The sequence below is a fragment of the Phreatobacter sp. genome, from assembly GCF_027532945.1.
Taxonomy (GTDB): Bacteria; Pseudomonadota; Alphaproteobacteria; order Rhizobiales; family Phreatobacteraceae; genus Phreatobacter.
Genome location: NZ_JAPZTZ010000014.1, coordinates 111,049 through 224,502 on the forward strand (window position 1 = coordinate 111,049; position 113,454 = coordinate 224,502).

The following is a 113,454-nucleotide window of genomic DNA, read 5'->3' on the forward strand; positions in this document are numbered from 1 at the left end:
CATGACCGCGCCCAGATGATCGACAGCGAGGCGAGCAGCGGCGCGCCGGCGGCGAAGAGGTCGCCTGCCTCGCAGAGCAGCCGGTGGACCATGTCACCGCCGCCGCCGACGCCGACGACATAGACGCGGCGCCGGTCGAGCCGGCCGCGCGTCTCCAGTTCGGAGAGCAGGGTGCGGATGAAGGCGACGTCGTCCACCCGCGCCAGCGGGTTGAAGCGGCGGCCGTCCTTGGGTCGCCCGTCGTTCCAGGCACCGCGCACGCCCTGCGGATAGACGACGATGAGCTTCTCGCGCCCACCAACCTCATCCCAGGTGAAGTAGCGGCGGATCTGCTCCGGGCTGCCGTTCTCGTCATGCAGGACGAGGACGACAGGTGCCCGCCGTCCCTGGGCGTGGTCGACCATCAGCGCAGTCCGATTGCCGCCGGGCAGCTGGAAGCTGAGGGTCGTCGTCGCTTGGCCGAGGGCGGGAAGCACGCCGGCGAGCATGACGAGAGCCGCTGCCAGACTGGCAAGCGCCATCCTCCCCGAACGAACGAGTTCACCGCGAATCATCGGGGAATTGGGCGCTCATCCCGGCTGAATGACAATCCGGCTAAGCTGGTCGGGACGACGTCAGACGATGCCGTTCTTCAGCGGCTCGCCGCGGGAAAGGCGGCCGAGGTTCTCCACGAGGAGGTCGACCACCCGCCGCTCATAGGAGGCTGTCTCGCCGCCCGTATGCGGGGTGATGAGCACGTTTTCCATGGTCCAGAGGGGCGAGGCCTCCGGAAGAGGCTCCTCGCGGGTCACGTCGAGGCCGGCCGCGGCGATGGTGTTGGCCTTCAACGCCGCGATCAGCGCGTCCTCGTCGACGACCTTGCCGCGGGCACAGTTGATGAGATGCGCCGTCGGCTTCATCGCCTTGAGCCGCTGCGCGTTGATGAGGCCTTCCGTCTCGGGGGTGAGCGGGCAGGTCAGCACGACGATGTCGGCCTCGCCCAGCGCCCGCTCGAGGTCGGCCGGGCCGACGAGGGCATCGACATTGTCGACCTTCACCGAGGTGTCGCGCTTCAGGCCGACGACGCGCATGTCGAAGGCCTTGGCAAAGCGCGCGAGCCGCCCGCCAATGCCGCCGAGGCCGATGATGAGCATGGTTTTGCCGGCGAGTTCGTCCTCGCGCGCGCGAGGGTCGGAGATCATCCCGCGCCAGTGCTTGCGCGCCTGGTTGTCGCGCGCGGTGTGGATCATGCGCGACAGCGCGAGGGTCAGGCCCATGGCGTGCTCGGCCACCGCGATGGCATTGGCCCCTTGAGCGCTCGCGAGGCGAATGCCGCGCGCCTTCAACGCGTCGAGACCGAAGACGTCGATGCCGGCGCTGACCGACTGGATGAACTTAAGCTTGCCGGCCTTCTCGATCGGCGCATTGCGCCAGAAGGCCGAGACGCAGACCACGTCGAAGGCATCGATCCGCGCGTGGAAATCGGCGGCGGAGCGGAACTCCTCGAAGCGGATGCCGGTGTTGCGCCGCGCGAATTCCGCGCCCAGCTGGTAGGCCGAATGGCCGAAGCCGATGGTGATGTCGGAGAGCGGGGGCAGCGCGGTCATGGCGGGTCCTGGGGCGACGAAGGCGCCGATCTTCCCCATCGCGGCCGCCAAGGCAATGGGGCGCGGCGCGCCCGCCCCATGCGACGCGAGAGCGATACCCATGGCGGCATAGGCCTTGCTAGCCTCATGCGCCCCGCGGGACATGCCCGCCCCATGAGCAACGCCCACCATGTCCGACACGTCCGCACCGCCCGTCCTGCCGAGCCACGGCCGCTATGCCTACAGCGCCATCACCAAGCGCCCCGTCTATGACTGGCCGGGGGGCAAGCGCCTCGCCGTCTATCTCGGGGTGAACCTCGAGCATTTCGCCTTCGGCACCGGCCTCGGCGCCGAACTCGCCCCCGGCGGCCCGCAGCCTGACGTGCTGAACTACGCGTGGCGCGACTATGGCAATCGCGTCGGCGTCTGGCGGATGATCGAGCTCTTCGACCAGCTCTGCCTGCCGAGCTCGGTTCTGGTGAATTCTTCGATCTACGCCTATTGCCCGGAGGTGATGGAGGCCTTGCGCGCGCGAGGGGACGAAATCCTCGGCCACGGCCGCACCAATTCCGAGCGCCAGGGCATTCTCGACGAGGCCGGCGAGAAAACCCTGATCGAGGAGACGGCGGCGGTGATCACCGCCGCCGAGGGCAAGGCGCCGAAGGGCTGGCTCGGTCCCTGGATCTCACAGAGCCACGTGACGCCCGACCTCCTAGCGGAAGCCGGCTACACCTACCTCCTCGACTGGTGCCAGGACGATCAGCCCATCTGGTTCGCAACCCGCAACAACGGGCGCATCCTCTCCCTGCCCTATCCGCAGGAATTGAACGACATCCCGGCCATCGTCGCGCGCAAGGATTCGGCGAGCCAGTTTGCCGACATGATCATCGACCAGTTCGACGAGATGCTGGAGCAGTCGAAGGCCATGCCGCTGGTCATGGGCATCGCGCTGCATCCTTACATCGTCGGCCAGCCCTATCGCCTGCGCCAGCTGCGCCGGGCTCTGGCCCATATCGTGGCGCGGCGCGACGAGGTCTGGGTCACCACGGCCGGGGCCATCGCGACCCACGTCGCGACGCTGCCCGAGGGCATCATCCCGGGATCGCGGGGGGCCTGAGCCCCCCGCTGTCGCATTCAGGTCATCCGGTAGCTCATCTCGCGCTCGGCGCGCGCCGGCAGGAACGAGCGGTTGAACACCTCGGCCGGCGAGGGCGCGCGCGGCAGCTCGTAGCCGGTGACCACCATGCCGATGGCGCGGGCGAGGCGGTCGTCCTTCACGTCGCCGGCGCCGATCTCCTTGAGCTCCGGGGAGACGATGAGCTTGTCGAAGGCGTATTGCAGCCGACGCTTCTCGACGGGAATGTTGACGAGGCCGTCATAGTTGCGGACCGCCGCCATGCCCATTTCCTGGTCGCCCGCAACCTCAAGATTGGCGCGGTTCACGGCGCGCACGAGGCCGGCCACGGCCTGCGGATTCTCGCGGATCAGCTTCTGCGAGACCATCATGCCGTTGGAATAGAGGTCGAGTCCGTAATCGCCAAAGGCGAACCAGACGAAATCCTTGTCGGGATCCTGCCGGTTCAGCACCAGGTTGAAGTAGCTGGTGATGTTGAAGACCAGAGCCGCATCGATCTGGCCCTGGATGAGCATGGGCTCCTGCAGGTTCGGCGCCATGCTGGTGACGGTCAGCTTCGACAGGTCGAGATTGTTGGCGCGGGCGAAGACCGGCAGCAGGCGCGTCGTCGGGGTGCCCGGGGCGCCGCCGAGCTTCTTGCCCTCGAGGTCCTTGATCGTGGCGATGCCGGAGGACTTCTTCGCCACGAAGGCGAAGGGCGGCTGGTTCCACATCTGGTAGACCATGACCGGGGCGTCGGCCGGCCGCGTCGATGCATTCTGAATGATCGCATTGATGTCGCCGAAGCCTGCATCATAGGCACCGCCCATGATGCGGGTGACGGTCGCGCCCGAGCCCTCGCCCTGGTCGATGGTCACATCGAGGCCGGCGGCGCGGAAATAGCCCTTGTCGCGGGCGACGAAATAGGGGGCGTCGGACCCCTGGGTCTTCCAGCCCAGGGTGAACTTGATCGGCGTCAGCGTCTGCGCGCGCACCGCCGGGGCGAAGAGAGCGAGGCCGAGGCCTGCCGTGGCGCCGCGCCGCGTGAGCATGGGGCGGGAGGTCTTGCCGATGGTCATGGGTCTTGGCTCCGCTCGTGGGGCCGCGATGCGGCCGGGATGTCACGGAGCCTTTCACGCAAGAACTTTGCCATATGGGGCAGACAGCTTGTCGCGGTCCTCAGCCCGCTGGTGGAAAGGTGACGAGCCGCCGATAGAGGTGCCAGGTCGCGTGTCCCCAGAGCGGCAGGACGATGAGCAGCCCGGCGAAGAGCGGCGCCATGGCGAGGAACATCGTCACGGCGGTGATGGCGCCCCATCCCAACATGACCTGCGGGCTCGCCTGCACTGCCCGCACCGAGGTGATGATCGCCGTCACCACGTCGTTCTCGCGGTCAAGGAGCAGCGGGAAGGAGACGACGGTGATGGTGAAGGTGAACAACGCCATGCAGGCCCCCACCCAGGTGCCAATGGCGAGGAAGGTCCAGCCGTCGGAGGTGAGGAACAGCGCCTTGGCGAAGAGAACCGGATCGAGGCTCGCGAAGCCGAAGAACAGCGCGTAGAGCATCCGCACCTGGTACATCCAGATGATGAAGACGAAGATGGTGAGGAAGGCGAGCCAGGAAAGCTCCCGCCCGCCCTGCCGCCACACCGTGGCGAGCACCGCGCCCCAGGTCGGCGTGATGCCCTGCTCCCGCAACCGCGACACCTCATAGAGGCCCACGGCGACGAAGGGCCCGATCAGCGCGAAACCGGCGGCGAGCGGAAAGACCGCCCAGGCATAGCCGAAGCGGGCGGGCAAGATGATGAGCGCGAGGCCCCCGAGGCAATAGATCCCGCCGAAGAACAGGCCGAAGAGCGGTGCGGCCTTCAGGTCGGCCCAGCCGGCTTCCAGCGCCGCCTTGATGTCGTCGATGGTCGCGGCACGCACCATCGGCTCAGGCGGGCGCGGCAGCGCGGCGGCGTCGTTCACATCGGTCATGGCAGGGCTCCCCGAAAGCATGGTTCTCCCGCCGGCATCGAGGCCGGCGGCGGTCGGGGGATGGTGCAGGGTTGGCGCGGCGGGCCGCGCCGTCAAGTCTCTCAGCTGGCGAGGCGCTGCGAGGCCTTGAGCGGCCAGGAGGTGAGGCCCTGAAGGCTGCGATACGCGTCCGCATATTCGCGCTTCAGCCGGGCGATGAATTCGCCAGCGCTCTCCACCGCCTTGATCGCGCCGATGCCCTGGCCAGAGCCCCAGATGTCGCGCCAGGCCTTGCTCTTCTCCGACCCGCCCGAGCCAAAGCTCATCTTGGAGGGATCGCTCTCCGGCAGGTTGTCCGGATCCATGCCCGCATTGACGATCGAGGCGCGCAGATAGTTGCCGTGCACGCCGGTGAAGAGGTTGGAATAGACAATGTCGCCCGCCGTGCTCTCGACGATGGCGTTCTTGTAGGCCTCCGAGGCATTGGCCTCCTTCGTGGCGATGAAGGCCGAGCCCATATAGCCGACATCAGCGCCCATGGCCTGGGCGGCGAGGATCGACCGGCCGGTGGCAATGGCGCCGGACAGCGCCAGGGGCCCATCGAAGAACTCGCGGATCTCCTGGATCAGCGCCAGCGGCGACAGCGTGCCGGCATGGCCGCCGGCGCCGGCCGCCACCGCGATGAGGCCGTCGGCGCCCTTCTCAAGCGCCTTCTTGGCGTGATTGATGTTGATGATGTCGTGGAAGGTGATGCCGCCATAGGAATGCACCGCCTCGTTGATCTCCGGCCGGGCGCCGAGCGAGGTGATGACCACCGGCACCTTGTATTTCACGCACATTTCCATGTCGTGCATGAGCCGGTCGTTGGACTTGTGAACGATCTGGTTGACCGCGAAGGGCGCGGAGGGCGCATTCGGATGCGCCTCGTCATAGGCGCCGAGCTCCTCGGTGATGCGCTTCAGCCAGTCCTCCAGCACCGGGCCGGGCCGGGCGTTCAGGGCCGGGAAGGAGCCGACGATGCCGGCCTTGCACTGGGCGATGACGAGGTCCGGGTTCGACACGATGAACAGCGGCGAGCCGATCAGCGGCAGCTGGAGCCGGCTGGCAAGCGAAGCGGGAAGAGCCATGGGGAGCGTTCCGGACCAATTGTTTCGTGACGTGTATCGACACGACGCATGAAAGCCGATCGACCGACGTGAGGGAAGCCCCGCCGGACGGCGGAGGCCGTCCGGGCCTAGAGGTCCAGGGCCATCTGTCCAGCCTTCGCCACCGGCTTGGCCGGCTCCGGCGACAGTCCGTCGAGGAAGGCTTCGGCCTCCGTCAGGATCTGCGCCTTGCGGCCTGCCTCCATCTTCTCCCAGGTCTTGTAGGGCATGGCCATGCGCGGGTTGCCCTTGAGCTTGCCCGCATTGGCATCGATGAAGTGCCAGTAGAGCAGGTTGAAGGGGCAGGCCCCCTCCCCGACCTTGACCTTGGGATCGTAGGCGCAGCCGGAGCAATAATCGGACATGCGATCGATATAGGCGCCCGAGGCCGCATAGGGCTTGGAGGCGAGAAGCCCGCCATCAGCGAACATCACCATCCCGTGGACGTTCGGCAATTCCACCCAGTCAAAGGCGTCGACATAGACGGCGAGATACCAAGCCTCGATCTCCGCCGGGCGGATGCCGGCCAGAAGCGCGAAATTGCCGGTCACCATCAGCCGCTGGATATGGTGGGCATAGGCGTTCCGGCGGGTGTCGCCGACCACCTCGGCGATGCAGGCAAGGTCCGTCTCGCCCGACCAATAGAACCAGGGCAGCGGCCGCTCTGCGCCCAGCGCATTGGTCTCGGCATAGGCCGGCATCTGGTGCCAGTAGATGCCGCGGACATATTCGCGCCAGCCGAGGATCTGGCGGATGAAGCCCTCGACGGCGTTCAGCGGCGCGGCGCCCTTGCGATAGGCCATCTCCGCCGCGATGCAGACCTCGCGGGCGGTCAGCAGGCCGGCATTGAGATAGGGCGAGACGAGGCCGTGATAGAGGAAGGGCTCGCCACGTTTCATCGCGTCCTGGACATCGCCGAAGGAGGGCAGCGCCTCCGCGATGAAATGGTCGAGGGCCTTGAGGGCATCGGCGCGGGTCACCGCCCAGCCGAAGGGTTCGAGATCGCCGAAATGATCGGCGAAGCGTGCCGCGACGAGGGCCATCACCTCCTGAGTGATGGCATCGGGGGGAAAGCGCAGCCGGGAGGGCGGCCGGGCGCCCTTGGGCAGCGGCTTGCGGTTGTCGGAATCGAAGTTCCACTGCCCACCGACCGGCTCGCCCTCCTCCATGAGGAGGCCCGTCTCCCGCCGCATCTCCCGATAGAAGAACTCCATGCGGAAGCCCTTGCGGCCCTCGGCCCAGCGGGCGAAGCGGCCGCGCGAGGCGATGAAGCGGTCGTCCTCGCGGATCTCGACGGGCAGGCCGGTCACGGCGCCCCACTGCTCCATCATGGCGCGCACGCGCCACTCGCCCGGCTCGGTCGCGACGATGCGGTCGACCCTGTGGCGGGCCAGCGCCCGCTTGAGCTCGCCGGTGAAGCTGCCGGTGTTCTGTGGGTCATCGAGGCGGACGTAATCGACCGTGATCCCCTCGGCCTTCAGGTCCTCGGCGAAGTGGCGCATGGCCGAGAGGATGAAGACGATCTTCTGCTTGTGGTGCGGCACGTAGCGGGTCTCGTCCGCCACCTCGATCATCAGCACCAAGTCCGAGGCCGGATCGAGCCCATCAAGGGCCGCGACCTCCCGCGTCAGCTGGTCGCCGAGGACGACGCGCAGAACCGCCACGCCTCAGCCCTTGGTGCGCAGCATGGAACGGCCGCCATCGACGCCGATGATCTGGCCGGTGATCCAGCCGGCCTCGCGGTCGAGCAGCAGTGCGCCGAGGGCGGCGACATCGTCGGCCTCGCCGAGGCGCGGGATGGCGTGAAGCGCGGCAATCGCCTTGGCCATCGTGTCATTGGAGGTCAGACCCTGCGCCAGCGGCGTGCGGGTGAGCGATGGGGCGACGCAATTGACGCGGATCTTCGGCGCAAGCTCGGCGGCGAGCGCGACGGTCAGGCCCTCGACGGCACCCTTGGCCATGGAGACGGAGGCATGGGCGGAGAAGCCCTGCGCCACCGCCACCGTCGAGACGAGCAGGATGGAAGCGCTCTCGCCCTCATAGGCCTTCAGCGCGGGAAGAGCCGCCTGGACCGCACGGACCGCGCCCAGCGCATTGATCTCGAAATCCCTGGTGAAATCGGCATCCGTCAGCCGCGCCACGGGCTTCAGGTTGATGGAGCCGACGCAATAGGCAAGGCCCGCGAGGCTCGGACCGGCGGCAGCCGTTGCCGCGGCGATGGCGTCGCGGTCGGCGATGTCGGCAACCGACCAGGTGGCGCCGATCTCACCGGCGAGCGCCGCGAGGCGGTTGGCGTCACGGGACACGAGATGCACACCGTATCCCTTGGCGCGCAGGCGCCGCGCCAGCGCCGATCCGATGCCGCCCGCGCCGCCGTAGATGAGATAGGTGTCCGCCATGATGCCCTGCCTGCCGCCCGCCGAGCCCGATGCTCGGGCCCGCGGTTGAGGGTGATACGCCTCAGGGCGGGGGGCGGTTCAGGCGAGGGAGGGCCAGCGTGGCGAAGATGATCCGCAAGGCGGACCTGCCGACCAAGACCTGCGCCACCTGCGGCCGGCCTTTCGCCTGGCGCAAGAAGTGGGAGCGCGTCTGGGACGAGGTTCGCTATTGCTCGGACCGCTGCCGCGGCGCCCGCCCGGCGAAGGGCGGGCAAAAGGCTCAGCCGTAGCGGGCCTCATAGCGCGCCTCGCCCTGCGGCGGCGGCGGAATGGCATGGCCCTCGTCGGCATACTGGTTCAGCTTGTTGCGCAGCGTCCGGATGGAGATGCCGAGGATGTTCGCGGCATGGGTCCGGTTCCCCAGCGTGTGGCCGAGCGTGTCGAGGATAAGGTCGCGCTCCACATCCGCCACCGTCCGGCCCACGAGGCCGCGCGTCACGGCCTCTGCCGCAATCGCCGCCTGCGCCGCCACGGCATCCGGTCCGCGGCGTTCGTCGAGGCGGGCGCCGTCCGGCGTGCGGATGGCGTCGACATCGATCTCGGGACCGGTCGACAGCAGCACCGCACGGTGCAGCGTGTTTTCCAGCTCGCGGACATTGCCCGGCCAGCGGGCGACGGTGAGCTGGCGGCGGGCTTCCGCCGACAGAACCTTCGGTGGCATGCCATTGGCCTCGGCATATTTCTTGGCGAAATGGCCGGCAAGTTCGAGGATGTCGGCAGGCCGCTCGCGCAGCGGCGGCAGCTTCAGGTTCACGACGTTGAGGCGGTAGAGCAGGTCCTCGCGGAACGTGCCCTTGCGCACCTCCTCCGACAGGTTGCGGTTGGAGGTCGCGAGGATGCGGATGTCCACCGGAACAGGGCGGGTGCCGCCGACGCGGTCGATGACCCGCTCCTGGATGGCGCGGAGCAGCTTCGACTGCAGGCGGATGTCCATCTCCGAGATTTCGTCGAGCAGCAGCGTGCCGCCATTGGCCTCCTCGAACTTGCCGACGCGGCGGGCGACAGCGCCGGTGAAGGCGCCCTTCTCGTGGCCGAAGAGCTCGCTCTCCAGGAGGTTGTCGGGGATCGCCGCGCAATTCACCGCGACGAAGGGCGCCTTGGCGCGGTTCGACTTGGCGTGGACATAGCGGGCGAGCACCTCCTTGCCCGTGCCGCTCTCACCGGTGATGAGGATAGAGGCCTCCGAGGCCGCCACCTGGTTGGCAAGCTGGACGACGCGGCCCATGGCCTCGTCGCGGTAGATGAGCTGCTTGGCATCATCCGCCACCGCCGCCAGTACGGCGGCGATCAGCTCCGGATCAGGCGGCAGGGGGATGTATTCCTTGGCCCCCGCATGGATGGCGGCAACTGCGGCGCGCGCATCGTTCGACGTGCCGCAGGCCACCACCGGCACCGCGATCATCTCGTCGGCGAAGGCCTGGACGAGCTGGCGCACATCGACGGCCACATCGACCATGACGAGGTCGGCGCCCTTGGCGCGCATGACGCGGAGGGCGGTCTCCACGTCCTCCGCATTGGTGACGGCCGCACCCTTCTCCACCGCCATCTTGGTGGCGATGGAGAGCTGGCCCTTGAGAGTTCCGACGATCAGGAGTCGCATCGTTTCGGTCCCTTCAACGCTCGGCCTTGATGATTTCGGTCATGGTCACGCCGAGGCGGTCCTCGACGAGCACCACCTCGCCGCGGGCGACGAGACGGTCGTTCACGTAGATGTCGATGGCCTCGCCGACCTTGCGGTCGAGCTCCAGCACCGTCCCCGGGCCGAGCTTGAGAAGCTCGCCCACATCCATGCGGGAGCGCCCCAGCACGGCCGAGACATTGACGGGCACGTCGAAGATCGCCTCCAGATCGGCGGCCTCCTTCGATCCATCGTCGCCGTCGTCGTCGACGGGGAAGCCAGCATTCGCGCCGGGCACAACGTCCATGCCCTCATTTTCGAGATCAGGGAGGGGCATGCCGGGTTCGTTCGGATTGCTCATGAGAAGTCTCCGGTCGCGGCGGCATGGCTGGAGGCGATGTAGCGGCCGACCGCCTCGGCGATGCGGGCGGCGATCTCGTCGCGGTCGAGCATGATGCCGCCCGTCGACCATTCGATGCGGCAGTCACCGACCGCGATGGACGGTTCGGCGAGGATGACCAGGCGGCCCTCGAACCCGCGCTCGGAAGCGAGACGCGTCAGTTCGGTGCTGGCGTCGTCGAGCAGGGCGTCGTTCACGCGCACGACGAGATGGGGGACGCCGCGCAGATTGGCGAAGCAATCGGCGACGAGGCGGCGGATCTCGTCCATCGGCTCGCGCGCCACCAGCGTGCCGGCGAGCTTGTTCGCGACGGCGACGGCGATGTCGATGGCCTCGGCCTCGAGCCGGCCCTCGATCCGCTCCAGCGCTGCGACGGAACCGTCGAGCCGCTCGCCGAGCATACCGAGCGCAAGCGCCCGCTGCCGCTCGATGGACCCCATGGCCTGCGCCTCGCCGGCGACGAAGCCGGCGGCATGGCCCTCCTGGCGCGCGAGCGCGAGGAGCTGGTGATGATCCGTGAGCGCGATCTTCGGCTCGGCGGCGCGTTTCGCCTCCTGCGCGAATTCCGTGTCGAAGAGGAATTTGACCGGTGCCGCCACGTTCCGTTCCTCAGAAGACCAGTTCGTCGTCGGCGCGATTCTTGGTGATCATGATCTCGCCCTTGGCGGCGAGATCCTTGGCGAGGTTGACCAGGATGCCCTGGGCCTCGTCGACGTCCTTGAGGCGCATCGGACCCAGCGCCTGCATGTCGTCCTGCATCATCTTCGCCGCGCGCGTGGACATCTGCGCCAGGAAGAAGTCGCGCATGGTCTGGCTGGCGCCTTTGAGGGCGACCGCGAGCTTGTCCTTGTCGACCTGGCGCACCAGCGTCTGGGCCGAGCCCGCATCGAGCTTGGCGAGATCGTCGAAGGTGAACATCAGGTTCTTGATGCGCTCGGCGGAGTCGCGGTTCTGCTCCTCCAGCGCGGTGAGGAAGCGCGTCTCGGTCTGGCGATCGAAAGAGTTGAAGATCTCGGCCATGGCCTCGTGGCTGTCGCGCCGCGAGGTCTGCGAAAGGTTCGACATGAACTCGGTGCGCAGCGTCTGCTCGATGCGCTCCAGCACGTCCTTCTGGATCGCCTCCATCTTCAGCATGCGGCCGACCACGTCGAGAGCGAACTCCTCGGGGAGGATGGCGAGGACGCGGCCTGCATGCTCCGGCCTGATCTTGGAGAGCACGACCGCGACCGTCTGCGGATATTCGTTCTTCAGGTAGTTGGCGAGCACCTGCTCCTGCACGTTGGAGAGCTTCTCCCACATGTTGCGGCCCGCCGGGCCACGGATCTCCTCCATAAACATGGCAACGCGCTCGGGCGGCATGAACTGGCCGAGCAGACGTTCGGTCGCATCGAAATTGCCCATCAATCCGCCGGCTGCCGACAGGCGTCCGACGAATTCGAGCATGAGGCTTTCGACCACCTCCGGCTCGACGGTACCGAGCTGCGACATGGCGATCGAGAGCACGCGGATCTCGTCGTCGTCGAGCAGCTTCCAGATGCGCGCCGAGACCTTGTCACCGAGGGTCAGCATGAGGATCGCCGCACGCTGCTGGCCAGTGAGGCCCTTGGCTGCGAGGGTGTTCACGCGCCCGTCGTTGGCGAGAGCAGCAAGGGCCTGGGTGAACTCGGCGTCGCGTTGGATCTGGGCCACGGTCACTGCTTCGGCTCCCCGTCATTCAGCCACTGACGAATGATGGCCACGGTCTCGTGGGGGTTCTTGTCGACGAGCTCGCTCACCTTGGTGAGGGAGGCCTGGTGCACCTCGCCCTTGATCTGCGCCATCTCGATCATCTTCATCGTGGCGTTCTCTATGCCGGGGACGAGCGGCGGCGCGGCGAGTTTGCCGGCGGTCGCGCCTTCGCCGGTCTCCTGCCCGGGCTCGGCGCCGGCATTGCCGCCGCTCGAACCGCCGCCGCTGCTGCGCGAGCCTGCGGCCGCCACGGCGATGGCGCGCTCCTCCTCCGGCGCCATGATGCGGCGCATGAGCGGACGGACGACGAAGAGCAACACGAGCAGGGAGACGAGCAGCAGCACCCCCAGCTCGATGGCATAGCGGATGTCGTCCTTGGTGAAGTCATAGACCATCCACCAGGGCTTCGGGGCCTCAGGGGCGGCGAGCTGCGGCGCCTCGGCGAAGCGCAGGTTGACGATCTCGATCTGGTCGCCGCGGCGCTGGTCAAAGCCGATGGCCGAACGCACCAGCGCGCCGATCCGGTCGAGTTCCTCGGCCGAGCGCGGCTGGTAGTTGACGTTGCCCTGCGCGTCGCGGGCATAGATGCCGTCGACCAGCACAGCGACCGACACGCGCTTCACCCGGCCCGCCTCGATCACCTCGGTGCGCTGGGTGCGGGCGATCTCGTAATTGACCGTCTCTTCGGTCTTGCGGCTCGCCTCGCGGGAATTGTTGCCACCCGCTCCGCCCTGGTTGGCGCCGGGCAGTTCGTTGCCGACGGTGACCTGGCCGTCGCGGCCCTCGTTCGAGCTCGACTGCTCCTCGCGGGTCTGGGTGGAGCGCACGACGCGGCGCTCCGGATCGAAGTCATCGAGCGTCTGGGTGATGCGGTTGAAGTCCATGTCGGCGGTGACCTGGACGCGGGCGCGGCCCGGCCCCACCACCGAGGCGATGATGCTCTCGACCTGCTCGCGGAGGCGACGCTCCTGGCCGGCCTTACGCTCGTCCACCGTCGAGCCCATCATGCCCGAGGCGTCGCCCGCCCCGTCGGCAAGAAGGCGGCCGCCCTCGTCGACGATGGAGATGCGCTGCGGCGACAGGCCCCGCACGGCGGATGCGACGAGGTGGCGGATGGCGCGGATCTGCGCCGGCTCGAGGCCGCCACGCACCCGGAGCACGATGGACGCCGAGGGCTCGGAGCGCTCGCGGGAGAACAGCGCCCGCTCCGGCAGGACGAGATGGACACGGGCGCTCTGCACCCGCTCGATGCCGCGGATGGTGCGGGCGAGTTCACCTTCCAGGGCGCGCAGCTGATTCATGCCCTGGACGAAGGAGGTCGAGGAGAGCGCGTCGCCCTTGTCGAAGATTTCGTAGCCGACGCCGCCACCGCGCGGCATGCCGCCCTCGGCGAGCTGCAGGCGAACGCGCGCCACCTGCTCCTGCGGCACGAAGACCTGCGCGCCTTCATTGCGCAGCTGGAAGCGCACCTGGCGGCGCTCCAGCTCCTTCACGATCGCCGAGGAATCCTCAAGCGTCAGGTCGGAGAAGAGCAGCGCCATCTGCGGCTGGCTCATCCTCAGGATGATGTAGACGAAGAAGCCGATGAGGCCGAGCGAGACCGCGCCCATGGCCGCCAGCCGCGGGGCTCCCAGTTTCTTCGTGAACTCCAATATGCCGTTCAAGACGCCACCAGCCGCCCGATGAAGCTTCGTCCGGCGCTGCGCCGAACCGCTGGGCAAGATTTGCCGGGTGGGTGGTTACCGGATGGTTAACGACGTTAAGCGTTTTGGGTCGATCGGGCGAATTTACCGCAGCGACCGCAACACAAGACCGATCCCGCCGGCCGTCAGCCCGAGCATCATCAGCGTGTTGAACAGGCTCGTCGGCACGAAATAGATGGTCAGGTTCATCAGGATTCCGGCGGCGATGATGACCAGCCCGACGAAAACCAGCAGGAAGCCGAGGCGCGAGGAGCCGTCGAAAAACAGCACGCCGATGCCAAAAAGCAACGGGATTAGCGACAATCCGAAGGCGGAATAGCCGCCGATCGTCCAGGAGCCGCCATGGACGGAGACCTGGGTCGTGAGCATGTAGGCGCCGGCGACAGCCATACCGAGGCCAACGAAAAAAGGTATCAGGCCGCCCGGCGTGCCACCGGCTCCCGACAGACGAAATCCGCTCATGCCCTGCCCTTCTCCTTCGGTGGTCGATCATAGCATGGACGCGTGGACTGGCGTCCCCGCTTCCCGTTCTGCGGCAATCCCGCGCGGGCGCGCCTCCTTAACCCGCCGTTAACCACGCGCTGGGCAAATCTTGCCGGGCCCGTTCACCTTTGCGGGCCGGGGATCACGCATGACCGATGTGACGTCAGGACCGCGGCCATCGAACGCCATCGGCATGAATGCCGGTGACGTGGCTGCCTGGCTGCGCCGTCCCGACCTGTGGATGGCCATGGGTGTCATCGGCATCCTGATCATCCTGATCTTCCCGCTGCCGGCGATCATCCTCGACGTGATGCTGGCGGTGTCGATCATCTCCTCGGTCATGATCCTCATGACCGCGCTCTTCATCCACAAGCCGCTGGAATTCTCGTCCTTCCCGACGGTTCTGCTCATCGCCACCATGCTGCGGCTGGCGCTGAACCTCGCCTCGACGCGCCTCATCCTGTCGCATGGCCACGAGGGCACGGCGGCGGCCGGCCACGTCATCGAAGCCTTCGGCAATTTCGTGATGGGTGGCTCCTTCGTCATCGGAATCATCGTCTTCGCCATCCTGGTGATCGTGAACTTCATCGTCATCACCAAGGGCTCGGGCCGCATCGCCGAGGTCGCGGCGCGCTTCTCCCTCGACGCCATGCCGGGCAAGCAGATGGCCATCGACGCCGACCTGTCGGCCGGCCTCATCGACGAGAAGACCGCCAAGACCCGCCGCAAGGAGCTGGAGGACGAGAGCGCCTTCTACGGTGCCATGGACGGCGCCTCGAAATTCGTGAAGGGCGACGCCATTGCCGGCCTGCTCATCACCTTCATCAACATCATCGCCGGCCTCATCATCGGCGTCGCTCAGCAGGGCATGCCGTTCATGGAGGCGGCCCGCACCTACACGATCCTGACAGTGGGCGACGGCCTCGTCAGCCAGATCCCCGCGCTGATCATCTCGACCGCCGCGGGCCTGCTCGTCTCCAAGGCCGGCGTCACCGGATCGGCCGACCAGGCCATGATGAAGCAGCTCACGGGCTACCCCAAGGCGCTCGGCCTCTCCGCCGCCGTCATGGGTGCCATGGCGCTGCTGCCCGGCATTCCCTTCATTCCCTTCGCCGGCCTCGCCGCGCTGGCCGGCTATGCCGCCTACACGCTCGGCGAGGAGGCCAAGCGGTTGTCGCGGGAGAGCGAGGCGACGGTCGCGAACGAGGCGGCGGCCGCCGCGGCCCCGCCATCCGAGGAGCCCATCGCCTCCATCCTCAAGATCGACGATCTGAAGATCGAGCTCGGCTATGGCCTGCTGCCGCTCGTCCAGTCCGAGGGCGGCTCTGACCGCCTCACCGACCAGATCAAGGCGCTGCGCCGCCAGCTCGCCGCCGATATGGGCTTCGTCATGCCCTCGGTGCGCATCCTCGACAACGTCCAGCTGCCGCCGAACCAGTACATCATCCGCGTCAAGGAGGTGGATGCAGGCCAGGGCCAGATCTGGCCGATGCAGTACATGGTCATGGACCCGGCCGGCGGCCGGGTCGATCTCCCTGGCGTCCACACCACCGAGCCGACCTTCGGCCTGCCGGCGACCTGGGTCGATGCGGCGCTGAAGGAAGAGGCGAGCGTGCGAGGCTACACCGTCGTCGATGCGGCGACCGTGCTCTCGACCCATCTCACCGAGATCCTCAAGGCCAATGTCGCCGACCTCCTCAGCTATTCCGAGGTGCAGAAGCTGCTCAAGGAGCTGCCGAAGGAGCAGGGCGACCTCGTCAAGGACATCGTCCCCGGCCAGATCACCATTTCCGGCATCCAGAGGGTGCTGCAGGCCCTGCTCACCGAGCGCGTCTCGATCCGCGACCTGCCGACCATCCTCGAGGGCATTGCCGAGGCGGTGGCCTTCACCCGCTCGCCGAGCCAGATCGCCGAGCATGTGCGCACCCGTCTCGCCCGCCAGCTCTGCGCCCAGTTCGCCGGCATGGACGGCGGGCTCGCCCTCATCGCGCTGTCGCCGCAATGGGAACAGGCCTTCGCCGACTCCATCGTCGGCCAGGGCGACGACCGCCAGCTGGCCATGCAGCCCTCCCGGCTGTCCGAATTCATCATGCTGGTCCGCGACGCCTTCGAGGACGCCGCGCGGATGGGCGAAGCGCCGATCCTCCTCACTAGCCCGGGCATCCGGCCCTTCGTACGCTCCATCGTCGAGCGCTTCCGCGCCCAGACACCGGTGCTGAGCCAGGCTGAGATCCACCCGCGCGTGCGGCTCAAGACCGTCGGCAGTGTCTGAGGCACTTATTCCAAATCATCACAACTGAGACGTGATGTCGGATGATTGTTTCCCGCTGGGAACGGATCGATCGTGATCCCGCGCCGATGACCGGCGCCGTTCCCGGAGGATCCCATGCCCATCATCCAGATGAAGGTCTCCACGCCCGCCGCCGCCGCGCCCGCCCCGCGGGCCATCGCCGACACCGTCGTCCGCCTCACTGCCGAGATCCTGCGCAAGCGCCCGGACCTGACCGCCGTCACCATCGACATGGTGCCGGCGACGCACTGGTTCGTTGCCGGCCCCTCCCTCGCCGAACAGGGCAAGGCCTCCTTCTTCCTCGATATCAAGATCGTCGACGGCACCAACACCAAGGACGAGAAGGCGGCCTATGTCGCGGCGATCTTCGCCGCCATGGCCGACCTCCTCGGCGACCTCCATCCGGAGAGCTACGTCTATGTCCATGATGTCCGGGCGGAGGCCTATGGCTTCGGCGGCCGGACGCAGGAGCATCGCTACATCGCCGGCCGGCTGTCGCAGGCAGCCTGACCCCGCCCCGCGACGGCACGGGCGATTAACCCTTCCTTCAGGCTTTCCTCGACGGCAGGCGCGGCTCCGCTACAACGGGCGGCCATGGGGCTCCTGCCCCGGCAACCTCTCTGCGATGGAGCACCGCATGTCTCCGACCCAGGCCGTGGCGGCCACGATCACCGCCAACTTCGTCGTCTGGACCCTGATCATCGTCGCAGGCGTCCACTACCTCACCTGACGCAGCGGCGAGCGCCGATGCACCGCGAGCCCCGGCCCTGGCCGGGGCTTCGTCATTTCAGGCATCCGGCGTGCTGGAAATCTCGCCGCGGCGAACCTTGTCGGCATGGGCGGTGGTGCCACCGCTGGCGAGGAGCTTCGCCTGGCCGATCCAGTCCTCCCGCTCGATGCGGCCCGGGAAAGCGAGATAGCCGCCGACCCACAGCGCCTCCTGGGGCGTCCAGGCGGCAATCTGGTCGAAATGGAAGATGCCGAGCTCATGGAGCTTGCGCTCGTTCTGCGGGCCGATGCCAAGGATGAGCTCGAGCTCGTCAGGTTTGCCGGCGCGCGGGGCTGTCGCGCCCGCAGGCTTGGTGCCCTGAGCCATGGCCTCCGCGGCGGACGGAGGGGGCGCCGGCGTGGCGGCCACCGCCGCCGCGTTGCGCCGCTCGGCGGCATCGCCGCCGAGGCGCGCGACGGACCCCGTCGCCTCGGCCACCGCCTTGACGGCCCCGGCAGTGGAGGTCGCGGCACCGACCATGTCGCCCAGCGGCGAGCCGACGCTGTCCTCGACCTTGTCGGTGAAGACGCGCAGGAAGGCGCCGACGACGCAGCCGATAAGGTAGGCGCCGATGAAGAGTACGGCCGTGTCGAGCCACAGACCCGGCCGGCCCGGCACCCATTTCAGCGCCGCCGCCACCACCATCAGCGCGAAGGCGATCATGGCCGCCGCTGCAAGCGCGCTTGGGCCCTCGTCCTCCTTGTCGGAAGTCACCCAGCCGACGGCAAGCCCGCCGACGAGGGCCACGAGGAGCAGAAGGGCGAAGGTCTGGATCAGATAGAGCATCGCCCCCTCCTCAGTTGCGCGGCCGCACGTGGAACTCGACCCGCCGGTTCAGCGCCCTGCCGGCCTCGCTGTCGTTCGGGGCCACCGGCCGCGTCGCGGCATAGCCGATGACGACGAGGCTCTCGGCGGCAACGCCCCGCCGCAGGAGCTCATCCCGCATGATGCCAGCGCGGTCCTCGGAGAGCTTCTGGTTGCCGCCGGTCCAGTTGTGGATGTCGGCATGACCGGCGATCTCGATCCGCTCATCCGGCGCGCAGCGCTTGATGGCGGCGGCCAGCCGATCGAGCACGGCGCCATGCTCGGCCTTCTGCTCGGCCCGCCAGTAGTCGAAGAGGATGCGATCGCCCTCGAGCGCCGTCTGGATGATGACCGAGCAGTTCGGCCGGGGTGCGGGCGGCGCCGGGGGTGGCGGCGGAGCGGCCGGGGTCGCGAGCGCGACGCCACCGGAAACGGAGGCCGGAGCCGGCGCCGGAGGCGGGGGCGGCGGCGGCGGAGGAGGAGGGATCAGGTCGGCCGCGAGTGGCGGCACCTCCGGCGGAGGCGGCATGGCCGCGTCGACCTCCACCGGCGGTGGCGCTGGGGCCGGCGGAGGCGGCGGCGGCGTCAGGTCGATCGCCAGCGGCGGCGGGGGCGGCGGCGGTGGAATGTCGGCGACCGGCACGGCGATATCCGTGACGCCGACGACGGGCGCCCCGAGGCGGGCGATGGCCTCGCGCACCTGTTCGGCCAGCACCGCATTGCCCGCGCGCCCGGCAAGGGTCAGGCGGTTCCCCGTCAGCTGGACTGAGCCCTCTTCCAGCCGGAACAGCTGGGTGAGCGCCGTCTCGGTGAGGGCGGCGAAATCGACGCCGCTGGGAAAGCCGGAGGCGATCCGCGTCTCGTCCGAGACGGTTGTGCCACCCGCGAGGCGGCGCGCCAGCGCCATGACCCGCTCCCTCGCCTCGGCGGAGGGCGCGAAGCCCATCAGCGCCACGCCGTCGGGGCCGCGTCGCGCACTCCAGGTGAAGGGACTGACCACGGGCGGCGCCACGATCAGATCGCCGATGGTGTAGCCGTCGTTCCGGCCGCGCACAGCGGCGGCGAGTGTCTCGAAGGCCTCAGGGTTCGCGGCGACCCCGGTGAAGGAATAGACCGTGCCGGCGATGCGCGCCGTGCCGTTCGCCAGGCCCTTGAGCTGTTCGATGGCAGCAAGGGCCTTGGCTTCCAGCGCCGCAGGCAGGGTCGGAACCACGGCCATGGCGTCGGTCACAGGGCCCGTCGTTGCGGCGCGGGCGGCGGCGAGAATGCGCTGGCGCGCCTCTTCGGAGGGGACGGATCCCTCGAGCCGGATCGCGCCGTCCTCCGCCTTGATCGCCGACCAGTCGGCAACAGGCGGCAGGATGGCCGCCGGGGCCGGCGGCGGCTCGGCCGCCGCGGGGGCCGGGACCGTGACATTGATGCCGCCGGCAGTGACGCCCTGCGGCAGCGTGGCGAGCGCCCGCTCGATATCCGCCTTGGCGGCTGCGTCGGCGGCCGTGCCGGTGAAGCGGAAGGCGGCGCCGGCGATGCTGGCCGAGCCCGGCGTGACCTTGCCGAGCTGGGCGATGCCCATCTCCGCGGCGCGGGTGGCGGCGGCGGGAATGTCGCGGGCGAGGGTCATGAGGTCGCTGACCTCGGCACCGGGGAACGCCTTGCGGGCTGCCTCGACCAGCCGGGCACGGGCGCCATCGGGCGACACCTGGCCGGACAGCACGATGATCTGCCCCACGCGCCGGGCCGACCAACCGAAGGGATTGGCAGGGGCGAGGAAATCGTTGGCGGCATCGGCGCGGCGGATGCCGAACTGCGCCTCGGACAGGTCCTCGGCGCGCGAGGACGCGTCCAGCTCCGGAGCCGTGCCGGTGATGACGGCGTCGCGGCCGCGCATGCTGACCTGCGCCCACGGCCTGCCGTCGATGGTGGAGACCGCGCCGATCGCCTCGGTCGCGCGGCGGCCGAGATCGGCCTCAATGGCCTCCTGTTTCCATGACAGCGCCCAGCCGGCGAGCAGCGCCAGCGGCAGGAGACCGGGAAGCCAGCGACGCGGCTGATGCAACATGAACTCACCCTCATTCCATCGCCACCGACACGCGCCGGCTGTCCGGAACGGCGAAATCTCCTTACGGAAGATGCGCGGAGTCAAGATCGGCCTTTGCGAATCGGTCATTATTCAGGGCGCAGGCTGCGCTTCCGCCTCCAGTCCGGGAGGATCGCGTGAACGTCGAGGCCATCAGGTCAAGTCCGGCCGTCACGGCCCTCACCGCCGGCACCCCCGCTGCCGCGCTGGAAGCGCTCGGCCTCAAGGCCGGTGACACCGTCGCGGTGAAGGTCGCGGCCATGACCGCCGAGGGCCTCGCCCGGCTCATGGTCGGCGGCGGGACGCTCGACGTGAAAACCGACCGGCCGCTGACGCCCGGCACGACGCTGAACCTGACGGTCCAGCAGGACGGCGGCGCGGTGAAGCTCATGCTGGCCATGCCGGCCACGACCACCGGCCCGGCCGCATCTGGTCCAACGCCTCCATCGACCACGCCCCAGCCCGGACTGCCGGCTACACCCGCGGCCCCCGCTCCGGAGCCGGCCGCCTCGCCCTCGCCGGCTGGCGCTCCCCTTCCCCTGCCCGCTCAGGCGACCGTCGCCGCCGCGGTCGTCGACCTGCTCGCCCGTGGTCTCGTCCCCGCTACGACAGCGCAACTCGGCGATGGCGCGCGCGTGGCGCTCGCGGCCCGGGCAGCGCCGCCAACGACCCTCGCGGCGCTCGATGGCGAGACCGAAACCTCGCCCGCCGCCCTCAAGGTCGCGGTGACCGAAGGCGTGCGTGCCGCCGCGGGGCGGCAGGAGAGCCTTGCCACGCTCTTTGCCGATCTCGGCGCAGCGAGCCGCGGCGCCAACGCGCGCCTCCTGCCGCAGCCTGTCGCCAACGCCCTTGCGGAGGTCCTCGGCTTCCGCGTCTCCCCGGAGAGCCTCGCGACGCCGAAAGGGCTTCAGGCGGCTCTCGCCAATGCCGGAACGCTGATGGAGGCGCGGCTCGCCGCCCTGCCCGAGGGCGTTCCTCTTCCGCCCGACCTCAAGACGGCGCTGCTGCGGCTGCGCTCGGCGCTGACCGACTGGACAGCCACCCTCCCCGACACGTCCGGCGAAACGCCGAAGCCCGCCGCGCACGAGAAGCCGCCGCTGCGCGGCGCGCTCCCCCATGGCCAGCCGCCGCAGCCGGCGACGCTGGCCGATGGCGTCCCGGCCGGTGAGCTTGCGCGCACCCTCACCGAGCGCACGGAGGCGGCGCTGGCGCGTCTCACGCTGCTGCAGGCGGCCTCGCTGCCTGACAGCCAGACGCCGCGCCCGGAGGCGCCGGCCCAGACCCTGCAGATGGAGGTGCCGATCCGGCTCGGCGCCGAAACCGCCATCGCCCAGTTCCAGATCCATCGCGACCCGCCGGAACCCGACGACCGCCGCCCCGGTTCACCGGCGCAGCGTGGCTGGACCATGCGCCTGTCCCTCGACGCTGAACCGCTCGGGCCGCTCCACGCCGCCATCCGCTGGCGCGACGGCCATGTCGGCGTCGACATATGGGCCGAGCGCGCCGGCACGGCCGCGGCGCTTGACGCCGAACGCGCCAATCTCTCCGAGGCGCTTGAGGCCTCCGCCTTCGCCATCGACCGGCTGGTCATCGCAGAGGGACGCCCGCCCGATCCCAAGCCAACGGCTGCGATGCCCCACCGGCTGGACCGGTCGTCATGAGCGAGGCGCCGACCACCGGAAAGCCTGCCATCGCAGTGGCGCTGGAATACGAGATCGGCAAGGACGCGGCACCGCGCGTCATCGCCTCAGGGCGGGGCCTCGTCGCCGAAAAGATCATCGAAACCGCCCGCCAGCATGGTGTGGCCATCGAGGGCAATCCGATCCTCGCGGAAGCGCTGGCCGGTGTCGCTGTCGACGACCACATCCCCGAGGAGCTCTACCGGGCGGTGGCGGAGGTCATTGGCTTCGTGCTGCGCGCGGCTGGAAAACTGCGCTGACCTCACTCTTTCGGGCGGCATTTGGTCCGCTGGCGGGCCGAACGCGCTTGGACTATAGGCTAAAGTCCAAGAACATCCCCGGGAGGATTGCATGACCACCGTCGAAGCCGCCCCTGGTCGGCCCTGGACGAAATTCTACTCCGTCGGCATGCGGCACAATATCGACGAGGCACCGCATCCCAACCTCGCGGCCATGGTCCGCTCCGTGGCGCGCACCTACGGCGAGAGGACGGCCTTCTCGCTCTGCCTGCCGAACGGCATGGGTGGCTCCCTCTCCTATGCCGAGATCGACCGCTGGTCGGACGCCTTCGCGCTCTACCTGCGCGATGTGCTGAAGCTTCAGCCGGGCGCCCGCGTCGCCCTGCAGACGCCGAATGCCCTCGCTTTTCCGATCGTCGCCTTCGGCACGTTCAAGGCCGGCTGCGTCCTGATCAACATCAACCCGCTCTACACGGCGGAAGAGATGGGCAAGGTCTTCGCCGACGGCGATCCGGACGTGCTCGTCATCATCGACATGTTCGCCGACAAGCTGCCGGCGGCCTTCGGCATCCACAAGGTGCCGAATGTGGTGGTCTCCTCGATCACCGATTTCATGCCCTGGCTGCAGGGCACGCTGGTCGGCCTTGTGCAGAAGTACAAGGACAAGTCGGTGAAGCCGGTGCCGGTGGCCCACACCACGTTCCGCGCGGCGCTCTCCGCAGGCGAAGCGCGCAAGGCCAGCACCGCGATCGCCGCCTATGCCGAGAATGTCGGGCTCGATACGCTCGCCGTGCTCCAGTACACCGGCGGCACGACCGGCGTCTCCAAGGGCGCCATGCTCACCCACGGCAATCTCGTGATGAACATGGCCCAGTCGCTGGAAATGGTCGCCTCCAACATGGTGAAGGGCGAGGAGACCATCCTGACGGTGCTTCCGCTCTATCACATCTTCGCCTTCACGGTGAACATGCTGGGCTTCTGGTACCTCGGCGCGCACAACGTGATGGTGCCCAACCCGCGGCCGCTGACCAACCTTCAGAAGGCCTTCGAGAAATATCCCATCTCGATGCTGACCGGCGTCAACACGCTGTTCAATGGTCTGAACAACGAACCCTGGTTCCGCGACAACCCGCCCAAGACGCTGAAGAGCTCCTGCGCCGGCGGCATGGCGCTGCAGGACGCCGTGGCGCGTCGCTGGCAGGAGGTCACCGGCACGCCCGTCTTCGAGGGCTACGGCCTGACGGAATCCTCGCCGGTCATCACATTCAACCCGATGGATGCGGTGAAGGAAGGCACGATCGGCGTCCCGGTCCCCTCCACCGACGTGAAATGCGTCGATGACGAGGGCCGCGAGGTGCCGCATGGCCAGCCCGGCGAGCTGATCGCCAAGGGCCCCCAGATCATGGCCGGCTACTGGCGCAAGCCCGAGGACACCGCCCGCACCGTCCGCGACGGCTGGCTCTATACCGGTGACATCGCCATCCAGGACGACGACGGCTATTTCCGCATCGTCGACCGCAAGAAGGACATGGTGCTGGTCTCCGGCTTCAACGTCTTCCCCAACGAGGTCGAGGACACGCTGGCCAAGCACCCGGCGGTGCTCGAAGTCGCCGTGGTGGGCGTGCCGGACGGCGCGGCGGGCGAGGCGGTGAAGGCCTTCATCGTCGTCAAGCCCGGCGCGGAGCTGACATCCGAGGAGGTTCGCGCCTTCTGCAAGGAGCACCTGACCAACTACAAGGTGCCGAAGCTGGTCGAGTTCCGAGCGGAACTGCCGAAGACCAATGTCGGCAAGATCCTGCGCAAGGACCTGCGCGCCGAGGAACTCGCCAAGGCCAAGGCCTGATCGCTCCTGCGCGGCGGTCATCCCGCCGCGCCGGTTGCATCGTCTCCGGGTGCCGCTAACCTGCGGGCCCCGGAGCGCGCCATGCACGACGACCACGACCACGACCACGACCACCACGAGCATCATCACGATCATGGTCACGGCCATCACCACGGGCATGACCACGATCACGACCACAGCGAACTGTCGCCCATGGATGCGCGCGTCCGGGCGCTGGAGACGATCCTGGTCGAGAAGGGCTATGTCGACCCGGCAGCGCTCGACGTCCTGATCGAGACCTACGAGACGAAGGTCGGCCCGCATAACGGTGCCCGCGTCGTCGCAAAGAGCTGGGTGGACCCGGCCTATCGGGCCCGGCTGTTGAAGGATGCGACGGCCGCCGTCGCCGAACTCGGCTATATGGGCCGGCAGGGCGAGCATCTCGTGGCGGTCGCGAACACGCCCGACACCCACAACATGGTCGTCTGCACCCTGTGCTCCTGCTATCCGTGGCCGGTCCTGGGCCTGCCGCCCGTCTGGTACAAGTCGGCGCCCTACCGCGCCAAGGCCGTGCGCGACCCGCGCGGCGTGCTGGCCGATTTCGGCGTGACCCTGCCGGCGGCCAAGGCGATCAAGGTCTGGGATTCCACGGCGGAAGTCCGCTACCTCGTCATCCCCGAGCGGCCGGCCGGCACGGAGGGCATGTCCGAGGACGCGCTCGCTGCCCTCGTCACCCGCGACGCCATGATCGGCACCGGCATCGCCCGTGCCACGGAGACGGCGGCATGACCTATGTCACCCATGCCGACCTCGGCGGTCGCAAGGACCTCGGTGCCGTCGTCCCCGAGCGTGACGAGCCGCTGTTCCACGCCCCCTGGGAGGCTCGCGCCCTCGCCCTCACCCTCGCCATGGGCGCCACCGGCTCCTGGACCATCGACCAGTCGCGCGCCGCACGGGAGCAGCAGTCGGGCTATCTCGGCATGAGCTATTACGAGATCTGGATCGGCGGGCTGGAACGGCTGATGGCCGACCGCGGCCTCGTCACCTCAGCGGATCTGGCAGCCGGCAAGGCCGTCGATCCGCCGCAGCCCGTGGCGCGTGTGCTCACGGCGCAGAATGTGCCGGCGGTGCTCGCCCGCGGCGGCCCGACGGAACGGGAAGCGAGCGGCCCCGCCCGCTTCGCCGTCGGCGACCGCGTGAAGACATCGACCACCGCAATCCCGCGGGGCCATACGCGCCTGCCGCGCTATGCCCAAGGCAAGACCGGCACGATCACCCATTGCCACGGCGTCCATGTCTTCGCCGACGCCAATGCCACCCTCGCCGGCGAGGCGCCCGAATGGCTCTACACCGTGCGCTTCGCCGGCACCGAGCTCTTCGGCGCGGAGGCCGATCCCGCGACCAGCGTCTCCGTCGACGCCTGGGAGAGCTACCTGAGCCCCGCATGACTGTGACCGCTGCACAACCCGACCTTGCCGCCCTGCCGCACATTCCCTGCGACGCCGAGGGGCCGGTCTTCCGCGAGCCCTGGGAGGCGCACGCCTTTGCCCTGGCCGTGACCCTCCACCAGAAGGGCCTCTTCACCTGGCCGGAATGGGCCGAGGCCCTGTCGGCCGAGATCGCCCGTGCACAGGCCGATGGCGACCCGGACACCGGCGAGACCTATTACCGCCACTGGCTGAAGGCGCTGGAGGGGCTGATGATCCGCCGCGGCGTCGCCACGCCCGCGGCGATCGCGGCCACGACCGAGGCCTGGCATGCCGCAGCAGCGGCCACGCCCCATGGCCAGCCCATCGTCCTGCCGGGCCAGTGAGCCCGCTCACCGCCGCTTTGGGCTAGGCCAATTGGTCTAGGCCACCGCCACAGACGACCGATGGCTTGACCTTCGGGAATGGCTGCTCTCAACGTCCGGCCCAGGTGCCGTCACTCCTGTTGCCGCCGCCACGGACCGGATACCGGGCACCCCCGGCGCCGTGCGGCCCCTTCGAGACACCCATGCGCGCTCTGCTGCTCGCGGCCTTCGCCGCCCTCTTCCTTTCCGTGGCCGGCGAAGCCAATGCCCAGGCCCGGCAGGACTTCGCCATCGTGAACCAGACCGGCTACACGATCGATGAGGTCTATGTGAGCCCCACCTCCGCCAACAACTGGGGCGACGACCTCATGGGCGACAACAGCCTCGAGAACGGCATGACGCTGAATGTCAGCTTCCCCGTCGACACGACGGCCTGCCGCTATGACATCAAGGTCGTGTACGACGACGAAACTCCGGTGGAATTCCGCAACGTCAACCTGTGCCGCATCGCCCGGGTGACGCTGTTCTACAACCGCGGCAGCGGCGAGACCCGCGCCGTCGTCGAGTAATCGGACGGGGCCGGCCGGGCGACGCCTGGCCGGCCCCACGCCGCCTTCACTTGACGGCCGAGAAGGCCGTCGGCGCGAGGAACGAGCTCGCGACATTGGACAGGATCGGCCCGTCGGCCTCGCTGGCGTTGCGCGCTGCGATCCAGTCCGGATCCTGCTGAAACGCGGTCCATTTGCGCTCCCGTTCAGCCATCGATTCCCAGGCGACGAGATAGGTCAGGTCGTTGTTCGACGGACCGATCACCGTGGTGAAGAAGCCGGCCTGGCGGATGCCGTGCTTATCCCAGAGTTTCAGCGTGTGGTCCTGGAAGCGCGCCAGGAGCTTGGGAAGCCTGCCCGGCAGGCAGGTGTAGACGCGCAGTTCGTAAATCATCATTGGTCCTCCCTTTGGGGAGCGACAGAGTGCCCGAGCCCGAGGCCACCGGCCAAGCGTTGTGGCCGCAGGGCACCCCCGCCGCGCCGTAACGGCGCCGCGCGACGGCCGGGCGATCGCGGCGGTCCCGCTCCCGCACGAGCGCCCCTTTGAGAACGCACGGCTCCGGGAACAAAGCGCCGCTATATCCACTTGCGACAGCATGCCCCTCCCCATCGGGGGCCTGATTGCTTAATGACATTTTTATGACAGAGTCGCTGTCTCGAATTTGTCCAGATGATTCGACTTTATGCGTGAGGCCCAGCGGGGCGAGTCGACGGAGCGCCACGATGACGGGACCTGACGGAGAAACCGAAGACATCGCTGAAGGCGGCATGGCGCCTGCGGCTACAGCGTCGGCCGACACCGAGCCCCGCAACCGCCTGCAATATGCCGCCCTGCCCTTTCGTGTCGGCGACGACGGCGCTGTCGAGGTCCTGCTCATCACATCGCGCACAACCCGGCGCTGGATCATTCCCAAGGGCTGGCCCATGGGCAAGCTCGCACCCCGCAAGGTCGCGGCGACGGAGGCCTCCGAGGAAGCCGGTGTCGAGGGCAGCACGAGTCGCCGTCCCATCGGCCGCTATGGCTATGACAAGGTGCTCTCCAACGGCACGACCGTGCGCTGCGCCGTCGACGTCTATGCGCTCGAAGTGCAGAAGCAGCGCTCCTCCTGGCCGGAGCGCAAACGTCGCGAGCGGCGCTGGGTGCCGGTCGAAGAGGCCGCCGACATGGTCAGCGATACCGAACTCGCCGCGATTGTGCGGGCCTTCGCCACGCAGAGCGCGGCGGAGCAGGCCGCCATCGGCTCGGGCGCGATCACGCTCGCCTGACGTTGGACTCGCAGGCCTCGCGACGAGGCGTTAAAGGACGAGGCCCGGCGGCCCGCCGCCTCTTCTCGTCCGATCGCACCCCATGTCCGACAAGCGCGTCCTCATCGCCGGCGGTGGCATCGGTGGCCTCGCCACCGCCCTCACCCTGCACCAGATCGGCGTCCCCTTCACGGTCTTCGAGGGCGTGCGCGAGATGCGCCCGCTCGGCGTCGGCATCAACATCCAGCCCAACGCCGTGCGCGAATTGGGCGACCTCGGCATCGGCGAGGACATGCTGGACCAGGTCGGCGTGCCCGCGCGCGAATGGGCCCTCGTCGGCCTCAACGGCAACGACATCTATGCCGAGCCGCGCGGCCGCCTCGCCGGCTATAACTGGCCGCAATATGCCGTCCATCGCGGCCGTTTCCACGTCATGCTCTACGAGACCCTCGTCGACCGCGCCGGAGCGGACGCCGTGCGCCTCGGCTGCCGCATCACTGGCTACCGCAAGGAGGCCGACGGCGTCGTCGCCCTGGTCGAGACCGCTGACGGCGCGCGCTTCGAGGAGCGTGGCGCCCTGCTGATCGGCGCCGATGGCATCCATTCGGCTGTTCGCGCGCAGATGCATCCCGGCCAGCCGCCGATCCACTGGGGCGGCGCCCTCATGTGGCGCGGCACGAGCCTCGCCAGGCCCATTCGCACCGGAGCGTCCTTCATCGGCCTCGGCACCCACCGGCATCGCATGGTGATCTATCCGATCTCCCATCCCGATCCCGAAACCGGCCTCGCCATGATCAACTGGATTGCCGAGGTGGTGGTCGATGCCGGCGAGGGCTGGAAGCAGCGCGGCTGGTTCCGCGAAGTCGGCATCGACGACTTCATCCACCATTTCGAGGACTGGCGCTGGCCCTGGCTCGACGTACCGGCCCTCATCCGCGGCTCGGACGGCGCTTACGAGAACCCGATGATCGACCGCGACCCGGTGCCGACCTGGCAGGATGGGCCGGTGGGGCTTCTCGGCGACGCGGCCCACGCCATGTATCCGACCGGTTCCAACGGGGCGAGCCAGGCGATCATGGACGCGCGCATCCTCGGTGCCTCGCTCCTCGCTGAAGGGCTCACACCGGCGGCCCTCGCCGCCTACGATGCGCGGCTCTGCGGGCCGGTCTCCCAGCTCGTGCTGCGCAACCGCGGCGCCGGGCCCTTCGGCCTGCTGAACCTCGTGGACGAGCGCTGCGGCGGCACCTTCGACGACATCGACGCGGTCATCCCCGCGGAGGAGCGCACTGCCTTCATGGCCGGCTACAAGGCGGCCGCCGGCTTTGCCATCAACCAGCTGAACGAAGCGCCGCCGACGATCGCTCCCGGCGCCCGGATCGGCTGACGGCCGGCCGCACCCCCCGTCACAACAAAAGGGCGCCGGAGCGGTGAGCTCCGACGCCCTCATGCATTGCGGCGCAGCCGCGATCCCCCGCCTTATGGCGCGGGACGCACGGCCCCGAGTTCCGGATAGTGCTCCAGCATCGGCGCGCCGTTCATCGGCTTCGGCTGCTGCTGGTGGCAGGTGGTGCAGAACACCTTGGCGTTGTCGCCCTCCGGCCCGAGCCGCTCCGGCGGCTGGATCGGCAGCAACGGCGCGATGTGATTGATGTTGATGTCCCGCACCATACGGATGCCGTGATAGGCGGTGGCGCGCTGCGGCGGACTGCTCGACCACGATCCGAAATTGTTCGAGTTGTGGCAGAAGGTGCAGTTGACGCCGAGGCCCTCCGACATGTGGATCATCAGGCCATAGGTGCGCTCCGTGTCCTGGATGGTCCGCGTATTGCCCGCGGGCAGGACGGTGGTGCTGACCGCGCGGATCTGACCGGTATAGGCGAGCAGTTCCGTGAATGGATCGGTCGGCAGCGAGGTGAGGCCAACCAGCCGTCCGGCGACGTTCTGGCCCTGCCGGCTTGCCGTCGTGCCACCAGCCCCCATCGGCCCGCTATCCTGCTTGAACGTGTATTGCGGCTGCGGCTGACCGCGATGGCACGTGTAGCAGGTGACGCCGGTCTGGCCGACATGCGACGACCAGGTCGTGTTCAGCGAGCGCGTCATGATGAGCATCTGGCGCGCCACGCGGTACTGGTACTTCGACTCGTCCGCCATGTTCTCGAGATTGTGGCAATAGCCGCAGCTCGCTTCCTGCGGGGCCACCCACTCGGTCATGGAGGCCATGACCCGCAGGAACTCGGTCTCGCTGAGGTCACCGAGGACCTTGACGTTCTGGTAGATCGTCGAGACCCGCGGGCCCGTCGGATCGCCGGGAGGCTGGACCTCCGGCGGCTGGTTCGCCGCCTCGCGCGCTTCCAGCGTGCGGGGATTGGCGACATTACCCATGGACTGGCCACGATAGCCCCGCTGGTCGGTAGCGGGAGGCGGAGCCTCGCAGCCGGCGATGAATAGCGTCGCGCCGAGGAGAAGGGCCGTCAGGCAGGTGCGTGCGGAGTTCATCGCGTCGCTCCCGGCAGGGTCGAGGGATCAATGGCAGGGGTATAGGGCAGCGACGGATAGCCCGGGGCGAAGTCGTGCTTGACCGCCCAGAGGTACCAGTTGTCCACCACCGTGCCGGTGAGGAGGATGCCGATGCCGCCGGTCAGCGGCGTCAGCACGGCGAACCACCAGGCCCAGCGATGGATGGATTCCATGGTGGCGTTGAAGCCCATGGTCCAGCGCCAGAACAGGGCGGCGCGCTCGGAGGCCGTGCCGCGATCGACGATCTGCTCGATCTCGCGCTCGCCGCCGTAGCGGGAGACGGCGAGGATCGTCGCGCCGTGCATGGCGAAGAGCAGCGCCGACCCGTAGAGGAAGGTGATCGAGAGCGCGTGGAACGGGTTGTAGAAGAGGTTCCCGTAGCGGATCGAAAAGGCCGCGGTCCAGTCGAGGTGCGGGAAGATACCGAAGGGCACGCCCTCGCTCCAGGACCCCATGAGCAGCGGCCGGATGAAGCCGAGCACGAGGAACAGCCAGATCGCCGCGGCGAAGGCCCAGGCGACATGGGTGCCCATCCCGAGCGCCCGCGCCCGCCGGTAGGTGCGGATCCACCACAGGATCATCGACAGGGTGAGGAAGAAGCCGGTGAGCAGCCACCAGCCGCCCTCCGCCAGGGGCGGGATGGACAGGCCGTATTTCGGCGCCGGCGGTTCCAGGGCCAGCCAGAAGAGCTGGCGCACGAACTGCACCGGATCCCAGTTCACCGAGGCCCACATGTTGAGCCCGATGATCTCGAAGGCGATGATGCCGAACAGCAGCGAGGCGCTGCCGTACCAGCCGAGATAGATCGGGCCGATCTGCGCGTCGCCGATCTTGCCCAGCCAGTAATTGTGGAAGATCGACGTGCCGCGCTTGTAGATCTGGCTCTCGATCGGCGGCCCGGTATCGTCGGGACCGCGGACCTGGATGCGGGTGAAGATGTTCTGATAGTCGATGGCGAAGCTCACGACATCCTCCTCAACGCCAGATCGGCAGTTCGAGCCACCAGTTCCACCACTCGGGCCAGCCGAGGGTCCAGAAGGGCCCGGAGATCACGATGCAGACCGCGCTCCAGAACACCGCGGCGAGCGCCAGGAACAGCCCGAGCCGATGGATGCCGATGGTGCCGACCGAGTAGCCGATCGTGTCGCGGAAGAAGGCGTTCTCGTGCTCCGGCGTCTTCACCGGCTCGCCCTTGGGCGGGTTGGTGGCCGACAGCACGAGCGCCCCGTGGAGGGACAGCGCCAGCGTCGTCGTGAAGAAGAAGGTCACGGCGATCATGTGCGCGGGATTGTAGTGGAAGTGCAGGTACTGGTAGCCGACGTTCGACACCCAATCGAGGTGGCTGAAGATCCCGTAGGGGAAGGCGTGCCCCCAGGCGCCCATCAGGACGGGGCGGATCACCTGCAGCGTCACATAGGCGAAGATCGCCATCGAGAAGGCCACCGGCACGTGCAGGCCCATGCCGAGTTTGCGCGAGATCTCGACCTCGCGCATCGCCCAGGACCCGAAGGCTCCGATGGCGCAGATGGTGATGATCTGCCACAGGCCGCCTTCCGCCAGCGGTGCGAGGCCGAGGCCGTATTTCAGGTCCGGCGGGGCGATGTTGATGCGCCAGACGTTCCAGGTGTCGCCGAGGGCCGCGCCCCACAGGATCAGGCCGACGCCGAGCAGCGAGAAGAAAAAGGTGGTGACCCCGAAAAAGCCGACCCAGAAGGGTCCGACCCAGAAGTCGAAGAGATCGCCCCCGACCAGCGTGCCGCCGCGCACGCGATATTTGGCTTCGAAGCTCAGCATGGCCATGGTCGGCTCCTCTAGGCAGTGCATGCGCATGCGATGGAGTTGACCGGGGCCACCGGAAGCGTCGCGCGGATGCGCTCCGCTGCTGGTGTCCCCGGGTCTTTCGCGTCAGGCGCCCGTGATGGTGATCGTCGTGCCGGCGACCGTGACGGTCGGGACCGAGATCACGTCGGCACGGGGCGCAGGGCGGGCGCGAGGGCCTTCGATCCAGTTGAAGCGATCGGTGCTGAGCAGGATGAAATGGATCAGCAGAGCGAGCGCGAACAGGAACGTGGCCATAGCGACGAGGACCCGCCTGGGGTCGAAGATGAGCCAGAGTTTCCACATGAGATCTTCTCCCGTCAGCCAATGAGCGTCTGAGCCACGACCGTGGCGCCGTCGATCATCGACTGCGCGTAGCCGCGGGGTCCGGGGAACCAGGGCCGCCACTGCCACGCCAGGAAATGGGCGATGACCGCGACGACCGTGAATCCGACGAAACCCTGGATGAAGTACTTGTGGAACTCCTGAGCTTCCTCCTCGGTGAGGCCCGAAAGGGACTCTTTGTCAGCCATGATGGACTACTCCTCGTTTCGGCCCGAAGGCCGTCGCCGAGCCTTTCGGCACGGCAGGGTCGCCAGGGGGCTGACGCCCCCCGGCCATTCGCCCGGTCACCCGGACGAGACGGACCGTTCAGCCCATGAAGGCGAACGGAATGGCGGATGCCGCGGCCGCACGGGCCTCGGCGAAGAGGGACAGGCTCTCGGGGGAAGCGGTCTGGCCGCGCAGCCGGGCGAGGGCGGCAAGGCCCAGGAAGAACGGGAACGAGGCCAGCATCAGCAGCCGGAATTCGATCCGGTCCATGCGGCGCGACCGCGAGTGGGCGGGCATGCGGGCGGCGTGATCCATGGCTTGTCTCCCTGCCGGTCGCGTGATGCGACCTTGTCGATGGGGATGCACTGCAAGCGAAAGGCGCCCGGGGGCACCGGACGAGATCAGTTGGGCGGGCGGCCGAGCTGGCCGACAGCACGCGTGACGGAATCGGGGCGGACGACGCCGGAGCCGGCGGCGCGGGCCTCGCGCTCGGCGGTGTCACGCAGGCGCTTGGCGGCGGAGATGCGCACGAGCACCGGATGGGTCTCGACGACCGCATCGAGCATGGCGCGGGCCTCTTCGCTCCAGGGCAGGTCGTCATCGAGCCGCGAGGGCGTCGCCTCGATGCGATCCATGTCGCTGCCGAGCGGCAGGATGTGGAAGAGCGCATCGAACAGCGCGTTGCAGACCTCCTGGAGGAGGTAGGTCGCGCCCGCATAGCCCATGAAGGGCGTGCCGGTGTGGCGGCGGATGATGGCCCCCGGAAAGGAGGCGGGAATGAACACCGCCCGCGCCCCGCAATCGGCGAGATACATGCGCTCGTTGAAGCTGCCGAAGAGGATGAGCGGCGTGCGATCGCGGATCGCCTGGCGCACCGCCTCGTTGTCCGGCTTCACGCCGGCGCGGCGGGAGACGGCGAAGTGGCAGGGCAGGCCGAGTTCCTCGGAGAGGAAATGCTTGAGGCCCCGCGCATAGGTGTCGGTGGCGACGACGCCGTAGCTCGCGGTGCCCAGGAAGTCCTGCGTCACCGAGCGCCAGAGATCCCAGAGCGGCTTGATCGTCGTGTGCTTCTCGCGCGCGATGAAGGGCTGCGGGTCGACACCGGCGAGCTCGCCGAGCTTCTCGAGGAAGGCGGTGGTTGAGTGCAGGCCGATCGGCGCCTGGAGATAGGGCCGCTCCAGCCGCTCGCAGAGCAGGCGCCCGAACTCGCGGTAGAGGCAGATATTGACGTCCGCATCGGCGAGCTTGGCCACGTCCTGGAGGTGGCTGCCGAGCGGGAACTCCATGTTCACCTCGCAGCCGATCCCCTCGACGAGGCGGCGGATCTCGGCGAGGTCCGAGGGCATGTTGAACGTGCCGTAGGCCGGCCCGATGATGTTGACGCGCGGCTTGGCGCCCGCCTCGCGGCGACGCTCCGGCACTTTGCGCGGGCCGAACTCGGTCCACAGCCAGGACAGCGCGCGGTCGGCGCTCTGCCACTGGTCCTCGTCGATGGTGCGCGGCAGGAAACGCTTGATGGCCGTGCCTTCCGGCGTCACGCCGCCGCCGATCATCTCGGCGATGGAGCCGGTGACGACCACCGACGGCAGGTCGGGATCGAGGGCGCGGTGGGCACGGCGCATGGCCTGCTCCGTCCCCTTCTGGCCGAGTTCTTCCTCGGCAAGGCCGGTGACGACGATCGGCAGCTCGTGGGGCGGCAGCGCATCGGTGTAGTGGAGGACGGAGGTGACGGGGAGGTTCTCGCAGCCCACCGGGCCGTCGATCACCACCTGCAGGCCCTTGATCGCGGTGAAGACATAGACCGCGCCCCAGTAGCCCCCTGCCCTGTCATGATCGAGGACCAGCATCAGAGCATCTCCTCGGCTTTGCGCTTCTTGGCGAGCGCATCGAGCTGGCGGCGATACTTGGCGCGGAAATCCGGCCGCGGATCGGGCGTTTTGGACCAGACACCCGCCGTATCGCCGGAGCCGACGCCCTCGAAGAAGTCCTTCATCCGGTCGAAGCGCGGCTTGTTGCCGAGCGCCGCGTTAACGACGGTGGCGAGCGAACCGGCTCCGGCAAGGCCGAAGAGCGGCCGCGCCGAGATCAGGTTGGTGAAGTAGAGGGCGGGAATGGCCCGCTCCTTGGCCTTCTGCACCACCGGCGTCGTGCCGATGGCGAGGTCCGGCTGGTGCTCGTCGAGCGCCTCGAGATCCTGCTCCAGCGAGGCGCGGTAGCGCACCGTGACGCCGCGAGCCTCCAGCCAGGCGCGATCCGGCTCGGACCAGGGCGTCTGCGGGCAGGCCGTGCCGACATAGCGCAGGTCCGCGCCGCTCTCGACGAGCAGCCGGCCGACGAGCAGCTCCGAGCCCTCATAGCCCGACAGGGTGATGCGGCCGGAGATGCGGGCCCGCTCCAGCGCCGCGCCGATCAGCGGCAGGGCGCGGTTCTGCGCCTCGGCGATGCGCTCCGGCGCAACACCCGCGGCCTTGCCGATGGCGGCGAGCCAGTCGGCCGTGCCGTCGCGGCCCACTGGTGCGGAGGCGACGACGGGACGGCCGGCCGCCTCGAACTCGCGGATGCTCGCGGTATAGAAGGGATGGATGGCGGCGACCGCCACGCAATCCAGCGCCGCATAGAGCTCGCGCCATTCGCGGGTCGGAACGCTGGGACCGGCGGCAAGCCCCATCGGCTCCAGCAGCGCGCCGATGCCCATGGGATCGGCGGGGAACATCTCCCCGAGCAGGGTGACGGTCGGCCGCTGGTTGGCGCGGGTGATCCGCGGCGCCTGGACGGGGCCCTTCTCGGCCTCGCCGCGGGCATAGCGCAGCATGGCGCCGGCGAGCACGTCCTTGGCTTCCGCGTGGGTCGGCACGCCGAAGCCCGGCACGTCGATGCCGATGACGCGCACCCCGTTGATCTGCTTCGGCAGGAGCTTCAGCGGCACGCCGGAGGCGGTGGGGACGCACAGATTGATGATGACGATGGCGTCATAGAGCGCCGGATCGGCAAGATCGTGGACGGAGTCGCGGATGTCCTCGAACAGCTTGCCGGTGACCAGCGATTCCGAGTTGAACGGCACATAGCCGACGGTCCGCCGCGCGCCGTAGAAGTGCGAGGTGAAGGTGAGGCCATAGACGCAGCAGGCCGAGCCAGAGAGCACGGTGGCAGTGCGCCGCATCCTCAAGCCCACGCGCAGCGAGCCGAAGGCAGGGCACATGCTCTGCGGCTGGTCATGCGGCCCCTTGGGATAGTCGGCCGCATACTGGTCCAGCACCTCGCTCTTGCCGGCGGCGCGCGCCGCCTCCTCCATTTGCGCCTTGCCGCCATGGCAGCCGGCCTCCGACGCCTCGGGAGGCATCGGCTTGGCGGCGGCCGAGAGGGGCTTGGCGAGGGTGTCGAGGAGGCGCGCCATCGTCACACCGTGTCGTAGATGATTTCGAGGGAGGGCTGCTGCGCCAGCACGCCGCCGCGCAGATCCACCTGGCTCGCCGGCTGCAGCACCACGCCGCGGCCGACCGCATCGCCCTTGAACAGGCCAAGGAGGGCGTCCTGGTTCAGCGGTTTCGGCCGCACCGGCGGCGCACCCGCGACGTTCTGCGCGAGCTCGGCGAAGAGCGCGGCCCACTGGCTATCGGGATGGCCGACGATCTCGTAATTGGCGCTCTTGCGCCTCAGGTCGTCGTCCTGCGGGATGGCCGCGAGGATGGGGATGCCGGCTTCCGCCGCGAAGGCCGAGGCCTCGCCGGTGCCGTCATCCTTGTTGATGACCATGCCGGCGACGCCGACATTGCCGCCGAGCTTGCGGAAATATTCGACCGCCGAGCAGACATTGTTGGCGACATAGAGCGACTGGAGGTCGTTCGAGCCGACGACGATGACCTTCTGGCACATGTCGCGGGCGATCGGCAGGCCGAAGCCGCCGCACACCACGTCGCCGAGGAAGTCGAGCAGGACATAGTCGAAGTCCCACTCGTGGAAGCCGAGCTTCTCGAGAAGCTCGAAGCCGTGGATGATGCCGCGTCCGCCGCAGCCGCGGCCGACCTCGGGCCCGCCGAGCTCCATGGCGAAGACGCCATCGCGCTTGAAGCAGACATCCTCGATGCGCACCTCCTCGCCGGCGAGCTTCTTCTTCGACGAGGTCTCGATGATGGTGGGGCAGGCCCGGCCGCCGAAGAGCAGCGAGGTCGTGTCGCTCTTGGGATCGCAGCCGATGAGCAGGACGCGCTGGCCCTGCTGCGCCATCATGTAGGAGAGGTTGGCGAGCGTGAAGCTCTTGCCGATGCCGCCCTTGCCGTAGATGGCGATGACCTGGGTCTGGCGGGTGCCGGGAGCGGCGGCCGTGTCCTCGGCCTCGCGGATCATGGCATCCAGCGCGGGGCCGGTCGTGGCAGCGTTCGGCTCGAGAGCCGTGAGCGGCGCGTTCATGCGGAAGCCCTCCAGGTGATCAATGCCTTGACGCAGTCGGGGTCTTCGAAGGCCGTGCGATAGGCCTCCGCTGCGGCAGGCGGGGGAAAACGGTGAGTGACGAGGCCGTCGAGGCTGAGCCGCCCGGAGCGCACCAGGGTGAGGGCGCGATCCACGTCCTCGGGCCGGAACTCCGCGGCGATGCGGATCATCGCCTCGCGCATGAAGGCGGGCGGGAAGGTGAAGGCCAGCGGCTGCTCGTAGAAGCCGGCAAGGACGATGGCGCCGCCCCGCCTCAGCCGGGCGATCAGCGTATCGAGGAGCCCCGCATCGCCGCTGGCATCCATGATGATGCCGCGGTCGCCCGAGGCGTCCTCGGACGGATCGACGACGGCATAGCCGGTGGCGCCGGTGCGGCGCTCGGCACGCGTTTCCCAGACGGTCGGCGCAGGCGCGCCCTCGGCCAGGGTGACGCGGGCGATGAGCCGGCCAAGCACGCCGTGTCCGACAATGAGCTCGGGCAGGCCGCCGATGCGGATGGCATGGCAGGCGGTGGCTGCGAGCGCGAGCAGGATGGCCTGCTCGCCCAATTCCGGATCGACGGGTGTGACGCGGTCAGCCGCCGCGACGAGCCGTTGGGCTGCGCCGCCGAACAGGCCGCGCACGCTCTTGAAGCCGCGCGAGCCCGGAACGAAGACGCGCTCGCCGATGCGATGGCGGGCGCTGGCGCCGGCATCGACGATCTCGCCGACGGTCTCGTAGCCGGGCACGAGGGGATAGCCGAGGCCGGGGAACGGCGGCATGCGGCCGGACCACAGGAGCCGCTCGGTGCCGCTGCTGATGCCAGACCAGAGCACATCGACGACAACGTCGTTGTCCGAAAGGCCCAAGAGTTCGACGCGGTCGAGATCCAGGCGGTGCGGTTCACGCAGGATGACTGCCAGCGTCTTCACGTTCGACCTCCAGGGCCGTGCCCGCCTAAAGACTGGGCATAAGTCATCTTAGGGTGACAACGAAGAGTGTCAATTATTTTTTACACTGCCGTGCGTCGCGTCGCCGTGACGATGCCGGCGAAGAGTGGCCGGCGGGTTGCAATCCGGCGCGGCGCCTCGAAACCGGCTGCAGTCAGCATGGCCATGAGCGTGTCGGGGCTGCGGGCGCGGCCCTGACCCATGGCAAGCAGGTAGAAGCCGAAATAGGCGTCAGCCATCGGTGCAACCGCGGCTGATTCCGCCATGGGCTCGGCGATGACGACGCTGCCCCCGGGTGCGAGGGCCTCATGGACGCGGGCGAGGAGCCCGCGCACCACCGCATCGTCATGGTCGTGGACGACGCGCACCAGCGTGACGAGATCCATGCCGGTGGGCAGCGGATCGTCGGGGAATCGCCCGCCATGGATCACCGTCGATTCGGGCAGGGCCGGGTTCCGCGCCGCATGGGCGGTGACCGCCGGCAGGTCGAAAAGGTGGAGCTCGGCGGAAGGCGCGCGCCGATGCAGGGCGGCGAGGAAGGTGCCGTTGCCGCCACCAACATCGAGCACCACGCGGTGGCGGCTGACGGGATAGGCGTCGAGAATGTCGTCGGCCACCAGCGCCTGCGAGCGCGCCATGAGGGCGGTGTAATCGGCTGCGGCGCCCGACGCCTCGGCCGAACCGCCTTCGCCATAGGCCCAGAAACGCCGGAGATGCGATGGCGGCGCCTCGCCGCGCAGCAGCGCGATCGGGTCGGCGAGGTCGGCGTAGAGCATGGCATGGTGCTCGACCATGGCCAGCGCCCCGGGATTGCCGGTGAGAGCTGCGCCCTTGAGGCCGAGGCCGACCTCGTCGCCGCGCCATTCCAATAGGCCGAGCGCGATGGCGGCGCGCACCAGCCGGTCCGCCGCATCGATGCTCAGGCGGGTGCGCGCGGCAATGTCGGAGAGCGGCATCGGCCCGCGCGCCAGCATCGCGAAGAGATCGAGCCTGACGCAGGCGAAGAGCACCTGCGAATAGACGAAGCCGGCGCAGAGATCGAAGAGGTCGCTGGCATGGCGATGCGCCGTGCCGCGGGTCAGCGGGAACGAGGCCGAGAAGCGCTGGAACGCCGGATCGGCGACGAGCCGGTCACGGCGCAGCTTCAGCCAGGCGGCGAGCCGCTCGAAAGGGCCCGCGCGCCGGTCCGGCATGGTGGCGGTCATGCCGCGGTGCGGACGAGCCCCGCCGGCAGGAAGCGCTTGGTCTCAAGCAGGATGGCGGCGCGCAACTGCGCCTGGCCGGGGCAGACCGGCACGGCGGCGATCGCCTCGACCACGGTACGGTCGAGCAAAGCCAGCGCCTCGTCGAGCCCCATCTGGTGCGCGACGTTCGGCCGGCCGAGCAAGCTGTCGCGATTGCTGGTCTTGCCGGTCTGGTCGGAGGTCGCGGCGATATCGCTGATGTCGTCGGCAACCTGATAGGCCTCGCCGAGACGCTCGCCGAGATCACGCCAGGCGAGCGGATCGGCGCCCGCGGCCAGCGCACCGGCAGCGGTGGCCCCGGCGAAGAGCGAGGCGGTCTTGGCGCGGTGATAGGCGGACACCGACACGGTCGGCTCGCTCTCCCAGGCCTGGCCGGCACAGATGCCGGCGGGCGCGCCGACGGCCTGGCCGACGAGGCGGACGAGGCCGCCGAGCTTGCGCGCGTCACCGGGGACGCCGCGGGCGATGGTCTCGAAAGCGAGGACGATCAGCGCGTCGCCGGCCAGGACGGCGACCGGCTGGCCGAAGGCACGATGCACCGAGGGCTTGCCGCGCCGCTCGTCGGCATCGTCGAAGCATGGCAGGTCGTCATGGACCAGCGAGGCGCAGTGCAGGAACTCGATGGCCGCCGCCGCGGCATCTGCCGCTTCCGGGTCGGACCCGCCGCAGGCCTCCGACACGGCCATCACCAGCCGTGGCCTGATCCTGTGGCCCGCGGGAAATACCGCGTAGCGCAGCGCCGCCGCCAGCCCGGGGGGACAATCAGCGCCCTCCGCTTTCGTAAGAGCGACGTCCAGGGCCTTTTCGATCCGGATGCCGAGATCCATGGCCTTCCCCCCTTAATGTCAATTTCATTTGACACTTGGAACCGTCATGTAAACTGTATCTGACACTTTCCACTGTCAATGGGAAAATGGTGAGCTCGTGCAGGACCGCGTGGTCATCGTTGGAGCAGGCATTGCGGGGCTCACCGCGGCGATGCTGCTGGCCCATCAGGGCTACGCGGTCACGCTGGTCGAGGCCGCGGACCATGCCGGCGGCAAGATCCGCGGCGTCGAGACCGCTGCGGGCACGCTCGATTCCGGCCCCACCGTCTTCACCATGCGTCCCGTCTTCGAGGCGCTCTTCGCCAGCGTCGGCGAACGCCTCGCCGATCACCTCGCCCTCACCCCCCTCGACATACTCGCCCGCCACCACTGGCTGGACGGCTCGACGCTCGACCTCTTCGCCGATCCCGCGCGCTCGGCCGAGGCCATCGCCGCCTTCGCCGGGCCCGCCGAGGCCGAGGGCTTCCGCCGCTTCTGCACCGACGCGGCGCGCGTCTACCATTTGCTCGACGCGCCCTTCATGCAGGCCGAGCGCCCCTCCATGCTCGGGCTCACCGCCTCTCTCGGCCTTGGCGGCCTCGCCATCCGCCCCTTCGAGACGCTGTGGAGCGTGCTCGGCGGCTATTTCCGCGACGAGCGCCTGCGCCAGCTCTTCGGCCGCTACGCCACCTATTGCGGCTCGTCGCCGTTCGCCGCGCCGGCGACACTCATGCTCATCGCCCATGCCGAGCAGGAGGGTGTCTGGAGCCTTCCCGGCGGGATGCAGGACCTTGCCGGCGCGGTCACGGCGCTGGCGCTTGCCCGCGGCGCGACGCTGCGCCTCGGCTGCGCCGTCGCCGAGGTGCTGGTCGGCAACGGCCGCGCAGCGGGCGTACGCCTCGCCAGCGGCGAGGAGATCGCGGCGGAGGCGGTGATCCATGCCGGCGACGCATCGGCGCTTGCGAAAGGCCTCCTCGGCGGCGATACGCGCCGCGCCGTTCCCCCGCCTGATCCGGCGCTGCGCTCGCTCTCTGCCGTCACCTGGTGCCTCGCCGCCAGGGCCGAGGGGTTTCCCCTCGCCCATCACAGCGTCTTCTTCTCGGCCGACTATGCCGCCGAATTCGCCGCGCTCGGCGCCGGCCGCCTGCCGGACGATCCGACCATTTACGTCTGCGCGCCAGACCGCACCGGCGGCTCCGCCCGCGCCGATGGCGACGAACGCCTTTTCTGCCTCGTCAACGCCCCGGCCCGCGGTGACGACGGCCGGCCTGATCCCGGGGAGATCGCCCGATGCGAGACACGTCTCATGCAGCGGCTGGCGGCAGCCGGCCTCAGCCTCACGATCAGCGACAGGACGGTGACCACGCCGGGGGATTTCGCCCGGCGTTTCCCCGGAACCTCGGGAGCGCTTTATGGCTCGGCGACACACGGGGCCATGGCCTCGTTCCGCCGCCCGGGCTCGCGGTCGGCGATCCCGGGGCTCTATCTGGCGGGGGGCAGCGTCCATCCGGGAGCGGGCGTGCCGATGGCGGCGACCTCGGGCCGGCTCGCGGCATCGGCCGTGATGGCGGACCTGACTTCGCGCTCGACGTCCCGCCGGACGGCTATGCCTGGTGGTATGTCGACGCGCTGAGCGACGATGGCCGCCATGGCCTGGTGGTCATCGTGTTCATCGGCTCCGTCTTCTCGCCCTATTATGCCTGGCGTCGCCGGAGCGGCCCGGCCGACCCCACCGCCTTCTGCGCCGTCAACGTCGCGCTCTACGGGACCGGCGGGCGATGGGCCATGACCGAACGCGGGGCGGGCCCGCGCGCCCGCGCGAGCGACCATCTCGCCATCGGCCCGAGCCAGGTCTCCTGGGACCGGGGGCGGCTCACCATCGCCATAGACGAGATCACCGTGCCGATCCCCCGGCGGCTGCGCGGCACCGTCACGGTGACGCCGACTTCGGCGCCGAGCCGGCCCTTCCACCTCGATGCCGACGGCCATCATCGCTGGCGGCCCATCGCGCCGGCAGCACGGGTGGAGGCGCGGTTCTCGGCGCCTGACCTCTCCTGGTCCGGCCACGGCTATTGCGACACCAATGACGGCGACCGGCCGCTGGAGCGCGACTTCCTCACCTGGAACTGGTCGCGCGAGGTGCGGGCCGCGGGCGGCCGCATCCACTACGATGCGCGCCGCACCGATGGCGGCCGCACCACCCTCGCCCTCGGCCTCCAGCCGGACGGCAGGCTGGCGCCCGTCGAGGCGCCGGCGCCCGCGCGCCTGCCGCATACCGGCTGGCGGGTCGCCCGCGAGACACCGGCGGCGGAGGGGGTGAGACCCAGGGTCATCATGGGGATGGAGGACGCGCCCTTCTATGCGCGCGCCGTCGTCGGGACCGACTGGGGCGACGGCCCTGCCGTCTTCGTCCACGAGGCCCTGTCGCTGCCACGCTTCGCCAATCCCGTGGTCCAGGCCATGCTGCCCTTTCGCATGCCGCGGCGGGCGGGGACCTAAGGCTTGGGCGCATCGCCGCGCGCGGCAGCCTCGCGCGCCTTGCGCTCGCGCTCCTCCTTCAGCTTCTTCAGCGACCGGAGCTGATGCGCCGCGAAGCCGAGCACGAGGACAGCGGTCAGCACGAACTCCGCGGCAAAGAGCCAGTCGCTGCTCATGGCGCGCCCCTCAGGCGGTGGCGGTCAGACGCGAGGCGCGCGTCCGCCCACGCCGGGGCCGCACGACACGGCCGGTGCGCGACGAGCCGGGTTCGCGCGCGAGGCGCTCGAAGATGCCGACGAGCCGGTCGAGCCCCTGGTCGGCCATCACCGCGTCGCCGCCCTCCGGCCGCACCGCGTCGATGAGAAACTGAACCTCGGCCAGCGCCCGCTGACGGGTTGGCCCGCTGGCGAAACCGGCATCGAGCAGCGCCCGTCCGACCAGCGCCAGCTTGCGCCGCTGCGGCACGACGGTGCGGCGGGTGATGCTGTCCTGGCCGCGCGCGGCGAGCAGCACACCGATTTCCTGATAGATGAGCCGCGCCGCATGGATGGCCGGGCGGCAACCCGCCGGCAGCGCGCCGATGCCGCTCTGCGAGCGGCCATAAAGCCGGTCCGCCTCGGCGATGAGCCGCCTGATGACGCTGGCGAGGCGGGAGTCGAAGACGGGCGCGGCGAGGAAGGATTGCGGCGAGAGGCCTGCCTCTTCCATCCATTCGAGCGGCAGGTACAGCCGCCCGGCACGGGCGTCCTCGCCGACGTCGCGGGCGATGTTGGTGAGCTGCATGGCGACGCCGAGATCACAGGCGCGCGCCAGGACACGGGGATCACGGCGCCCCATCAGCAGCGTCATCAGCGTGCCGACCGTTCCGGCGACACGGGCGCAATAGGAGATGAGGTCGGAGAGGGTCTCGTAGGTGCGACCGCCCACGTCCCAGGCGAGGCCTTCGATGAGCGCGTCGAAGACGCTGCGCGGCAAGTCGTGCGCGCGCACCACGACGGCGAGGGCCCGGTCCACCGGATCATCCGCCGGCACGCCGGCGAAGATCCCGTCCAGCCGGGCGTGAAGGCGGGTGATGGCGGTGGCGGCATCGGGCGACAGGTCGACCGCATCATCGGCCACCCGGCAGAAGGCATAGAGGACGGTGGCAGGCTCCCGCACCGAGGAGGGGAGCAGCAGCGAGGCCGCGAAGAACGAGCGCGAACCGGCCTGCAGCAGGCTGCGGCAGGCCGCGACATCGGCGGGATCAGGTCGTGACGGTGCTGCCATGGGGAACCACCTGATCGAGGATACGCGCCGAGGAGAGCACGCCAGGCAGGCCGGCGCCCGGATGGGTGCCCGCCCCCACGAGATAGAGGTTGGCAATATCCTCGGAGCGGTTGTGCGGCCGGAACCAGGCGCTCTGCAGCAGCACAGGCTCGAGGCTGAAGGCGGCACCGAAGGGGGCGAGGAGCTCGTCGCGGAAATGGCCGGGATGCATGACGCGCGAGGTGACGATCTGGTCGCGGAAGCCGGGCATGACCGTGCGGTCGAGTTCGGCGGCGATCCGCTCGCGATAGGTCTCGGCAAGACGATCCCAATCCTGCCCGCCGGCAAGGTTCGGCACCGGCGACAGCACGTAGAAGGCGTCATGGCCCGGCGGCGCGAGGCTCGGATCCGTCGCGGTCGGACGGTGCAGGTACAGGCTGAAATCCGCGGCGAGCGTCTTGCGGCGGAAGATGTCGTCGAGCAGGCCCTGGTAGCGGGGGCCGAGCAGGATCGTGTGATGCGGCACGTCGGCCCGCCGGCCCTTGGTGCCGAAATACCAGACGAAGAGGCTCATCGATTGCGAGGCGCGCTTGAGCTTCGCCGGACGCCAGCGCTTCGTCGCCCCCTCCGGCACGAGCTTGCCATAGGTGTGGGTCACGTCGGCATTGGAGACGACGAGCTCGGCGCGGATGGTCTCGCCGTCCGCGAGCACGACGCCCCGCGCCGCGCCCTCCTCGACGATGATGCGGGCGACATCGGCCCCGAGCCGCACCGTGCCCGCCTGGCCGCGAATGAGATCGACCATGCCGGAGACCAGAGCGCCCGTGCCGCCGCGGGCGAAATGCACGCCCCAGCGCCGCTCCAGCGCGGCGATGAGCCCGTAGATGGCGCTGGCCGAGAAGGGATTGCCACCGACGAAGAGCGGATGGAACGACAGGGCGATGCGCAGCCGCTCGTCCTTCACATATTTGCTGACGAGGTGGTGCACCGAGCGATGGCCGGACAGCCTCAGGAGATCGGGCGCGACGCGCACCATGTCCATGAAGGAGCCGAAGGGGACGTGCCCCAGCTCCTCGAAGCCGATGCGGCAGATCTCCTCGCTCTGCGCCATGAAGCGGTCGTAGCCCGCGACATCGGAGGGCGAGAGCCGGCCGACCGCGGCGCGCATCCGCTCCGGATCGCCGGTGCAGTCGAGCGTCGAGCCGTCATGGAAGCGCAGGCGGTAGAAGGGATCGAGGGCAACGAGGTCGATATGGTCGGCGAGGCGTTTGCCGCAGAGCGTCCAGAGGTCCTCGAAGAGAAAGGGGGCCGTGACGATGGTCGGACCGGCATCGAAGGTGAAGCCATCCTGGCGGAAGACCCGCGCGCGACCGCCGGGCTGGTCATGCCGCTCCAGCACGGTGACGCGGTAGCCGCGTGCGCCGAGACGGATGGCGGCGGCGAGCCCACCGAAGCCCGAGCCGATGACCACGGCATGGGGGCGCCGGTCATCGACGGGCACGGGATGGCGCAGCGGCGCAGTCATGGGCCCCTCCCCCTCATGGTGCACCGGCTGCCAGCGGCACGGTCGCCTGCGGGCCGACCTCGGTGATGCGGTCGAACCAGTCGAGAATCGCGGCAACGACGCGCTCGGGGGCCTCCTCATGGGCGAGGTGGCCAAGGCTGCGCAGCCGCGCCACCTCCGCATGGGGCAGCCGATGCGCGACGACATCGGCCTGCCGGGCGGGCACCATGCCGTCCTGCGTGCCGGCGACCAGCAGGACCGGTGTCGTCACCTTCGGAAAGCTCCGCTCCAGGGCCGACAGGTCCCAGTTCGCCATCATGCCGAGCGCCGCGCCGACATGGGGCGGCGAGGCGGCAAGGCGGGCATAGATCGCCCGGTCCTCCGGCGGAATGCGCGATCCCGTCTGCTTCAGGAGGTCGTCGAGGACGGCCGGGTCGCGGGCGCGCCAGGCGAAGACCTGCGGCACGATCGGCAGCAGTGCCAGCATCCGCGCGATCGGCGGGAAGAAGCGGCTGGCAAAGCCCTCCAGCGGCCGTAGCGCGCCGTTGAGGCTGACGATGCCCCGCGGGGCGGCGAGGCCCTTCAGCGCCATCTGCAGGGCGATGGCGGCCCCCGCGGAATGGCCGATGATGAGGTCGGGCATGCGCCCGAGCTTGGCCATGAGCGCCGCGATGCTCTCTGCCATCGCGTCGAGCGACAGGCTGGAGGCGAAGGGGGCGCGGGTGAAGCCATGGCCCGGCAGGTCCGGCGCGACCACGGTGAAGCGGCCGGCGAGCAGCGGCGCAAACCGCCGCCATGAATGGGTGGAGGCGCCGGTGCCGTGCAGCAGCAGGGCGACGGGGCCCTCGCCGGAAACCTGGACGTGGAAGGTGTGGCCGGCCGCCTCGACGAAGCGGCTGTGCTCGTGGCCCGGCCAGGTCGGTCCCTCGCGCTTCCAGTCGAGCCGCTGGGTCATGGCTTCGCCCCCGCGGCGAGCGCCGCAGACCCCGCCTGCACCGCGCGGTGAAGCGAGGCGGAATCGGCATGGGGCAGCGCGAGATAGAGCGCGCCCATCGTATCCGCCAGAGCGCGCGCCCGCGGCTCCGGCCGGGTCGAGCTGTCGATCACCAGCGCCCGCAGATGATGGGCGGCGACCTCGCGGGCCGCGGCCGTGGCGTCCTCCGCCGCGCGCTCCCGGCCGGCAATGCCGCCGAAGCCGATATTCGGCCGCCCGTCGGTGATGAGGACGAGGGTCGGCGTGCGGCCGCGACGGGCCGTATCGACGCCGAGCCGGCAGGCCGCGGCGATGCCCTCGGCGAGCGGCGTGCCGCCGCCGCCCGGCAGCGCCGAGAGGCAGGCGCGCGCCCGCTGCAGCGAGCGCGTCGGTGGCACGACGAGCGTCGCCTCCTGCCCCCGGAAGGCGACAAGCGCCACCTCGTCGCGACGCACATAGCAATCGGCGAGGATCTGCTCGACCGCGCCCTTGGCTTCGGCGAGGCGTTCGAGGGCGGTCGAGCCGGAGGCATCGACGCAGAAAATGGTGGTGGCGCCCTTGCGGTTCTTCAGCCGCTTCAGCCGCAGATCGGCCGGGCGCAGGCTGAGGCGCGCCCCCGACGGCGGCGCGCCGCGCAGCCGCTGCCACGGCACCGCCGATCGGACCGATGCCAGGAGGTCGAGATGGCCGCGCCGCGGGTCGCCGGCGCGGCTGCCGATCTGGCGACCGCGGGCCGAGGCGGCGCCGGTATCGCGCGAGCGGCCGGCGGGCGAGCGCCCGCGCGACGGCGGCTTACCGGCGGACAGCGCGGCGAGGAGGTCGGGCGGCAAGGCCGCGACGGTCGCATCAAGCACGCGGTCCTCGGCGGCGGCGGGATCGCCGGCCGGTTGCTCGGCATCGTCCTGCGGGGTCGCTTCGGAGGGCGGGGGCGGCTGCTGCGCCTCGGCCTCGGCCGGATCGGCCGCCGCCTGCGGCAGGCGCGTGGCGCGCGGGGCGAGGACGAGGATGGCAGCGGTCTCGGCATCGGCGTCGGAGACCGTGGCGCGGTGGCCCAGGGCGGCAATGATCCGCGCCGCACGGACGGCGTGGAGCAGGGCGCGGTCGGAGCGCACGCCGAGCGCGGAGGCTGCCGCGGCAAGGTTGACGACCGCCGCATCGGCGATGGTGACGCTGGCGAAACGGTCGCGGGCGGCAGCCACAACCGCCGGATCGGTGGCGGGGACGGCGTCAGCGCCAAGGCCGGTGAGGTCGAGATGCAGGGCAAGGCGTTCGGCGAGGCAGCGCGCCGGCCCGTCCTCGTCGGAAAGGCTTTCGTCGCAGGCGATGATGCCGAAGCCCTCGCCCGGCTCGTCGAGGGCCAGGGCGACGAGCGCGGCGGCCGAGGGCTCAAGCCGCTCAGCCGAGCGCAGCACCAGGAGGCCGCGGGCGGCGCGGACGAAGAGGCCGGGATCGTGGATCAGCCGACCCGCGGCGAGGGTCGCGGTGGTGTCGATTTCGCCGATCAACCGACCCGGGCCGACATGGCAAGGCACGGGCAGGACGGGACTGCCGGCCGGCAGGGCGGCGGATAGCGCGGCGATTAAACGGTCGCGCGCAGGTCCCGCCGGGCCCTTCAGCAGCACGCCGCCAAGCGCTTTCGGATCCACGGCAAGGATCGCCGGGGCGACGGCGAGAGCCGCGGCCCGGAGGTCGTCGCCGGGATGGGCGGCGGTCATGCGGCCCAGGCCTCGGCCAGGGCCCGCTCGACGCGGATGCGCGAGCCGGCCTCGTCCATCGGATTGCGGCGCAGGCGATGGCGCAGCGCGAGCGGCGCAGCCTGGCGAAGATGGTTGGCGGCAACCGCATTGTCGCCTTCGAGGGCGGCGAGCGCCCGCGCCGCGCGGATGAGGGTCAGCTCACCGCGCAGGCCATCCGTGCCGAGCTTGATGCACAGCCCGGCAATGGCGCGCCGTATCATGTCGGTGACCTCGATGGCGTCGAGCCGCTTGCGCGCGGCGGCGATGCGGCGAGCGAGCCGCTGCTGCTCCCGCGTCCAGGCCGCATGGAAGGCGGCCGCGTCGCGGTCGAAGGCCTCGCGGCGCTTCACCGCCTCGACGCGCAGGTCGATGTCATCCGGCGAGGTGACCTCCACCGACAGGCCGAAGCGGTCGAGGAGCTGCGGGCGCAATTCGCCCTCTTCCGGATTGCCGCTGCCGATGAGCACGAAGCGGGCGGGATGGCGCACCGACAGGCCCTCGCGCTCGACGATGTTCTCGCCCGAGGCGGCGACGTCGAGCAGAAGATCGACCAGATGATCCTCAAGTAGGTTGACCTCGTCGACATAAAGGAAGCCGCGATTGGCGCGGGCGAGCAGGCCCGGTTCGAAGCGCTTGCGGCCGTGGACCAGCGCCTCCTCGATGTCGAGCGCGCCGACCACCCGGTCCTCGGTGGCGCCGAGCGGCAGGTCGACCACCGGCACCGGTGCCTGGGCAAGGGTGCGCGTCGTCGCACTGCTGCAATGGGGGCAGCACTCCGGGCTATCGCCGGGGCCACAGCGATACGGACAATCGGCGACGACGCGCAGGGACGGCAGGACGGCGGCCAGACCACGCACGGCGGTCGACTTGCCGGTGCCACGGTCGCCGGTGATCAGAACACCGCCGATGCGGGGATCGACGGCGGCGACCATCAGCGCCTGCTTCATTTCGGACTGGCCAACGATGGCCGTGAAGGGAAAGGGCTCAGCCATGTCACAGGCTCCCTGTCTGGAGGGCCGCGGCGGGGGCGGGCTCGCGCTCGCGCGCCGCCGCCGTCAGGGCCGTTGGAAGGCGGAACTCGACGGTCTCGTGGACGTCGCCGACGCTCTCCACCGTCACGGTGCGCAGCGTCGAGAGACGGTCGATGAGGCCGCGGACAAGATCCTCCGGCGCCGAGGCCCCGGCGGTGACGCCGACGCGGCGGATGCCGTCGAGCCAGCGCGGATCGACCTCGGAGGCGTCGTCGACGAGATGGGCGGGAATGCCCGCCTTGACGCCGATCTCGCGCAGGCGGTTGGAGTTGGAGCTGTTGGCCGAGCCCAGCACGATGAGCAGGTCAACATCCTCGACCATCATTGTCACCGCCGTCTGGCGGTTCTGCGTGGCGTAGCAGATGTCGTCGAGCTCCGGGCCGACGGCGGCCGGGAAGCGCGCCTTCACCGCATCGACCACCTCGCGGGTGTCGTCGACCGAAAGCGTCGTCTGGGTGACATAGGCGACGCGCGAGGGATCGGCGATGGCGAGAGAGGCGACCTCGTCGGCGCTGCCGACCACCGTCACGCCGCCCGGCACCTGGCCGCGCGTGCCCTCGACCTCGGCATGGCCCTCATGGCCGATGAGGACGACGGAAAAGCCCTTCTCGGCATAGCGCCGGCCCTGGCGATGCACCTTGGTGACGAGCGGGCAGGTCGCGTCGATGACGGAGAGGCCGCGCTCGCGCGCCTCCTCTTCCACCGCCTGCGACACGCCATGGGCGCTGAAGACGGTGACGGCGCCGGCCGGCACCTCTTCGAGGCTCTCGACGAAGATTGCGCCCTGGCGCCGCAGGCGCGCGACGACGTGGCGATTGTGGACGATCTCGTGGCGCACATAGACGGGCGCGCCGTGCAGGGCGATCGCCCGTTCGACGATCTCGATGGCCCGGACCACCCCCGCGCAGAAGCCGCGGGGATTGGCGAGGACGACGGTCAGCTCTTCTCGAAGCGGCATCGGGGCCTCCCGGCGCGCGATCAACCTGCGACCCCCGCAAAGGGGCCGTTGAGGCGGACGATCTTGAGGTTGAGGGCGGCGGCGATGCCGACCCAGACGAGATAGGGCAGGAGCATGAGGCTCGCCGCCCGGTTGACGGGATAGACGGCGATCACCAGGGCGAGGATGGACAGCCACAGGAACACCACCTCGACGAGGGCGAGGTCGGGCCGGCGGATGAAGAAGAAGAGGTAGTTCCAGAGGATGTTGAGCAGCCCGTTCAGCACGAACAGGCCGGCGATGATGGTCCGCTCCCGCGAGGATGCAGCGCCCTCCCAGGAAAGGGCGGCGGACAGCGCCACCAGCGTCAGGATGGTCGTCCAGATCGGCCCGAAGGCCCAGTCCGGCGGCTTCCAGGCCGGGAAGCGCAGCGTCCGGTACCAGCCCGTCGTATCCGTCATGACCCCGCCGGCAACCGCCACGGCCACCGTGCCAACGGCGGCGATGGCGAAGACCTGCCAGGCGGGGAAACTCAAGCCCATCATGGCCGCACCAGCCCAAGCAGGTGGCCCATATCCTTGATGAAGATGCGGAAATGCGCTCCGGGGCTCTGCCGCACAAGCTCCTTGTGCATGTAGGCCTGCCAGGTGAGGCGCTGCACGTCCTTGTCGGCGCACATGGCGACAAAGCGCTCGCGCACCCAGTCGTTGCGGTACCAGAACCACTGCATGATGCCGAGCACGAGGAAGACGCGGCCATGGCTCTTCATGAAGCGCTTGCGGGCGCCGGCGAGCGCCGTGGCGCGGCCCGTCGCCAGCATCTCCTCGGCCGCCGTGGCGACTTCGGTGGCCGAGGCCATGGCGTAGTAGATGCCCTCGCCCGAGGCGGGGGCGACGACACCTGCGGCATCACCGGCGACGATGACGTCACGACCATTGTCCCAGCGCTTCAGCGGCTTCAGCGGGATCGGCGCGCCCTCGCGGCGGATCGTCTCCCAGCCGGCGAAGCCGTGGCGCTCGCGGAAGGCGGCGATCGAGTCGCGCAGGCCGAAGCCCTTGTGATGGGTGCCCGTGCCGATGCTGGCGGTCCGCCCATGCGGGAAGACCCAGCTGTAGAAATCCGGGGAATAGCGGCCGTCATAATGGACGTCGCAGCGCCGGCCGTCGAAGCCCTGGCCGGGATCCTCCGGCACGCGGACGATCTCGTGATAGGCGAAGACATGCGGCACGCGATCGGCGCCTGCGATCTCCTGGCGCGCGAGGAGTGAATTCGCCCCGTCGGCGGCAATGACGAGGCGCGCCTGCGCCGTCTCGTTGCGCAGGTCGCCGCCGGCATCGCTGCCCGCGCGCCAATGGACCGTGGCGACACCGTCCTCGCGGGTGAGCTTGAGATAGCGCCCGGTGCGGCGCTCGGCGCCGCGGGCGACGGCCCGCTCGCGAAGGAACTCGTCGAAGACCTCGCGGTCGACCATCGCCACATAGCCGCCGTCGATATGCATGTCGACGTGGCGGGCCGAGGGAGCAACGATCCGCGCCGAGGCGATTCGGGCGCAGATGATGTCCTCGGGAATGGCGTAATCCTTCACCAGGCGCGGCGGGATGGCGCCGCCGCAGGGCTTGATGCGCCCTCCCCGGTCGAGCAGCAGGACGCTGCGGCCGCGCGCGGCGAGTTCCGCCGCCGCCGTGGCGCCGGCCGGGCCGCCGCCCACCACGATGACATCATAGATCTGGGTCTCGTCCATGGGTCAGCCTCCACCGGCACCGAGGGCGAATGATTCCGGCCGCGTCGGCGCCGGCAGCGGATCCTCGCCGGAGAGCCGCGCAATCCTCAGCGCCAGCACTGCGGCGACACCGAACAGCAGGGCCTCCACGACGAAGACGCTGCCATAGGCGATAAGGCTCGAGCCCGTGGCCCAGCGCAGCACGTCCACGGCAACCGTGCCGAGGAAACCGCCAATGCCGAAGGCGATGGCCTGCGAGGCGCCCCAGACGCCCATGCGCGTGCCCTCACGCCGTTCGGCGCCCGTACCGGCGAGGGCCATCATCGAACCGATGGCCGCGCCGGCATAGGCACCGTTGGCATAGCCGAGCAGGAAGATGTTGAGGCGGATGGGCCAGGCCGGCGCCAGCACGCCCGATACGGCGATGCCGGCCAGCGCGAAGGCCGAGGCGATGCAGCCGAGAATGGTCCAGAGCTTCGGCGAGCCGGCCCCGTCCTCGCGCAGCAGCGTGCCGAGCACAGCGACCGTCACCATCCCGGCGAGGACGCCGCCGTTCTGGATGCCGGAGAGCCGCGTCGTCTCGCCCGGCGAGAGGTCGTACATCAGTCCCGCGAAGGGCTCGAGGATCAGGTCCTGGCCGGAGAAGGCCAGCATCGACACGAAGATGAAGATGGTGAAGAGCCGCGCCTTGGGCTCCGCCCAGACCTCGGCCAGCGCGGCGAGGAAGGACCCACGGCCATCGGCCGGCGCCGCCTGCGCAGCGGGAACCGCCTCCCGCGCCGCGGCTGGCCCCTCGATCCCGATCACCGCGACGACGGCGACCACAAGGGCGACGAGGCTGATGCCGGTGGCGACCAGCACCAGCCGCTCCAGCGAGAAGGGGTCGAGAAGGGCACCGGCGGTGATTCCCGTCACGGCGAAACCCGCGATCATCATGATCCAGACGATGGTGGCCGCCGCCGGCCGCCGCTGCGGCGCGACGCGCTTCGCCAGCAGCGCGAGAAGCGAGGTGCCGGCCGCGCCCACCCCCGCGCCGATCAGCGTGAAGGCGGCGATGGCGACGGCGATGCCGAGGGGCAGCGAGGCGGCCATCAACGCCGTGGACAGCGCCGCAAGACTGCCGCCGATGGCGAGCACCGCCATGCCGCCGATGATCCACGGCGTGATCCGCCAGCCCTGGTCGGCGCCGAAGCCCCAGCGCGGACGCAGCATCTGCAGCGCATAGTGCCAGCCGACGAGGGCCCCGGGCAGCATGGCCGGCAGGGCGAGCTCGATCACCATGATGCGGTTCACCGTCGAGGTGGTGAGCACGACGATGGCGCCGAGGGCCGTCTGCACAAGCCCGAGGCGGACGATCTGCGACCAGGTGAGCGGCGCTTGGGCCAGAGGTGCTTGGGCCAGAGCTGCTTGGACCATGGGAGCCTCAACTCGACCGGAGGGCGAAGGCGGCGACGAGCATGCCCAGCACGTAGAGCGTCGTGCCGGTGGCGTTGTAGCGGGCGGCCTGACCGCGCGGATCGGCGACGAGCTTGCCCATCAGGACCACCTGGACGGCGAGCAGCGCGGTGACCGCAAGGGCGTGCCAGGGCTGGCCGAACAGGGTCAGGAGCGCGATGACCGCGACCTGCGGCAGCGCCATCATCACGCAGGCGAGCCGGGCGGCAGCATCGGCGCCCAGCTGCACCGGCAGCGAGCGGATGCCCATGCGGGTATCGCCCTCGATGGCCTTGAAATCATTGAGGGTCATGATCCCGTGCGCGCCGATGGAATAGAGCGCCGCGACGAGGAGGATGCGCCAGTCCGGCAGGACGGTGGCCATGATGGCGGCGCCGGTGAACCAGGGCAGTCCCTCGTAGCAGAAGGCGACGGCGGCATTGCCGAACCAGCCGTTCTGCTTCAGCCGCAGCGGCGGCGCGCTATAGGCCCAGGCGAGAATCAGGCCGACCATGGTGGCGGCCAGCACCCAGGAGCCGAGCGTCCAGGCGACGGCGAGCGACACGCCCGACCAGATCACCGCGATATAGAAGCCCCAGCGTCCGGGAATGCGGCCGGAGGGGATTGGACGGTGCGGCTCATTGATTCCGTCGACATGGCGGTCGAACCAGTCGTTCACCGCCTGGCTTGTGGCACAGACGAGAGGCCCGGCGAGCAGGACGCCGGCCGCCACCACCGTCCATGAGGCGCCGGAGTCGCCCCCCACGGAGACCACGCCGCAGAGGAAGGCCCACATCGGCGCGAACCAGGTGATGGGCTTGAACAGTTCGAGGACGGCGGGCGCACTCGGGTAGGTCATGGGGCCATGCTAGGTGCCCCGAACCGGAGTGTCAATTTTTGTTTACATGCAAAAGCGTCAATCTGCTTCCGGCATCTCGTCCATGAAGCCGAAGCGCCGCATCTTCAGATAGAGGCTCTGGCGGCTGAGGCCGAGCAGCTCCGCGGCGGTGGCGCGATTGTCCTTCGTCATCTCCAGCGCAGCCTCGATGCAGAGGCGCTCGATGATGTCGGTGGTCTCGCGGACGAGCTCTTTCAGCGACACGCGGCCCACCAGTTCGATGAACTGGTCGACCGAGCGCGGGATGGCCGCGGCGGCATGGCCGTTCGGAGCGGCGGCACGGGGGCCGGCCCGCAGCACGAAACCGTAGCAGGGCAACTCGCCGTCCTCGACGAGCACCGCGGAGACTTCCACCGTCTCGGTGATGCCGAAGGCACCCCGCAGGATCGTCGGGAAGTTCCGGACGGAGCCGTATTCCCGCAACGAGGCGGTGAGGCTCGGGAAGTCGATGCCCATACGCCCCAGCCAGTCACCGAGGGGTTTTCCGCGAACCTGCTCGGCCGAGGCGGCCTGGGCGAGGTCGAGAAAGGCGGCATTGGCTTCGAGGATGAGGCCGGAGAGATCGGTGACGACGAAGCCGTCGGGGAGCTTCTCGATCAGCCCCATGACACGCGAGGTGTCATCGGCATCCACCGTCCGACCCTCGGTCGGGGCAAGGCGGACGAGGACCAATGTGCTGCCACCGCTACGGATGAGCGAGGCGGTGGCGTCGAAGGACTGGCCGGACGTGACGGCGACGACGCGCGCTTCAACGGCGCCATTGCCGACGGCGGCCCGCGACATCAGTCCGTCGAGATCGGCGGCGCCCGCCGGCTCGAAGAGCGAGGCGAGCAAACGGCCGGCGAGGCGCCCGGAGCTGGTGGCGAGGGCGCGCACGGCGGCGGGATTGGCCTCAGTCACCTTCCGCGAGGCGAGTTCGGCGATGAGGATCGGTTCACCGGTCAGCTGGAACAGGGCCCGGTAGCGCGTCTCGGACGCGCGCTGGCGGGCATAGTCGCGCTCCATGGCCTGGTGGGCCTGGACAAGTTGCTGCTGGACCTCGGCGAGGGCGCTGAGGTCGCGGCCGGCGATGACGATGTCGCCCTCCTTGGCCCCGCGCACGGCACAATAGCGGATCGGAATCGTTGCCAGCGGGTCGCCGGAGGAATGGTTGATCTCGCGCGGCGCTGCGGTGCGGCCGTTGCCGGCATCGCTGAGCAGCGATGCCGCCTTGTTGCGGCTGTCGGGTGCTACCGTCTCGATCCAGCGCTTGCCGCGCCAGGCTTCGGCGTCGCGGGCGATCGCGACGCCGGGGCTTGCCTTCAGATCACGGACAATGCCCTGACCGTCGACCACCACGACGATGTCGGCGATGGCGGCGGCGATCTCGACGGCAGCCGAGCCGTCCGTTTTGGCGGAAGATGTGGGACCAGGCGTCGGCATCAGGATCTTCGCTTTGGAGGCCGCCGGAGGAACGGCGAACCTCGGCCATGGTTCAATTGCCTCTGGGCGACCTCATCCCTACCCCGACCAGATGCTCGGCAATTTTGACGGCTTCCCTGGCGTTCGGCGCGGAGGCGTCGGCCCCGACCTCGCCGGATCGCTCCGGGTTATCGAGAAAGGCCGGCCCCCCGACCAGAACGGCAAGTGCCTGATTCCGTGACCAGCGGCGCCAAGTGCTTATCGCCGAAGTCAAATCGTTGAGCAAGTCGTCGTTCCCCAGCGACACGCCGAGCACGTCGAACCAGGAGTCGCGGATCACTTCCGTCGCCTCCTCGACCGATGTCGGTGCGACCAGCGTCACCTGCCAGCCGGAGGACAGGAACATCTCCTGGACCAGCGTCAGGCCGAAGCGATGCTGTTCGCGCGGGAAGTGGAACAGCAGCGCCTGGCGAGCCCGCCCGTCACCCGGTTCCACCCGCCGGCCGGGGCCGGTGATGTCCCGCATGATGTGCTGCAGGCGCACCAGGCCGAGCGAGACATCGGCGAAGCTGCAGCGGTCGCGCAGCCAGAGATCGCCGAGCAGGCGCGCCGCCGGCGCGAGCAAGTCGAGGAGCACATCCGAGACCGGCAGGCCGCGGTCGCGCAAAACCTCGACGAAGGCGCCGGCCGCGCGGCGGTCATGCGCCATGACCAGTTGCGTGAACTCCTCGATGTCGGCTGCCGTCACCGTGACGGCGACGACCCCACCGCCGCGCTCCTCGGCACGGCCGCGGGTCGCCACGAGCAGGCGGGGCACAACCTCGCGCTCGATGGCGCGGGCGACCGTTGCGAGCACGTCCTTCGGCTCCGCCTTGCGTTCTGCGACACATGGTTCGGTGTCGGACCGGGAGCCGGGCCGTTGGCCGGCTCCAGACGATCGGCCTGAGGACCGATCGTCAAACCTGATATCCGTCATGGGCCTCTCCCCCATTTTGAACCAGTTCGGCCAGGAGGGCCGTCCAGTCCCTTTTTTTGGGCAGGCTATGCGGGATCAACACACGCTGGAGTTGCGCCAGCTTGGGGTGGTCCACCTCAACCATGAGCCGATTTCCGATGTCGCGCAAGCGTCACCGCCCCGACGGCTCGCAGTCACACTAACTGTGAAATCGGCTTGACGTAAACTTTTTTTTACACTCAGATGGACGCCAGTCGCGACCGGTTCCAAAAAAAAACCGGCACGGCCCCCGACCCTGGGGAGGTCCCATGCCCGGCCGTGCAGTCCATGAGGAAACCGTCGGGCGGCTCTACACCGCCGAGCAGCGCCGCAGGCGTGACGAGACGCGGTGGACGATGGTCCAGGGCCTTCTCGCACCGGTGCAGTTCCTGATCTTCATAGTCAGTCTCGTCCTCGTGCTGCGCTACCTGCGCACAGGAGAGGGCTACGAGGCCGCCACCGTCTCGGTCCTCGCCAAGACCCTCGCTCTCTACGTCATCATGGTCACGGGCTCGCTCTGGGAGCACGCGGTCTTCGGCCGTTACCTCTTCGCCCCCGCCTTCTTCTGGGAGGACGTGGTGAGCATGGTGGTGATCGCGCTGCACACCGCCTATCTCGTCACCCTCGTCTGGCCGGGGGTGGCGCCTGGGACCCAGATGGCCGTGGCCCTCGCCGCCTACGCCCTCTACGTCGTCAACGCCGCCCAGTACATCGTCAAGCTCCGCCGCGCCCGGCTGGAGCGGGCTGCTCCCCTGGTGGAGCAGCACTCATGACCCCCGCCACCGACATCCTCGCCCGGACAGGCTCAGCCGGCTGCACCGACGCCCCGGTCATCCAGGAGCGCGGCCAGCGCGAGGTCTTCTGCGGCCTCACCAGCATCGTCTGGCTGCACCGCAAGATGCAGGACGCCTTCTTCCTCGTCGTCGGCTCGCGCACCTGCGCCCACCTGCTGCAATCGGCGGCCGGTGTGATGATCTTCGCCGAGCCGCGTTTCGCCACCGCCATCATGGAGGAGCGCGACCTCGCCGGCCTCGCCGACGCCAACGAGGAGCTCGACCGCGTCGTCGCCCGCCTGCTGGAGCGCCGCCCCGACATCCGCGCCCTCTTCCTCGTGGGCTCCTGCCCCTCCGAGGTCATCAAGCTCGACCTGAAGCGCGCCGCCGGCCGCCTCGACCGCGCCTTCGCCCCGCGTGTCCGCGTGTTCAACTATTCCGGCAGCGGCATCGAGACGACCTTCACCGAGGGCGAGGACGCAGCCCTCGCCGCCCTCGTCCCGCAGATGCCGGACGAGGCCCCTGGCGCGGCACCTTCCCTGCTTGTCGCCGGAACGCTCCCCGACATCGTCGAGGACCAGTTCCGCAGGCTCTTCGCCGACCTCGGCATCACCAGGGTCGGCTTTCTTCCCGCGCCCCGTCTGGCGGACCTTCCGTCCGTCGGACCGGCGACGCGGGTCCTGCTCGCACAACCGTTCCTCCGGGACACGGCCAGAGCGCTCGAGGAGCGCGGCGCGAGCCTCCTCTCGGCACCGCTCCCCGTTGGCGCCGAGGGCACTACCCGCTGGCTTCAGGCTGCCGCTACGGCCTTCCTCGTCCCACGCGAGCTGTTCCAGAACGTCACCGCCGCCGGCGTGGCGCGCGCTGAGCGCGCCCTTCGCCGGCACCGGACTGCTCTCGCGGGCAGGCGGGTCTTTCTCTTCCCCGATTCGCAGATGGAAGTGCCGATCGCGCGCTTCCTGCACCGCGAACTCGGCATGGAGCTGGTGGAGGTCGGCACGCCCTACCTCCATCGCACTCATCTCGCCGCCGAACTGGCACTGCTGCCCGAGGGCACGCGGATCGTCGAGGGCCAGGACGTCGAACGCCAGCTCGACCGCTGCCGCCAGGCGGCGCCCGACCTCGTCGTCTGCGGCCTTGGCCTTGCCAATCCGCTGGAGGCCGAGGGCATGACGACCAAGTGGTCGATCGAGCTGATGTTCACGCCCATCCAGGGCTACGAGCAGGCCGGCGACCTCGCTGAGCTCTTCACGCGTCCGCTCGCGCGGCGCCAGCGGCTTTCGGTGTAGCCATGCAGCTGACGCTCTGGACCTATGAAGGACCTCCCCACGTCGGCGCCATGCGCATCGCCACCGCCATGGAGGGGCTGCACTACGTGCTCCATGCCCCGCAGGGCGACACCTATGCCGACCTGCTCTTCACCATGATCGAGCGGCGCGACCGCCGCCCGCCGGTGACCTACACCACCTTCCAGGCGCGCGACCTCGGCGGCGACACGGCCGGCCTGTTCCAGGAGGCCTGCCGCTCGGCCTACGAGCGCTTCAAGCCCGAGGCGATGATCGTCGGCGCCTCCTGCACCGCCGAGCTGATCCAGGACGATCCGGGGGGCCTCGCCGCCCGCCTCGGCCTGCCGATCCCGGTCATCCCGCTGGAGCTGCCGGCCTACCAGAAGAAAGAGAACTGGGGCGCCGGCGAGACCTTCTACCGCCTGGTCCGGGCGCTCGCCCGCCCGCGCGAGACCGCGACCAACATCGGCCGCCCGCGCTGCAACATCCTCGGACCCACCGCTCTCGGCTTCCGCCACCGTGACGACGTGATGGAAGTGACGCGCCTCCTTGCGACCCTCGGCGTCGACGTGAACGTCGTCGCCCCGCTCGGCGCCCGTCCCTCCGACATCGCCCGCCTCGGCGACGCCGACTTCAACGTCGTGCTCTATCCCGAGGTCGCCGAACCGGCCGCGCGCTATCTCGAAAAGACCTTCGGCCAGCCGGCTGTGCGCACCGTGCCGATCGGCGTCGGCGCGACACGCGACTTCATCGCCGAGATCGCCCGCATCGCCGGCGTCTCGCCCGTCGTGGCGGACGCCGCCTCGCGCCTGCCCTGGTATTCGCGCTCGGTCGACTCGACCTATCTCACCGGCAAGCGCGTCTATGTCTTCGGCGATGCGACCCACGCGCTCGCCGCCGCCCGCGTCGCCACCTCGGAGCTCGCCTTCGACCTCGTCGGCCTTGGCACCTATTCCCGCGAGTTCGGCCGCGAGATCCGCGCCGAAGCCGCCCGCCACGGCATCGAGGCGCTCGTCACCGACGACTACCTCGACGTCGAGGCCGAGATTTCGGCGCTCCGTCCCGAGCTCATCCTCGGCACGCAGATGGAGCGCCACATCGCCAAGCGCCTGGGCATTCCCTGCGCCGTCATCTCCGCGCCGATCCACGTGCAGGACTTCCCCGCGCGCCACTCGCCGCAGATGGGCTTCGAGGGCGCCAACGTGCTCTTCGACACCTGGGTCCACCCGCTGATGATGGGGCTGGAGGAGCACCTCCTCCACATGTTCCGCGGCGATTTCGAGTTCAACGACCGCACCGGCTCGCATCTCGGCAAGACCCACATGCCCGCAGCGGCGGAAGCCGCCGTCGCCGAGCCGGTCCTCGCCTCCCCGCCCTCGCAACCCGGCCCCACCGCGTGGGACGCGGTCGCCGAACAGGAGCTTCGCAAGATCCCCTTCTTCGTCCGCGGCAAGGCCCGGCGCAACACCGAACGCTTCGCTCTCGAGCGCGGCATCACCACCATCACCCTGGACACCCTCTACGATGCGAAAGCTCATTTCGGCCGCTGACGCGACGCCGATCCGCGTCGCGATCGTCACGCTGGATAACCACCTGGCGGGTGTCGTCGCGCGGGCTCGCGTGCGGATGGCGGCGAGCCTGCCGGGGCTGGACCTGACGCTTCACGCCGCCTCGGAATGGGCGAGCGACGATGTCGCCCTCGATCGCTGCCGCAAGGCCATCGACAGCGCCGACATCATCCTGTGCTCCATGCTGTTCATGGAGGAGCATGTCACGCCGGTCATCGACAACCTGCGCGCCCGCCGCGAGAGCTGCGACGCCATCGTCGGCTGCATGTCGGTGCCGGATGTCGTCAACCTCACCCGCCTCGGCCGCTACCGTTTCGGCGAGAAGTCGGGCGGCGCCCTCTCCTTCCTGAAGCGCCTGCGCGGCAAATCGAACAATGCCGGCGGCGGCTCGGGCGCAGGCCAGATGCGGATGCTGCGGCGCCTGCCGAAGATCCTGCGTTTCATCCCAGGCTCCGCCCAAGACCTGCGCGCCTATTTTCTTGTCCTGCAATACTGGCTCGCCGGCTCCGACGAGAATGTCGAGAACATGGTCCGCCTGCTCATCGACCGCTATGCCGACGGCCCGCGCAAGAGCCTGCGCGGCACGGTCCCCGCGGCGGCCCCCATCGACTATCCCGATGTCGGCCTCTACCACCCGCGCCTGCCCGAGCGGATCACCGACAATGCCGCCCGCCTGCCCACGCAAAGCGGCGCGCGCGTCGGCCTCATTGTGCTGCGCTCCTACCTGCTCGCCAGCGACACCCGCCACTATGACGGCGTCGTCTCCGCCCTCGAGGCACGCGGCCTATCCGTCGTGCCGGCCTTCGCCAGCGGGCTCGACTCGCGCCCGGCCATCGAGCGCTACTTCATCGACCGCGGTCGCCCGACGGTCGATGCGGTGATCTCGCTGACCGGCTTCTCGCTGGTCGGCGGCCCCGCCTACAACGACTCGGCGGCCGCCGAGGCGACGCTGGTCCAGCTCGGTGTGCCCTATGTCGCCGCCCATCCGCTGGAGTTCCAGACGCTGGAGGAATGGGGCGCCTCGGGCCGCGGCCTGCTCCCCGTCGAGAACACCATCATGGTGGCGATCCCGGAGATCGACGGCGCCATCCAGCCGACCGTTTTCGGTGGCCGTGCCGCCGGCGCCGGCGAGCCCTGCACCGGCTGCGACAAGCTCTGCCGCTTCCCCGCCAACCGCGACGGCCGCGAGATGCAGGCCTGCCCGGAGCGTGCCGCAACCCTCGCCGCGCGCGTCGACCGGCTCATCGGTCTGCGCCGCCTCGCCCGCGCCGAGCGCAAGGTCGGCATCGTCCTGTTCAACTTCCCGCCGAATGCCGGCAACACCGGCACGGCCGCCTATCTCGCCGTCTTCGAATCGCTCTTCAACACGCTCACCGCCATGGCCAAGGCCGGCTACAGCGTCGAGGTGCCGGAAGACGTCGACGCGCTGCGCCGCCGCATCCTCGAGGGCAATGCCGCCCGCCACGGCACGACGGCCAATGTCGCCCACCGCATCCCCGCCGCCGATCACGTGCGCCGCGAGCCGCACCTCGCCGAGATCGAGGCCCAGTGGGGCCCGGCCCCCGGCCGCCAGCAGAGCGATGGCGCAGGCCTCTTCGTTCTCGGTGAGCGCTTCGGCAATGTCTTCGTCGGCATCCAGCCCGCCTTCGGCTGGGAGGGCGACCCGATGCGCCTGCTCTTCGAGAAGAGCTTCGCGCCGACCCACGCCTTCTCCGCCTTCTATCGCTATCTCCGCGAGGATTTCGGCGCCAATGCGGTCCTGCATTTCGGCACCCACGGAGCGCTCGAATTCATGCCGGGCAAGCAGGCGGGCCTCTCCGCCCGTTCGTGGCCGGACCGGCTCATCGGCGACCTGCCGAACTTCTATCTCTATGCCGCCAACAACCCCTCCGAGGGTGCGCTGGCGAAGCGCCGCTCGGCCGCGACCCTCGTCAGCTACCGCACCCCCGCCCTCACCCAGGCCGGGCTCTATCGCGGCCTGCTCGATCTCAAGGCCTCCATCGACCGCTGGCGGCTCTGCGATCCCGCCGATGTCGGATCCCGCAAGGCCCTTGCCGAGCTGATCCAGGCCCAGGCCTCGGCGGTGGAGCTTGCCCCGGCAAGCCCGCCCTTCGCCGGCAATCTCGACGCCGTCATCGCCAAGCTCGCTGCCGATGTCCTCGAACTCGAATATGCGCTGATCCCGCACGGCCTGCACGTTGTGGGCCGCGCCGCAGGCACCGAGGAGCGCCTCGACCTTCTCACCGGCATCGGCGAGGCGAGCCATGGCTTCACGCCGGACCGCGACACGCTCGCCGCCATCGTCGGTGGCGAGAGCGTCGAGCGGGCGCTGGCGAGCCATCGCATCGCCGCCGACGACGCCACCCGCGAAGCCTGGACCGCGCTTGCCGCCACCGACCGGCTGCTCGCCGCCGAAACCGAACTCGGCGGCATCCTCGCCGCCCTCGATGGCGGCTTCATCCGCCCCGCCCCCGGCGGCGACGTGCTGAAGACCACCGCGGTCCTGCCGACGGGCCGCAACCTCCACGGCTTCGACCCCTTCCGCATCCCCAGCGCCTTCGCCGTGCGCGACGGCGCCGCCCAGGCCGAGCGCATCCTCGCCCGCCATGCTGCCGACGGCCATGGCGTGCCGGAGACCATCGCCCTGGTGCTCTGGGGCACGGACAACCTGAAGACCGAGGGCGGGCCCATCGCCCAGGCCCTGGCGCTGATGGGTGCACGCCCGCGCTTCGACCCCTATGGCCGCCTCGCCGGCGCCGAGCTGATCCCGGCTGCCGAACTCGGCCGCCCCCGCATCGACGTGGTGATGACCCTCTCCGGCATCTTCCGCGACCTGCTGCCGCTGCAGATCAAGCTGCTGGCGGATGCCGCCCATCTCGCCGCTGCGGCCGACGAGCCGGTCGAGGCGAATTTCATCCGCAAGCACGCCCTCGCCTTCCAGGCCGAGCATGGCGGCACGCTGGAAGAGGCCTCGCTCCGGGTGTTCTCCAATGCCGACGGCGCCTATGGCGCCAATGTCAACGGCCTCATCCAGAGCGGCCGCTGGTCGGACGAGGAGGAGATCGCCGAGACCTTCGCCCGCCGCAAATGCTTCGCCTATGACCGCGGCGGCAAGCCCGCCAAGGCCGGCGAACTCCTCGAAAGCGTCCTCGCCGGTGTCGACTTCGCCTACCAGAACCTCGACTCGGTCGAGCTCGGGGTCACCACCGTCGACCAGTATTTCGACACGCTCGGCGGCATCACCCAGGCGGTGAAGCGGGCCCGCGGTGCCGTCGTCCCCGTCTACATCTCCGACCAGACCCGCCGCAGCGGCGTGGTGCGCACGCTTGGCGAACAGGTCGCGCTGGAGACCCGCACCCGCACCCTCAACCCCAAATGGTACGAGGGCATGCTCCAGCACGGCTATGAGGGCGTGCGGATCATCGAGGAGCACGTCACCAACACGGTCGGTTGGTCGGCCACGACCGGGGCGGTCGCGCCCTGGATCTACAAGGACATTGCCGAGCTCTACGTCCTCGACCCCGCCATGCGCGACCGCCTGGCAAGCCTCAACACCACGGCCTCGGCACGTCTCGCCAATCGCCTCATTGAAGCCCACGAACGCAACTTCTGGACCCCCGATCCGGAAACCCTCGCCGCATTGCGCGCGGCCGGGGAGGACCTCGAGGATCGTCTGGAGGGCGTCAGCCCCGGGAGAGCTGCATGAGCGGCCTCGTTACCCCCCTCGCCATCCGCAAGCCCGTGCCGCGTCCCCCGGACGGGGAAGGCTCGGTCCAGGTGATGATCGACTCCAAGCTCGACGTCTCCGCCAAGGTCTTCGCCGTCTACGGCAAGGGCGGCATCGGCAAGTCGACCACCTCGTCGAACCTGTCGGTCGCCTTCTCCAAGATCGGCAAGCGCGTGCTGCAGATCGGCTGCGATCCGAAGCACGACTCGACCTTCACGCTGACCAAGAGCCTCATCCCCACCGTCATCGACGTGCTGGAAGGGGTGAACTTCCACAGCGAGGAGCTGCGGCCCGAGGACTTTGTCTTCGAGGGCTATAACGGCGTCATGTGCGTCGAGGCGGGCGGCCCGCCGGCCGGCACCGGCTGCGGCGGCTATGTCGTCGGCCAGACGGTGAAGCTTTTGAAGGAGCACCACCTCCTCGACGAGACCGACGTCGTCATCTTCGACGTGCTCGGCGACGTGGTCTGCGGCGGCTTCGCGGCCCCGCTCCAGCACGCCGAGCGGGCGATCATCGTCGCCGCCAACGACTTCGACTCGATCTTCGCGATGAACCGCATCGTCGCGGCCATCAAGGCCAAGTCGAAGAACTACGACGTGCGCGTCGCCGGCGTCATCGCCAACCGCAGCGCCGACACCGACCAGATCGAGCGCTTCAACAAGGCCTCGGGCACCCGGACCCTCGCCCGCCTGCCCGACCTCGACGTCATCCGCCGCTCGCGGCTGAAGAAGGCGACGCTCTTCGAGATGGAGCCGACGCCGGAAGTGCTCGCCGTCCAGCGCGAGTACATCCGCCTCGCCCAGCACCTGTGGGACGGCACCGAACCGCTCGACGTCGCCCCGCTCAAGGACCGCGAGATCTTCGACCTGCTGGGGTTCGACTGATGCCCACCATCACCTATCGCGACCGCCGCCACGAGCTTGAAACCTACTTCGACCGCACCGCGGTCGAGGCCTGGACCCGCCTGACCTCGGACGCCCCTGTCGGGCGCATCCGCGCCACCGTCCGCGCCGGCCGCGACACCATGCGCTCGACGCTGCTCTCCTGGCTGCCGGACGATCTGCGCGGCGCCCGCATCCTCGATGCCGGTTGCGGCACCGGGGCGCTCGCGGTCGAAGCGGCCCGCCGCGGCGCCGAGGTGGTGGCCATCGACCTCTCGGCGAAGCTGGTGGGCCTTGCCCGCGAGCGCACCGCCAACATTGCCATGCCCGGCCGTATCGACTTCCGCGTCGGCGACTTCCTCGACCCGCTGCTCGGCCGCTTCGACCATGTGGTGGCGATGGACTCGCTCATCCACTACCGCGCCGACGACATGGTGCGGGTGCTGGCCCAGCTGTCGCGCCAGACCGGCTCCTCCATCCTCTTCACCTTCGCCCCGCGCACCGCGCTCCTCGGCGCCATGCATGCGGTCGGCCGCCTCTTCCCCCGCGGCGACCGGGCCCCGGCCATCGAGCCGGTGAGCGAGGGCGGGCTTGCCCGCCGCATCGCCGCCGACGCCACGATCGGATCGTGGAGCCAGGCCCGCACGGTGAAGGTCGCCCGCGGCTTCTACATCAGCCAGGCCCTGGAGCTCGTGCGGCCATGATCCGGGCGAGCGGCATCATCCTCTCCCTCTGGCGCCGGATCGGCCCGCGCTTCCTGCCCTTCGCCGATGCGGCGAGCGCGGAAGTGCCGCTGTCGCGCCTGGTGAGGCTGTCGCTGTTCCAGGTCTCCGTCGGCATGGCGACCGTCCTGCTGGTCGGCACGCTCAACCGCGTCATGATCGTCGAGCTGAAGGTGCCGGCCTCGCTGGTGGCCATCATGGTGGCCCTGCCGCTGCTCGTCGCGCCCTTCCGTGCCTTTATCGGCTTCCGCTCCGACACCCATGTCTCGGCGCTGGGCTGGCGGCGTGTGCCCTATATCTGGATGGGCTCGCTGCTGCAGTTCGGCGGCCTCGCCATCATGCCCTTCGCGCTGCTGGTGCTCTCCGGCGACGGCGAGGGCTCGGTCCTTGCCGGCCAGATCGGCGCCGCTCTCGCCTTCCTGCTGGTCGGCGCCGGCCTGCAGACGACGCAGACCGCGGGCCTGGCGCTCGCCACCGACATCACGAGGCCCGAGGCGCGGCCGCGTGTCGTCGCCCTCATGTATGTCATGCTGCTGGTCGGCATGGTGGCGAGCGGCGCCGTCTTCGGCCTGCTGCTCACCGATTTCAGCGCCATGCGGCTGATCCAGGTGATCCAGGGCGCGGCCGTCGCGACCATGGTCCTCAACGTCATCGCCCTGTGGAAGCAGGAGGCGCGCGACCCCTCCCGCAACCGCGGCCGCACCGGGGAGCCCTCCTTCCGCGAGGCCTGGGGCCGGCTGATGGCCGAGCCGAAGGCGCGCCGCTTCCTCATTGCCGTCGGTCTCGGCACCGCCGCCTTCAACATGCAGGACATCATCCTCGAGCCCTATGGCGGTGAGGTGATCGGTCTCAGCGTCTCGGCGACGACCGGCCTCACCGTCCTGCTCGCCCTCGGCGCGCTCCTCGCCTTCGCCCTGGCGGCACGGCTGCTCGCCCGCGGCTTCGACCCGGCCAGGCTCTCCGGCCTCGGCGGCGTCGTCGGCATCGCCGCCTTCACCGCGGTGATCCTCGCCGCCCCGCTCGCCTCGCCGACGCTGTTCCGCACCGGCGCCTTTCTCATCGGCTTCGGAGGCGGCCTCTTCGCCGTCGGCACGCTCACCTATGCGATGAGCCTCGACGGCCGCGGCTATAACGGCCTCGCACTCGGCGCCTGGGGAGCGGTGCAGGCAACCGCCGCGGGCCTCGCGGTTGGCCTCGGCGGCATCCTGCGCGACGTGACCGGGGCGCTCGCCACGCGCGGGGCGCTTGGCCCCGCCCTCACCGATCCCTCGGCCGCCTACGCCGCGGTCTACCACCTCGAGCTCTTCCTGCTCTTCGCCATGCTCATCGCGCTCGGCCCGCTCGTCGGCCGGTCGTCAACCAGCGTTCACGCCGAGACACCCGTCCTGGCGCCCTTCGGCCTGTCGCAATTTCCCCGATAGGCCGAAGGGCGTCCCCATCAGCCCCTGGAGGCGACCATGATCACCGGATTTGACGACCGCGGCATCGACCTGGCGCTGTTGACCTTCTGGGCCTTCCTCATCTTCTTCGCCGCGCTGATCTTCTATCTGCACCGCGAGAACAAGCGCGAGGGCTATCCGCTCATCGAGGGCTCCGGCGACCGCAAGCGTGGCCGCGTCAGCATCATCGGCTGGCCAGCCCCGCCGCCCTCCAAGACCTACCACCTCGCCAGCGGCGAGAGCGTCCTGGTCGCCGGCGGACGCCCCGATACCCGCGCCATCGCCGCCACCCCCATGGCGAAGTTCCCCGGCGCTCCGCTGATCCCGACCGGCAATCCCCTCGTCGACGGTGTGGGCCCCGCCGCCTATGCCGAGCGTGCCGACGTGCCGGATCGCCTCTATTCCGGCGAGCCGCGCATCCTGCCGCTGCGCATCATGACCGATTTCCACGTCGCCGAGCAGGATCCTGATCCCCGCGGCATGACGCTGGTCGCCGGTGACGGCGAGGTGGTCGGCACCATCTCCGACGTCTGGGTGGATCGCGCCGAATATGTCATCCGCTACCTCGAGGCCGAGATCCCCGGTGCCGGCTCGCCCCGCCGCATCATGATCCCCATGGGCTTCTGCCGCTTCGAGCCCTCGCGCCGCCGCGTCGTGGTCGATGCCCTCTTCGGCAAGCACTTCCCCGATGTGCCGGCGCTGCGAAATCCCGACCGGATCACCCTCCTCGAGGAGGACAAGGTCATGGGCTATTTCGGCGGTGGTCTGCTCTACGCCGCGCCGAGCCGCCAGGAGCCGATCATATGACCGATGATTTCGACTTCGAGCCGATTCCCGGGCTGCCGGCGATCCCGCCCCAGGGCGAGCGCATCCTCTGGCAGGGCAAGCCGGAATGGCGCAGCCTCGCCGTGCGCGCCTTCCACATCCGCAAGGTCGCGATCTACTTCGCGCTGCTGGTGGCCTGGTGCGGCTTCGCCGCCCATGCCGACGGCATGGCGGTGGCAGCGGCCTCGCGGCAGATGGCCTGGATTGCCATGCTCGGCCTTGCCTGCATGGCGGTGCTCGCGCTGCTGGCCTGGTCCTATGCGCGGAGCACGATCTACACGGTGACCACCAAGCGGATCATCATCCGCTCGGGCGTCGCCCTGCCGCTGACGGTCAACGTGCCCTTCAGCCAGATCGAGTCGGCCGCTCTCAAGGTGCGCGGCGACGGCACCGGCGACCTGCCGGTCCGCATCGTCGCCGGCCAGCGCATCGCCGCCCTCGCCCTCTGGCCGAACTGGCGCCCGTGGCGCTTCAGCCGGCCCGAGCCGATGCTGCGCGCCATCGCCCGGCCCCAGGCCGTCGCCGCCCTGCTCGCCGGAGCCCTGCGCGGCGAAGCGGTGCAGCCGCTCCCCGCCGCCATGACCGAGACGCCGTCCCCGGCCGTGCTCGGCCAGCCGGCCACGAGCTGAGGAGACCCCCATGACCACGGCGACCGCCCCCAACACCCGGTTCGGCCTCTGGCCCATCGCCGCCGCGGGCCTGGTGCTGGCGCTCGCCATCCTCTTCGCGGCGCTCGGTCGCCATGCCGGAATCGGCACGGTCCACCTGCCCGCCGCAAAGGCCGCAACGTCCATCGACCTGCGGTTCGAAGACCGGGAGGGTTCCATCCGGGTGCTCAGCGCCTCGGATGACAGCCTCCTGCTGACAGTCCCGCCCGGGGAGGGCGGTTTCATGCGCGGCGTCATGCGCGGGCTCGCCCGCGACAGGAAGATGCGCGGCATTGGCCCGGACCAACCCTTCCGCCTCGAGCGGCGGGTGAACGGGATGCTCATCCTCCACGACACCGCGACCGGTCGCGAGATCGCGCTCGGTTCCTTCGGCCCAACGAACCTGGAGGCGTTTTCCCAGCTCCTCCACAACAAGGAAGGTTCATCATGATACAGAACGGGAAAAACGGGGAAAAACAGTTCGACGTGCCCTGCACGATCGACCTGGAGAATACGCCTGAGAGCCTGCACGCCTATGTCGACATCGGGACGGTCGAGATCCGCCCCGGCGACCGTGTGCTGGTCCACAACGCGCCCTCGCATATCGCCTTCGGCGAGCGCCGCGTCATCGAGAGCACCGCAACCATCATCCGCGCCGGCGGCCTCTCCCGCCTCGCCACGCGCATTGCCGCCTATCTCGAGCTGACCGAGCTCTACGAGGTGGGCTTCCAGCCGGCTGGAGGTGAGTCATGACCCCCGAAGGCGGCACCCGCGCAACTTTTTCGGCCGACATCGCCAAGGACGAGGCCCTGCTCTCGCCCCGCTTCTACACCACCGACCACGCGGCCATGGATCGGCTCGACATCTCCTCGGTTCGCGCCGAGTGGGACGAGCTCATGGCCGAGATGCGCCGCGACCCCAATCGCGGCCATTTCAAGCGTGACGCGGCCTTCGACGTGGCGCTGGACCAGCTCCCGCCGGAGCTCCGGGCCGAGTTCCTGGACTTCATGGTCTCCTCGCTCACCGCCGAATTCTCCGGCTGCGTGCTCTATTCGGAGATCAAGAAGCGGATCCAGAACAAGGAGATCCGCGATCTCTTCACCTTCATGGCGCGCGATGAATCGCGCCATGCCGGCTTCATCAACGAATCGCTCAAGGATTTCGGCGTCGGCGTCGACCTCGGTTTCCTGACGCGGGAGAAGAAGTACACCTACTTCAAGCCGAAGTTCATCTTCTACGCCACCTACCTGTCGGAGAAGATCGGCTACGCCCGCTACATCACCATCCACCGCCTGTTCGAACGGGATCCGGAGCGCCGCTTCCACCCGATCTTCAAGTGGTTCGAGAACTGGTGCAACGACGAGTTCCGCCATGGCGAGGCCTTCGCCCTCATCATGCGCGCGAACCCCAAGCTGCTCCAGGGCCGCAACCGCCTGTGGATCCGCTTCTTCCTGCTCGCCGTCTACGCCACGATGTATGTCCGCGACCACATGCGGCCGGCCTTCCACGCGCAGCTCGGCATCGACCCGGCGGATTACGATTACAAGGTCTTCCGCATCACCTCGGAGATCTCCAAGCAGGTCTTCCCCTTCACGCTGGACATCGACCATCCCGCCTTCAAGCCCGGCCTCGACCGCCTGCTCGCCCTGGTGCGCGCCGGCGAGGAGGCCAAGGCCAAGGGCGGCATCATGGGCCGCGTCAAGCGTGCCTGGCTCAGCGTCCAGGGGGCGGCGACCTTCGCCCGCCTCTACATGATCCCGGTCGTCCGCAACGAGCTGCCCGCCCAGGTGCGGCTCGCTCCGGCCTGGTAGGACGGGACCCATGGGCGAGATCGCTATCCCGGTCGTCGTGACCATCGTGCTGTGGTGGGGCAGCACGGGAGCGATTCTCTATGTCGACGGGCTGCCCCGCCCGACGCATCGCTGGAGCCTCGCGGTCGCGAGCCTCCTCGCCCTTCTCGCCCTTGCCGCCATTGGGTGGACGGCGGCCGACACCTCGGCCGCCGCCGCCTACACCGCCTTCGTCGCCGCCCTCGTCCTGTGGGGCTGGACGGAATTGACCTTCCTCACTGGCACCATCGCCGGCCCCCGGCGGGCCCCCTGCCCGCCGGACGCCACCGGCTTCCGGCGCTTCCGCCTCGCGGCCTCCGCCATCATCGACCACGAACTGGCCATTGCGGCCGCCGGCATCGCCGTCCTCGTGCTCACCTGGGACGCGGCCAATCCTGTCGCCGCCTGGACCTATGGCGTGCTCTGGCTGATGCGCCTCAGCGCCAAGATCAACCTGTTCCTCGGCGTTCCAAACCCGCCGGACGCCTTCCTGCCGGCCCATCTCGCCTATCTCGGCAGCTATTTCCGCCGCCGCGCCATGAACCCCTTCATGCCCGTCGCCATGACCGCCGCCACCGTGGCGCTGGTCCTCTTCGCCCTGCCCGGCTTCGACGCGGCAACCGATCCCTTCAAGCGCATCGCCCATCTCCTGCCCGGCACGCTGCTCGCCCTCGGCATCCTCGAGCACTGGCTCATGGTGCTCCCCATCGCCTCGACGAAGCTGTGGGATTGGGGCTTTGCCTCGCACCGTCGCGGCTCGGCCACGACGGCGCCCGAAGCGGTCACCTCGTGGGAAGCCTCGATGACCGGCGAGGTCGATGCCGGCGCGCTGCGCGGCGTTCTCGAACAGGTCGCCGTCGGCCAGTTCGGCCAGGTCATCAGCCTGACCGGCACGAGCCGGGCCGGCAATGGCTGGATCCGTTTCGCGGTGGCCCACGGGCGCGCCGAACTCCATCCGGCGGCTCCGCGCCGCTTCAGCCCACCCGTCGTCACGGCCATCGGTCGTGACTTCGACGCCGCCCGGCTCGAACGGGCCTTCGCCGCTTGTGCGGCATGACCGTGAACACCACGGAGAGGGAGGAATAGCATGACACAAGAACTCGGCCTCGAAAGCCGCAACGGTTCCCTCCCCCCCGAGGCACCGCATGCCATCACCGACGACCGGCCCGTCTCGGCCTGTCCCTATGCCGGCGCCTTCGCGCGGCGGCCGACCAAGCCCATCGACCACGAGGCCTTCTTCGTGGGCGAACTCGACCGCCTTCGCCTCGAGGGCCGCTACCGCGTCTTCGCCAACCTGGAACGCCACATGGGCGCCTTCCCGAAGGCGACGCATCGGGCCGGCCGACGCCAGCGCGAAGTCACCGTCTGGTGCTCCAACGACTATCTCGGCATGGGGCAGAACCCGACCGTGCTCCAGGCCATGCACGAGGCGCTCGACCGCTGCGGCGCCGGCGCCGGCGGCACGCGCAACATTTCCGGCACCAACCACTACCACGTGCTGCTGGAGCGCGAGCTTGCCGACCTCCACGGCAAGGAAGCGGCCCTGCTCTTCACCTCCGGCTATGTGTCGAACTGGGCGAGCCTGTCGACGCTGGCCTCCAACATCCCGGACTGCGTCGTCATCTCCGATGCCGGCAACCATGCCTCGATGATCGAGGGCATCCGCCACTCGCGGGCGCCGAAGAAGGTCTTCAAGCACAACGATCCGCGCGACCTCGAGCGCAAGCTCGCCGAGCTCGACCCGTCCGTGCCGAAGCTGGTGGCCTTCGAGTCGGTCTATTCGATGGACGGCGACATCGCCCCCATCGCCGAGATCTGCGATGTCGCTGATGCCTTCGGCGCCATGACCTATCTCGATGAGGTCCATGCGGTCGGCCTCTACGGCCCCCGCGGCGGCGGCATCTCGGAGCGTGACGGCGTCAGCCATCGCCTCACCGTCATCGAGGGGACGCTCGGCAAGGCCTATGGCGTGGTCGGCGGCTATATCGCGGCCTCGGACGCACTCTGCGACTTCGTCCGCTCCTTCGCGTCGGGCTTCATCTTCACGACCTCGCTGCCGCCCGCCGTCGCGGCCGGCGCCCAGGCCGCGATCGCTCATCTCAAGGACAGCAATGTCGAGCGGATGCAGCAGCGCGACCGTGTGGCCCTGGTGCGGCGGCGCCTCGCCGCAGCGGGTATCCCGACGCTCGACAATCCCAGCCACATCGTCCCGGTGATGGTCGGCGATCCCGTCCGCTGCAAGGCGATGAGCGACATGCTGCTGGAGGATTTCGGCATCTACGTCCAGCCGATCAACTATCCCACCGTGCCGCGCGGCACGGAGCGGCTGCGCATCACGCCGCTGCCGATGCATACCGACGCCGACGTGGATCACCTCGTCGATTCACTGAAGGCGGTGTGGACGGCGGTCTGATCCCGCCCGCCCACATGGAAAAAGGGGGCCGACGGGCCCCCTTTTTTGTTCTCGGCCATGATCGGCAGAACCGCCCGCCCCTCGCGGGGTGGCCGGCAGCCCTCACTGCGAGCGAACGCCCTCGGCGTTGAACTGCTTGAGATAGGCGATGAGGTTGGTGATCTGCCCCTCGTCGCGCAAGCCGTTGAACACCATGCGGGTGCCCGGCGTGACCTCGCGGGGATTGCGGATGTAGACGCGGAAATTGTCCTCGTTCCACACCTTGTCCAGCGCCTGGTAGGCCGGGGAATAGTTGAACCCGGCGACGCTGCCGGCCTTGCGGCCGAAGATCCCGTTCAGCTGCGGGCCGACACCGTTACGGGCGGTCGGGCCGAGCTGGTGGCAGGCGCGGCACTGCGCGAAAATGCGCTCACCGGCGGCCGGATCCGCCGCACCGGCGGCGGGCGCCGCAGCCGGGGCCGGTGCAGACTGAGCGAATGCGGGGGACGCTGCGGCGGCCAAAGCGAGGCCGGCGAGAGCGATCATGCGACGTCTGAATGCCATAGGGATGCTCCTCCGTGAGGGCGATGCTTCCTGGCTTCGCCTTATTGCGAAGACCATTTACGTCTCGCTCCGGGATCGGATCGGCGAGTCCGTAGTCCTGCTGACTCCTAGGCAGCGCCCGTCCGGCGCCGCGCAGCACCCGCCGGGACAGCGAGATCGCGGATGCGGTCAGCAATGGTCTCGGCGTCGAGACCGGCCTCGCGATACATGCCGGCGGGCGAGTCTTGCGCCTGGAACCGGTCGGGCAGCGCCAGAGTGCGGACCTTAAGGCCTGCATCGAGCAGGCCCTCGCCGGCCATCCATTGCAGCACATGGGCGCCGAACCCGCCGGATGCGCCGTCCTCGAGGGTGAGGAGCGCGCCGTGACGGGCGGCGAGATCGGCGATGAGGGCGGTGTCGAGGGGCTTGGCGAACCGCGCATCGGCCACGGTGACGGAAATGCCCTCGGCGGCCATGAGGTCGGCGGCCGCCAGGCCCTCGGCAAGCCGCGTGCCGAAGGAGAGGATCGCGACGTCGTGCCCCTCGCGCAGCACCCGTCCCTTGCCGATCGGCAGGATCTCGCCGCGCTCGGGCATGTCGACGCCCGTGCCGTCGCCGCGCGGATAGCGGAAGGCGATCGGCCCGGCGTCATGGGCAGCGGCAGTCGCCACCATATGGACGAGTTCGGCCTCGTCGGCCGCGGCCATCAGCACCATGCCGGGGACGCAGGCCAGCGAGGCGACGTCGAAGGCGCCCACATGGGTCGGCCCATCGGCGCCGACGAGGCCCGCCCGGTCGATGGCGAAGCGCACCGGCAGGCCCTGCAAGGCAACATCATGGATGATCTGGTCGTAGGCCCGCTGCAGGAAGGTCGAGTAGATCGCCACGAAGGGTTTCAGGCCCTGACAGGCAAGGCCCGCGGCGAAGGTGACGGCGTGCTGCTCGGCGATTCCGACATCGAAACAGCGTTCCGGCAGGGTGCGGGCAAAGAGGTCGAGGCCGGTACCGGTCGGCATGGCAGCGGTGATGGCGACGATCCGCTCATCCGCCTGGGCCTCGGCCAGGAGGCTCTCGGCGAAGACCTTGGTGTAGCTCGGCGCATTCGACTTGGTCTTCACCTGGACGCCCGAGCCGACGTCGAACTTGACGACGCCATGGTAGCGGTCGGCGGCGGTCTCGGCGGGCTGGTAGCCCTTGCCCTTCTCGGTGACGACATGGACGAGCACCGGACCGGGCGGCCCGTCGCGCGCTTCCGTCAGCACTGGCACGAGACGGTCGAGGTCATGGCCGTCGATTGGACCGACATAGCGGAAGCCGAGATCGACGAAGAGCCCGCCATCGGCGAGCGGACTGCGCGCCCGTTCGGCAGAGGGCGTGAGGAGCCGGTCGGGCTGGGTCGGCGCGAGCCTGGCGAGGAAGGTCGTCAGCGCCCCCACCGAGGGCGAGATCGACATCTCGTTATCGTTCAGCACGACGATCAGCCGCGAGCCGAGCGCGCCGGCATTGTTGATCGCCTCATAGGCCATGCCGCCGGACAGGGCGCCATCGCCGATGACGCAGACCACCGAGAAGTCGTCGCCGCTGAGGTCGCGCCCCACCGCGAAGCCGAGGCCTGCGGAGATGGAGGTCGAGGCATGGGCGGCGCCGAACGGGTCGTATTCGCTCTCGGCGCGACGGGTGAAGCCGGACAGGCCGTCCTTTTGCCGGAGCGTGTGAATGCGGTCACGTCGCCCGGTGAGGATCTTGTGCGGATAGCACTGATGGCCCACATCCCAGATGATCTTGGAGCGCGGCGTGTCGAAGACATGGTGGAGCGCCACCGTGAGTTCGACCACGCCAAGCCCGGCGCCGAGATGGCCGCCGGTGCGTGACACCGCGTCGATGGTGGCGACGCGGACGTCCTCCGCGAGCCCGGCGAGATCGGCTGGGCTGAGCCTGCGGATGTCCTGCGGTGAGGTGAGCCTGTCGAGCATGGGAGTGACGGTCACGACACCCTCCTTCGTGGGAAGCGTCCAGGAAGAAGGAGATTATCGTGACATAAAAAAGTGTCAATTTAATTTGACACTCCTGTGCTATAACCAACGTGCGTCGTCATGGAACCAGGTCGTGGTTCCGGAATTCCGAGTGGCGCTTCGGGGGATGCCGTCAGGGCTTGCTCGCAAGCGCTGGGCGTTTCGTCGCTGCGTTAAAATCCTGCGGACATCATTGCAGTCGGGCAACCGACTGGTGTATCGGACGTGACAGCGATGATCCTCTCCCCGCGCCCCACTGACGCGCCGACCGATCCCGTCCTCGAAGCCGAGGCGGCGCTCGAAGCTGCGTTTCAGGATCTCGTGGCGCGCGCCGTCGCGGCCGGGTGGAAGCCCATGGTCGTCGCGCAGGCGCTCGTCGGCCTCTCCATCGCCCAGACCGCCGCGGTCATGGCGGAGGTGGAGGGGGAGCGGCATATCGGCCGAATGGGGGATGCCGACGTCAACTGACGTGGCATCCGGCAGTGATCCACACGCCCGTCACCTGCGTAATCAGGCGCTACCCAGTAGCGCCTGCCATGATCCAGCCCCCGACGACCCAGCCTGAAGACCCCGATCACCTCGACGAGGCCGAGATGGTGCTCGAGCCCGCCCTCGAACAGCTCATCACCGACATGGTGGAGCGCGGGTGGGACCGTCAGACCGCCATCGAGGCGGTGCTGCGCATCGCCCATGCGAATCTCACGCGCAACGCATCGTCCACCGGCTCGCAGCACTAAGGCCGATCAGGGGCTCCGGAATGGCCGGATGGAGATGCCGGCCGCCTCTAGCGTCTGGCGCACCGTGCGGGCCATGGCGACCGCCGCGGGGTTGTCGCCATGGACGCAGATCGTGTCGATCGTGACCTTCAGCCTCTTGCCGGTGACGGTGACGACCTCCTGGTCCTCCACCATGCGCAGCACACGCTCCGCAGCGAGTGCCGCATCGTGGATCACCGCGCCCTCCTTCTTGCGGCTCGTCAGGTTGCCGGTGTCGTCATAGGTGCGGTCGGCGAAGACCTCACGGGCCATGGGAAGCCCAAGCGTCTCGGCGGCGCGTTCGGTGACGAGGCCGGGCATGACCACATAGACGAGGCCCGGATCGACAGCCTTGATGGCGCGGCCGACGGCCATGGCCATGTCGAGGTCGTCGTTGCACATGTTGCCCAGCGCCCCGTGGGTCTTCACATGGGTCACCGTGTGGCCGGCCATGACGGCCAACGCCTGCATGGCGCCGATCTGGTAGGCCATCTGCTTTTCGAGATCGCTCATGCTGTCGCCGCGGATGACGCGGCGCCCGAAGCCCCAGAGGTCGCCGAAGCCCGGATGGGCACCGATGGCGACGCCCTTGGCCTTCGCGATCTCGGCGGTGCGGTGCATGATGATGGGATCGCCCGCATGCCAGCCGCAGGCAATATTGGCGGAGGAGACGATGGAGAGCATCGCCTCGTCATCTCCCATCTGCCAGGGTCCGAAGCCCTCACCCATGTCCGAATTGAGGTCGACGGCGGTCATGCGGGCCTCCTTCAGGCGACGCGATCGGCAAGAGGATCGACGAGCGGCGCGTGGGCGTCCACCCAGCCGTCGACGAGATTGACGGAGAGCAGGTGCTCGGTATCGAGGCCGAGCCCGACCGGCTTCAGGCCCGCCCGCACCGCTTCCAGCATCGCCGCCTGCTCGCGCGCGGCCGCGATGGCCTCGGCCAGCGTAACGGCGGTGAACCGCATGGCACTGCCCGGCCGCTGCTGGACGAAGCGCGGCAGGTCCGCCGACACGATGGTGGCGATCTTCGGGTAGCCGCCGGTGGTCTGCCGGTCGGCGAGGAGGACGATTGGCTCGCCCGAGCCAGGCACCTGCACCGAGCCGGTGACGATGCCGTCCGAGACGATGTTGAAGCCCTTGGCATGCTCGATCACCGGTCCGGAGAGCCGGTAGCCCATGCGGTCGGCCTCGGCCGAGACGGTGTAGGTCTCGCTGAGAAAAGTGGCCTTGCCGGCCTCGCTGAAATAATCGTCCTGCGGCCCGAACACGACACGATAGGCACCGGCCGAGACCTTCGGCGGCACGGTGGCCGTGAGGTCCGGCCCCTGCGGCGCGCCGGCGACCGGCAGCGACTGGCCCGGGCGCACGGGCGCGCGCTCGACGCCGCCGAGCCCACCGCGCAGGTGGAAGGAGCGGCTGCCGAGCTCCTGCTTCACGGCGAAGCCGCCCGAGACTGCGAGCACCATGAAGGTGCCGGCCTTGGCCGCGCCGACACTGATCGTCTGGCCCGGCTCGGCCGTGGCGCTGGTGAGCGCCGCCACCGGCTCGCCATCGACCTTGAGGTCGGCGAGCGCTCCGGCGAGCGCCACGCGCACCGGCCCGCCCTCGACGACGAAGGACCCGCCGAGCACGGTGAACTCCATCGCCGCCTCGCCCGGCGCATTGCCGACGAGCATGTTGGCGACGGCGAGCGCGATTCTGTCCATGGCGCCGGCGGGGCCGACGCCATAGCGCTGGTAGCCGAAACGCCCGGCGTCCTGGATGGTGGTCCCGGCGCCGCAATCCTTCACGAAAAGGCGCGTCATGATGCGAGCACCGCCACCTGTTCGCCCGCCGCCGCAGCGCGGTCGAGCGCGTCCCACTCGCTCTCGGCGATGGGCTGGAACACCACTTCGTCGCCGGCGCCGACCAGGAAGACCGGGTCGCGGTCGGGCATGAAGTTGCGCACCGGGGTGCGGCCGAGGAGATGCCAGCCGGAGGGCGCCTCGACGGAGGCGAAGAGCGCCTGGACGCCGCCGATGGAGACGGTCCCGGCGGGCGTCTTGAGACGCGGGCTGGTGCGCCGCGGCAGGGCAATGGAGGGGTCGGCACCCGAGAGGTAGCAGAAGCCGGGAAGGAACCCGAGCATCGCCACCCGGTAGGTCCGGCTCGCATGGCGGCGGATCACCTCCTCGGTGGTGATGCCGTGGGCCCGCGCCACGTCCTCGAGGTCGATGCCGAACGCGCCGCCATAGACCACCGGAATGGTCCAGCGCCGCGGCGGCGCACCCGACTGCTTCAGCCCGTCGAGGATGGCGTGAACACGCGCCTCGAAGGCGGGCATGTCGATCACCAGCGGGTCGACCTGCACCAGCACCGAGCGATAGGTCGGCAGCGTCTCGATCACGCCGGGAATCGCAGCAGCCTTCAGCGCCTCGTCGAAGGCGAGGCAGAGGGCATTGACCGCGTTATCGATCTCGGTGCCGAACTCGATCGTCACCGCCGTGTCGCCACACGGCAGGAAGCGGGGAACGGGCGATGCCATGGCGCTACCTTGGACCGCCCGCCTGTGTCGCCTCCACGAACATGCGCGGCAGCACCGTGACGATGTCGGGGAAGATGGTGATGACGACGATGGCGATGACCAGCATCAGGAAGAAGGGCAACGCAGCATAGGCGACGTACCAGCTGTCGCGCCCGCTCATCGATTGCAGCACGAAGAGCACGAAGCCCACCGGCGGCGTCACCTCGGCGATCTCGACGAGGAGCACGATGAAGATGCCGAACCAGACCGGGTCGATGCCGACTTTCTGGATCATTGGCAGGACGATGGTCGTCGTCAGCACGATCATCGACACGCCGTCGAGCGCCGTGCCGAGGATGATGTACATGATGGTCAGCACGCCGATGAGCTGGAACTTCGACGGGTTGAGCCAGGCGACATATTCCGCCAGCGCCCGGGGAATGCCGGTGAAGCCCATGGCGAGGGTGAGATAGGCCGCGCCCGCCAGGATGAACATGATCATCGCCGACAGCCGCGTCGCGCCGAGGAGGCTCTCGCGGAAGTTCTCCCACGTCAGCGACCCGCCCCACCAGGCGAGGATCAGCGAGCCGACCGCGCCGAAGGCGGCGGCCTCCGTTGCCGTCGCATAGCCGGCGACGATCACCCAGATGACCAGCAGGATGAGCAGCATGCAGGGGATGAGCTCGCGCGAGGCGTAGAGCTTCTGGCGCAGCGTCGTCGAGCCGAGATCGTCGGGCGGCACCTGCGAGGGGTTCAGCAGCGCCCAGATGATGATGTAGCCGGAGAACAGCACCATCACGAGCAGGCCGGGCAGGAAGCCGGCGAGGAAGATCTGGATGATCGAGACCTCGGCTGCCACCGCATAGACCACCATGATGATGGACGGCGGGATGAGAATGCCGAGCGTGCCCGATCCGGCCAGCGAGCCGAGCGACATGTGGTCGGGATAGCCGCGGCGCTTCAGCTCCGGCACGGTCATCTTGCCGATGGTGACGGCGGTCGCGGCGGACGAACCGGAGACCGAGCCGAAGATGCCGCAGGCCAGCACGTTGACGTGCAGCAGCCGGCCGGGGATGCGCCTCAGCCAGGGCGCGAGGCCGACGAACATCTGGTTGGCGAGATTGGTGCGGAACAGGATCTCGCCCATCCACACGAAGAGCGGCAGGGCCGCGAGCTCCCAGGAGGCCACCGACTGCCACACGGCGGTGGCAAGGTTCAGGCTGGGCGAGGAATTGGTGAAGAAGGCCATGCCGACCCAGCCGGTGATGGCAAGGCCGAAGCCGATCCAGGCGCCGGCCGTGAGGACGGCGAACATGACGACGAGCAGGACGCCGCCGATCGCGAGGGTGGACATGGCTCAGACCTCGCCGGAATAGTCGCCGGCCGCATGGCGGTCGCGAACCTGCTGGACATATGTGGGCACGAGGCCCGCGGCGACGCGCAGGAACTCGTCGACGAGAGCGATGGTCAGCACGCCCGAGCCGATCGCGACCGGCGTTTGCGGGATCCACAGAGGCAGCGGCAGCAGGCCCTGGCCGCGGTCGTTGAAGACGTAGCTCTCGTAGACCATGTTGCCGAGCGCATAGGTCATGTAGGCCGAGAAGGCCGCGCACATGGTGAGCGCCAGCAGCTCGATCCACCGCGCCGTGCGGTCATCGAAGCGGTCGATGAAGATGCCCATGCGGACGAGCTCGCCGCGCTTGAAGGTGGCGGCAAGCGGCAGCAGGGCCGCAGCGGCGCAGATCCAGGCGGTGATGTCGTCGGCGCCACGGATCATGCCGCCGCCGAGCCTCAGGGTCGCCTGCGCCATCATCAGGATGCAGATGGCCAGCACGCAGGCGGCACCCGCCCATGCGGCGCCGGTGTAGAGAAGGTCGAGTGATTTCCGCATGGGAGGTCCGGGGCCGCCGGCCGCGATGTGATCGCCCGGCGCGCATGACGAGAAAAGGGCTGCGGGGGAGGCGGCGGGCCCGGAGGTCCGGGCCGCCGCGGCGGCCCGGCCTCGTCAGGCTCAGGCGCCGATGCGCTTGCGGAAGTCCGCGATCACCGCGCGGCCGGTGTCACCGGCCTTGGCGATCCATTCCTCGGTCAGCTTGGCGCCGACCGCCTTGACGTCGGTGAGCAGCTGGGCCGACGGCTCGACGATGGTCATGCCATTCTTGCGCAGCTCCTCGATCGAGTTGGTCTCGACCTCGCCGGCGAGCTTCCAGCCGCGCTCCTCGGCCTTGGCCGACACCTCGGTCATGGCCTTGCGGACCGCTTCCGGCAGGCGCTGCCAGGCACGCTCGTTCACCAGCACCGCGTTCTTCGGCATGGAAGCGCGCAGGTTGACGAACTGGCTCGAGAACTCCCAGGCGCGCGACTGCACGCCGGTGGCGCCCGAGGTGATCATGCCGGTGACGATGTTGGTGGCGAAGGCCTGCGGGACTTCCGAGGCCTGGACGAGGGTCGGCACCGCGCCAAGCAGCTCGGCCATGCGCGAGGTGATCGGCGACACCGTGCGGAACTTCATGCCGCGCATGTCGGCGGCCGAGTTGATCGGGGTCTTCGAGTAGAAGGCCTGGCTCGGCCAGGCGACCGAGTAGAGCACGCGGATGCCGCGGCGCTGGCAGGCGGCCTCGAGAGCGGCCTTGGACGCGGCGTAGAGCGCCTGGCCCTGGTCGAAGCCCTGGGCGAGGAAGGGGATCGAGTCGAGTTCGAAGATCGGGTCCTCGTTGCCGAACTGGCTGATGAGGATCTCACCGGCGGCGACCTGGCCCGAACCGACGGCGCGGAGGATCTCCGGCAGCCGGATCAGCGAATTGTTGGAATGGACCTGGATCTTGATGCCGTTATTGGTGGCCTTGGCGATCTCATCCACCCACCAGCGAACATTCTGGGTGTGGTAGGTGCCATCGGTATAGGGCACCGGCATGTCCCAGGCGGTCTGGGCGCGCAGCACGGTGGGGGCGGCGAGGACGGTCGTGCCGGCTAGGCCGGCGACGAACTGGCGGCGGTCGAACATGTGGCGGGACTCCTGTTCCGGTCTCTGGATGCGTCCGCCATTGTGGCGGTCGGGCTTTGCGCCCTTCTTCGGATTGGATCGCCACCGAGCGGTAATGACAAGGTCGAAATCCGCAACGCGGCACCATCGTGCACGCGAGACGTGTTCCGGCCGCACGATGGCGGATCGTGAGCCGACGATCCGTCACACCTGAAGTCTTGTCAACATGACGTTGATGTTTTCTCGCTAAATTATCCATTTGATCTCGGCGAATAGTACAGGCATTGTCTGTGGCCCATTCGCCCGGGAGGAGCCCCGCGATGAAGCCCACCCTCCCGCTCGGTCCGATCGTCTCCTCGGCTCATCTCGCCGCTGGCGAGCTGCCGGCCCTGTCGGAATTCGAGTTCGGCATGATCATGGTGAGCCACGCCTTCCACCGCTGGACGGTGCGCTGCGCTGCCGCTGCCGGCGCGCCCGGCCTCTCGCCGCTGGAGAACATGATCCTCCACACGGTCTATCACCGCGGCCGGCCGAAGCGCATGGCCGACATCGCCCTCGTGCTCAACGTCGAGGACACCCACCTCATCACCTATGCGGTGAAGAAGCTGGAGACCGCCGGACTGGTGAAGGGCGAGAAGATCGGCAAGGAGAAGGCCATCTCGGTGACCAAGAAGGGCGCCGAGGTGGTGACGCGCTATCACGAGATCCGCGAGGCGCTGCTGATCCAGGGCGTCAAGGCCTTCGGCACCGAGCCGGCCATTCTCAGCCGCATCGCCACGGAGATGCGCGCCCTCTCCGGCCTTTATGACCAGGCCGCCCGCGCCGCCGCGAGCCTCTGAGCCCTCAATCGCGCAGGTCGTAGGCGCAGCGGAACCCGACATAAACGGCGAAGAACGCCGCCGGCTTCCACTGTGCGCCACCGCTCTGCGTCTGCGCCGGCCCGTACCACCATGACCCACCGGCGGTGAGCGCATCCTCGCCGCGACGGTCGGCGATCCATTCCCAGACATTCGCGCCCATGTCGAAGAGGCCGTTGACGCCGCGCTTCGTCGTGCCGACCACGACATGGTGGCGGCGGTTATTGTTCATGCCGTCGGGCTGGTCGCCGACCGGATAGGCATAGATGCGCCCGCGCTCGAAACCATCGGTCGGCGTCGCGCGCATCTCGGTATAGGCGGCCTGCCGCCACTCGGCCATGCTGGGCAGCCGCCCGCCGACGGACCGGCAATAGGCGCCCGCCTCCTCCCAGGTGACATGGACCGCCGGCTCGCCATCGCCGCCCGGCGCCCCTTGCGGCCGCGCGTAGGTCCAGCCCGGACGGCGCGTCCAGCCGCCGGCGAATTCGAAGCCGCCGCCCTCGCGCTCGGCGACCGTGACGAGACCCGTCGTCCGCGCGAAGGCGCGGAACCGGCCGATCGTCACCTCGGTGCGGTCGAGGGCGAAGGTGCCGAGGCGGGCGCGGTCGGGCTCCGACGCTGCGGCTGGCGTAGCCAAGCAGAGGAGGACGGCGGGGATGGCAAGGCGGCGGGTCATGCGAACTCTCCAGGCCGATCTCGTCGTGACCTACGCCGACGACCCCGCCGCGGTTTTCTCGCGCTTCTCGGCTCAGTGGTCGTGGGCGTGGCCGTGGTCGGGGAAGATCTGCAGGCGGCCGAAGCGAACCCCGCGTTGCGTCACGACGCTGTCGGCGAAGTCGCGGACGTCCCCGACCGGCCCCTTCAGGACCGACACTTCCAGGCATTCGTGGTGGTCCATGTGGACGTGGAGGGTCGAGACGGACAGGTCGTGGTGATGGTGCTGCATGCCGGTGATGCGGCGGGCGAGATCGCGGGTGTGGTGGTCATAGACATAGGTGAGCGTCGCCCAGCAGGGCGCCGCGCGATCTTCCGACGCCTCGTCCACGGCGGCGGCGCGGACAAGGTCGCGGATCGCTTCGGACCGGCTGGCATAGCCACGTCGCGCCGCCAGTTTGTCGACCACATCGAGCAGGTCGTCGTCGATGGTGATGGTGATGCGCTGCATGGGACCCGTCCTTGGCCGAACCCCACCACACTAGCCGGCCCGGTCGCCGCCACCAGCCTCCAGCGAGTATGATTTTTCGGCGCAAAGCTCATATTTTGGACTTGTCCCTCATGGCCCTGCTGCGCGACGTTTCCGCAGGGGGAGTGGTATGGCGTGGGGCGGCGTGAAGACGGGCGGGCGATGGGCGACGATTGCAGCCATGCTGCTGTCGGGCGCAGCACATGCCCAGACCGCCCTCCCCGAGATCACCATCAGCGCCGAGCGGCCTGGCGCCGGCCGCACGATCCCCCCGGACGGCCCGGCCCCCCAGCGCGCCGCCTCCGAAGGCACCATCTCCGCCGCGGAGATCCAGTCGCGGCCGGTGACGCGGCCCGGGGAAGTGCTGGAGGCCATCCCCGGCCTGATCGTCACCCAGCACAGCGGTGAGGGGAAAGCCAACCAGTACTTCCTGCGCGGCTTCAACCTCGACCACGGCACCGACATCGCCATCCATGTCGATGGCATGCCTGTGAACATGCGCAGCCATGGCCACGGCCAGGGCTATGCCGACCTCAATTTCCTCATCCCCGAACTCGTTGGCGGTGTCTGGTTCCGCAAGGGGCCCTACTATGCCGATGAGGGCGACTTCGCCTCAGCCGGCTCCGTCCGCATCAACTATGTCGACCGGCTCGACCGCGGCCTCGTCCAGACCACGCTCGGCAGCTTCGGCCATTGGCGGAATCTCGTCGCCGGCTCCGGCGCACTCGGTGAGGGCACGATCCTCGCGGCGATCGACACCACGATCTATCGCGGCCCCTGGCAGGTCTCCGACGACATCCGGAAATTCTCCGGCCTGCTGCGCTACAGCCAGGGCACCGACACCAATGGTTTCGCGATCACCGCCATGGCCTATGCGAACCGCTGGACCGCCACCGACCAGGTGCCGCTGCGAGCCATTGCCAGCGGCCTCATCGACCGGTTCGGCTCGCTCGATCCGACGGATGGCGGCAATGCCCACCGCTTCAGCCTCTCCGGCCGCTGGAGCCGCGCCGAGGCCGACAGTGCCTCGCGCGTCGAGGGCTACGTCATCCGCTCCGGCCTGAACCTGTGGAACAACTTCACCTATTTTCTCGATGACCCGGTCCGCGGCGACCAGTTCCGCCAGAGGGACCAGCGCACCGTGCTCGGCCTCAATGCCAGCCATACGTGGTTCGGGCGGCTCGGCTCGATCCCGATGGAGACGCGGATCGGCTTGCAGACCCGCCACGACGACATCCGCGTCGGCCTGTCACGGACGCAGGATCGCAACCCTCTCGACACGATCCGCGATGACCGTGTCAGGGAAACGAGCGCTGCCCTCTTCGCCGAGAACACCCTGCGCTGGACGCCCTGGCTGCGCACCACCGCCGGCGCGCGGGTCGACTGGTACGCGGCCTCGGTGGCGAGCGGTACGGCGGCCAATTCCGGCCGCACCCAGGCCGCCATCGTCAGCCCCAAGCTCGGCCTCGTCCTCGGCCCCTTCCACGGCGCCGAGCTCTTCCTCAACTATGGCGAGGGCTTCCACTCCAACGACGCGCGCGGCACCACCATCACCGTCGATCCCAGGGACAAGGTGACCCCCGTCGACCGTGTGCCGCTGCTGGTGAAGTCGCGCGGCGCCGAGGCCGGCCTGCGCTACCGGCCCTTCGCCGGCCTCGAGACCACCCTCGCCGTCTTCGGCCTCGACTTCGCCTCGGAGAACCTCTTCGTCGGCGATGCCGGCACCACCGAGCCGAGCCGGCCGAGCCGCCGCATCGGCATCGAATGGACGGCGAAATGGCAGCCCGCCGCATGGGTGACCCTCGACGCGGAGATCGCCTATACCCGCACCCGCTTCACCGATATCGACCCCGCCGGGTCCTTCGTTCCCGGCGCGCCCGTCGCCATCGCCGCAGCGGGCTTCACCCTAGGCGGCGCAACGGGTTGGTATGGCGGCATGCGGCTGCGCTATTTCGGGCCGCGCCCGCTCATCGAGGACAACAGCCAGAAGGCCCCCGCCACCACCCTCGTCAACGGCCGCGTCGGCTACCGTTTCGACAACGGCGTCGCCGTGCAGCTCGACGTGCTGAACCTGTTCAATGTCGCCGCGAGCCAGATCGACTATTTCTACACGTCGCGCCTGCCCGGCGAGCCGGCCGGCGGCGTCGCCGACCGCCACCTCAAGCCGGTGGAGCCGCGAGCGCTGCGGCTGACCGTGTCGGGCCGGTTCTGAACCACGCGAGCAAACGGTGGGTCGACCAAGCGCAGGCACGACCATCAGTCGCGCGCCAGACCGGGAGGCGTCGTCCTCCAGATGCGCCCGCTTCGGCCCTCGTTGAAGCCGAGATCATACAGCGCTGCCATATAATCGCGATCGAAGGGCGTGCGAGCCTGGACGACGAAGCTGTCGGGTATCGCGGCGAGATTATAGCCGATGCCATCACGCCGGAGCAGGACGAAGGCACGATAGGTGTCTCCGGCGGCGTTGGCGGCGATCAGTGTCGAAATCGATCGCCTGGCGATTGGCAACAGCCCGCGAGCGGTCTCCGCGCGGGCCTCCGCGAAGCGCCCATTGCGAATGATCCAGGCGACCCTGGTTCTGCTCCGGACGTGGGGCGGTGCCGAACTCAGAGGAACAGTCGTCGCATAGAGGAACAATTGATTGGTGACCCCGCCATCGACGTGAAGCTCCTGGCGGCCCGGCACGTCACTGTCGAACAGCACAGGCGGGAAGAGGCCGGGAATTGACGCGGAAGCCAGCAGGATACGGCGGATGAGCGCGAGGGCATCGCGATGACCCGATGCGGCGATGGCGCCGATGTTCCATATCATCGGGCGGCCGAGATCGAGATCCGTCGTGGCAACGAGGAGCACCCGGCCCTTTCCGTGCTCGTGCCCGATGGCCTGCATCATGTCGGAGGTGAAGTTCGCCTCGATCAGGCGCGCTAGCGGTGCTGTCTCGGCGAGCGAGTCGGCAGACAGCAGGGCGAGCAAAGGCCGCTGCACCGCGACCTCCGAGTCACTCAGGCTCGTATAAAGGGTCCGCAACTGGGCATCGTAGGCCGGGCCGAGGAAAGCGAACGGTGCGATCAGCGCCCCGGTCGACACGCCCGTCACGAATTCGAATTGTGGCCTGTTGCCGCTCGCGGTCCAGCCTGCCAGCAGGCCCGCCCCAAAGGCGCCGTCGGCGCCACCACCCGAGAGCGCGAGCATGTGGCTCGGCCCGGGACGCCCTCCTGCCGCAGCCGCCCGCCGCGATTCCGCGGCCAACCACACACGGCGGACCAAAGCAGGATCGGCGTCGAGGGCGAGCCTCGCATCGGCGATGCCCTGGTAGGCCGATGTGGCTGCACCAGACATTGGCTCAGGAGCAGGCAGACGGTCCAAGGACGCGCAGCCTGCCCCCATGCCGCAGGCAAGGAGCACTCCGGCGAGCCCGAGTTTGCACCGCAACAGGCTGACGGCCGATCCGACAGATGTGCGGCGGCCCGAGCTCATGCCGGCAACTGCATGCCGTGACCGTCGGGCGTGCTGTCGTCAACGACGCCCACCGTCGAAGCCGGCCAGCGCGACTGGATGACCCCCATCATCTCCCGGCCGTAGGGCCCGGCGAAGTCCTCGCCCAGTTCCGTCAGGGCGTTCAGCCAGCTCACCGGCACAGCCCCTGCCTGGCTGAGGCGGATGATGGCGGCATCCTCTGCCAGCTTGCTGTTGGTGCTGGAGACATCGACCACAAAGAAGACGTTGTAGCCGGCGCGAAGAAGATCGAGAGATGTGTGTAGGGTACAATTGTCGATGGAAATGCCGCCGATCAGGACGTTGCGTCGGCCGGTGCCTCGCAGCCAAAGGGCCAACTCTTCGGTATAGCCCGTGGGCGTCGAGCGCGACTGGAACGTCTTAGCTCCCGCGGTGATCAGTTCCTTGATCTCGGGCAAAAACGTCCCGTAATACTCGTTCTCCTCGCCGAGAACGCCGGTCGGCATGTTAAAGATCCGGCTGAAACTGGCGAAAGCCGCAATGTTGTTGCGGTACTGGCGTGACGGGATCGTCGTCATGAGGTTGTCGAGACCTGTGACGTAGTCGACGTACAAGAGCGCGGTGTTAGTCGCCTTGAAGCCGGCGAGTGCGGCGTTGGTGGGGGAAGCGATCATCGGGAGCGAGCCTTTGCTGCAGTGCGAGACTTGATGATACGCGCCGCCTATGTTTCAAAAAGGGACCGAACTAGCGATAGTATGTCCCACAAGCGGAACGATGATGGACGCCGATGACCTTGTTCTGTTCGACGCCATCATCTCGGAGGGGGGCCTCTCTGCCGCAGCCAGAAGGCTTGGATTGCCCAAGGCGACGGTGAGCCGACGTCTCATTCGTCTTGAAGCGGCAGTCGGGGTGCCGCTCTTCGATCGCTTCGGCCGCAAACTGCGTCTGACTCAGGCCGGAGAAGTCCTTCGCGGACCATCCAAAACCATGGGAATTGCCCTGTCCGAGGCCCGTTCGCTAGCGAAAGCGGCGATGGGACCGACCCAGGGCTTGTTGCGGATCGTCTCACCGTTCCTCTTCGGCAAGCTGGTCCTCTCGCCCTTCCTTGGACGTTTCCTGGCGGAGCGTGAGCATGTGACCGCCGTCGTCCGCTTCGACAATTCCCGGATTGATCCGCTGCGCGACAATGTCGACCTGGCCATCCGGATCGGCCAGCCCAGCGAGCCCTATCTCATCACCAGCAGGCTCGCGTCTGCGACACTTGGCCTCTATGCGCCGCCAGCTTTGGCAGCGCGCGTGACGACATGCGACGATTTGGCCAACCTGCCATTCGTGCAGGTGTCGAACGATCACACCGACGAGGCTGTCCTGAACCTCAGGGACGGCGATGACGTCCTATCGCAACGGGTGAAGGTCTGCTGCACCGTGAACGATCCGGAAGCGGCTTGCACCATCTCGGCAGGTGGCGCGGGGTTCAGCGTCCTGCCCACCTTCCTTGCCGCGGACTTTGTCGCGCGGGGCTCACTGGTCCCCGTTCTGCCGAGGCTGGTGATGGGCAACGTCGACATTTTTGCGCTCCTGCCGCCAGGCCGGAACGCCATTCCCGTCGTCGCCGAATTCCTGAAGTCGTTGCGACAGCAGATCGGGCGAAAAGGCTTTCAATGAACATGCCCCGCCGGCGGCGTTACCGACCGCCACCCCAAGCCGGTGGAGCCGCGTGCGCTGCGGCTGACGGTATCCGGCCCGTTCGGAACAACCGCGAGGCCTAGCGCTGCCGGATGGAGCGCAGCCACATCGACAAGCGCCTCAGGGGGGCCGTCACGCGCCAGCTGGTCGAGTTTTCAAAGTCCCGGACGCGCTGTTCCAGCGCGACAAAGGCCGGCCCCTGTTCGACCACCAGGGGGAGGCTGAAGGCCCGCGTGAGTTCCGTCGTCCTGCCGCTGGCCTCCCAGTGGATGACCCCGCGGACGACGCGATCCCAGGCCATGACAATGGCAAGCGCGGCGTCCAGGTCCGACCGCTCGTGGTCGCCGAGGCCCCGTTCCATCGCCTCGTAGGCCTCCGAGAGATAGAGCCTCAGGTCCCGTTCGCCCTCGTAGTCATCGGTCAGGGCGTAGTCGAGCTGCCGCGCGATGAACTCCCTGAGGTCGCGATAATTCTGGTGATGAATGTGCAGGCCGCCCGAGGGGTCGACCAGTGCGAGGCGCTCGTCTCCCGACAGGACCACGGGACGCTGGTGGTGGCCCTTCTGGAAAGCGATGACACCCGTCCGGAACAGCCTGATCTGATGGTCCGGATACCATCCCGGTGCAGGGAGCCTGTCGGCGCCGATATAGTTGAAGCGGGGGATCCCATAGGCGTCGATGCGATCGCCGGCCGTCGCGATCAGCGTGCCGATCAGCCCCTCTGCGTCGGCCGAGAGATACTCGTCGGAATCGAGAAGCAGGGTCCAGCCTCGCGTCGCCAGAGGCAGGTAGCGGTTGCGCAGTTCATCGACGAACGGCTCGGCAGGAATGCGGATCACGCGGCAGCCGGCCTGCTCGCACAGATCGGCACTGCCGTCGTCGCTGGCCATGTCCACGATGATGCGCTCGCCGATGAACGCGGTGGACCGCAGCAGCGGGTGAAGCATGTCCCGGCGATTACGCGTATGGACGATCAGCGACAGGTCCAGCGATGCGCTCATGGCGGTTGCCAGCTCCCCACCCGTGTATGGCGCCCCTGCCACCGCAGCCAGAACTGTTGCCGGCTCAGGTCATGGCGCCCGGGATCGCGATTGCTCGTCGATTCGAAATGAAGGGAGTCGATCGCTTGCGCGCAGGTGATCCGCGCACCCTTTTGCCCGGCACGCAGACAAAGATCGAGGTCCTCGTAGCCGAAGGGATATATCTCGTCGAAGCCTGCAAGCTCATCGAACAGCTGACCATCGATGAGCAGGACGGCGCCCGTTACCGCAGGAAAGTCGCGGATCGCACGGCTCACACGCGCCGTCGGCTACCCGGCGAACTCGTGATAGGGGCCGATCGGGCCGTCATCCATCTTGACGCCGCAGTGCTGGATCCTGTCGTCGGGAAAGACCAGGCGAGCCCCGCATATGCCGGCATTGCGCACCGCGTCCATGGTGCCGACCACGTCGGCAATCGCCTGGGGATGCAGAAGCACATCATTGTTCAGGAAGAGGTAGCGACGGGCGGGTGCCGATCGCGCAGCCATGTTGCACGCCCGCGCAAAGGATGTGCGCTGATCAAGGCGAAGGATCTCGAGCCTGTCACCTCCCAGGTGCTCGACGCGGTAGGGGTTGCTCGAACCATTATCGGCCACGACGACCCGCACGTCGTCGATCGCCGCCACCTGAAGGCTCGAAGCCAGACTGGCGAGGCATGTCCTCAGCAGGGCATCGAGGCCGAAGGAGGGGATGACGACCGTCAACTCCACGAGAGCGCCTCACGCAATCCACGGCCCATCGCGGCTTCCACAAGCGACCGCTGATGACCGAGGGTATAGCGGCTCGCTGTCGCCATGCCACCGAGCAGAACACGATGGCGCAGGAGGGCCTGGGCGTCGGCGCTGATGGACGCCAGCGCCGAAGGCAGGGCATCCGCTGCAGCCACCATGCCGTTACGGCCATGGTCGAGATAGTGTGGACCTGTGGGAACCCGGACCGAAACGACCACCGCGCCCGCCGCCATGGCCTCCAGCGCCGGCAGACCGAACCATTCGCCTTCGGATGTCGCGAGGAAGTAGGTGCACTCCTTCATGATCCGCGCGGCGTCTCGCTCATGCTGGTTCTCGATCGGCACGAAGGTGAGGGACGGGACATGCCTCCGGCAGGCCTCCGCAAGGTCAGAGCCGCGGCGCGGCATATAGGCGACGCACGCCGGCTTCTTCGGCGTGCCGCCATAGTGGAACACGTCGGAGACGTGAAGGCCGACATCGATGGGCTCGCGTCCTCGCGCGCGCATGTAGGCTGCCGCCTGCGGCCAGCAGGCGAGCATGACGACATCCGGATCGTCGACGATGGGACCGATGAGCGGGTCGGTTCCCTGGCAGTGGAAAACCAGCCTCGCCGGTGTCCTTTTCAGAAGGGCATAGTCGTGCGGAAGGGAAAAGACCGCGACGTCCTGGTCGGTCAGTTGCGCGATACTGCTGTCGCGATCGACCACGGCCATCGCGCTTTCGAACCATGTCGGTGCAAGCCCGCCCGGGGTAGCGACTGCGATCCGCACGCCCATCGTGGCGAGGATCGAGGCGAACTGGAAGCCCACTTTGATCCCGCCATAGATGCCGTGGCCGGGGAGCACGTAGAGGTTCATCGGGCCTCTCCACGGGAAAGGCTCTTGAGGCCGTGCAACGTCCGGTCCACCTGATGGGCGAGACGCCGGACGAGGCGCAGCCCGTGCACGAACAGGGCGCCGTAATGGGTCAGTCCATATTGCCGCCGCGCATGTTCAAGAAGATCGCGACGCGCCGGCTCATCCAGGCTCGTCCCCTTCTGCCCCAGGTGCAGAACCTCCGTGTCGAGGAGGCGAATGGCGACCTGGGCGCGGGCCGCCCGCAGCCCCAGTTCGACATCCTCCATGTAGCAGAAGTAGCTTTCGTCGAACCCGCCAAGCGCCTGGAACGTGTCCCGCTCGACGAACAGGCAGGTCCCGAGCGGCCAGGCCCAGGACCGGTCGTCGATCCACGGTGCTGACCTGAGCATCCGCGAGACCCGGTGGAGTTCGGCCGTTTCCATCAGATCGGCCGCGAGCTTGGTGCGCGTGTAGCCCCATTGCCTGCCGCTCGCGCGATGACCGTGCCAGTCCACAAGGATGGGAACGACGATCTGCTGCGGATCGTCGGCAAGCGCCGCGACAGCCATGTCCACGGCGGAGGCCCGGACGAAACAGTCGGGGTTCAGGAAGCAGATCCAGCGCGTCGACGCCGCGGCTGCCCCCTGGTTGGCGGCGATCGCGAAGCCGAGATTGGCCGCGTTGGCGACAAGCGAAGCGCCGGCCCGCAGCGCGATCTCCCGCGAGGCGTCCTCGGAGGCATTGTCGACGACGATCACGTGGCCGAGGCGTGACGCCGCATCGAGAGCGGTTCTCAGGAGAGCCGCGGAATGATGGGAGACGACCACGAAGGTGAGATCCCCATGGCGCGGCGACGGGCAGGCCGCATCACCGCCCCGCAGCAGGCTCAGGTGGTCGCGGGTTTCGGGCGTCGGCCCCTCGCAGAAATTGCTGAGGTGGACGATACGTGCCCCTGGATCGGGAAACTGCTCATCCCACAGCGGGCAGTGGTTCCACTCCCAGGGAAGCGTGGTGACGCTGCCCGGATCGATCACGTTGCCCCAGACCTGCAGATAGTCCTGATCGGCGAGCATCGTCCTTGGCGAAGACGGAGCCTTGTGCAGGCGCTGACGTACCGATGATGCCCAGACCAGAAACGTCGCCAGCGCCTCCGGGCGAAACAGCACGACACCACTGTTGAACGAACGGAACGTCTCCAGGGGAGGCGCCTCCCGCTCGGGGGCGAGGTGCCGCAGCGTGTGGTCGACGTAATGCGAAAAGAGGTCCGACCGCGCCATGGGGCTCGCACCCAGTGTCCGCGATTGCTCGGCCATGCCGATCCCTGCATCGCCCAGCCCCTGGTCCAGATCCGCTTCCGCGAGCGGCCGCGTCAGCACCGCGTCGGCATCGAGATGCAGCATCAGGGATGAGGGAAACAGCGTCAGGGCCGCGTCCCAGGCCGCGAACTTGGCGAGAAACAGGTCTTCACGCTGGTCAAGTCTGGTGAAATCCACGAGATGCGTCGTCACCCGCGAATGGTCGGGAACGAGATGCCGCGTCGACCGATCACAGGTCACGACGATCGGGAAATCCGAATGGTGAAGCGCGGAAAGCACCGCCTCTCTCGCTGCCAGCGCATAGTCGACAGAGCCGATGGCGAGGATCGAGACGACGGCCAAGGGGGCTCCCGTGAGCATTGTTCACGCGCCGCGCCATCGATCACGGTGTCCTTGGCGTGGGAACGATCGCCTCAGAGCATAAGGGTCGGGCCCGCCCCTGCCAACGGATGCCGCCAACGGGCGTCACCGGCCGCCACCTCAAGCCAGTGGAGCCGCGGGCGCTGCGGCTGACAATGTCGGGCCGGTCAGGGGCTCGCCGGAACGGCCGTGATGAAGCGGCGGAACTTGGCCGCCGCCTCGCCGCTCGGCTGGAGCGGCATGACAAGGCGCAGTTCCGTCGTCAGGCCTTCATCCGGCGCGAAGGAGAGATAGACGACGCCGGGATGGGCGATCATGCGCAGGGTCTGCGGCAGGAGGACAACCCCGAGGCCGAGGCCAACCATCGCGACGGCAGCACTGAGGCGCGGCGCCTCAGCACCGAAACGCGGTGAAAAGCCAGCGCGGTGGCAGGCCGCGATCGTCGCGGCGAAGAGGCCGAAGCCGTCGCGCCGCCCATAGACGATGAAGGTCGCATCGGCGAGGGCGGCAATCCGGATGGGTCCGGCATCAAGACGCTGCGCCATCGCAGCCGGCACGGCGGCGACCAGCGGTTCGCTGGTCATCTCGCTGGTCCAAAGTCCGTCGACGGGCGGCGTCCACAGGAAGGCCGCGTCGAGCATCGCGCCCCGCAAGGCGTCGATGAGTTGCGCGCTTTGTCCCTCCTGCAGCGTCAGCGCCACGTCCGGATAGCGCGCCTGGAATCGCCCGAGCCGGTCCTGCAGCGCGGCGTGGAGGGCGCTGGTCGCGGTGACGCCGATGACCAGCCGTCCCCGCTCGCCACGCGCGGTCTGCCGCGTCGTCTCGGCGAGCCGTTCCGCCTCCAGGAGAAGCCGCAGGGCGCCGTCCCTGAAGATGCGGCCAGCCTCCGTCAGCTCGACGCCGCGCGGGCGCCGCACCAGCAGCCGCGCCCCGACCCGCGCCTCGAGCTTCTGCAGCGCGCGGCTGAGCGGCGGCTGCTCGATGCCGAGCCTGGCAGCGGCCCGCGAGACCTGGCCTTCCTCCGCCACGACGAGGAACTGCCTGAGGAGGTGATGATCCAGCCAGTCCATACCCGATCCGGTATCGATGACGCCGAATTCGATCATGGACCGCCGGATCGCAAAACCACAACATCGACCTGTGAACAAATGAGGCCGCACCATGCGGCCCGGCGGAGGACGCACCATGAAGCCCTCAACCTTGATCGCATGCCTCGCCACCGGCCTTGCTGGCGCTGCCCTCGCCGGCCCCGCTGCCGCCGATTACCCGCAGCGGGCGATCACCCTCGTCGTGCCCTATGCGGCCGGTGGCACCAACGACACGCTGTCGCGCATCATCGGCGAACATCTCGCCAAGACGCTCGGCCGCCCGGTGCTAATCGAGAACGACGCGGGGGCCGCCGGCACCCTCGCTGCACGCCGCGTGGCGCGGGCTACGCCCGACGGGCACACGCTGATCATGGGCAATATGGGCACCCATGCGGTGGCCGTCTCGCACTATCGCAGCCTCGGCTATCAGCCGCAGGCGGATTTCACCCCCATCGGCCTCACCGCGTCGGTGCCGGCGGTGGTGGTCGCCCGTCGCGACTTTACCGGCACGACGCTCACCGACCTGAAGGCGGTGCTGCGCTCTCGCCCGGAGGGATTGTCGGAGGCCCATATTGGCGTCGGGTCACCGACCCATACCTTCTGCACGCTGCTGCATGGCCTGATGGGCACCCGCGCGGTGCGGGTTGCCTATCGCGGCGGGTCACAGGCCATGAGCGACCTTGTCGGCGGCCATGCGGATTTCAGCTGCATCTCGCTCAGCGGCGCCATCGCCCAGATCAATGCGGGGAGCGTGAAGGCCCTTGCGGTGGCGACCCGCGAACGCGTCGGCATCATCCCTGCCGTTCCGACCGCAGCCGAAAGCGGGCTGCCGGGCTTCGAGGTCTCCACCTGGAACGGGCTCTTCGCACCGCGGGGTCTGCCGCCGGCCATCCGCGACCGGCTGTCGGCCGCCATGGATGCCGCGCTGGCCGATCCCGGCGTGCAGGCGCGGTTGCTCGAGCTCGGCTTCGTCCTGCCCGCGCCGGCCGAACGCGGCGGCGAGGTCCTTGGCAGCCTCGTCGCCCGCGAGATCCCGCGCTGGGCGAAGGTGCTGCAGGAGGGTGGCATCGCGCCGGATTGATGTGCGGCGGGCACAATGCGCCGAGCCCCATCCCCGTCCCATGTCCCAGGCAACTCTACGTAACCCGGCCTTAAGGCACGGCAGGCACCATCGCGCGCTGATCGCGAACGAGGCGCCCGAATGTCGTCCCTTGAACCCACCATGGCGTCCGGTCTGGATGGACGGCGCGCCACTGTCGCGCGGCTCGCTCTTCCCGTCTTCGCGCTGGGCATCTTCCTCTCGGCATTCCTGCTCTTCAGCGTGCAGCCCCTCTTCACCAAGATGGTTCTGCCCAAGCTTGGCGGCGCGCCGGGCGTCTGGTCCGTGGCGATGGTGTTCTTCCAGGCCGTGCTGCTGCTGGGCTATCTCTATGCCCATGGCCTCACCCGCTGGCTGGCGCCGCGGCATGCGGTCGCGGTTCATCTGGCGCTGATCGTCCTCGTCGCCAGCCTCGCCCTGCCGATCAGCCTTGCGCCCGGATGGGGCAGGCCGCCCGTGGAGGGTGAAGCATTCTGGTTGCTCGGCCTTTTCGCCGTGTCGGTGGGACTGCCGTTCTTCGCCGTCTCTGCCAATGGACCGCTGCTGCAGGCCTGGTTCGCGCGCACCGGCCATGGCGCCGCCGCCGACCCCTATTTCCTCTATGGCGCCTCCAATCTCGGCTCCTTCATGGCGCTGATCGCCTATCCCTTCGTCGTCGAGCCGCTGCTGCCGCTGAACGTGCAGTCGGGGTTCTGGTCGATCGGATTCGCCGGGCTCGGCGCCGTCATCGGCCTGTGCGGCGCCATGCTCCTGGCCTCGCCCCGGACCGCGGCCACCCAGGCGCAACAGCTGGCCACCGCACCCGTCGGCTGGAGCGAACGCACAGCCTGGATCGGCCTGTCGGCGGTTCCGTCCGGCCTGCTCGTCGCTGTCACGGCCCATGTCACGACGGATGTCGCAGCCGTGCCGCTCCTGTGGATCGTGCCGCTGGCGATCTTCCTGCTGACCTTCGTTCTGGCATTCCGCGACGGCGCCGAACGCCTCCACACCACGATGCTCGCCATGCAGCCGGCCTTGCTCGCCGTCCTGCTCATCTCCCACGTGCTCGGCGCACGTGTGCCCTGGCTGCTCGCCGCGGCCCTGCACATCGGCTTCTTCTTCATCGCGACGATGGTGTGCCACGGCGAACTCTATCGCCGCCGTCCACCGGTCGCCCGCCTGACGGAGTTCTACGTTCTTCTCTCGCTCGGCGGCGTGCTGGGCGGAGCCTTCGCAAGCCTTGCCGCGCCGCTGCTGTTCTCGACCCTGCTGGAATATCCGATCCTGCTCGTCGCCACCGTGCTGTGCCGGCCCGGGGTCATGAAGGGCCTTGCCGCCCTCGGCGCGACGCGCCTGATGTTCGGTGCTCTCGCCCTCGCCGCCTTCGCCCTGAGCCCGGTCGTCCTGAAAGGAACCCTGGCCGCGGTTCCGGTCTGGGGCTTCCTCCTGGCCGTCCTGCTCCTGGGCGGTGTCATGGCGCTGAGCCGTGGGCGGCCGGTCGCTCTGCTCGTGGGCACGGCCCTGCTGGCGGCCACGGCCCAGACTCTCGACACCCTGAACGCGCCGCTCGCCCGCGAGCGCTCCTTCTTCGCCGTTCACAAAGTGACGGAAACGACATCGGGCAATGGCCGTTTTCTTGTCCATGGCACCACCGTTCACGGCGCCGAGCGGGTCAGAAATGCCGATGGGAGCGTGGTCCGGGACCGGCCGGAGCCGGTCAGCTATTTCTACCGGGGCGGTCCCTATAGCGAGGCCATCGAAGCAGTCCGCGCGCACCGCGGCGGCCGTATCGGCCGCGTGGCCGTGGTCGGCCTCGGCATGGGCTCCCTCGCCTGTCACGCCAGGCCTGGCGAAGACTGGGTCTTCTTCGAGATCGATCCCGTCGTCGTGAAGATCGCGCAGGACCAGCGCCTTTTCCGGTCGCTCTCCGTCTGCACACCCGGCGCACGCGTCGTCACGGGCGATGGCCGGCTGACCCTGGCCGACGAACCCCAGGCCTACGATCTCATCATCCTGGATGCGTTCAGCTCCAACGCCGTCCCGGTTCATCTTCTGACGGCGGAGGCGCTGGCGGGCTATGGCGCCAAGCTGGCACCCGATGGCGCGCTGCTCTTCAACATCACCAACCGCAGCATGGAGCTCGCCTCGGTGGTGGCCGCCTCTGCCAAGGCCAACGGCATGGTGACGGCGGCCAAGGCTGACCGGAACGACATCGGCGATCCCGATGTCACCCTCTTCGCAAAGGCCGAGGTCGCCATTGTCGCGCGGTCACCACGGGGCCTCGGTCAACTCGCCGATGATCCGACCTGGCGACGGGTCGAGGCCTCCGCCAGCGTGCGCACCTGGACCGACGACTATTCGAATGTCGTCGACGCCATTCGCCGCCGCTTGTGGAAGCCCTGACCACACCCGGCCGGCGAGTGGGCCACCGATGACGCCAAGCCTCAGGCGTCGACCGTCGCGCTCAGCGCGTTCTCCTGGATGAACTCGCGGCGCGGCTCCACCACATCGCCCATCAGCTTGACGAAGATGTCGTCGGCCTCGTCGACCTCCTTGATCTTCACCTGGAGGAGCGAGCGGGCGTTGCGGTCGAGCGTCGTCTCCCAGAGCTGCTCGGCGTTCATCTCGCCAAGGCCTTTGTAGCGCTGCAGCTTGATGCCATGGGCGCCGGCGTCGCGAACGAGTTCGAACAGCGTCATGGGCCCGGCCACCAGCTCCTCGCCGGACTTGCGGCGGAAGGCGGCGGGCTTGTCATAGACGGCGCTGAGGCGGGCCGAATATTCGTCGAGCTTGCGCGCCTCCAGCGAGGAGAGCAGCGCACCGTCGAGCATGGCGACTTCCTTCACGCCGCGCACCGTGCGCGAGAACAGGTAGCGCTCACCGTCGAAGCTGCCCTCCCAGCCGCGCTCGATCTCGTCGGAAATGGCGTCGAGCCGGCGGGCGATCTCGGTGGCGATGGCACCGGCGCGGGCGGGATCGCGGGCAAGCTCCGGGTTGAGCGCGCCGGCAATGGCCGCCTGCTCGACCACGGCGGGATTGTAGCGGGAATGGACGGTGGCGATCAGGTTCTTCACCTGCCGCGCCTCCTCGACGATGGCGGCAAGGTCCGGTCCGGCGCAGATCTCGCCCGAGCCGAGCGCGAGGAGGCTGTCCTCGATGCCACCGGAGATCAGGTAGTCGTCGAGCGCCCGCTCGTTCTTGATATAGGTCTCGCTCTTGCCGCGGCTGACCTTGTAGAGCGGCGGCTGGGCGATGAAGATGTGGCCGCGCTCGATGATCTCCGGCATCTGCCGGAAGAAGAAGGTCAGCAGCAGGGTCCGGATGTGGGAGCCGTCGACGTCGGCATCCGTCATCAGGATGATCTTGTGGTAGCGCAGCTTCTCGATGTTGAACTCGTCGCGGCCGATGCCGGTGCCGAGCGCCATGATCAGCGTGCCGATCATTTCCGACGACAGCATCTTGTCGAAGCGGGCGCGTTCGACGTTGAGGATCTTGCCGCGCAGAGGCAGCACCGCCTGGAAGGCGCGGTCGCGGCCCTGCTTGGCGGAACCGCCGGCCGAGTCACCCTCGACGATGAAGAGTTCGGACTTGGCGGGGTCGCGCTCCTGGCAGTCGGCGAGCTTGCCGGGGAGCGAGGCGACGTCGAGGGCCGTCTTGCGGCGGGTGAGCTCGCGCGCCTTGCGGGCGGCCTCGCGCGCCGCGGCGGCTTCCGCGACCTTCTGAACGATGGCCTTGCCCTCGGCCGGATGTTCCTCGAACCAGGTGGAGAGCGCCTCGTTGACGATGCTCTCGACCACCGGGCGAACTTCCGACGAGACCAGCTTGTCCTTGGTCTGGGAGGAGAATTTCGGGTCCGGCACCTTCACCGAGATGATCGAGGTCAGGCCCTCGCGGCAATCGTCGCCGGTGAGGTCGACCTTCTCCTTCTTGGTGACGCCGGAGGACTCGGCATAGTTCGTCACCTGCCGGGTCAGCGCACCGCGGAAGCCGGCGAGATGGGTGCCGCCGTCGCGCTGGGGGATGTTGTTGGTGAAGCACAGCACGTTCTCGTGGTAGCTGTCGTTCCACCACAGCGCGACCTCGACGGTGATGCCGTCGCGCTCCGCCTTGAGCATGATCGGGTTCGGCACCAGCGGCGTCTTGTTGCGGTCGAGATAGCGCACGAAGGCCTCGACACCGCCCTCGTAGAACAGCTCGACGCGCTTCTCCTCCACGTGCCGGCGATCGGTGAGGATGATGCGCACGCCGGAATTGAGGAAGGCGAGCTCGCGCAGCCGGTGCTCCAGCGTGGCGAAATCATATTCCACCATGGTGAAGGTGTCGGTGGAGGCGAGGAAGGTCACGGCGGTGCCGCGCTTGCCGTTGGCCGGGCCGACCTCGACCAGCGGCGCCACCGGGTCGCCATGGCGGAACTCGACGAAATGCTCCTTGCCGCTGCGCCAGATGTGCAGCTTCAGCCAGGTCGACAGGGCGTTGACCACCGAGACGCCGACGCCGTGGAGGCCGCCGGAGACCTTGTAGGAGTTCTGGTCGAACTTACCGCCGGCATGGAGCTGGGTCATGATGACCTCGGCCGCCGAAATGCCCTCGGTCGGGTGAAGGTCGGTCGGAATGCCGCGGCCGTTGTCGGTGACGGTCACCGAATTGTCGGCGTTGAGGGTGACGGTCACTTCCGTCGCGTGGCCGGCCAGCGCCTCGTCGATGGCGTTGTCGACGACTTCGTAGACCATGTGGTGGAGGCCCGAGCCGTCATCGGTGTCGCCGATATACATACCGGGGCGCTTGCGGACGGCGTCGAGACCCTTGAGGACCTTGATGCTGTCGGCGCCATAATCGGCTTCGTTGACGTCGGTACGGGCGGGTTCGGCCATGAGCCTCGATCTCTCCTTGAGGCGCGCGACGGGCGCGCCCGCGCGAGCCTTGCGATTCGGTCCGGCAGTCTAGCGGGAACGGGTCGGAGTGTCCTGCGACGCGCGCGGGCGTGGCCGGGACGGGCCTCTCATAGGCCCGAAAAGGGGAAAATGAAAGGCGAGGCGACGCGCAGCGCATCCCTCGCAAGGGTGGTTGACCGGGAGTCACGTTCAGGATTGCTTAGCGCCTGACATGCTACCGCACGGACGACGTGTGATTTAGGTTCCCTCGGTTTGGTCATCCGCATCCAGCATCTCCAGTGGCTCGGTGGGGTCGTGGCGGCTGCAGCCTGCCTGGCCCTGGGAATCCTGTCGCTCCATGCCAACTTCTCCGACCACATGCGCTATCGCCGTGCCGGCGAGCAGTTGCAGCGCTTCCATGCCTCGCTGATCGCCGCCACCTCCGTCTCCGCCGAGCGTGGCCCGGCCAACAGCGCCATGGGCGGCCGCGAGGAGGATCGCGCCGCTCTCACCGCCGCGCTGGCCGCCCGCAGGGCACTGAATGATCGCGACATCGCTGTTGCCGAGGCGCAGATCGGTCGGGACACCCGCTCCCTGGCCCTCGCCCAGATCGCCCGCCAGCTGCGCGACGACCTCGCCGCTGGCCGCGCCGCGGTGGATGCCGTCATCGCCCGTCCGGCCGCCTATCGCGGCGGCGCCCCGACCCGCCAGGCCATCGAGGCCATGTTTGCCGCCGCCGACACGGCCGCAAGGCTCCGGGAAGGCCTCGGCCACGACGCGGTGCTGGAAGCCTCCGAGCTCGCCTCCGACATCATCATCAACACGGTAGCTGGCGCCCTGCGCGAGGAGACCGGCCGGCTCGGCTCCTTCGTGGTCATGAAGCTCACCAGCGACGCGGCCATCCATCCCCGCCTCGATGCCGCCATCGCCACGACCCGCGCCCGGATCGACATGCTGCGCTCGGCCCTGCGCAACTATGCCGCCGCTTTCCTGCCCGGCAGTGGCATCGAGCAGGCGGTTGCGACCGTCGAGGACACCTATTTCCGCGGCGCCCTGCCCTACGCGGAGCGGATCGCCGCCCTTGGCACCACCGAGCCGCGGCCCGATGCCGACACCTTCACCCGCCTCTACGTGCCGGGCATGAGGCCGGTCGAGGAGCTGCGCGACCGCGTCGCGACCGCCTCCCGCCAGACCATCGAGAAGCTGAGCCACCAATCCCAATTGATGGTGCTGGCCTCGCTGCTGCTCACCACGGTCGCCGTTCTCGCCATCGTCGCCATCGCCCTGGTCTTCCGCGATGGCCTGTTCCGTCCGCTGATGACCGCCCACCGGCAGGTGCTGCGCATCGCCAATGGCGACCTCTCCGACCCGCCGCAGCAGCATTCGGCCAGCGCCGAGGTCCGCGCCATGTTCGAGGGCCTGGAGATGCTGCGCCTGCAGCAGCGCCGCCGCCTCGAGCTCGAGGAGGAGCAGATGCGCCTCTCCGAGCGCCTGCGCCACCTGTCGCGCACCGACATGCTGACCGGCCTGCTCAACCGCCGCGCCCTGCAGGAGGCGGCCGACCATGCCTTCGCCGCATCGGATGCCGGCGGCGGCCCCATGTCCGTGATCCTCTTCGACATCGACCACTTCAAGGCGATCAATGACGGCCATGGCCATGGCGTCGGCGACGACGTGCTGCGTGCCATCGCCGAAACGCTGGGCCGCAGCCTCGGTCCCGACGCCGCTTTCGGCCGCCATGGCGGCGAGGAGTTCATCGTGCTTCTTCCCGGCGACGAGGCGCGGGCGATGGCCAGCGCCGAGGCCCTGCGCCGGGCGCTTGAACAGGTTGTCGTCCCCACCGCCCCGGACCTCACCGTGACCGGCAGCTTCGGCGTGGCGGTGCGCCTGCCGGGCAGCAGCCTGCCGCTCGAAGAGCTAGTCGCCATCGCCGACCGCCGGCTTTACCTTGCCAAGATCGCTGGCCGGAACCGCGTCTGCAGCAGCGATCCGCTGGGACCCTTGCCGCGCCGCGCCGCCGGCAACTGAGGCGAGGCAAACCGGCGAGCCCCGCGCATCGCCGCCACATCCGCGCTACCTTCTGGTGCGAATCAGTCCGCGCTCCCCGCTTGTCGAGGCTCCGCCGCCATGTTCGCTCGCCCACCCATCCTCCTGACCCGCCGCGCCACCCTCGCAGGCCTTGCAACCCTCGCGGCCCCCGGCCTGGTTGGTCCGGCGGAGGCCCAGTCCTTCGAGAGCTTCGTCGCCGGCCTCTGGCCCGCTGCGTCCTCGGCCGGCGTCTCGCGCGCCACCTTCGACCGCGCCTTTGCCGGCGTGCAGCCCAATCCGCGGGTGATCGAGCTGTCGCAGCGCCAGCCGGAATTCCGGCGGACCCTCGGTGACTATGTCGACGTGCGCGCCTCCAACAAGCGCGTCACCAACGGCCGGGCCGCCATTCGCGAGCATGGCGGCACCTTCCAGGCGGTCCAGGCGCGCTATGGCGTGCCCGGCGAGATCATCTGTTCCATCTGGGGCAACGAGACCTCCTACGGAACGTCCCGCGGCGAGCACTACGTGATCCAGGCCATGGCGACGCTCGCCGCCGCCGGCCGGCGCGTCGACTTCTTTCGCCGCGAGCTGATCGCCGCCCTGCGCATCCTGCAGTCCGGCGACACGACGCCGCAGAACATGATCGGCTCCTGGGCCGGCGCCATGGGCCATGTCCAGTTCATGCCGACGAGCTTCCATGCCTTCGCCGTGGACTTCACCGGCGACGGGCGCCGCGACATCTGGACCTCGATCCCTGACGCTATGGGCTCGGCGGCCAATTACCTGCGCCGCAACGGCTGGCAACCTGGCGTGCCCTGGGGCATGGAGGTCCACGCCCCGGGCCTTCCCGGCACCCGCGGCCAGCGCAAGAGCTTCGACAGCTGGGCGGCGTCCGGCGTGCGGCGCATCGGCGAGGGCTCGCTCGCCGGCGGCGCCGAGGCGACCTTGTGGAAGCCGGCCGGCGAAGGCGGTCCGCACCTGCTGCTGAGCTCCAACTTCAACGTCATCAAGCGCTACAACAACGCCGATTCCTACGCCCTCGCCGTCGCCCATCTCGGCGACCGCATTCGTGGCGCCGGCCGCTTCTCCAAGCCCTGGCCGCCCGGCGAAGGTGGCCTCACCCACGCCGACCGCGAGGAGATCCAGACGCGGCTGAACCGCCTCGGTTTCGATCTCGGGGACGTCGACGGCATCCTCGGCGACAAGTCGAAGCAGGCGGTCCGCACCATGCAGGGCCGGTTCGGCATGCCGCAGAGCGGCGAGGCCGACCGCGCCTTCCTCGAAAGGCTGCGGCGCGGCTGAGGCATAAGCTGGCACGCGGCTTGTATCGACGGGAACCATGACCCGCCCGATCCCCGTCTCCTTCACGGCCGGCGCCAGCGGCGACTGGCACATCCTCGCGATCCATCCGGTCGCCGGTCCTCCGCTGGCAGCGGCGGCGCGGCTGTCGGTGACGAGCGGCGAGGCCCCGCCGCCTGGCCTCTGGACGCTGACCGGCAGCACCAGCAACGCCCGCTACGCGACCCGCGCCGAGACCGACGGCCTCGCCGCGCGCCAGCAGGGCCTTGGGCGCCCGGCCGCCACCCGCGCCGCTCTGATCCCGATCACCAAGAACCCGGACTGGTGGGCCTTGGCGCAGGACGAGCGGCGCGCCATCTTCGAGGAGCGCTCTCGCCATACCGCCATCGGCATGGATTATCTCCCCGCCATCGCCCGCCGGCTGCACCATTGCCGCGAGCTCGGCGGCCCCTTTGACTTCCTCACCTGGTTCGAATTTTCGCCCGAGGCGGAGCCGGCCTTCGACGCCATGCTCTCCCGCCTCCGGGCCACCGAAGAGTGGCGCTTCGTCGCGGCGGAGGTCGATATCCGCCTCGCCCGCGACTGACCCATGGACGGCATCGGCGGGCCGCGCTTAACTCTTCGTTCAGCGTAAGCGTTGTTTTCCTTGGAGCCTGGAGCTGCCCGTTCCGCACCGGAGGCGCTTGGCATGACGATCGACACGAAACGACGCGGAACCTTGGGACGCGAAACTCTCGGCGCGGCACTCGCCCTGGCCGTCCTGTCGGCTGCGCCCGCCGCGGCGCAGGGCAGCTTCCAGGACTGCCTGCGCGGCCTCGAGCAGCAGGCCCGCTCGCGCGGCGTCCTGCCCCAGGTCTTCGCCGAGGCGACCGCCGGCCTCAGCCCCGACAATTCCATCCTCGCTCTGCTGGACCGCCAGCCGGAATTCTCCCGCCAGCCCTGGGACTATATCAACGGCCTCGTCGCGGCGAACCGCATCGCCGAGGGCCGCCGCATGCTGCAGGTCCATCGCGCCGCCTTCGACCGGGCCCAGCAGGAGACCGGCGTCGACAAGCACATCATCGCGGCGATCTGGGGTATCGAGACGAGCTTCGGCAAGTCCAAGGGCAATACCAGCGTGGTCCGCGCCACAGCCACCCTCGCCTGCTACGGCCGCCGCCAGGACTTCTTCCGCGGCGAATTCGTCGCGGCGCTGCAGATCCTCCACCAGGGCCATGTCAGCCCCGCCGCCTTCCGCGGCTCCTGGGCCGGCGCCTTCGGCCATACCCAGTTCATGCCCTCGACCTTCCTCCGCGCGGCGCGCTCGGCGAGCGGTTCACAGCGGATCGACCTCGTCGGTTCGGTGCCGGATGCGCTGATGTCGACCGGCAACCTGCTGCGCGCCGAAGGCTGGCAGACCGGCCAGGGCTGGGGTTACGAGGTGACGGTGCCCGCCGGCCTCGATCTGGCGCTTGCCGGCCGCGACCGGCCGCAGGCCATCGCCCAGTGGGAGGCCCGCGGCGTGCGCCGCGTCGGCGGCCAGGGCTTTCCGCGCCGCGGCGACCAGGCCTTCCTGCATCTGCCGGGCGGCGCCGCCGGTCCGGCCTTCCTGATGCTCCCGAATTTCCGGGTCATCATGAAATACAACAACTCCGAAAACTACGCGATGGCGGTCGGCCATCTCGCCGACCGGCTGCGCGGCGGCGGCGGCTTCGTGCGGCCCTGGCCGACGGCCGAGCGACCGCTGACCCAGCAGGAGCGGGTCGAGCTGCAGCAGCGCCTGAGCCAGGTCGGGCTCTATACCGGCACGGTCGACGGCAAGCTCGGGGCGGGAACCCGCGAGGCGCTGCAGCGCTTCCAGCAGCGCGCCGGGATGCCGGCCGACGGTTTCCCCACCGCCGCCCTGCTCCAGCGCCTGCGCCGCGGCGGCTGAACCGGGGATAGATTCCGCCGCAAAGCCAGGTGGCATCTCGCCGGACACTGAAACTTGTCCCCATCGGACGGGCCGATGCTAGACTGGCGGTCCCTCGAACCAGACGGACCTGCCGGTGACCATCCTTCGACATCTCCTGCTGCTGGCCTGCCTCGCCATCGCCGCCTTCGCGGCGGTGCCGGCCGGCGCGCAGGCGCCCTATGTCGACGATCGCTACCCCCACCTCCTCGCCCCGCGTGACCAGCGCCCGCGCATCCTGTCGATCCCTCAGGGCTCGCGCCAGGCGCCGCGCGCCGCCCGCCCGGCCGAGTCCATCCGCCCGCCCGCGGCCACCACGGCCCGCGGCCCGGCGACGGAGGGCAGCGCGCCGACCACCTTCGTCCTCGTCCTCGGCGACAATCTCGGGGAATGGCTCGCCTATGGCCTAGGGCCCGCCTTCGAGGACGTGCCCGAGCTTGGCATCATCGACCGCAGCCGGCTCGCCTCCGGCCTGACAAGGCCAGATGTCCTCGACTGGACCAAGGCCGTGCCGGAAACTTTCGCCGGCATCGCCAAGATCGACTTCGTCGTGATGCTGCTCGGCTCCAATGACCGTCAGGCCATCCGTCTCGAACGCGAGACGGTGGACCCCGAGGACGAGCGCTGGCGCGGCCTCTATGCCGAGCGCGTCGACCAGGTGATGCAGGCGATGAAGGCGCGCGGCGTGCCGGTCTACTGGGTCGGCGTGCCGCCGCTGCGCGGCCAGCGCCTGTCGACCCACATGCAGCTCCTCAACACGATCTACAAGGAGCGGGCCGAGCGCAACGGCGTCACCTTCGTCGACGTCTGGAACGGCTTCGTCGACGAACATGGCAATTACACGCAGTTCGGCCCCGACTTCGCCGGCCAGATCCGCCGCCTGAGAACCGCCGACGGCGTCCATTTCACCATTGCGGGTGCGCGCAAGCTCGCCCTCTTCCTCGAACAGGAACTGCGCCGCGATCTCGTCGGCCGCATCACGCCGGCCCTGCCGCCGGGCACCGATCCGGGGGCGCCTGCACCGCCTGCGGGCGGACCCGAGGCGACGGCCCCCGGAACGGTCGCGCCGGGGACGCCTGTGCCCGCTGCGCCACCGCGTCCCGCCATCGGCCCGGTCTTCGTGCTGCATGGCAACCCGGCGCTGCCCCAGGGCACCACCGCGCCGAGCGCCGCCCCCGCCGGCGGCCAACTCGCGGGGGGAAGTGGCGCCCGTCCGGCAGGCAGCGCCGCCGCCTCCGTCCTGGTCCGGGGCGAGGCCCCCGTCCCGATGACCGGTCGCATCGACGACTTCCGCTGGCCGCGCCCGGCGGAGGCCGCCGTAGCGCCGGCGGCGGGCCCGACAGCCCGGTCGCCCTGACGGTCATAAAGTTGCGTCCCGGAGGCCCTATCCGTTGCCTTTGGGATGCCTTTGCGCAAGCGTTGGCAATAAAGGTGATCCCGGGCCGCCTTGCGGCACGTAATGGCGCTTGTGTCGCTGTTTGAAATCTGTCAAATAACGGCCGGAGAAAGGTCAGCATCGCTGCCCTATCCGTCAAGACCCCGATCAAGGGGCTCCGGGGAGGACGAAAAGGGCCCCGAATCTGCATGCCGGTCGGTGGCGGGATGGTCCCGTCGCTCGCGCCGGCTTCCTGTGTCACGGTGAGGGCACGAACCGCGGCTCCGGCCGCAATTGAGGTGGATGATGAGCACGCAGCCTTTTGGTGCGATGTCGGGTCTGGGGGTCGAGGCGGGCATGGGCCGCGCCACGAAAGCCAATACGCCCGCCGTCACCAAAAACCGCACGCGTGCCGTGATCGATCCGGGCCTGCCGGAAGCGCAGGGTCTTTATGACCCGCGCAACGAGAAGGACGCCTGCGGCGTTGGCTTCATCGCCGACATGAAGGGTCGCAAGTCCCACAAGATCGTCCAGGACGGCATCCAGATCCTGCTCAACCTCGAGCATCGCGGCGCTGTCGGCGCCGACCCGCGCGCCGGCGACGGCGCCGGCATGCTCGTCCAGATCCCGGACGCCTTCTTCCGCAAGGAAGCGGCGAAGCTCGGCTTCTCCCTGCCCGAGCCCGGCCATTACGCCGTCGGCTTCATTTTCTTCCCGCGCGACCCGGCCGGACAGGCCATCGTGCGCGAGGCCATCGAGAAGGTCGTCGCCGACGAGGGCCAGGTGCTGCTCGGCTGGCGCGACGTGCCGACCGACAACGCCTCGCTGGGCGAGAGCGTCAAGCCGACCGAGCCGCTGCACAAGCAGATCTTCGTCGCCCGCGGCCCGGGCGTGGAGAGCGAGGAGGAGTTCGAGCGCCGCCTCTTCGTGCTGCGCAAGGTCATCTCCAACCTCGTCTATGACCTGAACGACCCGCGCACCAAGGGCTATTACCCGGTGTCGCTGTCGTGCCGGACCATCGTCTACAAGGGCATGTTCCTGGCCGACCAGCTCGGCTCCTACTATCCGGACCTGCACGATCCGAGCTTCGAGAGCGCCCTCGCCCTCGTGCACCAGCGCTTCTCGACCAACACCTTCCCGGCCTGGTCGCTCGCCCATCCCTACCGGATGGTCGCCCATAACGGCGAGATCAACACGCTGCGCGGCAACGTCAACTGGATGGCGGCCCGCCAGGCGAGCGTCGATTCCGAGCTCTTCGGCAACGACATCTCCAAGCTCTGGCCGATCTCCTACGAGGGCCAGTCGGACACCGCCTGCTTCGACAACGCGCTGGAATTCCTCGTCCAGGGCGGCTACTCGCTCGCCCATGCGGTGATGATGCTGGTGCCCGAGGCCTGGGCCGGCAACAAGCTCATGGATGAGCAGCGCCGCGCCTTCTACGAGTACCATGCGGCGATCATGGAGCCCTGGGACGGCCCGGCCTCCATCGCCTTCACCGATGGCCGCCAGATCGGCGCGACGCTGGACCGCAACGGCCTGCGCCCCGCCCGCTGGTTCGTCACCAAGGACGACCGCATCATCATGGCCTCCGAGATGGGCGTTCTGCCCGTTCCGGAGAGCGACATCGTCCGCAAGTGGCGCCTCCAGCCCGGCAAGATGCTCCTCGTCGACCTCGCCGAGGGCCGCATCATCTCCGACGAGGAGATCAAGGCGCAGCTCGCCGCCTCCAACCCCTACAAGGAGTGGCTGGAGCGCTCGCAGCTGATCCTTGAGGACCTGCCGCCGGTGGAGCCGCGCGCCTCGCGCACCGACGTGCCGCTTCTCGATAAGCAGCAGGCCTTCGGCTACACTCAGGAGGACGTGAAGATCCTCCTCGAGCCGATGGCGACGACCGGCCAGGAGGCCGTCGGTTCGATGGGCACCGACACGCCCATCTCCGCCCTCTCCTCCAAGTCGAAGCTGCTCTACACCTACTTCAAGCAGAACTTCGCCCAGGTGACGAACCCGCCGATCGATCCGATCCGCGAGGAGCTCGTCATGAGCCTCGTCTCCTTCATCGGGCCGCGGCCGAACCTGTTCGACCTCGACGGCACCTCGCGCCGCAAGCGCCTAGAGGTCCGCCAGCCGATCCTCACCAACGAGGACCTGGAGAAGATCCGCTGCATCGGCCATCGCGAGGATTCCTTCGACACGAAGACCCTCGACATCACCTATCCGGCCGCCAAGGGCGCCGCCGGCATGGCGGAAGCCCTGCAGCTGCTCTGCGACCGCGCCGAGGCTGCCGTCCACGGCCGCTACAACATCATCATCCTGTCCGACCGCATGGTCGGCCCGGACCGCATCCCGATCCCGGCGCTGCTCGCCACCGCCGCCGTGCACCATCACCTGATCCGCAAGGGCCTGCGCACCGCCGCCGGCCTCGTCGTGGAGACCGGTGAGGCGCGCGAGGTGCATCACTTCTGCTGCCTCGCCGGCTATGGCGCCGAGGCGATCAACCCCTATCTCGCCTTCGAGACCCTCGAGGAGCTGCACGAGAAGGGCCAGCTGCCGCCGGAGGTGGACGCCCACGAGGTGGTGAAGCGCTTCATCAAGTCGATCGGCAAGGGCATCATGAAGGTGATGTCCAAGATGGGCATCTCCACCTACCAGTCCTATTGCGGTGCGCAGATCTTCGACGCCGTCGGCCTCGGCGACGACTTCGTGGCGCAGTACTTCACCGGCACCGCCACCCGCATCGGCGGCGTCGGCCTGCCCGAGGTCGCCGAGGAGACGGTGTCGCGTCACACCGGCGCCTTCTCTGATGATCCGACCCTGCTCACGAGCCTCGAGGTCGGTGGCGAATATGCCTACCGCATCCGCGGCGAGGACCATGTCTGGTCGCCGGAGACGGTGGCCGCCCTCCAGCACGCCGTGCGCGGCAACAGCCAGGACCGCTACCGCGAGTTCGCCCGCCTCGTGAACGAGCAGGCGAGCCGGCTGCAGACCATCCGCGGCCTGTTCCGCATCAAGACCGCCGAGGAGGTGGGCCGCAAGGCCGTGCCGCTCGACGAGGTCGAGCCGGCGGCGAGCATCGTCAAGCGCTTCGCCACCGGCGCCATGTCCTATGGCTCGATCTCGCGCGAGGCCCACACCAACCTGGCGCTCGCCATGAACGCCATTGGCGCCAAGTCGAACACCGGCGAGGGCGGCGAGGAATCCGAGCGCTTCCAGCCCCTGCCGGACGGGCGCTCCATGCGCTCGGCCATCAAGCAGGTGGCCTCCGGCCGCTTCGGCGTGACGACGGAATACCTCGTCAATTCCGACGTCATGCAGATCAAGATGGCCCAGGGCGCCAAGCCCGGCGAGGGCGGCCAGCTGCCCGGCCACAAGGTCGATGCGGTCATCGCCAAGGTGCGTCACTCGACGCCGGGCGTCGGCCTCATCTCGCCGCCGCCGCACCACGACATCTACTCGATCGAGGATCTGGCGCAGCTCATCTACGACCTGAAGAACGTCAACCCCCGGGCCGACGTCTCGGTGAAGCTCGTCTCCGAGGTCGGCGTCGGCACCGTTGCCGCGGGCGTCGCCAAGGCGCGCGCCGACCATGTGACGATCTCCGGCTTCGAGGGCGGCACCGGCGCCTCGCCGCTCACCTCCATCAAGCACACGGGCTCGCCGTGGGAGATCGGCCTCGCCGAGACCCACCAGACCCTGGTGCTGAACCGCCTGCGCTCGCGCATCGCGGTGCAGGTCGATGGCGGCCTGCGCACCGGCCGTGACGTGGTCGTGGGCGCGCTGCTGGGTGCCGACGAGTTCGGCTTCGCCACCGCGCCGCTGATCGCCGCCGGCTGCATCATGATGCGCAAGTGCCATCTCAACACCTGCCCGGTTGGCGTCGCCACCCAGGATCCGGTGCTGCGCAAGCGCTTCAAGGGCCAGCCCGAGCACGTCATCAACTACTTCTTCTTCGTCGCCGAGGAAGTGCGCGAGCTGATGGCCTCCATGGGCTACCGCTCCATCGACGAGATGGTCGGCCAGATGCAGATGCTCGACCGCCGCGAGGCCGTCGACCACTGGAAGGCCAAGGGCCTCGATTTCTCGCGGCTCTTCCACAAGCCCGATGTCCCGGCCGAGGTGGGCGTCTATCACTCCGAGACGCAGAACCATCACCTCGAGGCGGTGCTCGACCGCAAGCTCATCGAGGCGGCCAAGCCCGCCCTCGACGAGGGCAAGCCGGTCGTCATCGAGACGGCCATCGGCAGCGTCAACCGCTCGGTCGGCGCCATGCTGTCGGGCGCGGTCGCGGCGAAGTTCGGCCATACCGGCCTCACCGACGACGCCATCCACGTGAAGCTGAAGGGCACCGCCGGCCAGAGCTTCGGCGCCTGGGTCGCCCGCGGCGTCACGCTGGAGCTCGAGGGCGAGGCCAATGACTATGTCGGCAAGGGCCTCTCGGGCGGCAAGCTGATCGTCTATCCCGCCGCCGAGGCCACCAGCCTCGACGTCGACAACTCGATCATCGTCGGCAACACCGTGCTCTACGGCGCCATCGAGGGCGAATGCTACTTCCGTGGCGTCGCCGGCGAGCGCTTCGCGGTGCGCAACTCGGGCGCCATCGCGGTGGTCGAGGGCACCGGCGACCACGGCTGCGAATACATGACCGGCGGCGTCGTCGTCGTGCTCGGCCAGACCGGCCGCAACTTCGCGGCGGGCATGTCCGGCGGCATCGCCTATGTGCTCGACGAGGAGGGCGACTTCGCCCGCCGCTGCAACCTCGCCATGGTCGAGCTTGAGCCGGTTCCGGAGGAGGACGAGCTGCTGTCGCGCGTCTATCACCAGTCCGGCGGCCTCGACAGCCACGGCCGGGTGGACGTGATGAGCGACATGAGCCGCTTCGACGCCGAGCGCCTGCACCAGCTCATTGCCAACCACGCCCGCTACACGGGCTCCAAGCGCGCCAGGGACATCCTCGACAACTGGTCGGAGATGCTGCCGAAATTCAGGAAGGTGATGCCGGTCGAGTACCGCCGCGCGCTTCAGGAAATGGAACAGGCCCAGCAGCGCCCGCTCGCGCTGGCAGGAGAGTAAGACGATGGGGAAGGTCACGGGTTTCTTGGAGATCGACCGTCAGGACCGGCGCTATGCGCCGGCAGGCGACCGCATCCGCCACTACCGCGAATTCGTCATCCCGCTGAGCGAGGAAGGCACGCGCAACCAGGCTGCGCGCTGCATGAATTGCGGCATTCCGTTCTGTCACAACGGCTGCCCGGTCAATAACCAGATCCCCGACTGGAACGACCTCGTCTACAATGGCGGCTGGCGTGAGGCGTCGATCAACCTCCACTCCACCAACAATTTCCCCGAGTTCACCGGCCGCGTCTGCCCCGCGCCCTGCGAGGCGGCCTGCACGCTGAACATCGAGGACACCCCGGTCACCATCAAGACGATCGAATGCGCCATCGTCGACCGCGCCTGGAACGAGGGCTGGATCACGCCCGAGCCGGCCAAGGTGAAGACCGGCAAGAAGGTCGCCGTCATCGGTTCGGGACCGGCGGGCCTTGCCGCCGCGCAGCAGCTCGCCCGCGCCGGCCATGACGTCCACGTCTACGAGAAGTTCGCCAAGGCCGGCGGCCTCCTCCGCTACGGCATTCCGGACTTCAAGATGGAGAAGCGGCTCATCGACCGCCGCATCCATCAAATGGACGCCGAGGGCGTCACCTTCCACTACAACGAGCATATCGGCGTCACCCGCCCCGTGCAGGAGCTGCTCGACGGCTATGATGCCGTGCTGCTCTCCGGCGGTGCGGAAAAGCCGCGCGACCTGCCCGTTCCCGGCCGCGACCTTGATGGCGTCCATTTCGCCATGGACTTCCTGCCGCAGCAGAACCGCCGCGTCGCCGGCGAGCCCGTCGGCACCAACGAGCCGATCCTCGCCTCCGGCAAGCACGTCGTCGTCATCGGCGGCGGCGACACCGGCTCGGACTGCATCGGCACCTCGGTGCGCCAGGGCGCGCTCTCGGTGACCCAGCTCGAGATCATGCCGAAGCCTCCGACGAAGGAGGACAAGGGGATGGTTTGGCCGCTCTGGCCGCTGAAGCTGCGCACCTCCTCCAGCCACGAGGAAGGCGCCGAGCGTGACTTCGCCGTCATGACCTCGGAATTCACCGGCGCCAATGGCCGCGTGAAGAGCCTCAGGTGTGTCCGCGTCGACGACAAGATGCAGCCGGTGCCGGGCTCCGAGTTCGAGCTGAAGGCCGATCTCGTCCTGCTCGCCATGGGCTTCGTCAACCCGGTCCACGAGGGCATGGTCGAGAGCCTCTCCGTCGGCCTCGATGCGCGCAAGAACGTCGCCGCCAACACCAACGACTACCGCACCTCGGTGGCGAAGGTTTACGCGGCCGGCGACATGCGCCGCGGCCAGAGCCTCGTCGTCTGGGCGATCCGGGAAGGCCGCCAGGCCGCCCACGCCATCGACAAGGACCTGATGGGCACGACCACCCTGCCGCGCTGAGCGGCGGGGGCGTCCCTAGGCTTCGATTCAACAAGCTTTCAGAGCCGATGCCCGGGCCAATCCCGGGCATCGCTTTTTTGGACCTGCCGTTCGCGGTCCGGGCGCGGACACCCCAGATTTCGCCAGCGCCCGTGACATACCACCTGTCTTCGGGCATCCTCGGCGCATGAACGTCACCGTGCGATCGCCCGACGATGTCCGGATTGACCCCGCTGCACTGGTGGGGTCATGCCGTCGCTTCGGGCTCTACGGCCCGGTCTATGAGATCCTCGCTGTTGGCACCGTCAGCGCCTCCGAGGGGCTGCTCATGCAGGTCCGCGTCGTCACGACGGGCGAGACGGTCGACTATCCCCTCACCGACATTCTCGACGATCCGCTGGAGCGGTAGGGCGCGTGTTCGCCATCACCTTCGACCTCGTCGTCGCTGAGTTGCGCGCTTCCTACCCACGCCGGGTGCCCCAGGCTTATGAGGACATCAACCAGGTCCTCGGCAGCCTCGGCTTCGAATGGGTCCAGGGGTCTGTCTATGTATCCCGGACCGGTGACCTCGCGGATCTGATGCGCGCTGTCGATGCCTTGCGCGCATTGCCGTGGTTCGGCACCTGTGTGCGGGACATACGGGCGTTCAAGGTCGAGAACTGGTCCGACTTCACGCCCCTCTTCAAGAGCTGATCCATGTTCTTCGCAAGCGACAACGGCCTCGGGGCCTCCGACAAGGTCATGCAGGCGATCCTCGCCGCCAATGGCGGAGCGCGGCTCGGCTATGGCAATGACGACGCCACCAAGGCCGTCGAGCGCCGGCTCGCCGATCTCTTCGAACGCGAGGTCGCGGTGTTCATGGTCGCCACCGGCACGGCGGCGAATGGCCTCGCCCTATCCA

The 113,454-nt window shown here is 68.9% G+C and carries 106 protein-coding genes (2 of these 106 cut by a window edge); 46 read left to right on the forward strand and 60 right to left on the reverse strand.

The features are described 5' to 3' along the window. Together O9344_RS11060 and O9344_RS11065 are read right to left on the reverse strand one after the other, a co-directional pair. Window positions 1–521: the 5' portion of a hypothetical protein gene (locus O9344_RS11060; protein WP_298476627.1), read on the reverse strand. It extends 397 nt beyond the left edge of the window; 521 of the gene's 918 nt are visible here — the first part of the coding sequence; its start codon is at window positions 519–521; the stop codon falls past the left edge of the window. Window positions 522–614: 93 nt separating this feature from the next. Beyond that, entirely contained in the window at window positions 615–1,586 is a 972-nt protein-coding gene (locus O9344_RS11065; protein ID WP_298476630.1) for a D-2-hydroxyacid dehydrogenase, read from the reverse strand. 169 nt (window positions 1,587–1,755) lie between these two features. On the opposite strand from O9344_RS11065, the gene O9344_RS11070 reads away from it, so the two are divergent. Beyond that, complete coding sequence (locus O9344_RS11070) at window positions 1,756–2,682, forward strand: polysaccharide deacetylase family protein (RefSeq protein ID WP_298476634.1); 927 nt, start codon at window positions 1,756–1,758, stop codon at window positions 2,680–2,682. Window positions 2,683–2,699: 17 nt separating this feature from the next. Here O9344_RS11070 and O9344_RS11075 read toward each other — a convergent pair whose 3' ends face one another. The 5 genes from O9344_RS11075 to O9344_RS11095 all read right to left on the reverse strand — a co-directional run bounded on the left by O9344_RS11075 (window position 2,700) and on the right by O9344_RS11095 (window position 8,182). Next, window positions 2,700–3,758 (reverse strand): ABC transporter substrate-binding protein, encoded by a 1,059-nt coding sequence (locus O9344_RS11075; RefSeq protein ID WP_298476637.1) that lies wholly within the window; start codon window positions 3,756–3,758, stop codon window positions 2,700–2,702. A 100-nt stretch (window positions 3,759–3,858) separates the two neighbouring features. After that, window positions 3,859–4,659 (reverse strand): DUF2189 domain-containing protein, encoded by an 801-nt coding sequence (locus O9344_RS11080; protein ID WP_298476640.1) that lies wholly within the window; start codon window positions 4,657–4,659, stop codon window positions 3,859–3,861. A gap of 101 nt (window positions 4,660–4,760) precedes the next feature. Then, window positions 4,761–5,765 carry a nitronate monooxygenase family protein gene (locus O9344_RS11085; protein ID WP_298476643.1) on the reverse strand — a complete coding sequence of 335 codons (1,005 nt, stop codon included), beginning with the start codon at window positions 5,763–5,765 and terminating at the stop codon, window positions 4,761–4,763. Window positions 5,766–5,872: 107 nt separating this feature from the next. Then, window positions 5,873–7,447: a cryptochrome/photolyase family protein gene (locus O9344_RS11090; protein WP_298476646.1), complete on the reverse strand. Its 1,575-nt coding sequence runs from the start codon at window positions 7,445–7,447 to the stop codon at window positions 5,873–5,875. Window positions 7,448–7,450: 3 nt separating this feature from the next. Then, window positions 7,451–8,182, reverse strand: coding sequence for an SDR family oxidoreductase (locus tag O9344_RS11095; RefSeq protein WP_298476649.1), 732 nt, complete (start codon window positions 8,180–8,182; stop codon window positions 7,451–7,453). Between the two features lie 98 nt (window positions 8,183–8,280). Between O9344_RS11095 and O9344_RS11100 the strand changes: the two genes are divergently transcribed. Beyond that, on the forward strand, window positions 8,281–8,451 hold the full coding sequence (locus O9344_RS11100; RefSeq protein WP_298476652.1) for a DUF2256 domain-containing protein: 171 nt from the start codon (window positions 8,281–8,283) through the stop codon (window positions 8,449–8,451). On the opposite strand, the gene O9344_RS11105 is transcribed toward O9344_RS11100, so the two are convergent. From O9344_RS11105 to O9344_RS11130, 6 genes are all read right to left on the reverse strand, one after another. After that, entirely contained in the window at window positions 8,442–9,821 is a 1,380-nt protein-coding gene (locus O9344_RS11105) for a sigma-54 dependent transcriptional regulator (RefSeq protein WP_298476655.1), read from the reverse strand. The genes O9344_RS11100 and O9344_RS11105 overlap by 10 nt on opposite strands. 13 nt (window positions 9,822–9,834) lie before the next feature. Next, window positions 9,835–10,146 carry a flagellar motor switch protein FliN gene (gene fliN, locus O9344_RS11110; RefSeq protein WP_298477040.1) on the reverse strand — a complete coding sequence of 104 codons (312 nt, stop codon included), beginning with the start codon at window positions 10,144–10,146 and terminating at the stop codon, window positions 9,835–9,837. Between the two features lie 50 nt (window positions 10,147–10,196). After that, complete coding sequence (locus tag O9344_RS11115; protein ID WP_298476658.1) at window positions 10,197–10,838, reverse strand: FliH/SctL family protein; 642 nt, start codon at window positions 10,836–10,838, stop codon at window positions 10,197–10,199. A gap of 10 nt (window positions 10,839–10,848) precedes the next feature. Then, entirely contained in the window at window positions 10,849–11,928 is a 1,080-nt protein-coding gene (gene fliG / locus O9344_RS11120; RefSeq protein ID WP_298476662.1) for a flagellar motor switch protein FliG, read from the reverse strand. 2 nt (window positions 11,929–11,930) lie between these two features. Further along, window positions 11,931–13,631: a flagellar basal-body MS-ring/collar protein FliF gene (gene fliF / locus O9344_RS11125; RefSeq protein WP_298476665.1), complete on the reverse strand. Its 1,701-nt coding sequence runs from the start codon at window positions 13,629–13,631 to the stop codon at window positions 11,931–11,933. A gap of 123 nt (window positions 13,632–13,754) precedes the next feature. Further along, window positions 13,755–14,132, reverse strand: a complete 378-nt coding sequence (locus O9344_RS11130) for a hypothetical protein (protein WP_298476668.1) — start codon at window positions 14,130–14,132, stop codon at window positions 13,755–13,757. 169 nt (window positions 14,133–14,301) lie between these two features. Here O9344_RS11130 and flhA point away from each other — a divergent pair, with 169 nt between their 5' ends. Further along, the gene (flhA, locus tag O9344_RS11135; RefSeq protein WP_298476671.1) at window positions 14,302–16,425 is read left to right on the forward strand and encodes a flagellar biosynthesis protein FlhA; all 2,124 of its coding nucleotides are present in this window, start codon (window positions 14,302–14,304) and stop codon (window positions 16,423–16,425) included. A gap of 114 nt (window positions 16,426–16,539) precedes the next feature. Beyond that, entirely contained in the window at window positions 16,540–16,953 is a 414-nt protein-coding gene (locus O9344_RS11140) for a tautomerase family protein (protein WP_298476673.1), read from the forward strand. A 277-nt stretch (window positions 16,954–17,230) separates the two neighbouring features. On the opposite strand, the gene O9344_RS11145 is transcribed toward O9344_RS11140, so the two are convergent. Together O9344_RS11145 and O9344_RS11150 are read right to left on the reverse strand one after the other, a co-directional pair. Beyond that, entirely contained in the window at window positions 17,231–17,998 is a 768-nt protein-coding gene (locus O9344_RS11145) for a hypothetical protein (RefSeq protein WP_298476676.1), read from the reverse strand. Window positions 17,999–18,008: 10 nt separating this feature from the next. Beyond that, window positions 18,009–20,075, reverse strand: a complete 2,067-nt coding sequence (locus tag O9344_RS11150; protein ID WP_298476679.1) for an OmpA family protein — start codon at window positions 20,073–20,075, stop codon at window positions 18,009–18,011. Window positions 20,076–20,230: 155 nt separating this feature from the next. On the opposite strand from O9344_RS11150, the gene O9344_RS11155 reads away from it, so the two are divergent. From O9344_RS11155 to O9344_RS11185, 7 genes are all read left to right on the forward strand, one after another. Continuing rightward, window positions 20,231–21,754, forward strand: coding sequence for a flagellar hook-length control protein FliK (locus tag O9344_RS11155; RefSeq protein ID WP_298476682.1), 1,524 nt, complete (start codon window positions 20,231–20,233; stop codon window positions 21,752–21,754). Then, entirely contained in the window at window positions 21,751–22,032 is a 282-nt protein-coding gene (locus O9344_RS11160; protein WP_298476685.1) for an EscU/YscU/HrcU family type III secretion system export apparatus switch protein, read from the forward strand. The genes O9344_RS11155 and O9344_RS11160 overlap by 4 nt, the downstream gene beginning before the upstream one ends. Before the next feature lie 91 nt (window positions 22,033–22,123). Then, window positions 22,124–23,854 (forward strand): AMP-binding protein, encoded by a 1,731-nt coding sequence (locus O9344_RS11165; protein WP_298476688.1) that lies wholly within the window; start codon window positions 22,124–22,126, stop codon window positions 23,852–23,854. An 81-nt stretch (window positions 23,855–23,935) separates the two neighbouring features. Then, entirely contained in the window at window positions 23,936–24,622 is a 687-nt protein-coding gene (nthA, locus tag O9344_RS11170; protein ID WP_298476691.1) for a nitrile hydratase subunit alpha, read from the forward strand. Then, window positions 24,619–25,281 carry a nitrile hydratase subunit beta gene (nthB, locus tag O9344_RS11175; protein WP_298476695.1) on the forward strand — a complete coding sequence of 221 codons (663 nt, stop codon included), beginning with the start codon at window positions 24,619–24,621 and terminating at the stop codon, window positions 25,279–25,281. Before nthA ends, nthB begins: the two co-directional genes overlap by 4 nt. Next, complete coding sequence (locus tag O9344_RS11180) at window positions 25,278–25,646, forward strand: nitrile hydratase accessory protein (RefSeq protein ID WP_298476698.1); 369 nt, start codon at window positions 25,278–25,280, stop codon at window positions 25,644–25,646. The genes nthB and O9344_RS11180 overlap by 4 nt, the downstream gene beginning before the upstream one ends. 182 nt (window positions 25,647–25,828) lie before the next feature. Continuing rightward, on the forward strand, window positions 25,829–26,194 hold the full coding sequence (locus tag O9344_RS11185; protein ID WP_298476701.1) for a hypothetical protein: 366 nt from the start codon (window positions 25,829–25,831) through the stop codon (window positions 26,192–26,194). A 46-nt stretch (window positions 26,195–26,240) separates the two neighbouring features. On the opposite strand, the gene O9344_RS11190 is transcribed toward O9344_RS11185, so the two are convergent. Next, entirely contained in the window at window positions 26,241–26,567 is a 327-nt protein-coding gene (locus O9344_RS11190; protein ID WP_298477043.1) for an NIPSNAP family protein, read from the reverse strand. A 329-nt stretch (window positions 26,568–26,896) separates the two neighbouring features. On the opposite strand from O9344_RS11190, the gene O9344_RS11195 reads away from it, so the two are divergent. Together O9344_RS11195 and O9344_RS11200 are read left to right on the forward strand one after the other, a co-directional pair. Then, window positions 26,897–27,439 carry an NUDIX hydrolase gene (locus O9344_RS11195; RefSeq protein ID WP_298476704.1) on the forward strand — a complete coding sequence of 181 codons (543 nt, stop codon included), beginning with the start codon at window positions 26,897–26,899 and terminating at the stop codon, window positions 27,437–27,439. 82 nt (window positions 27,440–27,521) lie between these two features. Next, on the forward strand, window positions 27,522–28,802 hold the full coding sequence (locus O9344_RS11200; RefSeq protein ID WP_298476707.1) for a flavin-dependent oxidoreductase: 1,281 nt from the start codon (window positions 27,522–27,524) through the stop codon (window positions 28,800–28,802). Window positions 28,803–28,894: 92 nt separating this feature from the next. On the opposite strand, the gene pufC is transcribed toward O9344_RS11200, so the two are convergent. The 12 genes from pufC to O9344_RS11260 form a co-directional block, all read right to left on the reverse strand. Further along, window positions 28,895–29,914, reverse strand: coding sequence for a photosynthetic reaction center cytochrome PufC (gene pufC / locus O9344_RS11205; RefSeq protein ID WP_298476710.1), 1,020 nt, complete (start codon window positions 29,912–29,914; stop codon window positions 28,895–28,897). Further along, window positions 29,911–30,900 (reverse strand): photosynthetic reaction center subunit M, encoded by a 990-nt coding sequence (pufM, locus tag O9344_RS11210; RefSeq protein WP_298476714.1) that lies wholly within the window; start codon window positions 30,898–30,900, stop codon window positions 29,911–29,913. The genes pufC and pufM overlap by 4 nt, the downstream gene beginning before the upstream one ends. A gap of 10 nt (window positions 30,901–30,910) precedes the next feature. Next, on the reverse strand, window positions 30,911–31,735 hold the full coding sequence (pufL, locus tag O9344_RS11215; protein ID WP_298476717.1) for a photosynthetic reaction center subunit L: 825 nt from the start codon (window positions 31,733–31,735) through the stop codon (window positions 30,911–30,913). 105 nt (window positions 31,736–31,840) lie between these two features. Continuing rightward, a complete protein-coding gene (gene pufA / locus O9344_RS11220) occupies window positions 31,841–32,059 on the reverse strand; it encodes a light-harvesting antenna LH1, alpha subunit (RefSeq protein WP_298476720.1) in 219 nt (72 codons plus the stop codon). A gap of 14 nt (window positions 32,060–32,073) precedes the next feature. Beyond that, window positions 32,074–32,286: a light-harvesting antenna LH1, beta subunit gene (gene pufB, locus O9344_RS11225; RefSeq protein WP_298476723.1), complete on the reverse strand. Its 213-nt coding sequence runs from the start codon at window positions 32,284–32,286 to the stop codon at window positions 32,074–32,076. A gap of 118 nt (window positions 32,287–32,404) precedes the next feature. Then, window positions 32,405–32,620, reverse strand: coding sequence for a hypothetical protein (locus O9344_RS11230; RefSeq protein WP_298476726.1), 216 nt, complete (start codon window positions 32,618–32,620; stop codon window positions 32,405–32,407). An 86-nt stretch (window positions 32,621–32,706) separates the two neighbouring features. Next, a complete protein-coding gene (gene bchZ, locus O9344_RS11235; RefSeq protein ID WP_298476729.1) occupies window positions 32,707–34,152 on the reverse strand; it encodes a chlorophyllide a reductase subunit Z in 1,446 nt (481 codons plus the stop codon). Further along, the gene (bchY, locus tag O9344_RS11240; RefSeq protein WP_298477046.1) at window positions 34,152–35,645 is read right to left on the reverse strand and encodes a chlorophyllide a reductase subunit Y; all 1,494 of its coding nucleotides are present in this window, start codon (window positions 35,643–35,645) and stop codon (window positions 34,152–34,154) included. The genes bchZ and bchY overlap by 1 nt, the downstream gene beginning before the upstream one ends. A gap of 56 nt (window positions 35,646–35,701) precedes the next feature. Continuing rightward, window positions 35,702–36,649: a chlorophyllide a reductase iron protein subunit X gene (locus tag O9344_RS11245; protein WP_298477048.1), complete on the reverse strand. Its 948-nt coding sequence runs from the start codon at window positions 36,647–36,649 to the stop codon at window positions 35,702–35,704. Between the two features lie 59 nt (window positions 36,650–36,708). Further along, window positions 36,709–37,644 carry a chlorophyll synthesis pathway protein BchC gene (gene bchC, locus O9344_RS11250; protein WP_298476731.1) on the reverse strand — a complete coding sequence of 312 codons (936 nt, stop codon included), beginning with the start codon at window positions 37,642–37,644 and terminating at the stop codon, window positions 36,709–36,711. A gap of 80 nt (window positions 37,645–37,724) precedes the next feature. Then, window positions 37,725–38,867: a methyltransferase gene (locus O9344_RS11255; RefSeq protein WP_298476734.1), complete on the reverse strand. Its 1,143-nt coding sequence runs from the start codon at window positions 38,865–38,867 to the stop codon at window positions 37,725–37,727. Continuing rightward, window positions 38,864–39,733, reverse strand: a complete 870-nt coding sequence (locus O9344_RS11260; protein WP_298476737.1) for a polyprenyl synthetase family protein — start codon at window positions 39,731–39,733, stop codon at window positions 38,864–38,866. The genes O9344_RS11255 and O9344_RS11260 overlap by 4 nt, the downstream gene beginning before the upstream one ends. A gap of 97 nt (window positions 39,734–39,830) precedes the next feature. Between O9344_RS11260 and crtD the strand changes: the two genes are divergently transcribed. Further along, window positions 39,831–41,345: a 1-hydroxycarotenoid 3,4-desaturase CrtD gene (gene crtD, locus O9344_RS11265; protein WP_298476740.1), complete on the forward strand. Its 1,515-nt coding sequence runs from the start codon at window positions 39,831–39,833 to the stop codon at window positions 41,343–41,345. Between the two features lie 32 nt (window positions 41,346–41,377). Further along, window positions 41,378–42,211 carry a hypothetical protein gene (locus O9344_RS11270; protein WP_363321934.1) on the forward strand — a complete coding sequence of 278 codons (834 nt, stop codon included), beginning with the start codon at window positions 41,378–41,380 and terminating at the stop codon, window positions 42,209–42,211. Here the strand turns inward: O9344_RS11270 and O9344_RS11275 are convergent. From O9344_RS11275 to O9344_RS11335, 13 genes are read right to left on the reverse strand one after another with little or no spacing between them, the layout of a single operon-like run. Beyond that, the gene (locus tag O9344_RS11275; RefSeq protein ID WP_298476742.1) at window positions 42,208–42,366 is read right to left on the reverse strand and encodes a hypothetical protein; all 159 of its coding nucleotides are present in this window, start codon (window positions 42,364–42,366) and stop codon (window positions 42,208–42,210) included. The two genes, O9344_RS11270 and O9344_RS11275, sit on opposite strands and share 4 nt — an antisense overlap. Window positions 42,367–42,376: 10 nt before the next feature. After that, window positions 42,377–43,456, reverse strand: coding sequence for a phytoene/squalene synthase family protein (locus O9344_RS11280; RefSeq protein WP_298476745.1), 1,080 nt, complete (start codon window positions 43,454–43,456; stop codon window positions 42,377–42,379). Then, window positions 43,434–44,960, reverse strand: coding sequence for a phytoene desaturase (locus O9344_RS11285; protein WP_298476748.1), 1,527 nt, complete (start codon window positions 44,958–44,960; stop codon window positions 43,434–43,436). Before O9344_RS11285 ends, O9344_RS11280 begins: the two co-directional genes overlap by 23 nt. Before the next feature lie 13 nt (window positions 44,961–44,973). Further along, window positions 44,974–45,894 carry an alpha/beta fold hydrolase BchO gene (gene bchO / locus O9344_RS11290; RefSeq protein ID WP_298476751.1) on the reverse strand — a complete coding sequence of 307 codons (921 nt, stop codon included), beginning with the start codon at window positions 45,892–45,894 and terminating at the stop codon, window positions 44,974–44,976. Then, the gene (locus O9344_RS11295; RefSeq protein WP_298476754.1) at window positions 45,891–47,627 is read right to left on the reverse strand and encodes a VWA domain-containing protein; all 1,737 of its coding nucleotides are present in this window, start codon (window positions 47,625–47,627) and stop codon (window positions 45,891–45,893) included. The genes bchO and O9344_RS11295 overlap by 4 nt, the downstream gene beginning before the upstream one ends. Next, window positions 47,624–48,640, reverse strand: a complete 1,017-nt coding sequence (gene bchI / locus O9344_RS11300; RefSeq protein ID WP_298476757.1) for a magnesium chelatase ATPase subunit I — start codon at window positions 48,638–48,640, stop codon at window positions 47,624–47,626. The genes O9344_RS11295 and bchI overlap by 4 nt, the downstream gene beginning before the upstream one ends. Before the next feature lies 1 nt (window position 48,641). Then, window positions 48,642–49,637 (reverse strand): 4-hydroxy-3-methylbut-2-enyl diphosphate reductase, encoded by a 996-nt coding sequence (gene ispH, locus O9344_RS11305; RefSeq protein ID WP_298476760.1) that lies wholly within the window; start codon window positions 49,635–49,637, stop codon window positions 48,642–48,644. A gap of 20 nt (window positions 49,638–49,657) precedes the next feature. After that, complete coding sequence (locus O9344_RS11310) at window positions 49,658–50,161, reverse strand: TspO/MBR family protein (RefSeq protein ID WP_298476763.1); 504 nt, start codon at window positions 50,159–50,161, stop codon at window positions 49,658–49,660. Continuing rightward, complete coding sequence (locus tag O9344_RS11315; RefSeq protein WP_298476765.1) at window positions 50,158–51,357, reverse strand: geranylgeranyl diphosphate reductase; 1,200 nt, start codon at window positions 51,355–51,357, stop codon at window positions 50,158–50,160. Before O9344_RS11315 ends, O9344_RS11310 begins: the two co-directional genes overlap by 4 nt. Before the next feature lie 3 nt (window positions 51,358–51,360). After that, window positions 51,361–52,752, reverse strand: coding sequence for a BCD family MFS transporter (locus O9344_RS11320; RefSeq protein WP_298476768.1), 1,392 nt, complete (start codon window positions 52,750–52,752; stop codon window positions 51,361–51,363). A 7-nt stretch (window positions 52,753–52,759) separates the two neighbouring features. Beyond that, complete coding sequence (chlG, locus tag O9344_RS11325) at window positions 52,760–53,629, reverse strand: chlorophyll synthase ChlG (protein WP_298476771.1); 870 nt, start codon at window positions 53,627–53,629, stop codon at window positions 52,760–52,762. Between the two features lie 57 nt (window positions 53,630–53,686). After that, on the reverse strand, window positions 53,687–55,090 hold the full coding sequence (ppsR, locus tag O9344_RS11330) for a transcriptional regulator PpsR (RefSeq protein ID WP_298476774.1): 1,404 nt from the start codon (window positions 55,088–55,090) through the stop codon (window positions 53,687–53,689). Between the two features lie 52 nt (window positions 55,091–55,142). After that, entirely contained in the window at window positions 55,143–56,045 is a 903-nt protein-coding gene (locus O9344_RS11335; protein WP_298476777.1) for a B12-binding domain-containing protein, read from the reverse strand. 287 nt (window positions 56,046–56,332) lie between these two features. Between O9344_RS11335 and bchF the strand changes: the two genes are divergently transcribed. The 14 genes from bchF (at window position 56,333) to hemA (ending at window position 72,173) form a co-directional block, all read left to right on the forward strand. Then, entirely contained in the window at window positions 56,333–56,836 is a 504-nt protein-coding gene (gene bchF / locus O9344_RS11340; RefSeq protein WP_298476779.1) for a 2-vinyl bacteriochlorophyllide hydratase, read from the forward strand. After that, entirely contained in the window at window positions 56,833–58,125 is a 1,293-nt protein-coding gene (locus tag O9344_RS11345; RefSeq protein WP_298476781.1) for a ferredoxin:protochlorophyllide reductase (ATP-dependent) subunit N, read from the forward strand. The genes bchF and O9344_RS11345 overlap by 4 nt, the downstream gene beginning before the upstream one ends. Window positions 58,126–58,127: 2 nt before the next feature. Next, complete coding sequence (bchB, locus tag O9344_RS11350; RefSeq protein ID WP_298476783.1) at window positions 58,128–59,672, forward strand: ferredoxin:protochlorophyllide reductase (ATP-dependent) subunit B; 1,545 nt, start codon at window positions 58,128–58,130, stop codon at window positions 59,670–59,672. Then, window positions 59,647–63,396, forward strand: a complete 3,750-nt coding sequence (locus tag O9344_RS11355) for a magnesium chelatase subunit H (protein ID WP_298476784.1) — start codon at window positions 59,647–59,649, stop codon at window positions 63,394–63,396. Before bchB ends, O9344_RS11355 begins: the two co-directional genes overlap by 26 nt. After that, window positions 63,393–64,301: a ferredoxin:protochlorophyllide reductase (ATP-dependent) iron-sulfur ATP-binding protein gene (gene bchL / locus O9344_RS11360; RefSeq protein WP_298476785.1), complete on the forward strand. Its 909-nt coding sequence runs from the start codon at window positions 63,393–63,395 to the stop codon at window positions 64,299–64,301. Before O9344_RS11355 ends, bchL begins: the two co-directional genes overlap by 4 nt. Further along, window positions 64,301–65,002 carry a magnesium protoporphyrin IX methyltransferase gene (bchM, locus tag O9344_RS11365; protein ID WP_298476786.1) on the forward strand — a complete coding sequence of 234 codons (702 nt, stop codon included), beginning with the start codon at window positions 64,301–64,303 and terminating at the stop codon, window positions 65,000–65,002. The genes bchL and bchM overlap by 1 nt, the downstream gene beginning before the upstream one ends. After that, window positions 64,999–66,441 (forward strand): BCD family MFS transporter, encoded by a 1,443-nt coding sequence (locus O9344_RS11370; protein ID WP_298476787.1) that lies wholly within the window; start codon window positions 64,999–65,001, stop codon window positions 66,439–66,441. Before bchM ends, O9344_RS11370 begins: the two co-directional genes overlap by 4 nt. A 36-nt stretch (window positions 66,442–66,477) precedes the next feature. Next, complete coding sequence (puhA, locus tag O9344_RS11375) at window positions 66,478–67,266, forward strand: photosynthetic reaction center subunit H (RefSeq protein ID WP_298476789.1); 789 nt, start codon at window positions 66,478–66,480, stop codon at window positions 67,264–67,266. Further along, window positions 67,263–67,913 carry a photosynthetic complex putative assembly protein PuhB gene (gene puhB, locus O9344_RS11380; RefSeq protein WP_298476791.1) on the forward strand — a complete coding sequence of 217 codons (651 nt, stop codon included), beginning with the start codon at window positions 67,263–67,265 and terminating at the stop codon, window positions 67,911–67,913. The genes puhA and puhB overlap by 4 nt, the downstream gene beginning before the upstream one ends. Window positions 67,914–67,923: 10 nt before the next feature. Further along, window positions 67,924–68,382 carry a photosynthetic complex assembly protein PuhC gene (gene puhC / locus O9344_RS11385; protein ID WP_298476795.1) on the forward strand — a complete coding sequence of 153 codons (459 nt, stop codon included), beginning with the start codon at window positions 67,924–67,926 and terminating at the stop codon, window positions 68,380–68,382. After that, window positions 68,379–68,684: a hypothetical protein gene (locus tag O9344_RS11390; RefSeq protein WP_298476798.1), complete on the forward strand. Its 306-nt coding sequence runs from the start codon at window positions 68,379–68,381 to the stop codon at window positions 68,682–68,684. The genes puhC and O9344_RS11390 overlap by 4 nt, the downstream gene beginning before the upstream one ends. Then, window positions 68,681–69,742 carry a magnesium-protoporphyrin IX monomethyl ester (oxidative) cyclase gene (gene acsF, locus O9344_RS11395; RefSeq protein WP_298476801.1) on the forward strand — a complete coding sequence of 354 codons (1,062 nt, stop codon included), beginning with the start codon at window positions 68,681–68,683 and terminating at the stop codon, window positions 69,740–69,742. The genes O9344_RS11390 and acsF overlap by 4 nt, the downstream gene beginning before the upstream one ends. Before the next feature lie 10 nt (window positions 69,743–69,752). Then, window positions 69,753–70,817: a putative photosynthetic complex assembly protein PuhE gene (gene puhE / locus O9344_RS11400; RefSeq protein ID WP_298476804.1), complete on the forward strand. Its 1,065-nt coding sequence runs from the start codon at window positions 69,753–69,755 to the stop codon at window positions 70,815–70,817. A 162-nt stretch (window positions 70,818–70,979) separates the two neighbouring features. Continuing rightward, window positions 70,980–72,173 carry a 5-aminolevulinate synthase gene (gene hemA / locus O9344_RS11405; RefSeq protein WP_298477056.1) on the forward strand — a complete coding sequence of 398 codons (1,194 nt, stop codon included), beginning with the start codon at window positions 70,980–70,982 and terminating at the stop codon, window positions 72,171–72,173. Between the two features lie 102 nt (window positions 72,174–72,275). Here hemA and O9344_RS11410 read toward each other — a convergent pair whose 3' ends face one another. Together O9344_RS11410 and dxs are read right to left on the reverse strand one after the other, a co-directional pair. Next, entirely contained in the window at window positions 72,276–72,716 is a 441-nt protein-coding gene (locus O9344_RS11410) for a cytochrome c family protein (protein WP_298476807.1), read from the reverse strand. 107 nt (window positions 72,717–72,823) lie between these two features. Beyond that, window positions 72,824–74,668: a 1-deoxy-D-xylulose-5-phosphate synthase gene (gene dxs, locus O9344_RS11415; protein WP_298477059.1), complete on the reverse strand. Its 1,845-nt coding sequence runs from the start codon at window positions 74,666–74,668 to the stop codon at window positions 72,824–72,826. A 273-nt stretch (window positions 74,669–74,941) separates the two neighbouring features. Here dxs and O9344_RS11420 point away from each other — a divergent pair, with 273 nt between their 5' ends. Together O9344_RS11420 and O9344_RS11425 are read left to right on the forward strand one after the other, a co-directional pair. Then, on the forward strand, window positions 74,942–75,175 hold the full coding sequence (locus O9344_RS11420) for a hypothetical protein (protein ID WP_298476810.1): 234 nt from the start codon (window positions 74,942–74,944) through the stop codon (window positions 75,173–75,175). A gap of 68 nt (window positions 75,176–75,243) precedes the next feature. Next, complete coding sequence (locus O9344_RS11425; protein ID WP_298476813.1) at window positions 75,244–75,444, forward strand: hypothetical protein; 201 nt, start codon at window positions 75,244–75,246, stop codon at window positions 75,442–75,444. A 6-nt stretch (window positions 75,445–75,450) separates the two neighbouring features. Here O9344_RS11425 and O9344_RS11430 read toward each other — a convergent pair whose 3' ends face one another. The 6 genes from O9344_RS11430 to O9344_RS11455 form a co-directional block, all read right to left on the reverse strand. Beyond that, window positions 75,451–76,218 carry a 5-oxoprolinase subunit PxpA gene (locus O9344_RS11430; RefSeq protein WP_298476816.1) on the reverse strand — a complete coding sequence of 256 codons (768 nt, stop codon included), beginning with the start codon at window positions 76,216–76,218 and terminating at the stop codon, window positions 75,451–75,453. Between the two features lie 11 nt (window positions 76,219–76,229). Further along, window positions 76,230–77,270: a biotin-dependent carboxyltransferase family protein gene (locus tag O9344_RS11435; protein ID WP_298476819.1), complete on the reverse strand. Its 1,041-nt coding sequence runs from the start codon at window positions 77,268–77,270 to the stop codon at window positions 76,230–76,232. Beyond that, a complete protein-coding gene (gene pxpB, locus O9344_RS11440; protein ID WP_298476822.1) occupies window positions 77,267–77,989 on the reverse strand; it encodes a 5-oxoprolinase subunit PxpB in 723 nt (240 codons plus the stop codon). Before pxpB ends, O9344_RS11435 begins: the two co-directional genes overlap by 4 nt. Window positions 77,990–77,993: 4 nt before the next feature. Beyond that, window positions 77,994–79,322 (reverse strand): TRAP transporter large permease subunit, encoded by a 1,329-nt coding sequence (locus tag O9344_RS11445; RefSeq protein WP_298476825.1) that lies wholly within the window; start codon window positions 79,320–79,322, stop codon window positions 77,994–77,996. A gap of 3 nt (window positions 79,323–79,325) precedes the next feature. Next, window positions 79,326–79,859: a TRAP transporter small permease gene (locus O9344_RS11450; protein WP_298476828.1), complete on the reverse strand. Its 534-nt coding sequence runs from the start codon at window positions 79,857–79,859 to the stop codon at window positions 79,326–79,328. A 120-nt stretch (window positions 79,860–79,979) separates the two neighbouring features. Further along, window positions 79,980–80,972 (reverse strand): TRAP transporter substrate-binding protein, encoded by a 993-nt coding sequence (locus O9344_RS11455; protein ID WP_298476831.1) that lies wholly within the window; start codon window positions 80,970–80,972, stop codon window positions 79,980–79,982. Between the two features lie 299 nt (window positions 80,973–81,271). Between O9344_RS11455 and O9344_RS11460 the strand changes: the two genes are divergently transcribed. Beyond that, window positions 81,272–81,790: a winged helix DNA-binding protein gene (locus O9344_RS11460; protein ID WP_298476833.1), complete on the forward strand. Its 519-nt coding sequence runs from the start codon at window positions 81,272–81,274 to the stop codon at window positions 81,788–81,790. A gap of 4 nt (window positions 81,791–81,794) precedes the next feature. Here O9344_RS11460 and O9344_RS11465 read toward each other — a convergent pair whose 3' ends face one another. Together O9344_RS11465 and nikR are read right to left on the reverse strand one after the other, a co-directional pair. Then, a complete protein-coding gene (locus O9344_RS11465; RefSeq protein ID WP_298476836.1) occupies window positions 81,795–82,484 on the reverse strand; it encodes a formylglycine-generating enzyme family protein in 690 nt (229 codons plus the stop codon). Between the two features lie 72 nt (window positions 82,485–82,556). Next, a complete protein-coding gene (gene nikR, locus O9344_RS11470) occupies window positions 82,557–82,973 on the reverse strand; it encodes a nickel-responsive transcriptional regulator NikR (protein ID WP_298476838.1) in 417 nt (138 codons plus the stop codon). 199 nt (window positions 82,974–83,172) lie between these two features. On the opposite strand from nikR, the gene O9344_RS11475 reads away from it, so the two are divergent. Next, the gene (locus O9344_RS11475; RefSeq protein ID WP_298476840.1) at window positions 83,173–85,203 is read left to right on the forward strand and encodes a TonB-dependent receptor; all 2,031 of its coding nucleotides are present in this window, start codon (window positions 83,173–83,175) and stop codon (window positions 85,201–85,203) included. Window positions 85,204–85,247: 44 nt separating this feature from the next. Here O9344_RS11475 and O9344_RS11480 read toward each other — a convergent pair whose 3' ends face one another. Next, window positions 85,248–86,183, reverse strand: coding sequence for a patatin-like phospholipase family protein (locus O9344_RS11480; RefSeq protein WP_298476843.1), 936 nt, complete (start codon window positions 86,181–86,183; stop codon window positions 85,248–85,250). Window positions 86,184–86,464: 281 nt separating this feature from the next. After that, on the reverse strand, window positions 86,465–87,121 hold the full coding sequence (locus O9344_RS11485; protein ID WP_298476846.1) for an isochorismatase family protein: 657 nt from the start codon (window positions 87,119–87,121) through the stop codon (window positions 86,465–86,467). 100 nt (window positions 87,122–87,221) lie between these two features. Here O9344_RS11485 and O9344_RS11490 point away from each other — a divergent pair, with 100 nt between their 5' ends. Continuing rightward, window positions 87,222–88,112: a LysR family transcriptional regulator gene (locus O9344_RS11490; RefSeq protein ID WP_298476849.1), complete on the forward strand. Its 891-nt coding sequence runs from the start codon at window positions 87,222–87,224 to the stop codon at window positions 88,110–88,112. 100 nt (window positions 88,113–88,212) lie between these two features. Here the strand turns inward: O9344_RS11490 and O9344_RS11495 are convergent, their stop codons facing one another. The 6 genes from O9344_RS11495 to O9344_RS11520 form a co-directional block, all read right to left on the reverse strand. Then, complete coding sequence (locus tag O9344_RS11495; protein ID WP_298476852.1) at window positions 88,213–89,133, reverse strand: glycosyltransferase family 2 protein; 921 nt, start codon at window positions 89,131–89,133, stop codon at window positions 88,213–88,215. Continuing rightward, a complete protein-coding gene (locus tag O9344_RS11500; RefSeq protein WP_298476855.1) occupies window positions 89,130–89,429 on the reverse strand; it encodes a hypothetical protein in 300 nt (99 codons plus the stop codon). Before O9344_RS11500 ends, O9344_RS11495 begins: the two co-directional genes overlap by 4 nt. Window positions 89,430–89,441: 12 nt before the next feature. Then, a complete protein-coding gene (locus O9344_RS11505; protein ID WP_298476859.1) occupies window positions 89,442–89,876 on the reverse strand; it encodes a glycosyltransferase in 435 nt (144 codons plus the stop codon). After that, on the reverse strand, window positions 89,873–90,760 hold the full coding sequence (locus O9344_RS11510; protein WP_298476862.1) for a glycosyltransferase: 888 nt from the start codon (window positions 90,758–90,760) through the stop codon (window positions 89,873–89,875). The genes O9344_RS11505 and O9344_RS11510 overlap by 4 nt, the downstream gene beginning before the upstream one ends. Continuing rightward, a complete protein-coding gene (locus O9344_RS11515; protein ID WP_298476865.1) occupies window positions 90,757–92,397 on the reverse strand; it encodes a glycosyltransferase in 1,641 nt (546 codons plus the stop codon). The genes O9344_RS11510 and O9344_RS11515 overlap by 4 nt, the downstream gene beginning before the upstream one ends. Before the next feature lie 185 nt (window positions 92,398–92,582). After that, the gene (locus O9344_RS11520) at window positions 92,583–93,521 is read right to left on the reverse strand and encodes a LysR family transcriptional regulator (RefSeq protein WP_298476868.1); all 939 of its coding nucleotides are present in this window, start codon (window positions 93,519–93,521) and stop codon (window positions 92,583–92,585) included. 79 nt (window positions 93,522–93,600) lie between these two features. On the opposite strand from O9344_RS11520, the gene O9344_RS11525 reads away from it, so the two are divergent. Further along, the gene (locus O9344_RS11525) at window positions 93,601–94,584 is read left to right on the forward strand and encodes a tripartite tricarboxylate transporter substrate-binding protein (protein ID WP_298476871.1); all 984 of its coding nucleotides are present in this window, start codon (window positions 93,601–93,603) and stop codon (window positions 94,582–94,584) included. A gap of 141 nt (window positions 94,585–94,725) precedes the next feature. Beyond that, on the forward strand, window positions 94,726–96,984 hold the full coding sequence (locus O9344_RS11530) for a fused MFS/spermidine synthase (RefSeq protein WP_298476874.1): 2,259 nt from the start codon (window positions 94,726–94,728) through the stop codon (window positions 96,982–96,984). Between the two features lie 41 nt (window positions 96,985–97,025). Here O9344_RS11530 and gyrB read toward each other — a convergent pair whose 3' ends face one another. Continuing rightward, a complete protein-coding gene (gene gyrB, locus O9344_RS11535) occupies window positions 97,026–99,452 on the reverse strand; it encodes a DNA topoisomerase (ATP-hydrolyzing) subunit B (RefSeq protein WP_298476877.1) in 2,427 nt (808 codons plus the stop codon). 273 nt (window positions 99,453–99,725) lie between these two features. On the opposite strand from gyrB, the gene O9344_RS11540 reads away from it, so the two are divergent. From O9344_RS11540 to O9344_RS11585, 10 genes are all read left to right on the forward strand, one after another. After that, window positions 99,726–101,480, forward strand: a complete 1,755-nt coding sequence (locus tag O9344_RS11540) for a GGDEF domain-containing protein (RefSeq protein WP_298476880.1) — start codon at window positions 99,726–99,728, stop codon at window positions 101,478–101,480. A gap of 99 nt (window positions 101,481–101,579) precedes the next feature. Then, entirely contained in the window at window positions 101,580–102,782 is a 1,203-nt protein-coding gene (locus tag O9344_RS11545; RefSeq protein ID WP_298476883.1) for a lytic murein transglycosylase, read from the forward strand. A 37-nt stretch (window positions 102,783–102,819) separates the two neighbouring features. Continuing rightward, window positions 102,820–103,365, forward strand: a complete 546-nt coding sequence (locus O9344_RS11550) for a chlorite dismutase family protein (RefSeq protein WP_298476886.1) — start codon at window positions 102,820–102,822, stop codon at window positions 103,363–103,365. 132 nt (window positions 103,366–103,497) lie between these two features. Then, window positions 103,498–104,691: a lytic murein transglycosylase gene (locus O9344_RS11555; RefSeq protein ID WP_298476889.1), complete on the forward strand. Its 1,194-nt coding sequence runs from the start codon at window positions 103,498–103,500 to the stop codon at window positions 104,689–104,691. Window positions 104,692–104,806: 115 nt separating this feature from the next. After that, the gene (locus tag O9344_RS11560; protein ID WP_298476892.1) at window positions 104,807–106,066 is read left to right on the forward strand and encodes an SGNH family hydrolase; all 1,260 of its coding nucleotides are present in this window, start codon (window positions 104,807–104,809) and stop codon (window positions 106,064–106,066) included. A gap of 375 nt (window positions 106,067–106,441) precedes the next feature. Further along, the gene (gltB, locus tag O9344_RS11565) at window positions 106,442–111,151 is read left to right on the forward strand and encodes a glutamate synthase large subunit (RefSeq protein ID WP_298477062.1); all 4,710 of its coding nucleotides are present in this window, start codon (window positions 106,442–106,444) and stop codon (window positions 111,149–111,151) included. Between the two features lie 4 nt (window positions 111,152–111,155). Further along, on the forward strand, window positions 111,156–112,574 hold the full coding sequence (locus tag O9344_RS11570) for a glutamate synthase subunit beta (protein WP_298476895.1): 1,419 nt from the start codon (window positions 111,156–111,158) through the stop codon (window positions 112,572–112,574). A gap of 178 nt (window positions 112,575–112,752) precedes the next feature. Continuing rightward, window positions 112,753–112,962, forward strand: coding sequence for a DUF5397 family protein (locus O9344_RS11575; RefSeq protein WP_298476898.1), 210 nt, complete (start codon window positions 112,753–112,755; stop codon window positions 112,960–112,962). Window positions 112,963–112,967: 5 nt separating this feature from the next. After that, window positions 112,968–113,246, forward strand: a complete 279-nt coding sequence (locus tag O9344_RS11580; protein ID WP_298476901.1) for a virulence factor — start codon at window positions 112,968–112,970, stop codon at window positions 113,244–113,246. Between the two features lie 3 nt (window positions 113,247–113,249). Next, on the forward strand, window positions 113,250–113,454 hold the start of the coding sequence (locus O9344_RS11585; protein WP_298476904.1) for a beta-eliminating lyase-related protein. Its footprint extends 875 nt past the window's final position; only the first 205 of its 1,080 coding nucleotides appear in the window; its start codon is at window positions 113,250–113,252; the stop codon falls past the right edge of the window.

What these genes read in the sequence shown, in the direction of transcription:
- O9344_RS11065 (WP_298476630.1), bottom strand. Translation starts at nt 1,586, where the DNA reads ATGACCGCGCTGCCCCCGCTCTCCGACATCACCATCGGCTTCGGCCAT.
- O9344_RS11070 (WP_298476634.1), top strand. Translation starts at nt 1,756, where the DNA reads ATGTCCGACACGTCCGCACCGCCCGTCCTGCCGAGCCACGGCCGCTAT.
- O9344_RS11075 (WP_298476637.1), bottom strand. Translation starts at nt 3,758, where the DNA reads ATGACCATCGGCAAGACCTCCCGCCCCATGCTCACGCGGCGCGGCGCC.
- O9344_RS11080 (WP_298476640.1), bottom strand. Translation starts at nt 4,659, where the DNA reads ATGACCGATGTGAACGACGCCGCCGCGCTGCCGCGCCCGCCTGAGCCG.
- O9344_RS11085 (WP_298476643.1), bottom strand. Translation starts at nt 5,765, where the DNA reads ATGGCTCTTCCCGCTTCGCTTGCCAGCCGGCTCCAGCTGCCGCTGATC.
- O9344_RS11095 (WP_298476649.1), bottom strand. Translation starts at nt 8,182, where the DNA reads ATGGCGGACACCTATCTCATCTACGGCGGCGCGGGCGGCATCGGATCG.
- O9344_RS11105 (WP_298476655.1), bottom strand. Translation starts at nt 9,821, where the DNA reads ATGCGACTCCTGATCGTCGGAACTCTCAAGGGCCAGCTCTCCATCGCC.
- fliN (WP_298477040.1), bottom strand. Translation starts at nt 10,146, where the DNA reads ATGGACGTTGTGCCCGGCGCGAATGCTGGCTTCCCCGTCGACGACGAC.
- O9344_RS11130 (WP_298476668.1), bottom strand. Translation starts at nt 14,132, where the DNA reads ATGAGCGGATTTCGTCTGTCGGGAGCCGGTGGCACGCCGGGCGGCCTG.
- flhA (WP_298476671.1), top strand. Translation starts at nt 14,302, where the DNA reads ATGACCGATGTGACGTCAGGACCGCGGCCATCGAACGCCATCGGCATG.
- O9344_RS11140 (WP_298476673.1), top strand. Translation starts at nt 16,540, where the DNA reads ATGCCCATCATCCAGATGAAGGTCTCCACGCCCGCCGCCGCCGCGCCC.
- O9344_RS11145 (WP_298476676.1), bottom strand. Translation starts at nt 17,998, where the DNA reads ATGCTCTATCTGATCCAGACCTTCGCCCTTCTGCTCCTCGTGGCCCTC.
- O9344_RS11150 (WP_298476679.1), bottom strand. Translation starts at nt 20,075, where the DNA reads ATGTTGCATCAGCCGCGTCGCTGGCTTCCCGGTCTCCTGCCGCTGGCG.
- O9344_RS11160 (WP_298476685.1), top strand. Translation starts at nt 21,751, where the DNA reads ATGAGCGAGGCGCCGACCACCGGAAAGCCTGCCATCGCAGTGGCGCTG.
- O9344_RS11165 (WP_298476688.1), top strand. Translation starts at nt 22,124, where the DNA reads ATGACCACCGTCGAAGCCGCCCCTGGTCGGCCCTGGACGAAATTCTAC.
- nthA (WP_298476691.1), top strand. Translation starts at nt 23,936, where the DNA reads ATGCACGACGACCACGACCACGACCACGACCACCACGAGCATCATCAC.
- nthB (WP_298476695.1), top strand. Translation starts at nt 24,619, where the DNA reads ATGACCTATGTCACCCATGCCGACCTCGGCGGTCGCAAGGACCTCGGT.
- O9344_RS11180 (WP_298476698.1), top strand. Translation starts at nt 25,278, where the DNA reads ATGACTGTGACCGCTGCACAACCCGACCTTGCCGCCCTGCCGCACATT.
- O9344_RS11185 (WP_298476701.1), top strand. Translation starts at nt 25,829, where the DNA reads ATGCGCGCTCTGCTGCTCGCGGCCTTCGCCGCCCTCTTCCTTTCCGTG.
- O9344_RS11190 (WP_298477043.1), bottom strand. Translation starts at nt 26,567, where the DNA reads ATGATTTACGAACTGCGCGTCTACACCTGCCTGCCGGGCAGGCTTCCC.
- O9344_RS11195 (WP_298476704.1), top strand. Translation starts at nt 26,897, where the DNA reads ATGACGGGACCTGACGGAGAAACCGAAGACATCGCTGAAGGCGGCATG.
- O9344_RS11200 (WP_298476707.1), top strand. Translation starts at nt 27,522, where the DNA reads ATGTCCGACAAGCGCGTCCTCATCGCCGGCGGTGGCATCGGTGGCCTC.
- pufC (WP_298476710.1), bottom strand. Translation starts at nt 29,914, where the DNA reads ATGAACTCCGCACGCACCTGCCTGACGGCCCTTCTCCTCGGCGCGACG.
- pufL (WP_298476717.1), bottom strand. Translation starts at nt 31,735, where the DNA reads ATGGCCATGCTGAGCTTCGAAGCCAAATATCGCGTGCGCGGCGGCACG.
- pufA (WP_298476720.1), bottom strand. Translation starts at nt 32,059, where the DNA reads ATGTGGAAACTCTGGCTCATCTTCGACCCCAGGCGGGTCCTCGTCGCT.
- pufB (WP_298476723.1), bottom strand. Translation starts at nt 32,286, where the DNA reads ATGGCTGACAAAGAGTCCCTTTCGGGCCTCACCGAGGAGGAAGCTCAG.
- O9344_RS11230 (WP_298476726.1), bottom strand. Translation starts at nt 32,620, where the DNA reads ATGGATCACGCCGCCCGCATGCCCGCCCACTCGCGGTCGCGCCGCATG.
- bchZ (WP_298476729.1), bottom strand. Translation starts at nt 34,152, where the DNA reads ATGCTGGTCCTCGATCATGACAGGGCAGGGGGCTACTGGGGCGCGGTC.
- bchY (WP_298477046.1), bottom strand. Translation starts at nt 35,645, where the DNA reads ATGCCTCCCGAGGCGTCGGAGGCCGGCTGCCATGGCGGCAAGGCGCAA.
- O9344_RS11245 (WP_298477048.1), bottom strand. Translation starts at nt 36,649, where the DNA reads ATGATCCGCGAGGCCGAGGACACGGCCGCCGCTCCCGGCACCCGCCAG.
- O9344_RS11255 (WP_298476734.1), bottom strand. Translation starts at nt 38,867, where the DNA reads ATGACCGCCACCATGCCGGACCGGCGCGCGGGCCCTTTCGAGCGGCTC.
- O9344_RS11260 (WP_298476737.1), bottom strand. Translation starts at nt 39,733, where the DNA reads ATGGATCTCGGCATCCGGATCGAAAAGGCCCTGGACGTCGCTCTTACG.
- O9344_RS11275 (WP_298476742.1), bottom strand. Translation starts at nt 42,366, where the DNA reads ATGAGCAGCGACTGGCTCTTTGCCGCGGAGTTCGTGCTGACCGCTGTC.
- O9344_RS11280 (WP_298476745.1), bottom strand. Translation starts at nt 43,456, where the DNA reads ATGGCAGCACCGTCACGACCTGATCCCGCCGATGTCGCGGCCTGCCGC.
- O9344_RS11285 (WP_298476748.1), bottom strand. Translation starts at nt 44,960, where the DNA reads ATGACTGCGCCGCTGCGCCATCCCGTGCCCGTCGATGACCGGCGCCCC.
- bchO (WP_298476751.1), bottom strand. Translation starts at nt 45,894, where the DNA reads ATGACCCAGCGGCTCGACTGGAAGCGCGAGGGACCGACCTGGCCGGGC.
- O9344_RS11295 (WP_298476754.1), bottom strand. Translation starts at nt 47,627, where the DNA reads ATGACCGCCGCCCATCCCGGCGACGACCTCCGGGCCGCGGCTCTCGCC.
- bchI (WP_298476757.1), bottom strand. Translation starts at nt 48,640, where the DNA reads ATGGCTGAGCCCTTTCCCTTCACGGCCATCGTTGGCCAGTCCGAAATG.
- ispH (WP_298476760.1), bottom strand. Translation starts at nt 49,637, where the DNA reads ATGCCGCTTCGAGAAGAGCTGACCGTCGTCCTCGCCAATCCCCGCGGC.
- O9344_RS11310 (WP_298476763.1), bottom strand. Translation starts at nt 50,161, where the DNA reads ATGATGGGCTTGAGTTTCCCCGCCTGGCAGGTCTTCGCCATCGCCGCC.
- O9344_RS11315 (WP_298476765.1), bottom strand. Translation starts at nt 51,357, where the DNA reads ATGGACGAGACCCAGATCTATGATGTCATCGTGGTGGGCGGCGGCCCG.
- O9344_RS11320 (WP_298476768.1), bottom strand. Translation starts at nt 52,752, where the DNA reads ATGGTCCAAGCAGCTCTGGCCCAAGCACCTCTGGCCCAAGCGCCGCTC.
- chlG (WP_298476771.1), bottom strand. Translation starts at nt 53,629, where the DNA reads ATGACCTACCCGAGTGCGCCCGCCGTCCTCGAACTGTTCAAGCCCATC.
- ppsR (WP_298476774.1), bottom strand. Translation starts at nt 55,090, where the DNA reads ATGCCGACGCCTGGTCCCACATCTTCCGCCAAAACGGACGGCTCGGCT.
- O9344_RS11335 (WP_298476777.1), bottom strand. Translation starts at nt 56,045, where the DNA reads ATGACGGATATCAGGTTTGACGATCGGTCCTCAGGCCGATCGTCTGGA.
- bchF (WP_298476779.1), top strand. Translation starts at nt 56,333, where the DNA reads ATGCCCGGCCGTGCAGTCCATGAGGAAACCGTCGGGCGGCTCTACACC.
- O9344_RS11345 (WP_298476781.1), top strand. Translation starts at nt 56,833, where the DNA reads ATGACCCCCGCCACCGACATCCTCGCCCGGACAGGCTCAGCCGGCTGC.
- bchB (WP_298476783.1), top strand. Translation starts at nt 58,128, where the DNA reads ATGCAGCTGACGCTCTGGACCTATGAAGGACCTCCCCACGTCGGCGCC.
- O9344_RS11355 (WP_298476784.1), top strand. Translation starts at nt 59,647, where the DNA reads ATGCGAAAGCTCATTTCGGCCGCTGACGCGACGCCGATCCGCGTCGCG.
- bchL (WP_298476785.1), top strand. Translation starts at nt 63,393, where the DNA reads ATGAGCGGCCTCGTTACCCCCCTCGCCATCCGCAAGCCCGTGCCGCGT.
- bchM (WP_298476786.1), top strand. Translation starts at nt 64,301, where the DNA reads ATGCCCACCATCACCTATCGCGACCGCCGCCACGAGCTTGAAACCTAC.
- O9344_RS11370 (WP_298476787.1), top strand. Translation starts at nt 64,999, where the DNA reads ATGATCCGGGCGAGCGGCATCATCCTCTCCCTCTGGCGCCGGATCGGC.
- puhA (WP_298476789.1), top strand. Translation starts at nt 66,478, where the DNA reads ATGATCACCGGATTTGACGACCGCGGCATCGACCTGGCGCTGTTGACC.
- puhB (WP_298476791.1), top strand. Translation starts at nt 67,263, where the DNA reads ATGACCGATGATTTCGACTTCGAGCCGATTCCCGGGCTGCCGGCGATC.
- puhC (WP_298476795.1), top strand. Translation starts at nt 67,924, where the DNA reads ATGACCACGGCGACCGCCCCCAACACCCGGTTCGGCCTCTGGCCCATC.
- O9344_RS11390 (WP_298476798.1), top strand. Translation starts at nt 68,379, where the DNA reads ATGATACAGAACGGGAAAAACGGGGAAAAACAGTTCGACGTGCCCTGC.
- acsF (WP_298476801.1), top strand. Translation starts at nt 68,681, where the DNA reads ATGACCCCCGAAGGCGGCACCCGCGCAACTTTTTCGGCCGACATCGCC.
- puhE (WP_298476804.1), top strand. Translation starts at nt 69,753, where the DNA reads ATGGGCGAGATCGCTATCCCGGTCGTCGTGACCATCGTGCTGTGGTGG.
- O9344_RS11410 (WP_298476807.1), bottom strand. Translation starts at nt 72,716, where the DNA reads ATGGCATTCAGACGTCGCATGATCGCTCTCGCCGGCCTCGCTTTGGCC.
- dxs (WP_298477059.1), bottom strand. Translation starts at nt 74,668, where the DNA reads ATGCTCGACAGGCTCACCTCACCGCAGGACATCCGCAGGCTCAGCCCA.
- O9344_RS11420 (WP_298476810.1), top strand. Translation starts at nt 74,942, where the DNA reads ATGATCCTCTCCCCGCGCCCCACTGACGCGCCGACCGATCCCGTCCTC.
- O9344_RS11425 (WP_298476813.1), top strand. Translation starts at nt 75,244, where the DNA reads ATGATCCAGCCCCCGACGACCCAGCCTGAAGACCCCGATCACCTCGAC.
- O9344_RS11430 (WP_298476816.1), bottom strand. Translation starts at nt 76,218, where the DNA reads ATGACCGCCGTCGACCTCAATTCGGACATGGGTGAGGGCTTCGGACCC.
- O9344_RS11435 (WP_298476819.1), bottom strand. Translation starts at nt 77,270, where the DNA reads ATGACGCGCCTTTTCGTGAAGGATTGCGGCGCCGGGACCACCATCCAG.
- pxpB (WP_298476822.1), bottom strand. Translation starts at nt 77,989, where the DNA reads ATGGCATCGCCCGTTCCCCGCTTCCTGCCGTGTGGCGACACGGCGGTG.
- O9344_RS11445 (WP_298476825.1), bottom strand. Translation starts at nt 79,322, where the DNA reads ATGTCCACCCTCGCGATCGGCGGCGTCCTGCTCGTCGTCATGTTCGCC.
- O9344_RS11450 (WP_298476828.1), bottom strand. Translation starts at nt 79,859, where the DNA reads ATGCGGAAATCACTCGACCTTCTCTACACCGGCGCCGCATGGGCGGGT.
- O9344_RS11455 (WP_298476831.1), bottom strand. Translation starts at nt 80,972, where the DNA reads ATGTTCGACCGCCGCCAGTTCGTCGCCGGCCTAGCCGGCACGACCGTC.
- O9344_RS11460 (WP_298476833.1), top strand. Translation starts at nt 81,272, where the DNA reads ATGAAGCCCACCCTCCCGCTCGGTCCGATCGTCTCCTCGGCTCATCTC.
- O9344_RS11465 (WP_298476836.1), bottom strand. Translation starts at nt 82,484, where the DNA reads ATGACCCGCCGCCTTGCCATCCCCGCCGTCCTCCTCTGCTTGGCTACG.
- nikR (WP_298476838.1), bottom strand. Translation starts at nt 82,973, where the DNA reads ATGCAGCGCATCACCATCACCATCGACGACGACCTGCTCGATGTGGTC.
- O9344_RS11475 (WP_298476840.1), top strand. Translation starts at nt 83,173, where the DNA reads ATGCTGCTGTCGGGCGCAGCACATGCCCAGACCGCCCTCCCCGAGATC.
- O9344_RS11480 (WP_298476843.1), bottom strand. Translation starts at nt 86,183, where the DNA reads ATGCTCGCGCTCTCGGGTGGTGGCGCCGACGGCGCCTTTGGGGCGGGC.
- O9344_RS11485 (WP_298476846.1), bottom strand. Translation starts at nt 87,121, where the DNA reads ATGATCGCTTCCCCCACCAACGCCGCACTCGCCGGCTTCAAGGCGACT.
- O9344_RS11490 (WP_298476849.1), top strand. Translation starts at nt 87,222, where the DNA reads ATGATGGACGCCGATGACCTTGTTCTGTTCGACGCCATCATCTCGGAG.
- O9344_RS11495 (WP_298476852.1), bottom strand. Translation starts at nt 89,133, where the DNA reads ATGAGCGCATCGCTGGACCTGTCGCTGATCGTCCATACGCGTAATCGC.
- O9344_RS11510 (WP_298476862.1), bottom strand. Translation starts at nt 90,760, where the DNA reads ATGAACCTCTACGTGCTCCCCGGCCACGGCATCTATGGCGGGATCAAA.
- O9344_RS11520 (WP_298476868.1), bottom strand. Translation starts at nt 93,521, where the DNA reads ATGATCGAATTCGGCGTCATCGATACCGGATCGGGTATGGACTGGCTG.
- O9344_RS11525 (WP_298476871.1), top strand. Translation starts at nt 93,601, where the DNA reads ATGAAGCCCTCAACCTTGATCGCATGCCTCGCCACCGGCCTTGCTGGC.
- O9344_RS11530 (WP_298476874.1), top strand. Translation starts at nt 94,726, where the DNA reads ATGGCGTCCGGTCTGGATGGACGGCGCGCCACTGTCGCGCGGCTCGCT.
- gyrB (WP_298476877.1), bottom strand. Translation starts at nt 99,452, where the DNA reads ATGGCCGAACCCGCCCGTACCGACGTCAACGAAGCCGATTATGGCGCC.
- O9344_RS11545 (WP_298476883.1), top strand. Translation starts at nt 101,580, where the DNA reads ATGTTCGCTCGCCCACCCATCCTCCTGACCCGCCGCGCCACCCTCGCA.
- O9344_RS11550 (WP_298476886.1), top strand. Translation starts at nt 102,820, where the DNA reads ATGACCCGCCCGATCCCCGTCTCCTTCACGGCCGGCGCCAGCGGCGAC.
- gltB (WP_298477062.1), top strand. Translation starts at nt 106,442, where the DNA reads ATGGGCCGCGCCACGAAAGCCAATACGCCCGCCGTCACCAAAAACCGC.
- O9344_RS11570 (WP_298476895.1), top strand. Translation starts at nt 111,156, where the DNA reads ATGGGGAAGGTCACGGGTTTCTTGGAGATCGACCGTCAGGACCGGCGC.